The organism is Amedibacillus sp. YH-ame10 (assembly GCF_053848885.1).
Map to the genome: position 1 here is coordinate 1 of NZ_JBSPFA010000008.1, position 103,390 is coordinate 103,390.

Below are 103,390 nucleotides of genomic sequence, written 5' to 3' on the forward strand. Positions count from 1 at the left end.
GATTTTTTTATGACTTTCACAATATATTAAAAGGGTTATTGCCGTTTTCACTTAACTTAAACTGCAATAACTCCCTTTTTTTACTATTTTTACTTCTTACTGCATTTATTCTGATAATTTACGTCATTGAAAATAATAGAGTTTTAAATGGAAAAATTGAAAAAAAACAAAAAAAAGAAGTATTATGTATATCTTTTTCTATTAACATATAATAAAGGTAATGAAAATACTTATATACGAACAACGGGTGAAAAAGAATATTAGTCTGCGAGAATTGTCGGCGATGACAGGGATAAGTAAAACAACATTGAATAATCATGAGAATGAAAAACATCCCCAACATTGGAACAATTAGAAAAAATAGCTAAAGCACTTAATATTAAAATGGAAGATTTGTACGATTCTTTTTTAAATAGCTGTTCATATATGTGGACAAAATATGTGATATAACCACAAATGTAAAGTTATTATATATAATATATGCACAGGTAATTATTACCAAGGAGGATAAACGCCATGGATAGTGATGAAAATAGGACACTAACGGAAGAGGATTATAAAGGGAGAATTATAATCATGTTAAGCGAAATACATGAAGTTCCAGTTCTATGCAGAATCTACAACCTCGTACTAAAACACTTTATAAATGCATAAAAAAACCAACGACTGATTGAAGTGAACCCAATTACTTGGACTAAAAGTAAATAAGCTAAAATTAGGCAGTTAATAAGAATTCATTTCTGTATTGTACAGGAGTTAATCCTTTTAATTTTGTTGTTATCCTTTGCGTATTATAATACTCGATATATTCTTTCATGGCAATTTCTAATTGCTTTAATGATTGAAATTCATATTCATGCCCATAAAACATCTCATTTTTCATTCTACCAAAGAAGTTCTCCATAGGAGAGTTATCTAAACAATTTCCTTTACGTGACATCGATTGTATAATTTCTTTATCTTTTAAAAGTCTGTGATACTGCTTCATTTGATATTGCCAACCTTGGTCAGATTGAAATATCATCCCATTGAGATTTTGATGTTTCTCAAACACCTTATTAAGCATTATTCTTATCTGTTCAAAATCAGGGTTTTTTGAAATATGGTAGGAAACAATTTCGCGATTGTGTAAATCTAAGATTGGCGACAAATTAAGTTTACCAGCTGCTATACGAAACTCTGATACACCGGTTGACCATTTTTCATTACACTATGTGGTCTCGAAATTTCTTTCATAATAAGTTTTATGATTTTCTTCATCAATTACTTTTGTAAGTAATTGATTCTTAACAGTTCCATTCATATCCGCTTTATAAGATTTGTATTTGGCTTTCGGTGTAATCCCATATAAGCCCATCATAACCATTAACCGACTAACCTTCTTATGATTTACTTTATATCCTTTGTTCTCTAATTCTAACTTGATCCTACGGTATCCATAGCGCCCTTTGTTAGAATAGTAGATATTGATAATCTGATTCATGATTTCATCATTCTTCATATCTTTGTTAATCTTAGAAAGATTGTAATGGTATGTAGAATGTTTCAGTCCCGAAATAGTGAGAAGAATTCCAATTGGATATTTACGCTGTAATTCAAATACGACCGCTACTTTTTCTTCGGTTGTTGATTCTTCCTTGCCTGAACCACAGCACTCAATTTTTTTCTATATTCTATCTCTGCTTCCAAATATAAATTCTTATCTTCAAGATATTTCACTTTTTCTTCTAATGTCATATCTTCATAGCTTTTTTTAGATGTTGTTTTATTTATCATAGTAGGTGGTCGTCCTCTCGTTTTCTCTGCTATAACATAATTATTTACTGTATACGATTTTATCCAACTTGTTAACATCCCTTTAGAAAGCAAGCCATATTCAATAGATGTTGACATAATTGAATGACCGTTGATTAGAACTTCATTTATAATTTCTTCTTTGATCTCTAAAGAATATACTTTATTTTTTCCTTGCCTTAAAATGTCAATGCCATGATGATCAATGAGTCTTATTAGGTATCAAATTCCTACCTTCGTTACTCCATACTCACTTGATAAATTTATTACACTATGACCTGTTTTTTTCTTTTATAAATTTCAATTTTTTGTTCTCTTGTAAGTTTTGACATAATCTAAAAATGAACCTCCTTTAATTGGTTGTCCAATTTAGGGGTTCACTTCATAATTGAGGGTAGGATTTTTTTATTTATTACAGTTGTTATAGTATTGATATATTATTGTCTTGGAAAGCTTAAGACATTTGATTTTTGTGATAAAAAATTGGATGTTTATCAAAAAAAGCGATGAGTTTATAATATGAAATTGTTATCATTGCGGCTATCAATGAGGAACGTCTAAAAAAAAGATAAATTATATGCATTGAATATAATAGGAGATTTTGATATTTTTATATTTGGGTGTATCCTTTAGTTTTATTTGTGATATAATTCATTTATATTATAAATATCTTAGAGGATAAATATCGACATTGTTTTTTGCTTTCTGTAGGTACAATTTTTGTATTTACTGGAGGTAATTAGAATGCAAAAGGAGATTAGGATGAGAATTGAACTAAAAGATTTTGCAAAAATAAAAGAAGCAGATATCGAAATAAATGGAATTTCAGTAATTGCAGGTGAGAATAATACAGGAAAAAGCACAGTAGGTAAAGCTATATATAGTTTATTTGATTCTTTTTATAATATCAAGATGAAGGTCAATAATGAACGAGTAGGTAAAGTATCAAGTCTTATAAAGGAGTTGGGGTATTTTGATGATGAAAATGGAGAATTTCAATATATCGATTTAGACGGTAAAACTGAAGAGATATATAACAAATTTTTAGAAATAGACTTGCTTCAAATGTCAAAACAAGAAATTATAGATATATATGGTTCTATACTAAGTGATTATGTGACTGCTAGCGTTATTCATCAGTTATCTACAAAATATGAAGAGATTTTATTGAATATTTATTCTGTGATGAGTTTGAGTGAAGAAAGTATTAGAAAAACGATAGTTAATAGAGTATTTCTCAGTGAGTTTAGCAATCAAGTTTACCCATTACTTGATATGAAATCAAAACCAACGTTGAAACTACAAATAAAAAGTGATTTGATAGAGTTAGAATTCAATGATGAAATTGAAATAAAGAAGTATATTCCCATAACTTATCAAATTATATATCTCGATAATCCGTTTCTATTAGATTCAGTTAATGAGAATATGTTTTTTAGAAGACGATTTAATGGAGGGCATTCTGCTTCTACGATTACTAAATTAAGAAGAAAAAGAAATCCTAGTATTATTGATGAAACTATGGCTAAAGACAAAATTGCTATCATAAAAAATAAGATAAATGAAACTATTCATGGTGAGTTTATAATGGAGGACTCAGTAATTAAATTTAAAGAAGAAGGGTACGATAGTGCTCTTAATATTACTAACTTATCCACAGGGATTAAATCAATTGCTTCTTTATTGCGCCTGCTAGAAAATAATTATATAATTCATAATAGCACAATTATTCTAGATGAGCCAGAAGTTAATCTTCATCCGCAATGGCAAATAAGACTAGCTGAAATCCTTGTTATTATGCAGAAGGAACTCAATTTACATATCCTTTTGAATACACATAGCCCATATTTCATAAGTGCCATTGAATCGTATTCGGCAAAATATCATATCGCTAATTTATGTAAATACTATTTATCTGATTTAATTAATAGTAAAGCTGTTTTTAAAGATGTTACTACAAATATAGATAAAATTTACGATAAGCTTGCAGCTCCTTTTCAAATATTGGCAGATGTAGAAGGATCTATCCATGGCGAAGATTAAGTATGAAAATTGTAAAGCGACTTTGAAAGAAACATCATTTGATTCTATCCATGGAGAATACATGGTGGAATTGCAAAATGAAGTAATAAATTTTGATGAGTTTATGAAATGCTATATAAAGTCATTTGAAAATCATAGTGATCCTTTTTGTTCAGTTGATACTTTATGTAAAATGAACGGAGACTGGTGTTTTATTGAGTTTAAAAATGGTAATTTGAAAAAAACTAGTGTAATGCAAAATATTAGTAATAAAATTGGGCATAGTATACTTATACTCTTGCGAAATGAAGGTATATCTATAAAAGATTTTTATCATAATGCAATTTTTATCCTCGTTTACAATGAAGATAAAAATCGTCCTGTTAATTGTGTAGAGAACAAATTAGATTCTGATGAAATACAGTATTCAGAATCTAGAAATTTAACAGTAGGTGCTTTGACAAAAAAAGCAAAGAGGAACATTATCAAATTTAATATGGCTCGGTATGAAAGCATATATTTTAAGAATGTTTTATCACTTACAAAAAAGCAGTTCGAAAATTATATAAGTAAGCAGACCATTACGTTGCCAAATTGAGTAGCTACTCCTAGTGAGTAGCCTTTTTTAATAGAAAAGAACTCATTAAGAGTTCTTAATTTTAGCAATTTCTTCTTCATAATCATTAATACGTTTTGTGAGAGAAAATGCTTGGCTAACTAGCACAGATCCTATAATTGTTGTTGAAAAATATATTCCTTCATTAACATAGCTTATTATATCTTTATCTCTGCCACTTACATAATTCAATCCAATAAAAAGATCTTCAGTAGAAATGTTCTCAGAGTTCTCATTGAATTCATTAATATATACTTTTATGCGGTCTTCATAAATTTTTGCACTCGCAAACCCCCATAAAAGGACAAAGACAATAACTATTATAGGAGTGATTACACAAAAAAAACGCATTTTCTTCAATGAAATTATTTTAAGTATATAAAAATCAACCATATAGAATTACCTCCTTCCAAAAATCATAATAACATAAAGGTTACATTTTGTTAAATATACATATTGTAAACTTATGTTACTAGTATTATAAAAAAGTATACATATAGGAGAATTTTATGTCTTACATATGCAAAATAGAGTACATATAATAACTCAAATAACCCTATATATATAGCAAAAATGAGTACCAATGAAATCTCTCCTACTCCGCCATTAAACAATAAACACTCATATTGGGTGTTTTTTTATATTTATGAAAAATATCAAAGAAAATTTAGGAATTTTACATGCTTTTCTCGTATATAGAAAGTGAGAGGAGTGTGCAATTATGTACTTTACAAAGAAGATTAGAATTAGAATGAAGGAGGAAGAGAAAAGGATTTTACTAGAGTATGAGCAAACCTATATGGATCAGCTACAAGATTTAGTAAAACAAATGGAGGAGGGGCATTCACATAGGCTTTCTCAAATGGCTTATTTCCATGAGGTACCAATAGCCTGTAGGTGGCAACTTTATCAATTCGCTCGTAAACAATACTTCGCAATAAAGAATAAGAAAGATTTTCAGTATCATCGATCGAGTACTTGGTCTACAAAAGCGTTTCATTACGAAGGAGATATGTTGTCACTTTTTATGAGACATCAAGATTTACACCTCAAACTTTCTATATCCACATTTGAAATGGATCTGTTAAATACATGTAGAATCGTACGTTTAGACATCGTGCATGATGAAAAGTTTTGGTATGCGAACTTTACATTGTGTATAAAAGAGAAGGTTCGATAGATTTCTAACGTAAAATATGCTACGATAAATAACAATGAGGTGATGAAAAATGAAAACATCAATAATATTAGACGTAGATGGTACCCTATGGGATTCTACAAAGAGGATTGCAGAATCCTATAATCAAACAATACAAAGGCTAGGAATACCAGATACACATGTGAGTGTGGAAGAAATCCATGGTGTGATGGGTATGGTTACTGAGGATATCGCAGCTACTATCTTCCCTCAATATCCTTTTGAAAAACAAATGGAACTTATTACCACTTGCATGAATGAGGAGTGCGAATACTTAAAAGATCATCCTGGAGATTTATATCCAGAGGTAGAGAGCGTATTGGCAAAACTAAGTGAAGAGCACGATTTATATATCGTATCAAATTGTCAAGATGGCTACATAGAGACATTGTTTTCTGTATACGATATTCAAAAGTATATTATTGACTATGAATGTTCAGGAAGAACAGGTAAGAAAAAAGGTATTAATATACGTATGCTTATGGAACGCAATCAAGTAGAAAATGCTGTATATGTAGGAGACACACAAAAGGATAAAGAAGCTAGTATTGATGCACATATTCCTTTCATTTTTGCGAGCTATGGTTTTGGAAATGTGGATGAATACGAAAGAAAAATAGACTCTTTTCAAGAGTTGCTAAATTTGGTTTAATTTGACACGATAAGGCATACATGTTAAATTATTAGGTAGCACATTAATGGAGGCTATTTATGGATACAAACAAAACAAATGAAAAAGAGACAAAAGATCTTCAAACAGAAGATACCTCAAAAAATATAAAAAAGAAAACAACCACGACGAAAAAAGTACCTGCAAAGAAAGAAACTAAAGCGGATGCTGAAAATACAAAGAAGGTAACAAAGGCAAAAGCATCTAAGAAAGAATCAACAAAGGTAGCTAAGACTACTACCAAAACTACAAAGACAAAGAAAACAGAAGATACAGTTGCTTTAGAGGATGCGGGTAAAACAGTCGCTACGGCCAAAGCTAAACCTACAAAGACAACAAAAGCAAAGAAAACAGTAGATGCATCTAAGGAAGAAAAACCAGCAACAAAAGCGAAAGCAAGCAGAACTGTAACTAAGAAGAAGAACGATGAAAAAAGCTTGAAGACAAAAGAAGTGGAAACTACTAGTGAAGAGAGTGCTCCTTTACAAACAGCTGAAGTGGAAACGAAAGAAGAAACTACAGCGCCTATCTTAGAAGATATTAAACGTTTTAAACTATTCTTCGTATCTGATATGGATGATGAGGCAGTGTATTTACACGATATGTCTTTACAAGGGTATCACTTCGTGACAAAAAAGGGAATGCAGTACATTTTCCGTCAAGGTGAACCTAAGAATTATTACTATCACTTAGGATACTATGAAAAAGATAAAAAAGATGGAGATCGATACGTTGACAACTACTTAGAAGCTGGTTGGGAAAATATCTATCACGAGAAAGCAGAGTTTGATGGTGTATGGAATTATTTCCGTATTGAAATGCCAATCCATGAGGCAGAACCAAATATCTTCAGTGATCGTGTTTCAAGATTAGCACTATACAAACGTTTATTAAGCGGATGGCGTTCATTACTTGCGGTTGATGTAATTTGCTTTTTAGCATTACTTTACATATACTATTCTTTATCTACACATCCAAGTACGATGACAGGATTGTTCATGACAGGTTGTGTATTATTACTTATAGTTGTTGTGCTTGTATTTATTATCTATTTACGTGCATATCGTAAGATTAGTAAAAAGCAAGAAGAATTATCAAATATTTAAGGGCTTAGCCCTTTTTTTCTTTCATGGTTGATTATTCAATGAAACTATGGTAAAATCTATAACAGTCGTGGAGGTTTAGCTCAGTTGGGAGAGCGTCTGCCTTACAAGCAGAGGGTCAGGGGTTCAAGTCCCTTAACCTCCACCATTTTATTAGAAGATAACGAGGTTTGCCTGTAAGGCAGACTTCTTTTTTTGTACGCGTTAGATTTTGTATATGTTGGTCAAAGAAATCTGTCGATGAAGTACGAAAATATATATATAAGATTTAAATAAAAGCGTTTGACTTAGAGTCAAACGCTAACACATATGTTTCATTTTTCTCGTGAATACATAAATGGAAATAATACTTAAGATGAGTGCATACATCAGAATAACCACAAAATCATTACCAAGCATATTCCAATTGCCTGCATATATATTTCTACCAAGATTAACTGCATGAAGGAAAGGTAGAGCATTTGCTAAATTTTCAAACCAGCCTCCTACCAAACTAACATCAAACCAAGTACTAGATAGCCATGCGACTAAGTTTGTAAGCACGGCTCCACATAAACTGCCTACTTGCTTGTCTGTAAACAAAGTACCACATATCAATCCAATACTTATAAAGATCAAACTGATAGGAACACTGGCGATTATACAGGCAATGATGCGAATAGAGAATGGAAGTCCCAAACATAAAGCAGCTATATAACAGATGGTTGTTTGGATGAATGACATTGGAATCAATGGTAAAACATAACCACCTATAAAGTTATAAGACTTCATCGGAGAACTCATCAATCTCATCATAAAAGAACTTGTACGATCCTTAGCAATTAAGAAGCCTGAGAACATAGATATAAAAGATAATCCAAATACAGCAATACCTGGAGCTAGCGTACGTAAAGGAAATTGTTCTACAGGGAGATTTGATTGAATAAGCGTTAATAAACCTAACAATAGGACTGGAAAGACAATGCCGAAGAATAGATTTACTTTATCTCGTAAAATTTCTTTTGTATTTCTACTTGCGAACGTTAATGTTTTCATAAAGTATTTTCCTTTTGGTTGAAATAAAGAAAAGCATTTTCTAATGTTGTAGCGTTTGCCTTCTGTTTGATTTCTTCAACCGTTCCATCAACAATACACTTTCCATTTGACATAATAATGATACAATCACTTAATTCTTCAGCTTCTTCTAAGTAATGCGTGGTAAGAATTACGGACATCTTCTGTTTTAGTTTACGAATGATATCCCACAATTCATGTCTTGAAAGAACATCTAACCCTAACGTAGGTTCATCTAGGAATAACATTTTTGGTTCTGTAATCAATGCCATTGCTATGGATAGTCTACGTTGCCATCCACCAGATAGGGTAGATGCTTTTTGATGCGCTATAGCTTGCATTGTATAATCCTCTATCATTTGTTTTGTTTTTTGTATTGCTTCCTTTTTAGAGTAACCATATACACCACATATGAATCTTAGATTTTCTTCAACGTTTAGATTAGGGGCTATTGCTGTTTCTTGGGGTGAAACATTCATTATTTTTTTTATTTCAAAGCTATCATGGCAAATACTATGTCCATATACTTTCGCATCTCCACTTGTTGGTAATACTAGAGTCGATAACATTTTGATTGTAGTTGACTTACCAGCTCCATTCATTCCTAATAAAGATACGAGTTCTCCTTCTTTAACAGAGAAATTCAATTTATCCACAGCTTGGATATTGGAATAAGATTTAGAAAGATTTATGGTTTCAATTGCCTCCATGAGATTCGTTTCCACCTTTCATTATTTCTTGTGCAAACTTTAAGAACACATCAGCTTTCACTAAGGCAAGTCCTTGTTCTTCATCTCCAAGGATGAGTAAGTCATCTCCTGCTTTCATATCAAATAAATCACGAGCTTTTTTAGGAATTACAATTTGCCCACGTTCACCAACTTTGACTGTACCAAAACAGTGTTTTCCTTTTGGTGGAATATGCAAATTATTTTCTTTACTATCAAAACTCACAAGATCATCTATTGTGACTCCATATAAATCTGCTAGTGATTTACAATTGTGTAAGTCAGGAACTGTTTCACCTGTTTCCCACTTTGTAACTGCCTGTCTTGAAACTCCAATTCTTTCCGCAACTTCTTCAAGCGAAAAGCGGAATTTTTTTCGTAAAATCATTAAATTCTGAGAAATCATACTTTTCACACTCCTTACATTAAGTATAGGATAGCAGAAGCTTGATTTCAACCAACAAGAATTAACATAAACGGTTTGATTTGGTTGCATATTTCTTTCTATGTACTCTACATTTTTTGCTATATAATTGAAAAGATGAAAAAAAGCCCCTATTAGAAAGGGCCTTGATTGTCATGGTGCCGGAGAGGTGAATCGAACACCCAACCTATTCGTTACGAGTGAATTGCTCTACCATTGAGCCACTCCGGCATTTTGAAGAGGAACATTGTCCTCATAGTATACTCTGTAGAAATCCTATTAAGAACGAAAATATTATAGCACTTTTAAAAATGTCTGTACATATAAAAGACTATGTAAGACTCGTACATTTTAACAAATACGCTTCCATGTTTTGACATATTTCTGGATACAGTTTTGAAAGTTTACTATAAAGTAGAATCATAGGATCACATTCTTTTTGAACTTGCGCTATAATCTCATCATAATGCGCAATAGTGGTTTCAACAATGGTAGAATCTAATTCATGATGATCAACATTTGAACGAAGTATATTTACAATCTCATGTTTCTGTAAGGCTGCTTTATAACTACGTTGTTCATATAAAGCACTGATGATATCCGCGACTGCGACAATACGTTCATTCAAGGTCAAATCATTCTCATTTAAACCTAGTGGATACCCTGTACCGTTTAATTTTTCATGGTGACGTACTGCGATCTGAACGATATCTTCTTCAATTAAGTGATCTAGAATTTCTATTGTATAATCGACGTGTTTTCGCATAATTATCATTTGTTCATCATCTAGTTTTCCTGGGAAATCCAATATTTCACTTGGTATACCAATTTTACCTAAATCATGAAAAATAGAACCGAGGTCAATTTTCTCAAGATCAGTAGTACTTACTTGCATCAATCTTCCTATATGTAAAGCAATACGATTGGTCGTCATGGTATGTGTTATCATGTATTCACTTCTGAAATCTATTGAATAGGTAATCATATCTAGATAAGCACGCAATTCTTCATCTGTATGTAAGATTTTTGAAATCTCGCTGAAATCTAACTCGTTATCTTTGCGGTAAACATCTTCTATGAAGTGGTATTCCACATCTGCTTGGAAAAACAAGTCAAGCATATCGGAAGAAAACAAAGTCTCAGAATGTTCTAGTAATATATTCTTTGCTTTCTGAACATCGTTGTATATTGTCATTAGAATATCGAAACGATCACATATGAAAAGTATCTGAATATACTTCCATTCAGGAATATTATAATTTTTTAATTTGTTATAAGGCATATGATGACAAAGAATAGCCCTAGAGTAGTCTTTTAATGGCGCAAGATATTTTAAAAATAAATAACCATAGACAGAGTGCTTCATAATATCTTCTGTTTCAAACTCAACCATTTTTTCAATATCATCTGTTTTATATGCACCTATATCATGTAAGAAAGAAGTAATGGTGAAATCACGTAATTCTTCTGGTCGCAAATTCCCTTCAAAAAGTGCGCACTTCCATGCCATATAGGCAACTCGATAGCCATGATCAATGAGTCTATAATCAAGTTTATTGAGTGTATGACGTAGTATGGACATCAATTTATAGCCATCAATGAATTCCATGAAATCTCTCCTTTCTTTTGTTTCAGAAAAATACTTTCAAGAATAATATAACACATATCTACAAATACGTAATACTTTTTTCGAAAAAAGTCTACTTGTGAGTGCAAGTTGTTGAATTCACAAGTAATTTGATGTAAACTGATAGATAGTTAAGGGCTTACAATAAGCCGGAAAGCGAGGATTTTTTTAATGAGATTTACATTACCTAGGGATTTGTATCACGGAAAAGGATCTTTGGAGGCTCTAAAAGATTTTACTGGTAAAAGAGCAATCATTTGTACTGGTGGAGGCTCCATGAAAAGAGGCGGATTCTTAGATCGTATCGAAGCATATTTAAAAGAAGCTGGTATGGAAACTTTGATTTTTGATGGTATTGAACCAGATCCATCTGTTGATACTGTAATGCGTGGTGCACAAGTGATGTCAGAATTTGGACCAGATTGGATTGTTGCTGTTGGTGGTGGTTCACCAATCGATGCAGCAAAAGCAATGTGGATCAAATATGAGTATCCTGAATCAACGTTTGAAGACATGTGTAAAGTATTTGGTTTACCAAAATTACGTACAAAAGCAAAATTCTGTGCTATTCCATCAACTTCAGGAACTGCAACAGAAGTTACTGCATTCTCTATCATTACGGATTATACAAAAGGAATTAAATATCCAATTGCTGACTTTGAAATCACACCAGATGTAGCAATCGTTGACTCTGACTTAGCAGAAACAATGCCTAAGAAATTAGTTGCACATACTGGAATGGATGCTATGACACACGCAGTGGAAGCATATGTATCAACTGCAAACTGTAACTATACAGATCCTCTTGCTTTACATGCAATTACTATGATACAAAAAGATTTAGTAGATTCTTATAATGGAAATATGGAATGTCGTGCAAGTATGCATGATGCACAATGTTTAGCTGGTATGTCATTCTCTAATGCATTGCTTGGTATTGTGCACTCTATGGCACATAAAACTGGTGCAGCATTTACTGATATTGATGGAGGACATATTATCCATGGTGCAGCAAATGCAATGTACTTACCTAAAGTTATCGCATTCAACGCAAAAGATGAAACAGCGAAAAAACGTTATGGTGTGATTGCGGACTATATGAAATTAGGTGGAAACAATGATGATGAAAAAGTGGCATTATTGATTGCTCACTTACGTAAAATGAGTGATGATTTGAATATTCCACATTCTATGAATACTTATGGAATCGATGGACTTCCTGCAGAAAAAGGATTTGTTCCAGAAAATGTTTTCCTTGAAAGAGTTGAAGATATTGCGGCAAATGCAATATTAGATGCTTGTACAGGTAGCAATCCTCGTCAACCATCTCAAGAAGAAATGGTGAAATTATTGAAATGTTGCTACTATGATACAGAAGTAAATTTCTAATATAATTTATGTTTGAAAAGCGTGGAATTCCACGCTTTTTAGTTACCCTTTTGAGCATTCAGATAATAGAAGATGAATATGATTCTTAAAGCTAATTACTAATAAATATTATATTTCGTCCTCATTACACTTGTAATATGCACTGCCATCCCTATTGCGTTTGAGTATACCATAATCAATTAGATACCTTCTTATTTCAACAAAATCATCACAACGTGTTTTCAAAAAATTATTAATTTCTGTTTCTGTATAGATTTCTTGAAGAGGTAGTTCTTTACAAATGGATTGTAGTATAAGGATGCGTAGTTCTCTTTTTTTGGGCATTTGCTTAATGTACCCATCTTTATAAAATGGATCTAAACTGATTGTTTTCATAATATCACCTCATAACTATAATAACACCTCGAGTTTATAGATTCAATAAACAAAATCACGATAAGTTTATTTTATTTAGTTTAGTGATGAATTAAGAGAATCTTTAGTATTAGGAAAAGCATAGCATGATATAATACTATATAAGAAAGGCAGGTAAACATATGAGAAAGGAATTGCGAAGAAAAGAAATTGTTTTTATCATCCTATTTGTTGTGTATTCTATTTTTTCTATGTATGTTTACAATAAAACGAAAGTTTTTATCCATCGTGCAATGATTTGGAATATAATGCTTGCGACATTGCCTTTATTCTTTAGCTCTTTATTTTTGAGTATGGCCAAACAGAAGAAAACAGTGCCTATGATTGTATGTTTTATTTGTTGGTTGTTGCTATTTCCAAACGTTGCCTATTTGATTACGGACTTCATACATATTACACCATTAACATTTTATGAATTCTCATCACAAGGAAGTTTTTATGTACGTGATATTTGGGTATGGATTGAATTGCTTCATATAGGGTGTGGAGTTTTAATTGGTTTTTTTGCTGGGTATCGTTCACTTTATCATATACAGTTGTATGTAAAAGATAAGTACAATTCATGGATTTCCTGGGGAATGGTAGCTGTTGTTTCCTTGTTAAGTGGATTCGGTGTATTCCTTGGAAGATTTCTGCGTTTAAATTCTTGGGATGTATTAAAACCTATGAGTCTTATCAATGAAGTTTATGAGAATATAGAACTAAGTTTTTCCATTCCATTTTCTTTTATCATGGCTATATTTATCGTAATCACATATACTTTATTTTATTTGTGTTCAGACCATAAGGAGAATTATGATGAGAAAACTATATGTGAGTGATTTAGATGGAACACTTCTTACTTCACAGTCCAATCTTTCTTCAAAAACGATAAGCATTATCAATGGACTTATAGAACAAGGAATGCATTTTACATTTGCGACTGCACGATCCATTAGCTCAGCATCTAAGATTGTTCAAGGGTTGCATCTCAACATACCTATGGTTGTCTATAATGGAGCTTTTATTATCGATCCTATACATCATACTCCAATATATTCTCAATTTTTCTCTGATGTAGAAAGTAAACAGTTACTAGATACGTTGCTTTCCTTTGCACAATACCCATTTGTTTATGCTTATATAGATGGTGTAGAAAGAGTAAGTTATCTACCAAGTAAGTTACATGAAGGAGGACATCATTACCTTCTTCAACGTGAACATGATAAACGTTTTCGTCCAGTAGAGCACATTGAAGAGTTATGCGACGGAAATATTTTCTATATGACATGTATTCATGAGGGAGTCTTTCTTCAAGAGGTATATGATAAAATATGTACATATTCTTTTACGAATACCATTTTTCAACAAGAACTATATCGTGAAGAGTATTGGCTAGAAATGATGCCTATACAAGCAAGCAAAGCATATGCAATTCAAGCTTTAAAGGAAATGGGGAAGTATGATCAGGTGATTACATTTGGAGATGCTATAAACGATCTTCCAATGTTTGCGATAAGTGATGCTTGTTATGCAGTTGAAAATGCACTGCCCCAACTAAAAGAAAAGGCAACAGGAGTCATAAGCAATCATAATCAAGATGCGGTTGCATTGTGGCTTCAAGAACATTTTGAATAAAAACATGCTATAATAGAACATATTTGGAGGTACGAACATGTATAAATTAATTGCCTGTGATTTAGATGAAACACTATTAAATAGCGATAAAGAAATAAGTGAACGTAACGTTCTAGCAATCAAACGAGCACAACAGGAATTTGGTATACGATTTGTACCAGCGACAGGCAGGGGATATACATGTATTCAAAATGTCTTAGATACGTTGGATGTACATAACAAAGAAGATGAATATATTATTTCTGGTAATGGTAGTATCATTTGTGAAAATAAAGATTTTAAGAAACTAACATTTCATACTCTTCCATTTGAAAAAGCGAAACAATTATTTACTTATGGAATCGAACATGGGTTATGTATTCAACTATTTACTGATAAAGATGTATATGCCTATCAAATCAATGAAGATGAAAAAGAATGGTTGTTTATGTTTAAAAGTGATGCCGTGGTTATGGAAGAGAATACCATCGATTTCTTAGAGAATACACCCATTATGAAAATCTTATTTCAACGAGCAGATATGGAATACCTAAGAAACATTGCACAGGATATGATGCCAATTACGGACGGAGTTAGTATTTCTTTTTCTAGTGATCGCTATCTTGAAATGAATCGCGCTGGTGTTGATAAGGGGTTAGGTCTTAGAGAACTAGCACAGCATTTAGGAATACCAGTAGAGCAGACGATTGCTATTGGAGATAATTTTAATGATATTGCAATGTTAAAGACCGCAGGTTTATCGGTTGCGGTAGCCAATGCAGCACAAGAAATTAAAGACATCTGTGATTATGTTACTACAGCAGACCATAATGAAGGTGGAGTTGCGGAGGTTATAGAGAAATTTATTTTTGAAAGAGAGTGTTGCCTATGAATTCTTCCATGCGTAGAGACTCCATATTACAAACCATAAAACAAAGTGAAAAACCTTGTTCAGCGAGTTCTTTGGCAGCTCAATTTCATGTATCTAGACAAATTGTGGTAGGGGATATTGCATTGTTGAGAGCGAGTGGTGTGAATATTATTGCGACTCCAAGAGGATATGTTATGGAAGATATAAGCTTGGATTCTATGAGCTATGCAATCGCAGTAGTGCACAAAGAAGAAGATTTGAAAGAAGAGCTATATACGATTGTGGATCATGGAGGTACAATTGTAGATGTTATTGTAGAACACCCTTTATATGGACAATTATCTGGACAACTTCATATCACGTCACGCTATGATGCAGATCAGTTCTTAAGTAACGTGAAGAACAATCAAGCAATTCCACTATCAAAACTTACCAATGGACTTCATTTGCATACCATCAAATGCAAAGATGAAGATACCTATCAAAGAATTATACAAGCTTTAAAAGAAAAAGGATTCCTTTACGAGAAATCCTAAGAAGTATACGTTATCATCCTTTATGACATATATAAGTTAGGTTCTTCGTGAAGAGGAACCTTTTTATAAACGCTTTCACAAAAAACAGGATTGACAGGTGTGACTTGCAAGTTTATAATAGTCATAACATGTGTCAAGACACCTGTTAGAAATAGATGAAAGGGAGAAAATTGTATGAATAAGAATATATTTAAAATGGTATTATCTGCAATGTTGATAGCGGTTGGAATTTTGATTCCTATGGTATCGCCAATTAAGGTTTTAATCGAACCAATGTCCTTTACTTTAGCATCTCATGTGGCAATTATGATTGCGGTATTTGTATCTCCTAGTGTGGCGGTTTCTGTAGCACTTGGTACTACTTTAGGATTTTTACTAGCAGCATTCCCACTACCAGTTGTACTTCGCGCATTGAGCCATGTTATATGGGCTTTTGGGGGAGCGTATTATTTAAAGAAACATCCAGAAACATTAAATTCTTTAGTTAAGACAATTATATTTGTAGTATGTGTAGGTGTTGTTCACGCACTATGTGAAGTTATTGTGGTACTTCCTACATATATGGGAACGACAACAACAAGTGAGTTTGTATATATGGTATTTGGACTTGTTGGAGTGGGAACTATTGTGCATAGTTCCATTGACTTTGTTATTAGTATTGCAGTTTGGAAAGTCATTTGCAAATCTAGAGAGGTTTCATCTATTGCGAGTGTAAAAGAAGTACGTTTAAAATTACGTGCAACTGAAGCATAAGAGAAAGCTAGAATTTTAAAGGATTCGCTTGTATGCGAATCTTTTTTCTGTAAAAGTATACGAATCATAAATAAAGTTCTAAATATGTTTACAATGCTTGTTATATTTATTAGAATGATAGTAAAAGAGGATAGAATATGAAATGTATATATTTAGAAACACTTAAAAAAGAAGTAATACCTGCAGAAGGGTGTACAGAACCAATCGCGGTGGCATATGCAACCGCATTAGCTTTTGATTTGCTTGGAGAAGAAGTTCAACATATAGACCTCTTTTTGAGTGCAAACATCATTAAAAATGCATTGGGAGTAGGGATACCTGGAACTGGCAAGGTAGGGTTGGATATTGCGGCTGCTTTGGGTGTTGCGATTTGTAAACCAGATAAGAAACTAGAAATACTATCGAATTTCACAAAAGAAGAACTACAACAAGCAGAAAAAATAATCGATAAAAAGATCATAACTACAAAACAAAAGTTTGTGGATGAGAATTTATATATAGAAGTACATATGCGCGGTGTACATCATAACGTAGAAGTCGTGATTGCTCGTGAACATACAAATGTAATCCTTTTAAAAAAAGATCAAGAAATCATTAAAGAAGTGTCATTATGCAAGGATAGTGATGAACAAAAGGGAACCTTGTTAACAATCTCTGGAATCTATGAGTTTGCGACAACCATCCCTTTTGAAGAAATTGCATTCCTTTTAGATGGCGCCGAAATGAACCAAAAGGTATCACAAGAAGGCTTAAAAGGTGGTTATGGATTAGAAGTTGGTAATAAAATCAACACAGAGAATGGGAAGAATATTTTATGTGCTAATGTTGCGAACCAAATCATTGCGGCTACTGCCGCAGCATCCGATGCGAGAATGGATGGTTGTACTATGCCTATTATGACTACTGCAGGAAGTGGAAATCAAGGGATTGCTTGTTCTATGCCTGTAATAGCACTCGCACAACAACTTAAAGAAACTCCAGAAAAATTAGCTAGAGCATTGGCAATTAGTCATTTGATTGTTTGCCATATCAAAGAATACATGGGTAGGTTATCTCCTTTGTGTGGGGCTGGTATCGCTGGAGCAACTGGGGCAAGTTGTGGGATTACCTATTTGATGGGTGGAGATTTACATAACATAAAACATGCCATAAGTAATATGCTTGCGGATATGACTGGAATGATTTGTGATGGGGCGAAAACAACCTGTGCATTGAAAATAGCTACCGCTACAAATGCAGCGATTCAATGTTCTACACTAGCGATGAATGATATTTCACCTACTAGCAAAGAAGGTATCATTTTTGAAGATGTAGAAGAAACAGTAAAGCACATTGGGAAGCTCGTCAGTGGTGGTTTAAAGGAAATGGACGCTACCATTTTAGATATTATGTTGAATAAATAAGGAAATCCTTCAAGATAGAAGGATTTCTTCTTTTCATATATCTTACAATACGGTATAATTATGCCTAAAGAAGCGGGGAGTGAAGCTTTTGGAATTGATTGAAAATCGTTTTAAACAAGGGATAAAAGATGGAGTGCCAATTGGTTTAGGATACCTTTCGGTATCTTTTACATTTGGTATGGCAGCTGTTTCTGGAGGAATACCTGTTGGGGTTGCGGTAATGATATCTTTGGTGAATGTGACAAGCGCTGGACAATTCTCTGGATTAGCCTTAATTCTTCAACAAGGATCCTTATTTGAATTGGCATTGTCTCAATTTATTATTAATTTACGTTATGCCTTAATGTCTTTATCTCTTTCTCAAAAAGTCGATAAGAAAATGAAGACTCACGAACGTGCACTTGTCTCTTTTGGTATCACGGATGAAATATTTGCGCTTGCTAGTAGTACTTATGAACGCGTTGGAAAATGGTACATGGCTGGGCTTATTTCATTTCCTGTATTCTGTTGGACATTTGGTACATTTCTTGGAGGAGCCGCAAGCACCATATTACCACTAGCCATTCGTAATGCGCTAGGGATTGCGATTTATGGAATGTTTCTAGCAATCATTATTCCTCCTGCTAAGAAATTTTCAGCCGTAAGAAAAGTACTGATAATTTCCATATTCCTAAGTTGTTTGTTTGCCATAGTTCATACATGGGTACCAATAAGTTCAGGATTTGTAATTATCTTGTGCACAGTAATAGCTTCTGCGTTTGGGGCTTATTTCTTTCCAATTGAGGAGGTACATCATGAGTAACTATATTCCATATATTCTCGTTATGGCAGGTGTGACCTACCTTATAAGAATGATACCTTTGACCTTTTTTCAAAAAGAAATACATAACCAATTTATAAAATCTTTTTTGTTTTATGTACCCTATGCAGTTCTTGGCGCAATGACATTTCCAGCCATATTTACATCCGCTGGAACTTCGCCCTCCCAGATACTGGCGAGTTGTGTTGGATGTGCAGCGGCATTGCTGCTTGCATATAAAGGAAAGAGTTTGATTATGGTTGCTCTGGTTGCATGTATCGTTGTCTATATTACATTGTTTTTGTTTTAGGAATTCATTTGAGTTCCTTTTTTTTGATTCATGCTTTTATCAAAGTATCGCACCAATAGAAATAGAATGTACTGTTGTTCTTCGTCTAACTTTGGTATTACTGTAATAAAAAATGTATTCATATGCTCTTTATCGAGTGGTGGAGAACCATCAAATACATCCTTTAACCCAAGAAATTCTACCATGCTAAGAAAACAGTCCAGTTGTGGAAGCCTCTTATTATTAATATAATGGCTCATGGTTTGCGGAGAAATATTTAACTTCTCCGCAATGTCTTTTTGCTTGTAATTATTCTTTGTTAATGCTTCTTTTAGAATAGTCCCGAAATCCTTTCTCATATTTATTCCCCCTATTCTTCTTTATTATGATATAGAAAAGCTTGTTTTGTACAGTAAAATCAACAGTAAGGATAGAAATATAGAGGAAGTTAACAATATGTATAGAAATAGGCATATGTACTAGCTCATTTTCTAGTTTTTACATATAACAAGATGGAGGGTGATTATGGAACCTACACAAAAAGAAGTTAAGATAGCACTCTGTATTTTAGTGGGGGCATTATGCTTAGGAATCTTATGTATTTTTATCATCGCGTATATGATGGCGTAAAAAAAGAAGTGAGTCACTTCTTTTTGCTTAGTGTATAGAATAGCCACCATCAATAGGAATACAAGCTCCTGTAATGTAATCACCTTTTGAGGACGTTAATAAAAGAATCAAACCTTCCATATCCTGTACACACCCCCATCTGTGAGTTGGTATCCTTTGTAAGATAGAGGTATCCATTTCATTGCCATCTCCATTTTGTAACTTTGCGCCAGTATCCATAAATCCAAATGCAATGGCATTGATTTGAATATGATCACTAGCAAATTCATAAGCAAGATACTTCGTCATAGCCTCCAAAGCACCTTTACTAGTATAATAAGCACAATACTCACTTGTATCAAAAGGAAGTATTCCACTCGCATTGATTATCTTTCCACCAGTTTGTTGCTTTTTGAATTGTTTGATGACTTCTTGCGATAAAAAGAAGGCAGCTCCCACATTGATATCCATAGCAGAATTCCATTCTATTTTTGTAATCTTTAGTGTATCTTCTTTCTTTAGTGTACCTGCAAAATTCAATAAAATATCAATCTTTTGATAAGTTCCCAGCACTTCTTTCATCAAGGAATGTATAGCACCAGGAGTGGTTAGGCTAATCGTCATGGAATGATATCTTCTACCCATTGCTTCAACTTCTTGCTTTAACTTACTATCATCCCCAATACTAATACCAAAGATATCTGCCCCATGTTGTGCTAATATTTTTACACATTCATATCCAAGCCCTTGTGAACATCCACTTACCAACGCGATCTTTCCATGTAAATCAAAATCCATATACATACCTCCTTATATCGTTCTATAGGTAGTATGAGTATCCTTTCTTCTCTTATACATAGTTCATAAAGATTACACCGAAACAATAAAAAACATATAAGATCCTTAGACTTTATCTGTTTCCATATAAATACGAGTTATATATTCACTATCCTCTTTTACTGCGATATCCGCTACCATATACTCTTCATAAGCATATGTCCCTAATGAAATATCATGCTTATCTGCATACTCCAACATTGCTTTGTATGTGTCATCTAAATCATTATAACTTCCATTGTGCCATCCACATAAGTACCAACCTTTTTTACGAACCATGGATGGTTTTGCATAATCTTCATTTAAGACTTGATACATATACGAATAGTTAATATAATCCTGTTTACGTAGATTATCGATGGTTATCATATTTCCTACACTTTGTTGAACATTTATGGAACTTTCTTTCATAAAATTGATATAGTCCTTCATAAAGTTCGCAAAGCTTTTATCATTTGTATTCTCTAAATTCTCAGTACACAAGAGATTTTCTTTCTCTAATTCAACAAGTTCAAATTCTTGGTATTGATGAGTTAAGGCATAGGTTGTGGAATCTTTCATCCATTTCATCATCGACTTAATACTGAGAAGATATCGTATTTCATCATCAATTTCTTTGGCTTTTGTATCCAATAGGTTCAAGAATAAAGAAGGGTTTCTTTCTTCTAGATAATTGCGTATTTCTTGTAAAGACATTCCCATCTTTTGAAGATTCTTAATGATGAGAAAGGTATCGTATTGATGTATAGAATAATAACGATAGCCATTGTCCGCAACAAATGCTGGTTTGAATACACCAATTTCATCATAATGAAATAAAACATGCTTTTCAACATCAACAATTTTTGAAAATTCTCCAGCTGTAAAATATTTGTTTTTATTCATAAGATTCTCCTTGTATAAAGTATAGTATGAGGCGAAGCATATGTCTATAGTTTCTACTTATATAGAAAAAAGATTGCCATAGGACAATCTTGTGAAATTGAAACTTTTCTATTTAAACGCTTTGTTGTATTGTTCTTTGAAAAATGTGAGTAATTCTTTTTCTTCGATTTCTAAATCAGACAATGTTGTTTTATATGTTTCTTTCCAATCCTTAGCAATTTCAGTTGCATCATCACCACAGTCTCCACTTGGTTTACCCTTTGAGACGAAACAAATGCCTTCATCACTAAAGATAAGGGAAGAATCATCAAGAGGAGAATAATTAATAGATAAGTTTTCTGTTAAGTCTATTTTTACAAAAGAAAATTTGTCTTTATTATCAATTATAGTATATGAAAAAAAATAGCTATCATCACTTGGATTTATGGAATATCCTCCATCTTTACAACTTACCTCAAGTTTATTGTCTTTTAATGTATCCTCAACGCTTTTCTTACCACATCCTGCTAAACTCAATACTGTTAACGCACTTAAAGCTACCAAACATAATTTTTTCATCCCCATTTTCTCCTTTTTCTGTAGGTGTTTTTTTGTAGCATAGAACCTATCTATCTATATAGTAGCATGTTAGCGGAAAACGTCAATACTACAGATATAAAAGTAAAGATAAATGTGAAATAATGGAAAGAAATAAAATAAAGTGTTGACTATAAGGTAACCTTATAGTTTATGATAAACAAGCCAGAACCTGATAAGGCAAAATAAGGAGGGACAAATATGCGTCTAATTTTACATTATTTAAAGAATTACAAGAAAATTGGAATTGTAAATGTTTTGTCTGTCTTTGGATTTGCGTTGGTGGAACTGGGAATTCCTACAATCGTCGCTATGATGATTGATAACGGTGCGCTCAAGGGGGATACAGACTATATCCTTCAAATGGGACTTGTTATGTTAGTGATTTCGTTGATTGGTGTAGGTGGTACTATTTTATTAGGGTATTGCTGTGCAAAAATTTCAACGTCTATTACTAGAGATATTCGTAATGATATCTTTAACAAAGTCCAGCAATTTACCGCGTTTGAATTTAATAAATTTGGTACTTCTAGTATGATTACTAGAACCAATAATGATGCTTATCAAATTCAGACGTTTGTTAATGTGTTGTTACGTACTGCCCTCATGACTCCAGTCATGTTTGTGGCTAGTTTTATAATGACAGCTCGTGCATCAATTCCTTTATCCTTAGTAATTGCGACTACCATTCCAATGATTATCATTGGGGTTGTTATCGTCGCTAGGATATCTAAACCAATTTCAGAAAATCAGCAAAATTCGCTTGATGGACTGAATCGAATTTCCCGCGAGAATTTAAGTGGGATTCGTGTCATTCGCGCATTTCACAATGACGACTATGAACAGCAACGATTCGATGATATGAATCATCAATTCACAGGCTATTCCAAAAAATTATTTAAACTCATGTCATTAACAAGCCCAATCTTTTTTATGGTTATGAATTTAGCAGCTCTTGCTATTTTCTGGGTAGCTGCACTTTTGATTGAAAACAATGCACTTCAAGTAGGGCAACTCGTTGCATTTATGGATTATTTATTCCATGCAATGTTCTCTGTCATGCTTTTCTGTACGGTATTTATGCAATATCCAAGAGCAGAAGTAAGTGCAAAACGTATTCAAGAAGTGTTGGATACAGAACCTTTGATTATGAATCCAAAGAATGGAAAAATGGAGGGAGATCAAAGTGGAACGATTGAGTTTGATCATGTGACATTTGTATATCCGGATGGGGAAGAACCTATTCTACATGATATATCTTTCAAAGCAAAGAAAGGTGAAACCATTGCGTTTATTGGTAGTACTGGTTCTGGTAAGAGTACTCTAGTAAACTTAATCCCAAGATTTTATGATGTGACAAGTGGTCATATCTATATCGATGGTGTGGATTTAAGAGATTACGATTTATTCGCACTACGTTCAAAATTGGGAGTGATTCCACAAAAAGCAATGTTATTTAGTGGGACAATCGAAGAAAATATTCGCTTTGGTAAAGAACATGCAACACATGAAGAAGTTGAGCATGCTGCGAAAACTGCACAAGGTCTTGATTTCATCATGGAAAAAGAAAAGCACTTTGAAGAAGAGATTACAGAAGGAGCGACCAATGTATCTGGAGGTCAAAAACAACGACTTTCTATTGCTCGTGCCTTGGTTAGAAAACCTGATATCTATGTATTTGATGATTCCTTTTCAGCTCTTGATTTTAAGACCGATGCAAAATTACGTCATGATTTAAAGAAAGAGACAAAAGATAGCATTGTTATGGTCGTAGCTCAACGTATTTCTAGTATTATGGATGCCGATCGAATTGTAGTCTTAGATGAAGGAAACGTAATCGGTATAGGAACACATAAAGAGCTATTAAAGAACTGTCAGATTTATCACGAAATTGCTCTATCACAGTTGAGTGAGGAGGAATTGAACCATGAATAAAAAACAACAAATAATGAAGAGTATCAAAGGATTCTATCAATTCTTAGCACCTTATAAGTGGGGATTTATTGGGGCTGTTATTATGGCAATTATTGCAGTATTAACAATGTCCTTAGCACCTTACTTTGAAGGTTTGATTACGACACAATTAGCAGAGGATGTCGTGAACTCTCAAGCAGGAGTTATCCTGATTAGTTTTCAAAAGATTATAAGAGTTATGTTGATCTTGTTGGGCATTTATTTAGCTAAGACAATCTCACAAATGTTCGCGGTTGTTTGGTTAACCAATGCAATTCAACATGCTATGCAAGATATGCGTAATGCAGTACAAAGTAAAATTAGAAGATTACCTGTACGTTATTTTGATACCCATCACTTTGGAGATGTCTTAAGTAAGATCACCAACGATATTGATGCTGTATCCAATGCGATGCAACAGAGTTTTATCAGTGTCGCAACAGGTGCTTTATCCTTAGTATTCTCATTGGTTATGATGTTTATGATCAATCCAGTGATGGCTGCTATTTCTGCACTTATTATTCCATTTACATTATTGATTACACGTGCGATTGTAAAACGTTCTCAAAAACGTTTCAAGGCACAGCAAAATGCACTTGGTGCTTTAAATGGCGCAATTACAGAAATGTACACAGGATATAATGAAATATTGTTATACAACAAACAACAAGAAAGTATTCAAAAATTTCATGACTTAAACGAAGAATTAAGAGAGAATGCCTTTAAGGCGCAATTTGTATCTTCTACCATCGGACCATTGAATGCACTTGTTACGTATATTACAATCGGTGTAATTGCGGTTGTAGGAACAATCTATGTAATCCAGGGCACTATGCAAATAGGTAACCTACAAGCATTTATCCGTTACATTTGGCAAATCAATGATCCATTATCACAGATATCAGCACTGTCCTCTCAAATTCAAGCTGCAGCTGCAGCGCTAGGACGTATCTTAGAAATCCTAGAGGAAGAAGAGGAAGTAGCAGAAAAGAATCCGGCAGAGGTATTAGATCATGCAAAAGGCAATGTTACATTTGAACATGTAAAATTTGGTTACACCGATCATAACTTCATCCAGGATTTGAATATCAACGTAAAAAGTGGACAGATGGTCGCTATCGTTGGTCCAACGGGTGCTGGTAAGACAACACTTATCAATTTATTGTTACGATTCTATGATGTAAAAGGTGGTAGCATAAAAATTGATGGTGTGGATATACGAGATATGAAACGAGAAAATTTACGTGATCAGTTTGGTATGGTATTACAAGACACTTGGTTATTCTCAGGTACAATCTATGATAACATTCGTTATGGTCGCTTAGATGCGAGAAAAGATGAAGTTATTAAGGCTGCCAAAATGGCTAATGTACATCATTTCATTCGTACTCTACCAGATGGTTATGATTCCTTAATTAACGAGGAAGCTAACAATGTATCCCAAGGTGAAAAGCAATTGTTAACGATTGCTAGAGCAATTCTAAAAGATCCTCAGATATTGATCTTAGATGAGGCGACTTCTTCCGTTGATACACGATTGGAAAAAATATTACAAGAAGCGATGAAAAATGTTATGACTGGGCGTACAAGCTTTGTCATTGCACATCGTTTATCTACTATTCGTAATGCGGATTTAATCCTTGTAATTAACGATGGTGACATTGTTGAACAGGGAACACATGAAGAATTGATGAAGCAACAAGGAGCTTATGAAAAGCTTTATAATTCACAGTTCCAAGATGCCAAAGAAGATTAAGTGAAACACGTTGAGCAATCAGCGTGTTTTTTCTATAGGTAGATTATATAAAAATTGTATTCATAAAAGAAATGAGATACAACATCAAACCCTTGGGTGAAAGCTTGATATCTATATTTTATAACGATATAATGTAGATATATAAATCAGATTTATAAAGGAGAAAGTATATGGCCAAAACAGCATGGATTTTTTCATACAAAATTAAAAAGAATGTAACAGAAAGTGAGTTTATTGAGAAAACACAAAAGTTACATGATGAAGTGATTTCTAAAGCAAAGGGTTTTATATCTTGGGAACATTATGTACAGGATAATACATGGACAGATTTTGTTCTCTGGGAGAGCGTTGAGGATGCCAATCATGCGACAACCGTAGGACAGGGCCATGAAGTAACGAAAGACTTTTATGCTTGTATTCAAATGGCTACTTGTAGAGCTTTGATTTCAAAGTTTGTTAAAAAGTATTAGTACTTTACAAAGTAGCGTTAGATAAAGGAGATTACATGTTTGTTATAAGACAAGCTAAACTTAATGAATTGATTAAAGTTAGAACGTTTTATTATTCATTGATAGATGAAATGCAAAATGCAAGATATTCGCCTGGATGGAAAAAAGACATTTATCCAGATTTTTTGTTATTGGAAAATTCGATTGAAAATAGAGAACTTTATATTGGTGAATTCGATGATGATATTGTATCCGTTATGATCATAAATCAGGAAGCCAATGAAGGTTATCAAACAATTCAATGGACATCAAATATTGAATCAAAGGAAGTATATGTGATTCATGCACTGGGTGTTCATCCTAAGCAATCAGGGAAAGGTTTTCGCATATATTGCGATGTAATCATGAAGATATCAAGCATAACAAAGAAGTAGGTATAAGAATGAAGGACACCATTAGGTGTCCGTTTTTTTTGCATGATATTAATTTCGTAATCTAAAAAAAAGACTGCCTTCCAGCAGTCGTGTTATCAAAAGATAACTGATCCAAGATTATTTCTTGAATTGAGGAAGGTAGTCTTTGTGTGCTTCCAGTAGTTCGTCAATTACAATGTTAGCTAATGCATCACTTGGACAGAGAGGATTCAAGTTTAGGGCAGTTATCGCAAGATTGCGGTCACCACGTATTGCGGCATCTACAACCATACGTTCAAATGATTTCATCATCTGGACATACCCATTAATTTGAACTTTAAGTTCACCAGTAGCCAGCGGCTTAGGGCCGTCCGCTGTGATACGGCATGCAACTTCTACCGCGCTGTCATCTGGTAAGTTAGAAATAGCTCCATTGTTTCTTACATCTACATACTGGATGTCTCCGCTGTCATTATAGATGGACTGTATTAGATTGCAGGCAGCATCTGAATACTTGGCACCTCCACGTTGTTCTAACTGTTTTGGTTTCACATCCAAATCTTTATGACTGTAGAGTTCGAAGAGTTCTTCTTCAACTTTACTTACGACTTCACCACGAACCTTACCTTCTTTAAACTGTTCCAACTCTTCTTTGAGTTGTTCTTGTGTAAAGAAATAGTAATTGTGATATGGGCAAGGAATCGCGTGTAATCCACGGATGAAGGAAGGTGAATATGGTAAAGATACAAAGTTTTTCATAGCGATTGTGTCTTCTTCAGTTACATTGGCATAGCGTTCTACTGCTTCATCGATTACAGATACTCCATCAACAAAGACATCTGTTGCAAATATAAAGTGATTAACTCCTTGTAACTCCAACGTTACGCGAGATTCCTCTACTTGGAAAATATTTGCTAATCCGGCAACCATGTTGACTGGTACATTACATAATCCAATTGCTTTTTTGAAGTTTGTATAACGAAGGACAGCCTCCGTTACCATTCCAGCTGGATTTGTAAAGTTGATCAACCATGCATCAGGACACAACTCCTCCATATCTTTTACAATATCAAGAATGACTGGTATTGTGCGAAATGCTTTAAACATTCCTCCAGCACCATTTGTTTCCTGACCTATCATACCATGGCTCAATGGAATTCTTTCGTCTTCCACACGAGCAGGTAAGCGACCGATACGCATTTGCGTAGTAACAAAGTCAGCATCCTTCAATGCTTCTCTGCGATCATAGCTTAGAATGACTTTCATTGGGACACCAGCTTTGGCAACCATTCGTTGAGCTAAAGCTCCAACGGTTTCCAATTTTTGACGTCCTTCCTCAATATCAACTAACCACAATTCGCGAACAGGTAGTGTATCATAACGTTTTATGAACCCTTCTACCAATTCTGGTGTGTAACTGCTCCCACCACCAATCGTTACGATTTTAACTGCATCTTTCTTCATATAATACCTCCTTCTGCTTGGTCTAATGAAAATATAAAGTGGTCTAGACCTTTCTGGAACAACCATATATTTACATAAATGGTCTATACCAATTCTAGCACACGTTTGAAAGCGTGTCCATAATTTTGATAAAAATAAATATTTTTCGTATGTATAAATAAAAAAGTATCAAAAAAGCCTTTATTTATCTTACTATATTATATATAGGGAGTTGGATGCTTAGTTTTTAAAACGAAATTATGTGAAAGAAAAAAAATAAAAGAAAACGGTTGCATTTTTAGAAATACATGGTATCATATGTGTATAAAGTGGTATATACCAACTGGAAAGGAGGAATGAAGATGGTCAAAATTTTGCTAGTTTGTTCAGCCGGAATGTCTACCAGCCTGATGGTGAACAAAATGAAAGATTCTGCTGCGAAAAAAGGCTTAGACGCTGAAATTTGGGCAGTTGCTGATGCGGAAGCGGGTAATAATATTAGTAAAGCTGATATTCTTATGCTAGGACCACAGGTTCGTTTCTTAGAATCAAAAATGAAGACATTGGCCGGTTCTAAACCTGTTACAGTCATCGACATGCAGGCATATGGACAGATGAATGGGGAAAAAGTTTTAGAGCAGGCGCTTAAGCTTCTAGGAATCGAATAAAGTTCCGAATTTTAATTATTGAAAGAAAAACACGTGAAAGGAAAGAAAAAAATTATGAACGGATTTATGAATTGGATGGAAAAGCACTTTATGCCAATCGCTGCCAAAATTGGTAGTCAGAAACATTTAGTAGCTGTCCGTGATGGATTTATCTCTATCATGCCAGTAACAATGGTAGGTAGTTTCGCAGTATTATTAAACGTATTCTTCCGTGATTTACCAAATACATGGTGGGGTGAAGGAAACAGCTTTACAACAGCTATGACTCAGGTCATTAACGTGAATGGTAACGTATACTTTGGATCAATTGTTATCTTAGGTTTATGTTTCACATTTGCATTAGGTTATCACTTAGCAAAAGCTTATGATGTTAACCCAATCGCAGGTGGAGTTGTAGCATTTGCTTCAGTTGTTACTTGTATGCAACAAGGTGTTACCGCATCTACAGATATCTCTAAATTTGTTACACCTGAAATTACAACTGCATTAGAGGCTGTTGCAAAAGGAAGTAACAATGCATTAGCAATTAAAGACAATATTGTTTCTATGGGAACATGGGGCAACTTGGCTAGCAGCTATACTGGAGCTGGTGGATTATTCACTTGCTTAATTGTTGGACTTTTATCTTCAATGATCTACATCAAATTGATGGTAAAGAAAATTACTATTAAATTACCAGATACAGTACCTCCAGCAGTAAGCAACGCATTCGCTGCAATTATTCCAGGTATCATTGCAATCTACGCTTTCGGTATCATTACTCAGATTTGTGTAGTATCTACAGGATTATATCCAAATGATTTAATCATGAAATATATCCAACAACCAATGTTGGCAATGTCTCAAGGATTCTTCAGTGTAATCTTAATTGTATTCTTAGTTCAATTATTCTGGTTCTTTGGTCTTCACGGATCAAATGTTATGGCACCAATTATCGAAGGTATCTATACACCAGCATTACTTGACAACTTAGATGTATTCAACAAAACACATTCTACAGAGACTATGAAATATGTTTGGACTCGTGGATCATTTGATGCTTACGCTCAAATGGGTGGTTCAGGGGTTACCTTAGGTCTTATCATCGCAATCTTCTTATTCTCTAAACGTGATGATTCCAAAGCAGTTGCTAAATTAGCTGCACCAATGGGTGTATTCAACATCAACGAGCCTATCATCTTCGGTATGCCAATCGTGTTGAATCCAGTATACATTATTCCTTGGTTATTAGTTCCACCAATATGTGCTGCCATCGCTTATGGTTTCACAGTTGCCGGAATTATTCCTCCAGTATTCGTACAAGTTCCTTGGGTTATGCCAGTAGGATTCTACGCATTCATGGGAACAGGTGGAAACATCATGGCTGCATTAGTATCTATCTTATGTTTGGGAGTTTCATTCTTACTATGGACACCATTTGTAATGTTAGCAAACAGAATGCAAGCAAAAGAAGACGCTGCTGCTGATGCAGTTGCTGAATAAGAAAAAACAATAAGCAGGGAGAGGGTTGTCCTTCTCCCGCTTTTTAAAAAAAGGAGATCAAGATATGGAAGGTATTGAATTAATTTGTTTCCAAATCATTTCAAGTGTTGGAATGGCAAGAGGAAGCTATATTGAAGCTATGGATTTAGCTACAGAAGGCAAATTTGATGAAGCAGAAGCGAAAATCAAAGAAGGTGAAGATTACTTCACAGAAGGTCATGCTGCACATGCAAAATTGATCCAAAAAGAGGCATCTGGTGAGAAAACAGAAATCGTATTATTACTGTTACATGCGGAAGATCAATTGATGAGTGCAGAAACCTTTAAAATTTTAGCAGAAAAATTTATCGCATTAAATAAAAAAATTGAAGCAAAATAAAAGTAATAAAAGAAAGAGGTAAATATTATGGAAAAATGGGGCAATTGGCAAGTTTTTTTAATCGGAATCGGATTCTTATTCATCGTCTTATCTCCAGTGTCATCTAGTAATGTTACACAACAAATGATTATGATTATCGGTGGTTTGGTAATTGTTCTTATTGGAGTTATCATTATGAAAAAGGCTATGAAAAAGGAAAGGAGAAAGAATGGGAAATGGTAACATTCGCTAAGGATTTCTTTTTTGGAAGTGCAACAAGCTCTACGCAGAGTGAAGGTGCACATACACCAGAAGATAAAGGAAAAGACATTTGGGATCTTTGGTATGAAGAAGAACCTTTTAAGTTTCATGATGAGATAGGTCCACAAGACACATCTACATTTTATAAAAATTATAAAGAGGATATCCAATTACTAAAGGAAACAGGACATAATTCTTTTCGTACATCTATTTCTTGGTCACGTATGTTTCCAAAGGGATTTGGTGAGGTTAACAAAAAAGCCGTTACTTTCTATACATCTGTATTTAAAGAACTAAAAGAAAATGGGATTGAACCATTTGTAAATCTGTTTCACTTTGATATGCCTGTAGAAATGCAGACGATTGGAGGATGGGAAAGTCGCGAGGTAGTAGATCATTATCGTGCGTATGCAAAAACATGTTTTACTTTGTTTGGAGATGTCGTAAAACATTGGTTTACATTCAATGAACCAATCGTACACGTAGAGTGTGGATATTTACAGTGCTATCATTATCCTTGTGTTGTAAATCCAAAAGCTGCTGTTCAAGTAGCTTATCATACAGCTTTAGCTAGTGCATTAGCAATCCAAGAATATCATGCATTAAAACAAGGTGGAAAGATTGGAATCGTGTTGAATTTAACACCAGCATATCCTAGAAGTTCACATCCAGCAGATGTGAAAGCAGCCACAATCGCAGAGCTTTTTGCGAATAAGAGCTTTCTAGATCCATCTGTAAAAGGAAAATATGATCCAATGCTGATTGATATCATTAAAAAACATGATATAATGCCTACATACACGAAAGAAGATATGGATATTATCGCAAATAATACTGTAGATTTCTTAGGAGTAAACTATTACCAGCCAGTACGCGTCTGTGCAAAAGCAGATATGCCAAATCCAGATGCACCATTTATGCCAACCTATTACTTTGATCCTTATGTAATGCCAGGAAGAAAAATGAATCCATATCGTGGATGGGAAATCTATCCTAGAGGGATTTATGACATCGCAATCAACATCAAAGAAAACTATGGAAACATCGAATGGATGATTACTGAAAATGGTATGGGTGTAGAGAATGAAGACCGTTTTAAAGTAAATGGGCAAATTCAAGATGATTATCGTATAGAATTTTATAAAGACCATTTAAGATGGTTAGCAAAAGGAATTGAAGAAGGAAGTAGCTGCATCGGCTATCACGTGTGGACGTTTATCGACTGCTGGAGTTGGTTGAATGCATATAAGAATCGTTATGGTTTTGTGGAGTTAGATTTAAAGACACAAAAACGTACGATCAAAAAATCAGGTTACTGGTTTAAAGAAGTAGTAGAGAATCACGGTTTTGAATAAATAAACGCTTGAGAAAAAGGAGAGATTAACAATGGTAGTAGTTCAAGAAAAACTATATGTGAGTGCAGAGGACTTTTTTAACTGTGTTGCAGAATCTGTTGCATACGATATAGCAGACATCACTGGGAAAAGAACACGTGTAAGTCAAATTCATAAAGGATTTACTTATACAAAGGTTATGAAAAATAAAGTGAAACGTAAAGGTGATGTAAAAGTAACCATTACAGAATGGAATCCACCTCATGAATATAGTGCGATATTTGATTCTGTTACTGGACAAAACACGTTATCCTATAAAGTTGAAGATTTAGAAGATGGCTACATTGGAGTTACTTATAAAGAAGATTTTATGGGTACTACAAAGAGTAAAGACTTGAACTTCAAACTTGTCAATCTATTCTATAAGAAAAAAGCGACAAAAAGAGCAGTAAAACTTCTTCGTGCAATTGAAAAATATGTACAAGAAGAAAAAAGTAGAAAAGAAATTGAGAAAGAACAAGAACAAACAACTGCAATCGAAAATGACTAAGATTTATGCGTAAAGCATGAAACTCAAAGGAGGCTAATCATGGCTAGATTAGGAATTTCACTTTATCCAGAGCATTCGACTTTGGAAAAAGACAAGGCTTATGTAACACAAGCAGCGAACTATGGATTTAAACGTATCTTTACTTGCTTGTTAAGCGTTGAAAAAAAACGAGAAGAAATCTTAGCAGAATTTCGTGAATTGATTGATCATGCACATTCCTATGGAATGGAAGTGATATTGGATGTTGCCCCATTTGTCTTTGATAAATTGGGAATCTCTTATGATGATCTTTCATTTTTTGAAGAAATGCATGCGGATGGAATTCGTTTAGATGAAGGTTTTGACAGTCTAAAAGAAGCAATGATGACATACAATCCTCAAAACCTTAAAATAGAAATCAATGCAAGTTTAGGAACAAAATACTTAGATAACATTATGAGTCATTATCCAAAACTGGATAACATTATCACATGTCATAATTTCTATCCACAACGTTATAGTGGAATTAGTTATGAACATTTTGAGAAATGCAGTCAGGATATCAAGAATTTGAATATTAAAGTAGCAGCATTTATTTCTTCGCAAGAATCTGGGACATTTGGTCCTTGGGCGGTGAATGAAGGCTTGTGTACTTTGGAAATACACCGTGATTTACCAATTGATGTAGCCGCAAGACATTTATTTGCGACTCGTCTAGTAGATGATGTAATCATTGCGAACTGTTATGCAAGTGAAGAAGAATTAGCGACACTTTCTAAAATAGATCCAGGAAAGCTGACCTTCAAAATTGATTATGAAGCAGAATTACATCCTACAGAAGAAATGATATTATTTGAACACCCTCACTTTGTCAGGGGAGACATGAGTGAGTATATGGCAAGAAGCACGATGCCTCGTGTGACCTATGTCAATGAAAGTGTTCCACCAAAAAATACACGTGATCTTAAAAGAGGGGATGTGGTAATCGTTAACGACAATTACCTACGCTATAAGGGTGAAGTGCACATTGTATTGAAAGATATGCCGAATGATGGAAGAAAGAATGTTATTGGGCATATTCCAGAAAATGAAACCATGTTGTTGGATTATATCAAACCATGGAAAACATTTGGTTTCATGCGCTAAACATTCTATTTAAGAGGAGGTGAATGATTTTGGCTGTCCCTAGATACTTAGAAATCAAACAACAGATCAATGAAGAAATTCAAGGGAAACCAGTGAATTCACCAATCGCCTCTGAACGCGATCTTGCGGTAAAATACGATGCGAGTCGTATGACTGTAAGAAATGCAGTTAACGAATTAGTTGAGGAAGGCGTCCTTTATCGTGACAAAAATAAAGGAACGTTCGTCGCAGATCAAAAGCTTATCAAGAAAAATACCGCAACTGAAATACTTCAAAATAATGAATCTACGGACTACAACATTATTTATTTCAGCTTAAAGAATGCGGAAGATGCTGCGCCCTATTTGGATATCAGTTCTGATGAACAAATCTTGCGTATCGTTCGACTGAATAAAGTGGAAGGTCGTCCTCTGAGTGTTGAAGAAGTCTACTTCATTAGAAGTTTATATCGTGATGAGGATGTAAACGATCTTCGTAGCCTTCTAGATATTGATGCTTTAATTGAACAAGGTACGGTTACACAGCGATTTCACGCAGTGATTGTACCAGCACAGTACGCAAATCTATTGCATTTAAAGATTACTGTACCAGTCATTATGATTGAAAGCATCATACGTAGTAAGAATGGGAAACCATTGGTATTTATTAGAGCTTACAATAACCCTTTCGAAAAAACGATAGAAATAACTACTTAGTGCTTGAATACAAGCACTTTTTTAAAAAATATGAGGAGCAACGCGAATACATCTATCATCCACAGAGAAAATCTTGTATAATATGAATATTACGCAGGAGGTAAAAGTAATGGAAAAAACATTATTAGAAAAATATACAACCACATTTGGATGTCGTTTTACACGCTCTCAAAAGAAGAAATTTTTGAGTGCATTGCATGAAGATATGTCCGCATTAGGCTATTCATCAGAGATGATTCTTGGGAAGAAATTAGTTTCTAGATCAAATTCTTATTTATTTGGAAACTTGAAACAAGCGAAGACACTCATCGTGGTTCCTTATGATACACCAGAAAAAAAGTTTTGGAATAAGGTTCTTTATTTCCCGATGGATGGAACGAAAACGGCAAGTAAGACAATGATGGCTACGTATGTTCCTTTATTGATTGTATTTGCTTTTGTATTTGTTGGAGTATATCTAGTTCAACCAAGACTAACCTCCAACATTGCGAACTTTTCATTATCACTCGTTATGTTTATATTAACATTTACTTTGGTATATATGATGTTGCATGGTTTTCGAAACAAAAACAACTTTAATAGAAACTCCGCAAGTATTGCGGCAGTTGTAGAAATTGCTAGAAAATTGGATAAAGATGAACGAAGAAAGGTTGCCTTTTTGTTCACAGATAAGAATAAGTTGCATTTTCTAGGGGCGGATTCTAGTATGAAGTATTTTACTGAAAATGGAAAAAATCCAAATCTTATTTGTTTTGATTGTATTGCTAATGGTTCACAAACACGCATCGGATACAATCCACAAAATCGTAAACTAGCTGCTGATATCGTGAAGCATTTTCCACAAAAGAAACATACTGTAGAAACTGTTAAATTAAGCGAAGATATGCGTATGCAATCTGCGATGTCTTTCTTTAAAAAAGCTGTTTTAATCTCTTCAGGTGAAGTTGATAAAGATGGAAATCTTTATGTTTTAGGCACTGGAACGGGGAAAGATACAGTGATTGACGAGAAAAAGCTTGATGAAATTACAGAAATGATGGTACGTTATTTACATAATGAAAAATAATGGATAGGAGGAAAGAAACATGATTCGTAAGATATTTTCACTTTTACATAATAAAATTGTGATTATAGGCGCGTTGATTTTAATTCAGCTCGTTGTATTTCTTGAAATTGTGTTTCAGTTAAGTGAGTACTTCGTCTGGATATATTTCATATTAATAGCATTAAGTTTTTGTATGAGCGTATATATTATTAATAAAAATGATAATCCTACCTATAAGATAGCATGGGTATTGTTGATTATGGGATTACCTGTATTTGGTGGATTGATCTATCTACTGTTTGGTGGTCAAAAAGTGCCAAAAGAACTACGGAAAAGAGATACAGAAGCAATCAGTATTTATCAAGAGATTGCTTGGCAGAATGCAGAAATCATGGCAGAATTAGAAAAAGAAAACCCAATTGCGCATAAACAAGCTAACTACTTATGGAAGAATGCCATCTTTCCTATTTATAATCATACAGAGACGACGTTCTTTCCTTTAGGTGAAGATAAATTTGACGCGATGATTGAAGAATTGAAAAAAGCTGAGAAGTTTATATTTATGGAGTATTTTATTATAGCTCCAGGGTATATGTGGGATACAATTTTGGATGTTCTAGTAGAAAAGGTGAAACAAGGAGTAGAAGTACGTGTTATGTATGATGACTTTGGTTGTATTACCTATCTTCCTACGGACTATTACAAAATATTGTTAAATTTGGGCATCAAAGCAAAAGTATTTAATCCTATTAAGCCTCGTTTAGCAATTCAGATGAACAATCGAGACCATCGTAAAATCTTGGTGGTAGATGGTAAAGTGGCGATGACAGGAGGAGTTAATCTTGCGGATGAATACATCAATCGTAAGAAACGCTTTGGTCATTGGAAAGATTGTAGTGTAATGATCAAAGGTGAGGCAGTTTGGAACTTTACCTTGATGTTTCTACAATTTTGGAACTACGATGAAAAAGAAAAAGATGATGTCTATACCTATAAAGCGGATGTAAAAGAGTTCGTGGATATTCAAAATGATGGATATGTACAACCTTATAGTGATAGTCCAACAGATGAAGAAAATGTCGGAGAGTATACACACATCAATATGATCAATGGAGCTTCCAAGTATGTGTATGCAAGTACCCCTTACTTGGTCATTGATAATGAAATGAAGACAGCTTTATTATTAGCGGCAAAAAATGGAATCGATGTACGAATTCTCGTGCCTCATATTCCAGATAAGTGGTACGTGTTTGAATTAACACGTTCTAATTATAAAGATTTAATCGAAGGTGGAGTTCGTATTTATGAATATACACCAGGATTTGTGCATAGTAAAACCTTTGTGGTGGACGATGAAATGGCAATTGTGGGAACTGTCAATATGGATTATCGTTCGTATTACTTACACTATGAATGTGGTGTTTGGTTTTACAAGAGCAAAGTGGTTATGGATGTGAAAAAGGATTATATGGAAACGCTGGAAAAAAGTCATTTGGTGACAATGGAAGAGTGCTGCAATGTTTCACTACGAGTGAAAATTATGCGTGCTGTCCTAAATTTATTCTCGCCAATGATGTAAGAACCTCGAAGGGGGATTCCATATGGGACTTAAACATGAAATGTATATTACGCTGTTTCAAGATTTTTCAATTACCTACCAAGATGAAACTATTCATTTAAATGATTATCTATCGAAACATACTTCAAACTTGTTAGAGGTACTCATTCTACATCATGGGAAAAGCGTTTCAAAAGAAAAACTCATAGATATCCTATGGGACAATAACGATAACCCTGATAGTGCATTGAAGTTTCATATATGTAGGTTGAGAAAGATTTTAAAGAACATTCCGTTATTTAGCACATCAGATTTGATAAAAACGGATAAGAATGGATATTGTTTTCATCCAAATATGTTATGGGATAGTGATTGTCATCAATTTGAAGAATTACATCATACCCTCGCTATGAAACAACAATATCAAGCATGTGATTATCAAAACATGAGAGAATTGTTCTTATTATATAAAGGAAAGTTATATTATAGTGGTAGTATTGTGTGGTTTTTACAAAAAGAAGAACAATATCGTTGTAGTTTCTTACGCTATATTGCGCCTGTTTGTGAATATTGTTTAAAGGATTCTCGCTATGATGATGTGAAAGCTTTAACATCAAAGGCGATGTCGTTAGAACCTAGCAATGAAGATATATATTACTACCAAATTCTTGCGTATGTGAAAGAGGGAAATCTTGCACAAGCAAATGAATATTACCAAAAAGCTACAAATTTATTAGTATATGTATATGAATTAGAGCTTTCAAAACGAATGAGAGACCTTCATAAAGAGATTATCGATTGTAATGAACAAAAGATAGAACCAGAACAAATCATGATGTACTATCAAAAACGTACATTTGAGAATGGAGCTTTCTATTGTACAACAACAATTTTTGACTCAATCTTCGAACAACGGTTAAGAGATGCCAAACGAATGCATACACAGTACTATTTGTATGTGTTTGAAATCGATACAAAAGATTCCTCATGTACTGATGAATATATGCAAAAATTAAAAACAACGATGATAAAAACACTAAGAAGTGGGGATGTATTCACAAAAGTGAATCGATCTCAATATATCGCTTTACTCGTTTGTCCAACAAAAGAAATTGCGTTTGATATAGCCCAGAGGGTATGCAATGCATTTCGTACAAAGGTAAAGAAAAACGATGTTCGTATACATTATCATTTACAACAAATGAACACAAAAAATGTCTAGTCTTTAAGATAGATATTTTTATTTTATTTTGACAAAAACTAACCATTTTCTAATTTTCTAACCGTATAATGTAATATGGACGTGGTATAGACCATGTAAGAATTAATAGAAAGTGGAGGGAGATATATGAAAAAGAAATTTTTACAATTTCTAATTATCTTAGCGATGAGTGTACAACTATTACCAGATACCTTTGTACGTATAATCGCAGAAGATACAAGCATTGTTCATAACGAATATGTAACTGTGCAAACAGAAAATGCACCTGATGCAACTTTGAATGATACAACACAATTACCAGAAGGTGTTGCAATATTGCATATGAATATTCAGTTAGAGAATCAAATGAAGGAAGAGAAGTATCTTGTCTTTCAAGGGAATAAACAACCAGGGAAATTGAGTGTAAGTGCACTTGATGGTTATAAAATAGAATCTATAACAATAGATGATAAAGTTTATGAAAATGAATCTATTCTTTTTGACTATGAAGCAGGAATGTTAGATAAGAAGGTAACCATTAATGTTGTTAAAATAGAAAAAAAGGAATCAGAAACAAACTCAGTTGTAAAACAACCAGTATCTATGGACTCAAAAAGAGAAACAACAAATAAGGAAAATAATACAAAAAACAGTGTATATCCTTACACTCCAGATGGTGCAAATTTTCAAATTGTATCTGGAAGTGGTACATCCACTGATCCTTATTATATTGATATCACAGTAGCAGATATCTATTTACCTGGAGATCAAGCGATTACTGATACTTTTAAGAATAACTCTAGCGATGAACCTAAACGCTTTCGCTATACCTTTGATAGTAAATATGATTATATTTATGAAGCAATGTTAAATATGGGCGGAGATGGATACACTTTATTGCGCACATATGGAATCAATGGTTTCGAAAATGGCAAAGTATATAAAGTGTTAGATCCTATGGCAGGTAGCTCTCTAGTATATGTAGAAAGCGAAAGACTTGCATCAGCTATTGTAACGTATGATAGTGTGAACACACATAAAAAAGATGGATTAAATAATAAATGGCAACTACATTATGCTCACTATACGGATGCTATGAAAGTTAATATTCATTATGTATTAGATGGAAAAGAGCATGATGAAATGACACGTGCCATGAAAATTAAAAGTGGCAACAATACAGTTAATGATTTAAACTTGTTAAATGAAATTAAATTGAACGGGACCTCCTATAGTTATGATAAAACCAGCTTTTCAATAAATGGAGAGGGTATCAAAGAATTTAATGTTACTAACAATAAGCTAGATTTATATATTCATTACTCTCAAAGAATAAATGTAGTTTTTAATCCTAATGGAGGCTATTTTAAAGATAATCAATCCTCTCAAGAGAGGTCTTTTGAAATAGGTAAGGGTGGTAAGGTGTTGGATACAATACCGGATGCTACAAAGAAATATGGATTGCTCAACTATAAATTTTTAGGATGGTATACTGATAAAAATGTGAAATATGAAGAAAGTATGACGTTTCTTGCCAATACAGTGTTCTATGCAAAATATGTTGAGCCTTTTAAATTGACTCTTACTGTTAAAAATGGCGATGCCGTTTATGATGGGAAATCTCATGGATTAGGGGAAAAAGTATCCGAAAATGCGAGTGGATTTGAATATTCAAGTGATGGTGGTGTAACATGGACTAAAAAAGCTCCATCTTATAGTCAAGTTTTATATAATGATGAAAATAAAGTAACTTCATATCCTGTAAAAGTTAGAGCTTATTTTGATTACTTTTTAGGAAAGGATTATTCAAATATTGTAGATGCAAATATCACGATTTCTCCTCGTCCTCTTGAAATTAAAGCAGCTTCTGAGGAATTTACCTATAATGGAGAACCACAGAAAAATAGTAACTATTCTTATACTTTATTTGATGAAAAGGAGCAAACTGGTTTATTAGAAAACCAAATAATAGAATCTGTAAAAGTAAAGGGTGTTGTTACAAATGTTGGAGAAAAGGTAGACAATGTAGCAAGTGATGCTATTATAAAAACAAAAGAAGGCTCCCTAGATACAACCAAAAATTATGATATTACGTATGTAAATGGAATATTAAGTGTAAAACCTGCATCATACGATAAGAACACAGTAACAGTGAAACCATCGACAGAAGTATATGATGGAGAAAAGCATACCGTAGGAGAAGTAGCAACATCGGTTAAAGATGCGGAAGTATACTATTCTGTTGATGGTAAAGAGTGGTCAAAAGAAAAACCAACCTTTACTGAAAAAGGAGATTATACTGTATATGTTCAAGCTAGAGATAAGAACTATCATGACTCTAAGGTATTTGAAGCTAAGGTAACAATCACAGCCCGCCCAATTACTATTACAGCAAATAGTGTAGAACGTGATTATAATGGTATAGCATTGACATCAAACAAATACACCGTATCCAAAGATGGCTTAGTAAAAGGACAAGAAATTGGATCCGTAGAAGTGGTTGGATCTATTACAAATGTAGGAACAGCTGAAAACACTGCTAAAAATGCACGTATTGTATCTGGAAAAGATGATACAACAGATAACTATAAGATTAAATATGTAAATGGGATTCTAAAAATCACTCCAGCAGAAGCAAGCAAAAATGCAGTAACTGTAGTCGCAGGTACAGCAACTTATGATGGAGAGAAGCATGGATTAAAAAAAGTTTCTTCACTTATAGAAAAAGGAACTATATTCTATTACGCAACAAACGCAGATGCTAAGCCAGAAGAGTGGACTACGAAAGCGCCTGAATATGTAAATGCAGGAACTTATCCTGTATTCGTAAAGGCAGTAAATCCAAATTATAAGACAACAGATCCAGTAGAAAGTAGTATTGTCATCAATAAAAAAGAAATACAAATTAAACCTAAATCAGCAACTAAAGTATATGGAGAAGAAGATCCAAAATTAGAGGCAAGTGTAGAAGGATTAGTTAAAGAAGACAAAGCAACCTATACTATCGTAAGAGATACGGGAGAAGATGTAAAAGAGTATACAATTGAAATTCAAAATGCAAAAGCAAGTGCAAACTATACGATTAAAACGGATACAGCAATTTTCAAAATCACTCCAGCAGAAGCAAGTAAAAACGCAGTAACTGTAGTCGCAGGTACAGCAACTTATAATGGAGAGAAGCATGGCTTAAAAAAGGTTTCTTCACTTATAGAAAAAGGAACTACATTCTATTACGCAACAAACGCAGATGCTAAGCCAGAAGAGTGGACTACAAATGCACCACAATATGTAAATGCAGGAACTTATCCTGTATTCGTAAAGGCTGTAAATCCAAATTATAAGACAGCAGATCCAGTAGAAAGTAGTATTGTCATCAATCAAAAAGAAATACAAATTAAACCTAAATCAGCAACTAAAGTATATGGAGAAGAAGATCCAAAATTAGAGGCAAGTGTAGAAGGATTAGTTAAAGAAGACAAAGCAACCTATACTATCGTAAGAGATACAGGAGAAGATGTAAAAGAGTATACAATTGAAATTCAAAATGCAAAAGCGAGTGCAAACTATACGATTAAAACGGATACAGCAATTTTCAAAATCACTCCAGCAGAAGCAAGTAAAAACGCAGTAACTGTAGTCGCAGGTACAGCAACTTATGATGGAGAGAAGCATGGATTAAAAAAAGTTTCTTCACTTATAGAAAAAGGAACTATATTCTATTACGCAACAAAAGCAGATGCTAAGCCAGAAGAGTGGACTACGAAAGTGCCTGAATATGTAAATGCAGGAACTTATCCTGTATTCGTAAAGGCTGTAAATCCAAACTATAAGACAGCAGATCCAGTAGAAAGTAGCATTGTAATTGATAAAAAAGTTGTGACTATTCAGCCTATAGAAACATCTAAGATATTTGGTGAAAAAGACAAAGAATTGATAGCTCAAGTAACTGGTATGGTGCAAGGCGATGCTATTGCATATGAAGTGAAAAGAGATGCAGGTGAAAATGCTGGTAAGTATACAATTCATATCAAAAATGTAACAATCAGCGATAACTATACCGTGGATGCAAAAACAGCAATATTCACCATTCATACAGCGAGTGCAGATGGAAATCAAATCTATGTTAAAAATGTAGAAAAGGTATATGATGGAAAGAAGCATAAAGCACAAGAAGCAAAAGCATTAGAAGGAAGTAAAATTGAATACAGCATTGATGAAGGAACAACTTGGAAGGAAGCCATTCCAACACGCACAAATGCAGGAAAAACAATCGTTCAAGTTCGCGCAACACATCCAAACTTTAAGGAATCCATAGCAACTGAAGAAATTGTTATTACAAAACGCATCGCAACAATTCAAGCAAATCCAGCTCAAAAAGTATATAAAGAAAGTGAACCGATACTTAGCGCAAAACTAGAAAATGTAGTAAGTGGAGAAGAAGCACAATTTGAATATACAGTAGAAAGAAAAACTGGAGAAAATGTAGGAACTTATGATATCACAGTAACAAATGTGAAGGAATTAGGGAACTATGAAATTAAAACAGAAGGTGCTAAATTTACAATCAACAAAGCATCAAATGATTCAAACAAAGTATCAGTAGAAGATACAAAAGCTACGTATGATGGAGAAAATCATACTGTAGGCAAAGTAGAAACTACAGTTGATGGCGCAAAAGTATATTACTCATTAGATGGTAAAGAATGGTCACAAGAGAAGCCACAATTTATCGAAGCAGGAGAATATACAGTGTATGTACAAGCGAAAGATGATAATTATGAGGAATCTACAGTAATTGAATCAAAAGTAACTATCGCAAAACGTGATGTGACTATTACTGCATCAAGTTCTAAACGTGCATACAACAAAGAAGCGTTAACTAGTAAAGAATACAGTGTATCCAAAGATGGTTTAGTAAAAGGTCAAGAAATTGGATCTATAGAAGTAGTTGGTTCTATTACAAATGTAGGAACAGCGAAAAATGTCGTTAAGGATGCACGTATTGTATTTGGAAAAGAAGATACAACAAATAACTATAAAATCCATTATGTAGAAGGATTATTAGAAGTTGTAAAAGCATCAAATGATTCAAACAAAGTATCAGTTGAAGATACAAAAGCTACGTATGATGGAGAAAATCATACTGTAGGAAAAGTGGAAACTACAGTTGATGGCGCAAAAGTATATTACTCATTAGATGGTAAAGAATGGTCACAAGAAAAACCACAATTTATCGAAGCAGGAGAATATACAGTTTATGTACAAGCGAAAGATGATAATTATGTGGATTCTACAGTAATCAAATCAAGAGTAAATATCGCAAAACGTGATGTGACTATTACTGCATCAAGTTCTAAACGTGAATACAACAAAGAAGCGTTAACTAGTAAAGAATACAGTGTATCCGAAGATGGTTTAGTAAAAGGTCAAGAAATTGGATCTATAGAAGTAGTTGGTTCTATTACAAATGTAGGAGCAGCGAAAAATGTCGTTAAGGATGCACGTATTGTATTTGGAAAAGAAGATACAACAAATAACTATAAAATCCATTATGTAGAAGGATTATTAGAAGTTGTAAAAGCATCAAATGATTCAAACAAAGTATCAGTTGAAGATACAAAAGCTACGTATGATGGAGAAAATCATACTGTAGGAAAAGTGGAAACTACAGTTGATGGCGCAAAAGTATATTACTCATTAGATGGTAAAGAATGGTCACAAGAGAAACCACAATTTATCGAAGCAGGAGAATATACAGTGTATGTACAAGCGAAAGATGATAATTATGAGGATTCTGCAGTAATAAAATCAAAAGTAAATATCGCAAAACGTGATGTGACTATTACTGCATCAAGTTCTAAACGTGCATACAACAAAGAAGCGTTAACTAGTAAAGAATACAGTGTATCCGAAGATGGTTTAGTTAAAGGTCAAGAAATTGGATCTATAGAAGTAGTTGGTTCTATTACAAATGTAGGAACAGCGAAAAATGTTGTTAAGGATACACGCATTGTATTTGGAAAAGAAGATACAACAAATAACTATAAAATCCATTATGTAGAAGGATTATTAGAAGTTGTAAAAGCATCAAATAATTCTAACAAAGTATTAGTAGAAGATACAAAAGCAACGTATGACGGAGAAAATCATACTGTAGGCAAAGTAGAAACCACAGTTGATGGCGCAAAAGTATATTACTCATTAGATGGTAAAGAATGGTCACAAGAGAAACCACAATTTATCGAAGCAGGAGAATATACAGTTTATGTACAAGCGAAAGATGATAATTATGAGGATTCTGCAGTAATCAAACCAAAAGTAAATATCGCAAAACGTGATGTGACTATTACTGCATCAAGTTCTAAACGTGCATACAACAAAGAAGCGTTAACTAGTAAAGAATACAGTGTATCCAAAGATGGTTTAGTAAAAGGTCAAGAAATTGAATCTATAGAAGTAGTTGGTTCTATTACAAATGTAGGAACAGCGAAAAATGTCGTTAAGGATGCACGCATTGTATTTGGAAAAGAAGATACAACAAAGAACTATAAAATTCATTATGTAGAAGGATTATTAGAAGTTGTAAAAGCATCAAATGATTTAAACAAAGTATCAGTAGAAGATACAAAAGCTACGTATGATGGAGAAGATCATACTGTAGGAAAAGTAGAAACCACAGTTGATGGCGCAAAAGTATATTACTCCTTAGATGGTAAAGAATGGTCACAAGAAAAACCACAATTTATCGAAGCAGGAGAATATACAGTTTATGTACAAGCGAAAGATGATAATTATGAGGATTCTACAGTAATTGAATCAAAAGTAACTATCGCAAAACGTGATGTGACTATTACTGCATCAAGTTCTAAACGTGCATACAACAAAGAAGCGTTAACTAGTAAAGAATACAGTGTATCCAAAGATGGTTTAGTAAAAGGTCAAGAAATTGGATCTATAGAAGTAGTTGGTTCTATTACAAATGTAGGAACAGCGAAAAATATCGTTAAGGATGCACGTATTGTATTTGGAAAAGAAGATACAACAAATAACTATAAAATCCATTATGTAGAAGGATTATTAGAAGTTGTAAAAGCATCAAATGATTTAAATAAAGTATCAGTAGAAGATACAAAAGCTACGTATGATGGAGAAAATCATACTGTAGGCAAAGTAGAAACTACAGTGGAAAACAGTGAAGTTCTATATTCAAAAGATGGTAAAGAATGGTCTATAGAAATTCCATCCTTTACTGAGGCGGGGACTTATGAAGTATATTTAAAAGCAGTAAATGAAAATTATCAAGATTCAGAAGTATTTACAGGACATGTAGTAATTGCAAAACGAGCTATTACAATTACTGCCCAAAGTGCCTCTAAGGTATTTGATAATGTAGCACTTGTTCAACCTGGTTATACTCTTTCTGAAAATGCTTTAGTAAAAGAGCAAACGATGGAAGTTGAAATAACGGGTTCACAACAAACAGTTGGTACAAGTGAAAACAAAGTTAGCAAAGTTACAGTTTTTGCGGGTGCGAGTGATAAAACAAGCAACTATGAAATTCAAACCGTATCAGGAACGTTGCGCGTGACTGCAGCTATTACACCAGTTACTCCAATTCCTCAATTGCCAGTGGTTCCACCATTTATTCCAGGTGTTGTTGTGGTAAATCCTGAGGTACAAGTACCAGATAATACGACTCCAAAAACCGATGGTAAAGAAGTTGTGAAGAAAAAAGAAACTCCAAAAGCTGCGGATAAGGGAACATGGGCATTATTAAATCTAGTATTAGCAGGAGGAACATTAGTTCTAGCAATATTCCTTTTAGTATCAAAACGAAAGAAAGAAGACGAGGAAGAGGAAGAAGGAAAAGATCATATTATTTACACACGTAAAACATGGTTGAAACTTACTTCTAGCATCATCGCAATACTTTCTGTAATTGTATTCTGTATTACAGAAGATATCACACTAAAAATGGTGTTTGTGGATACATGGACATTATGGATGGCAGTATTCTTCGTTGTTCAAGTAGGTACTTTCTACTTTGGAAGAAAGTGGAAAGAAGAAACTACTAAACAGGAAGGATATATTAAAGAATAACGTAAAGAACAGCGAGAGCTGTTCTTTTTCGATACATAGGTGTAGTTAAAAATAAAGAACGAATTATAAGATAAAGAGAAGGAGGATTTTTGATGAAAAAAAGATGAAACGTAGAGATTTATGTTTCTTTTGATTATTCTTTACGATTGAAGTAAGAAATAGTATAATATTAACATTGAGGTGCTTAGATTATGAGTGATAAAATAGGATTAATATGTGAAGGTGGAGGGACTAAAGCTGCATATACTTGTGGTGTTCTTCAATGCTTTCTTGATGAAAATATAACATTTCCATATACGACTGGTATTAGTGCTGGTGCGGAGGTATTGTTACCATTTGTTTCTGGACAAAGAGAAAGACTTAGAATTACAGGGGTAGACTCTGCAAGTGATCCTAAGGCGATAGGATTATATCCATTGTTTACCGAACGTGGCGTGTTTGGAATTCATCATGTATGTAAATACATAGAAAAACATGCACCACTTGATTACAAGGCATTTATGGAGAATCCAACGCAACTAGATATTGGTGTTTATAACATGAAAACCAATGCTATTGAATATTTTCCAAAGGAAAGTTTTGACCCTGAAGAACAGCGTTTGATGCGTGCTTCATGTTCTTTGTTTTTATTAACAAGACCTGTGGAGTTTCAAGGGCAAAAATATATGGATGCCGGATTGATCGATATGATTCCAATCGAACAAAGCATACGCCAAGGTATGGAAAAGCATGTATTCATTTCTACAAAGGAAGAGAATTATGTGCGTAAACCTGCCGCAAGTTGGCAAATTAAATTAGCACGTTTGATGTATCCTGGAAATAAGGAAGTGCGAGATAATTTGCGTATTCGTCATTTGAATTATGAAAAACAATGGGGAATTATACAGAAACTTGAAAAAGAAGGTAAAGCTTTGGTGTTAAGACCAAGTGCAGATTATGGTGTAACACGCTATACACAAGATAAGGAATTATTACAACGATGGTTTGACTTGGGGTATGAAGATACAAAGAAACGTATTCCAATGATTAAAGAATTCATGAAGAGTGAATAGAAGAAAGAATACATGAAGGTTGTTCATGTAGGATATAGTAGAATAAAAATGGCTTTCTCCCGCTGGATGAAAGCCTTTCTGCCATAAGGAGGTCTTTATGGAACTTACATTAGAGAATTTGACAAATGAAGAGATACTTCATTTTATAGGAAATGCAAAAAGTAAGCCTGATGAACAAATGATGAAAGAAATCGAGGATATGAAACAAAAAGTGATTGCTTTATCGATGCCTCGTTTTATGTATCGTGAATTTGCATGGGAAAATCAACAACTGATAGGGGCAGAGGTTGTACTAAGTGGAGACGATATTAAGAGGCTTTTAAAAAAGAGTCATCATTGTCTTTTGTTGGCAGTCACATTAGGAATCAGCATTGAGAAAGAAATGCGAAGATTACAACTCGTAGACATGGGAAAAGCACTTATCTTTGATTGTTGTGCGAATGCTGCTATCGAACATGTTTGTGATCAGTTGCAACAGCAGTTAGAAATAGAATATAAGAAAAAAGGAAACTATCTAACAGATCGTTATTCTTGTGGATATGGAGATTTGCCTATCACTATTCAAAAGGATTTATTGAATGTTTTAGAGACATCAAAGAAAATAGGGTTATATGTGAACGAGAGTTCTGTTTTACATCCTATGAAAAGTGTGACAGCAATTATTGGGATTGCGGATGAACCACAACCTGCTATGTTAAGAGGATGTGGGTATTGTTCATTACGTGATCGATGTGAATTTCGTAAAGGAGGAACAACATGTGGAAGTGAAAACTAGAGAGATTATATTTTTAGATGGGGCAATGGGAACGATGTTGCAGGCACGAGGTTTGAAACCAGGAGAAATTCCTGAGATTTTTGGAATTCAACACCCTGAGATTATAAAAGAAATACACAAGACTTATATCGATGCAGGAAGTGAAATCATTTATACCAATACATTTGGGGCGAATATAAAAAAACTTTCGAAGACAGGATATAGTGTTCAAGAAGTTATTTCTGCGGCTGTTTTACAGGCAAAATCTGTAGCGCAAGAACATACGAAAGTAGCACTTGATATAGGACCAATAGGAGAGATGTTGGAACCTAATGGTTATCTAGCTTTTGAAGAAGCGTACGATATCTTTAAGGAACAAGTATTAGCTGGTCAAGAAGCGGGGGCAGATCTTGTTGTATTTGAAACAATGAGTGATTTATACGAAGTTAAGGCAGCCATTTTGGCGGCAAAAGAGAATACGAATTTGCCTATTTTTGTGACCATGAGTTTTGAAGCGGATCATCGTACATTTACTGGGTGTACGGTCGCGAGTTTTGCTTTACTTGCACAAAGATTAGGTGTAGATGCAATTGGAATCAATTGTTCATTAGGACCTGTTGAAATTTTACCAATAGCTCAAGAAATGGCGCAATATACAACGTTGCCTTTGATCATTAAGGCGAATGCAGGATTGCCTGATCCTAAGACGAATCTCTATGATATTGATGCGTCACAGTTTGCTTCTTTATTAGAAGGGTTTACAAACTTGCCGATACAATATGTTGGAGGATGTTGTGGAACAACACCTGAGTTTATCAAAGAGTTAAAGAAACACTTAAAGATATCAAAATTTGATATGGTTGAGAATACGAAATCGTATGCATGTACACCAACGAAATGTTTAGATATTCAACATGTTCAAGTCATTGGAGAAAGAATCAATCCAACTGGAAACAAGCGAATGAAACAGGCATTGCTGGAACATGATTTAGATACCGTGTTGTCCATTGCGATGGAACAAGTAAATGCAGGGGCAGATATTTTAGATGTTAACGTGGGATTGCCTGGTATTGATGAGCTGGCCATGATGGTTGCGGTAATTAAAGAACTTCAAACCATTGTAGATTTACCATTACAAATCGATTCTACAAATCCAGAAGTAATTGAAGCGGCACTTAGAGTTTATAATGGTGTACCAATTGTGAACTCCATCAATGGAGAAATGGAAGTTATGGAACGTATTCTTCCTTCTATCAAGAAGTATGGTGCGAATGTTGTTGGGTTAACAATGGATGAACAAGGAATACCTGAACAAGTCGATGGACGTTTTGAAGTTGGAAAACGTATTATCGAAGTTGCAAAATCATATGGCATTGAAAAGAACAGAGTATTTTTAGATTGTTTAACACTGACTGTATCTGCACAACAAGAAGGTGCACTACAAACACTTTCTACACTTGAGCGAATACGTGATGAACTTGGCGTACATACCGTGTTGGGGGTATCTAATATTTCTTTTGGATTGCCTAGACGTATGGTGTTAAACCAAAACTTTTTAACTATGGCAATGCAATCCGGATTGAATATGCCAATTATGAATCCTAATCAAGAAGCTATGATGGATGCGGTTCGTGCATATCGAGTATTATATGGAATCGATCAACATTCAGAAAAATATATTGCACATTATAGTGAAGCGAAAGAAACAACCCAAGTTGTACAAAGCGAGCATATGAGTATTCAAGAGGCAATCGGACGTGGATTAAAAGAAGAGACAAGGAAGATGACAATTGAACTCTTACAAAAGGAAACTGCATTACATATTGTTGATCATTACTTGATTCCTGCTTTGGATATTGTTGGAAAACGATATGAAAAGAAGGAGATTTATTTGCCTCAGTTAATCAATGCCGCAACCGCATCCCAGATGGCATTTGAAGAGATTAAGAAGTTCATGTCCGCAAAAGGGGAAAAGACGATATCCAAAGGAAAAATCATTTTGGCTACTGTAAAAGGGGATGTACATGATATTGGAAAGAATATCGTAAAAGTTGTTCTAGAGAATTATGGATATGATGTGATTGATTTAGGTAAAGATGTACCTATCGAAAAAGTGGTGGAAACGGCAATAAAAGAACAAGTCTATTTGATAGGTCTTAGCGCGTTGATGACAACTACCTTGCCTGCAATGAAGGATACTATAGAGGCACTTCATCAAGCGGGGCATGATTGTAAAATCATGGTAGGTGGTGCTGTTGTTAGTGAGGAATATGCACAGGAGATACATGCAGATTATTACGCAAAAGATGCGAAGGAAAGTGCAGACATTGCGAAGGAGGTGTTTGGATGATAAAAGATAAAGATGGATTCTTGTTTGATGGTGCATTTGGAACCTATTATGCGTCTTTATATGATGGAGATATCAACTGTGAACTCGCAAACATAAAGTATCCACAACGTGTTCTAGAGATTCATCAAGAATATATTCGTGCAGGTGCCCAAGCAATAAAAACAAATACGTTTAATGCGAATCCAGCCAAATTAGAATGCAGTATGGAAGAAATACAAAACATTATCATTGAAGGATATCGATTGGCAAAGGAAGCTGTAAAGGGACATGATTGTAAAGTGTTTGCGGATATAGGACCTTGTCTTGAACAGAAACAGTTTTCGATGTTTGAACAATTGAAAGTTATTGTAGATATCTTTTTGAAGGAAGGGGCAACCCATTTCCTATTTGAAACTTTTCCAAATGATAAAGGTTTAAAAGAAATTGCACAGTATATAAAGACACAATGTGAATACAGTAAGATTATTACATCCTTTGCGGTGAGTGCAGATGGATATACGCAACAAGGTTTATCAGGAAATAAATTGATAAAAAATATGGTGGAGTGCGAACATGTAGATGCTTATGGATACAACTGTGTATGTGGTCCTATGCATTTACGTAGACTGTTACAAACACTAGATCGTAGTAAGCCAATCTTAATTATGCCAAATGCAGGTTATCCTACCATTATGGCAAATCGTACTTATTTCAGAGATAGTAGTACATATTTTGCGAATGAAATGCAAGCGATTGTAGAAGATGGGGCGAGTATTATTGGGGGATGTTGTGGTACAACACCTGTGTATATTGAAAAGATTGCGCAACTGCTTAAGCATCATAGCGAAGCACGTAGTCAAGTTTCAAGTTCAAATGAACCAATGGTGAAAATGACACAAGAACTAAATCCCTTACATGAGAAGATGAAAAAAGGGAAACATATTATAGCGGTTGAATTTGATCCTCCTAATAATTGTGATATTGAAAAGTTTATGAATAACGCAGAATATTTGCGTGAACAAGGTATTGATGCGATTACCATTGCGGATTGTCCCATTGCACGTGCACGTGTTGATAGTTCCATGTTAGCCGCAAAATTACGAAGAGAAATGAATATGACAGTCATACCACATATGACATGCAGAGATCGTAATATTAATGCGACTAAGGCATTGTTGTATGGTTTAGGTATTGAGGGAATACATAATGTACTTGTAGTTACAGGAGATCCAGTTCCTAGTGCAGATCGTGCAGAGGTAAAGGGTGTATTTAGTTTTAATTCTCAAATATTAGCAAGTTATATTAAAGACTTAAATGATACCATCTTTCCTCATCCATTCTTGATTTATGGCGCACTAAATGTAAATGCCACAAATTTTGCACAAGAGCTTGCGAAGGCAAAGCGTAAAGAAGAACATGGAGTAGATGTATTTATGACCCAACCCGTGCTATCAAAAAGAGCGCTAGAAAATATAAAGGTAGCCAAACAAGAGTTGAAAGGGAAAATCTTAGGGGGGATCATTCCAGTTGTATCCCATCGAAATGCAGTCTATATGAACAATGAGATTTCTGGAATTGATGTAGATGAAAGCTATATTGCAATGTATGAGGGAAAGACAAGAGAAGAAGCAAGTGAACTTGCGGTATCCCTGTCTTGCGATATGGTGGATCAGCTTATGGGGATTGTGGATGGATATTATTTAATTACGCCATTCAATCGTGTGGAAATCATTTCACAAATCGTCGAGCATATTCAAAAAAGTGATGAACTTGTCAGATAAGGAGAAATATTATGACACAGAAAACATTTATGATGTTAAAACCAGATGCTTTTGCTTCTAATAATGCACAATCCGTACTCAATGATTTAGAAAAAGCAGGCTTACATATTGTAAGGGGACAAAAACTAGAAGTTAATATGGAAATTATGAAGACTTTGATGGAACACTATTCTGGTGTGATCGATTCTATGGGTAAGGGATTTAATTTCCCAGGAAAATTGTTTAATTCATTTTATTATGAGGGTCCACATCATATTATGCCAATGGAAATTGCATATGATGGAAGCGAGGATATCATCGAATATAGTAGAGCGCTTGTGGGAAAAACAAATCCACAAGATGCTGCAGAGGGAACGATTCGCCATTTATATAGTGATGATAACTATGATAAGGCAACTGCAGGAGTACGCTTGGTAAACAATGTTATACATGCCTCTGATTCCCATGAGAGTGCACAAAGAGAATTAGAAATTTGGGAAGCTTATTTGAAATAAGGATGTATATGAAAAGAACTAGCGATTTTGCTAGTTCTTTCTTATCTTATTTGTTGGATACCCATTTACCATAAATTCCACAAGGTAAAACCGTGTTTGATTTTGTAATAGGAAGTCCAATTTCACCTGCAACGATATCTCCATTTGGAAATTTCTTTTGGATTGTCGCATGTAACAAGTTTTGTAAAGCAGTTGGAGGGAAGCCTGTTGTATAAGAATTTACTAGGAAGAATAGGGGATCATCATCCAAAATATCGATACAAGCAGATATAAGTGGATATAGTTGTTCTTCAATCTTCCAAATTTCTCCATTAGGTCCTCTTCCATAACTTGGTGGATCCATAATGATTGCGTGATATGTACGTCCACGTCTTTTTTCTCTTGCGACAAACTTTAATACATCATCTACAATAAAACGTATTTTTTTATCTTCTAGATGGGAGAGTTCCATGTTTTCTTTTGCCCAAGAAACCATACCCTTACTAGCATCTACGTGTACAACTTCACTTGCCCCTGCATATGCACAAGCCATAGTTGCACCACCTGTATAGGCAAATAAATTCAATACACGAATTTCTCGATTGGCATGTTCAATCTTATCCATCATGAAATCCCAGTTCGCAGCTTGTTCAGGAAATAAACCAGTATGCTTAAATCCAGTAGGAGATACTTTGAAGCGAAGCTCTTTGTAAGAGATAGTCCAGCTTTCTTTAAATTTCTTTTTATATTCCCATTGACCACCACCACTTTTGGAACGATGGTAATGTGCATGTGGGTTTTTCCAATCATTGTCAACCTCATCAATTGGCCAAATAACCGCTGGATCAGGTCGTCTTAAAATGATATCCTTCCATCTTTCTAACTTTTCACCATTGCCTCCGTCAAGGCATTCATAATCTTTCCAATTGCTCGCTACTTGATTCATACTATTCACTCCTGTCATTGGATACTATTATAACATGATTTCACATAGTATATAAATGAGTTTGATGATAAAAAAGGAAGAAACTATGGTAAAATAGAAGAAAATATACTGTAGAGGAGGATACAGACATGACAAATAAATTGTATGATAATTGTTTCACTACGGAACTTAGTACAAAGGTTGTAAAAGTAGAAGAAGAAAACGGTTGTTATTGGCATGCGTGCAAGGACACTATCTTTTATAAAGAAGGCGGTGGAATGGCGAGTGACATTGGCATGATCAATGAACACATGGTACTTGATTTAAAGTATAAAGATGGGTATTTGTGGCACTTGTTGGATGTGGAATTAGAAGGCAATGTATTTATGAGTGTCAATCTTCATGAGCGTTTCCGTAAATGCCAAGTGCATACAGCACAGCATTTAATCAGTGCGGTTTTGGGGAATGTGTATAAGGTAAACACATTAGCTCATCATACTGGCGATGATGAAAATGATATTGAATTTGATTTTGAAGAATTTACAGATAAAATGGCATTTGAATTACAGGTATTATGTAATGGATTGATTCGTGATGATTTAGAAGTTACTGTACAGTATCCAACCCCAAGTGAAGCAAAAAGACTGGCGATAAAAGGGGATGTAAATCGTGATGATGTAAGAGTTGTGCGTATTGGGGCATTGGATTATAATCTTTGCGGATGTCTTCATGTACCTTCTCTTCGTTACTTACAGATGTTGTATATTTCTGGGTTTGAGAAAACTACGAATGGATATAAGGTAAAATACTTAGTTGGGGATCAATTTTTGGATTGTGTAAGTCGCCGTTATCAAGTATTAGATGAAGTGAGTCGTACATTAGCAGTTCCTCATTTATACGTTGGTACGGGAGTAAATCGCATCATCAATGAGAATAAACAGCTGAATAGAGATGTGGTTGTATGGAAACAAAAATATTATGAAATGTTTGGTCGTGAACTAGCAGAGAGTGATGAAGAAGTTATCGTACAAGGTTTTGATGATATCGATGTCAAATCTTTAGCAGCAATGGCACAATTTATTACTAATAATTATAAAAAAGCAGTTATTTTTGTTGCGAAGGTATATGATAATGTTCATGTCGTGGTTGCGAGCAATAAAGAATTGGCTTTTGACTCAGAAAAGACATTCAAAGAAATTTCAGAGAAGTATCGTCTAAGAGGTGGAGGAAACAAACAACTTTCACAAGGTGGCGGTATATATAATGAAGAAATTCTTACATTTGTCAAAACGTATTGATTTTATAAAGTTTAATATTTTTGTTTTATAAATAATCAAATATTTGGTAATGCAAATAAGCAGAATAAAGAAAAGCCCCTTCATTAGGGACTTTTCTTTATTCAAAATTCAGGTGGTTCATATATTTTGATAAAGTTATAATATTAGTGTACATCTAAATGAAATGTTCTTGTGACTTTTTCTGAATTAATATACATTTCAACGATAACTTTTGCTTTTGTGGTTGGCGTTTTGAATCCATATGCTTCATCACCAGTTGATTTAGCACCTTTAGGGCATCTTTGCGCATATTCACCAGATACAGGATATGTACTTGCGGTAGATCCATCATCTCCAATAACAGTCATTGAAACACTGCTTAGATATAAAGAATCTTCAGAATTGATATTTTCAATTGTATAGTTTAGCATCACGACTTGTTGAGCGCCACTATCATCAAAACGGTTTCTTTCATCTGTTGCAGTTGCAGAATTGAATGTAATTGCAGCGATTTCTTCCCCATTACTTTCAATAGAAGCTCGTTCTCCTGCTTTATATTCTTTATTCTCTGCTTCTTCCTTTTCTTTATCAGCTTTGGTTTTATAGCTCTTGAATTCTGATTTGATTGAAGATATTAATTCCTCTTCCTTAACATCTGCATCTTTTAAAATTTTTGTATATTCTTCTTTAAGTTTTGTTTCATCACCATCACCATCAATCATTTTTTTATTTTCTATTGAGTAAGCATTATCATCCGTGTGATAGACAACTCCAAAAAGCTCCATATACATAAAATCTTTATCTCCATCACTGAATAAGCACCCATAGTCCCCATCCGAAGTTACGCACGTGAATTTGAAACCAGCGTTGCTTAAATTTTTCTTAACACCTTCAGTGTCCAAAGGCTCCCTTGATGCTCCACAACCAGTTAATCCAAAAACCATAGTTGCACAAAAAAATGCTGTTAATAATTTTTTCATTTCATTACCCTCCTGTAAATGATATATGTAAACATCTATAGATGTGTTTACTAAATTCCCCAATACGAATATATACATATGGGCGGGATGTAGCACTAGTATTCAAAACCTATATTTAATGGTTTTCTATGTCTTATTTGCTTTAATCGAAAATTTTTTGCAAGATAATAGTAGACTCATAATTATTGCAACGCTTACTAAGAATATGTAAGATTTTTAAATAAGAGTGATGAACATACCATTATTGTATCTAATGGTATTTTATCATAATCTTTTTAAAAACGGTACGATTTAATTGAATTTTAATTTGAAATTGTCTTAAAAGTTATCTGATTAAAAACGATTTGATAACTTTGGTATTATTTTCCTATACAAAATACTGCTGAATTAAACTGTTTACTATATTTACTATAATAAAATAGAGGAAGAAAATTTTATTATAGTTTTAAATGGGGACTAATTAACTCCTAGAATGTATATACTTCACAAAATTTTATAGATTTTTATTAATATTCATATTTAAGGATAAATGGAATAATGTATAAATTATAGATTTACATATGAAGTAAATTTAATGATAGTTTTAGAATAATTCATACGAAGATTTAAACAATGTAAATAAGAATTTTTATATTTGAAATGATTTTATTGCGAAAAAATAATATCTTAATGTTTTCGTTGTCATAAAGAGTAAATAGGTTTTTATAGCTTAACAATGCCATTAAATAATAGCGTGTTAATGGTGTTTATGTTACAATAACGTAGAGGTGATTTTGTGTCGTTTTTAGATAAATTAAATAAGCATCAATTAGAGGCAGTTACATGTACAAATCAGCATTTGCGCATCATCGCAGGAGCAGGTAGTGGTAAGACAAGAGTAGTAACGACCAGAATCGCATACCTGATTGAAGAATGTCATATTTACCCGAATAAAGTTCTGGCAATCACCTTTACAAATAAGGCTGCCAAAGAAATGAAGGAACGTGTAGAAGCATTCCTTGGGGATATTGCACATGCGGTCAATATATCGACGATTCACTCTTTTTGTGTACGTCTTCTTCGTGAAGATATTTTAACATTAGGCTATCCCCGCAACTTTACAATTCTTGATTCAGATGATCAAAAAAGTATTTTAAAAGATGCGTATAAACAACTACATATAGAAGTTAAGTCATATAGTTATAATAGTATGTTAGGTTATATTAGTGCGAATAAAACTAATTTTATAGACGCAACGATGGCGAAAGCAAGCGCAGGACATTGGGAGGGAGAGAAGATTAAGGCCGATGTATATGCGTTCTATGAGAAGCGTCTCAAAGAAATGTATGCACTAGACTTTGATGATCTTTTGATTTTTGCGTATCGTATTTTAAATGGAAATGAAGAAGTACGCGCAAAATGGCAACGTCGTTTTTCCTATCTGCATGTAGATGAGTTTCAGGATGTGGATGCTTTACAATACAATATTATCAAGTTGTTGGTAAAAGAAGACAGCTATTTATGTGTTGTAGGAGATCCCGATCAAACCATCTATACATGGCGTGGTGCCCAAGTAGACATCATTATGAATTTTGAAAAAGACTTTCCAAATAGTAGGACAGTTGTTTTAAATGAAAACTATCGTTCTACACAACCAATCTTGAACGCTGCGAACGCATTGATTAAGAATAATAAAAATCGTATTGATAAAGATTTATTTACACAAATTGAAAGTGACGATAAAATTATACATTTTACTGCGATGGATGACTATAATGAACCAGTATGGGTAGCTAGTAAGATTCTTACGATGAACCATAATGGTGTGAACTATCATGATATGGCAATTTTATATCGTTCCAATTACCTTTCAAGAGCACTAGAAAAAGCACTCTTGGATTTCCATATTCCATATCGTATTTATGGAGGCATTCGTTTCTATGATCGAGCGGAAATAAAGGATGCTTTGAGTTACCTAAGGTTATTAGCACCTAAAACGGAAGACGATGAAAAAGAATTATATAAAAATTTAGCAGTAAAACGGGTTATCAATTCACCAAAGCGAGGCATTGGCGCAAAATCAATTGAAACCATTGAAGAAGAAGCATTGCGACAAGATACAAATATGTATGAAATCTTAAAGAGTGCAGATATTGGAAAAGGGAAAGCAAAACAAAGCATTCTAGAATTTGTACGAGTAATTGAAGAATGTCGTGCTATAAATGAAGCGATAAGCATTGATCAATTATTGACAAAGGTATTAGAAGACAGCGGATATTTAGAGATGCTTCGTGAAGATAAAGAAATCGAACGTTTAGAAAATATAAAGGAACTTATATCAGATATTTCCAACTATGTGGAAACAAATCCAGAAGGTACATTGAATGACTATCTTCAGGAGATATCCTTATATACAGACAAAGAAGATTTAAGTGATGGACAATTCGTACAATTGATGACCATTCATGCCGCAAAGGGATTAGAGTTTGATAATGTATTTGTATACAGCTTATGCGAAGGAATTTTTCCAAATGAAAAGTCCATTGCGGAAGGTGGACATGAAGCATTAGAAGAAGAGCGAAGACTTGCATATGTTGCTTTTACACGTGCGAAAAAACAATTATACTTGTCGGATTCTTATGGGTATAGTTATGTACTTGATAAGTTAAAAACAACATCACGCTTTATCAAGGAAATACCAGAAGATTGTATGTTGGATGTAGGCGCAAAACCAAAGAATACTTTTTCATCCGATGTGGATACCTTTAGTGGAAGTGATTTTATATCACAAAGTACAACTTTCCAAAGAGATACTACGCAAAAATTCCACACGCAAAAGCCACAAGTTTCAAAAGAAGATACACAAGAGGATATACCTGTTAAGAAAAAGGGTAAAATACGTAAAGGGGATTTAGTTACACACGAGATATTCGGTGATGGTGTAGTTATTAAACTGGAAGATGATTTAGCAGTCATTGCTTTTGATAAAAAATATGGAATACGAAAAATTGTTACCAGTCATCCTTCCCTAACAAAAAAATAGGAGGTCTCTATGAGTCAACAAAGAATTTTAGAATTACGCAGAATATTAGATCGTTTTGCCTATGAATATTACGTATTAGATAAACCAAGTGTAAATGATCAAGAATATGATCGTTATTATCAAGAATTGGTTCAACTAGAAGAAGAATTTCCACAATATCAAGACCCTAACAGTATTACACAACGAGTAGGTGGAGTAGTCCTTGATGGTTTTGTTAAGGTACCACATAAGAGTCAAATGTTATCGTTAGGAAATGCGTTTAACTTCGAAGATTTAAAGGCGTTTGATGAACGTGTACGTGCAGTTGTGCCACATGTGGAATATGTTGTGGAATTAAAGATGGATGGATTAGCAATTTCTTTACACTACCATGATGGGCGTTTCGTACAAGCATTAACGCGAGGGGATGGAGTGATTGGAGAAGATGTAAGTTCCAATGTACGTACAATTCCTTCTATTCCAATGCATATTGATATCATGGGAGATGTTGAAGTTCGTGGTGAAGTGTATATGCCTAAGAGTAGCTTTGAGGCATTAAATATAGAACGAGAAAAAAAGGGTGAAGAACTCTTTGCGAACCCAAGAAATGCCGCTGCAGGAAGTATTCGACAGTTGGATAGTTCCATTGCCGCAAGTCGAAAATTAGACGCCTATCTTTATTACTTTGAAGATGCGTTAAGCTTTGGTATTCAAAGTCATGAAGAAGCACTTAAAACCATGGAAAAGATGCACATCAAAGTAAATCCACTACGTAAAGTAACTTCTACCATTGAAGAAGTATGGGAGTTTATTCAAGAAATGAGTGAACAACGAAATACACTACCTTATGAAATTGATGGAATGGTTATTAAAGTAAATGATATTTCTTCATGGAGTACCTTAGGTACAACAGTGAAAGTTCCACGTTATGCCATCGCCTATAAATTTCCTGCAGAAGAAGTGATTACAAAATTATTAGATATTGTAGTTACCGTAGGAAGAACAGGTAGAATTACACCCAATGCAGTGTTGGAACCTGTTCGAGTGGCTGGTACAACCGTAAGTGCAGCGCAGTTACATAATGAAGATATGATTAAAGAAAAAGATATACGTATTCATGATGATGTAGTTGTACGTAAAGCCGGAGATATCATTCCCGAAGTTGTGCGTCCACTCATTGAAAGACGAGATGGCACACAAGGTGTCTATCATTTTCCAACCCATTGTCCAATTTGTGACAGTGCGTTGGTGCGTTTTCCAGAAGAATCTGCCCATTATTGTATTAATCAAGATTGTCCCGCAAGAGTTGTGGAGAGTATGATTCATTTCGCATCTAGAGACGCCATGAATATAGATACCTTGGGTGATAAGAAAATAGAATTTTTTCATAAACAAGGTTTGTTAAATACAATCGAAGATATATATCATTTAAAGGACCATAAAGAAGATATTTTACAAATGGAAGGATTCCAAGAAAAATCCTATCAGAAAATGGTAGATGCGATAGAACTAAGCAAAAATAATCCTCTTGAAGATATGATTTATGGTTTAGGAATTCGACAAGTTGGAAAGAAAGCTGCGAAGATTCTAGCAAAGCGCTTCTTACACATTGATGCATTGATGAGTGCCTCTATAGAAGAACTTAAAATTATCAAAGATATTGGTGAAATAACCGCACAAAGCATTGTTGCTTTCTTTGCTCAACCCCAAAACATAGAGCTCATTCAACACTTAAAAGAATATGGTTTACGTATGGATAGTGAAAAAGAAGAAGTGCGTGAAAGTATTTTTACAAATAAAACTGTGGTATTAACAGGAACTTTGACACAATTAACGAGAAATGATGCCAAAGATATGTTAGAATCATTAGGAGCGAATGTGAGTGGCTCTGTTTCAAAGAAGACAGATATTGTTATATATGGAGAATCTGCGGGCAGTAAGCTTACGAAGGCAAGAGAATTGAATATTTTAACGATGGATGAGGAAACCTTTATGAAAGAGGTGAAAGGTAATGAAGAATAAAGTAAAAACCTTAGGTTGTTTACTGATGTGCGCTTCCCTATTCGTAATAGGGGGCTGTAAAGATGACACAGAGAGTAAAAAAGGAGAAACATTAAAAGCGGTAAATGAGAATGATTATGCCTCTTATATGCCATATCAACCAAGTGATGCAGCACAAAAGCACGCAAGTGTATCCACCGATTTAACACAAACATTTAATATTGGAAATCAATTGATGGAACTTAGCAAGGAACACTTCTCACCAGATACGTATACATTTCGTGAAAGTGAATACTTAGATTATGATACTTTGGATGCATATTCTGGAGGATCGGGGTTATTAGGAAGATTCAACAAAGAAGATAATCCATATGGTATGAATCCAGTGGTGGGGACTTCTTTCCCTGTAGAAGATGGTGGAGAAATAGAAATTGATAGTACTGATGTATTGTTATTGGATATATATGAATTTGATTGGTATAAAGGAGATGAAATTAAAGGCATATCTTTAGCATTCGTATTGAATGATAAAATTGGAGATGCGATTAATCCCTCTACTGTGAAAAAAGAAAAACTTCAAATTTATGCAGAAGAAACTGCACGAAAAACTGTAGAATATTTGCGTAAGAAAGTTCCTGCAGTTGGACAAAATCTACCAATTTATGTAGTATTATACAATACCTCTTCTACTGATGAGACATTGCCTGGCTCTTTCTTTAGCGATGTATATTATAAATCAAAGGTAGATGGAACTTTCCAATCTATCAATGAACAATGGGTATTATTTCCAACAGAGGCTGCAACTACTTTAGATGGAACAACGGCAACAAGCTTTTCACGCTTTAAAGCTGCATTTAAAGATAAGATGCCATATGATGTAGCCATTGTAGGAAAAGGGCATTATTTGAATAATGCGATCGATAAATTAGAAATCACTGTTACCTTGCATGCACGAAGCAGTGGAGAAGTGAAATCCGCAATACAGATGATCAATGATAAGTTGTCCTTATTTGCGACAAACTTTGAAATCACAGTGGATATAAGTAGTGATACTACTCATGCGGCAGTTATCAAAAGAGAAAAAGGTTCAAGTAGCACAACTGTAATTACATTAGTATAAGGAGGCAACGAATGGAAAACTTTAGTACAGAGTATTTTAAAAAACTGGCAAATGGTATCATGTTTGATATCAATGATCAAGAAGCAGAAGAATTAAAAGAAGAGTTCAAAGAATTGTTAGATCAAATTGATGTGTTGAATGAAATTCCAACAGATGGGGTAGAGGAAATGGTATATCCTTTTGAATTAGAAACATCATTTTTACGCAGTGATGAAGTGGATCGCGTAATTTCACAAGAAGATGCATTGGCAAATGTGAAGAGCGTAAAAGCAGGACATGTACATGTACCTAAGGTGGTGAAGTAAGATGGATATTAAAACAGCAAATAAATTGAATGTGAATGAGCGTATCGCAAAAAGTATCGAACACATGAAGGCATCTCAACCAAACCTGAATGCAGTTGTGAACTTTATCGATACACAAGAACAAATAAAAGAATTAGACTCTATAGATAAGGATGCTTTATTGTATGGAGTACCTGTGGTATTAAAAGATAACATCAATACAGCAGGAATACCAACCACTGCATCATCACGTATATTAAACAATTACGTGCCTATTTATAATGCACATATCGTAGATAAATTAAAGGCTGCTGGAGCAATCTTTGTGGCGAAAGCAAGTATGGATGAATTAGGTATGGGTGGTACTAATAAGAATGCTTATACTGGAAAAGTAAACAATCCCTGGGATACGACTCGTATTTCAGGAGGTTCTAGTGGAGGTAGTGCAGTACTAGTCGCAAGTGGAGCTACACCGTTAGCTATTGGAACTGACACTGGAGATAGTATTCGTAAACCTGCTGCATATAATGGAATCATTGGGATGAAACCTACGTATGGTAGAATTTCTCGTTATGGTATCATTCCTTATGCATCTAGCCTTGATCATGTAGGGTATTTTACTACATCTATGAAAGATGCGGCAGTTGCTTTAGAAGTACTTGCAGGACGTGATGATCGTGATATGACAAGCTCTTATAAAGAAGTGGAAAACTATAGTGCAAATATCAACGCAGATATCAAGGGAAAAAAGATTGCGATTCTAGATAATGTACAAGCTGGAGTACGTAAAGAAATTCAAGAAAATTTTGATGATTTGATGGATAAACTAAAAGCACGTGGAGCTATCGTAGAACGTGTGAATATGGACGATAAACTGATGAGAGCACTATTGCCAACGTATTTCATTATTTCAAATGCAGAGGCAACAGCGAATCATTCTAATTTAGATGGTATTCGTTTTGGAATGCGTGAAGATGGTGAAAGCGTAGAAGATGTGATGATTCATTCTCGTACCAACGGGTTTTCATCTTATGTTCGTAAACGCTTTGTCATTGGAAGTTATTCCTTATTCGCAGAAAATCAGGATAAAATATTCCGTAAAGCACAAAAAGTTAGACGCTTAATTGTAGAAGAGGTAAACAAAGTATTAAACTCTTACGACGTTATCATTGCGAGTGCTAGTGGAGATATTGCGCCACTGAGTGAAGCGAGCAAAGATGCATCCTTAGATTCAAATGCTTTAGTTACAGAAAATCATATGGTTCTTGGTAACTTTAGTGGATACCCAAGTATCACTATACCAACTGGATTTGTAGAAGGTATGCCAATTGGTATTAATATGACTTCAAAAGCATTCGATGAACAAACATTGTTCAATATTGGTAGTGCAATTGAAGAAGAAACAGGACTAGTAGGAAACGATGTGGAGGTAGACGAATGAAATACGAAACAGTCATTGGGATTGAAATCCACTGTGAATTAAAGACAAAGACAAAAATGTTCTCTTCCGCTCCAACATCTTTCGGAGAAGTTGCGAACACTTGTGTAAATGAAATCGATTTAGGACACCCAGGTACATTACCTTGTGTAAATAAAGAAGCGTTACGTTTGGCTATTTTAGCCGCAACAGCCTTGCATTGTGAAATTGATCCACTTGTAAAATTTGATCGTAAAAACTATTACTATTCAGATTTACCAAAAGGATTCCAGATTACACAACAATTTCATCCTATTGGATCAGGTGGAAGCATCACCATAGAAACAGAACAAGGAAAAAAAGAAATTCGAATCAATCGTATGCACATGGAAGAAGATACTGCAAAACAGTTTCACTCTGATGCAGGAACTCTTATCGACTTTAATCGTGCAGGGACACCTCTTATAGAAATTGTAAGTGAACCAGATATTAGAAGTGGCGCAGAAGCTGCGGCTTACGTAGAAAAATTAAGAACAATGTTATATTATCTAGGCGTAAGTGATGTAAAAATGGAAGAAGGAAGTATGCGTTGTGATGTCAATGTATCCATACGACCAGTTGGTAGTGATGTATTTGGTACAAAAACAGAAGTGAAAAACTTGAACTCTATCTCCAATGTTCAAAAAGCAATTGATGCAGAAGTAGAGCGTCAAACTGCAGTATTAGAAAATGGAGAAAAAGTAATACAATCAACGCGTCGTTATGATGAAACACAAAAGACGACTATCCTAATGCGTAAAAAAGAAGGCGATGTTGACTACAAGTTCTTTCCAGAACCAAACATTCCTCCGATTCGTATAGCAGATGATTGGATCAAAGAAATACAATCCACGATGTTGGAATTACCGGATGAGCGTAAAGCACGTTATCAAGAATCTTTCGGTCTAAATGATTACGATGCAGATGTATTGGTTGCCAATCGTGAACTTTCTGATTTCTTTGATGAAGTTGTGAAATTCACAGACAACTATAAGAAAGCAGCAAACTGGGTTATCGTTGAAGTTGTTGCTGCCTTAAACAAAGATAATATCAAAATCGTGGATAATCCTTGTAAAGCCCAACATCTAGCAGATATGATTAATATGGTAGATAAAGGGGAAATATCAGGTAAACAAGCGAAAGAAGTATTTGAAGAAATCATGAAGGGGAAAGACCCAAAAACAGTAGTAGAAGAAAAAGGCATGAAGCAAATGAGTGATTCTTCTCAGTTATTGGACATTATTACGAGTGTGCTCGATAGTAATCCTCAATCCATTGAAGACTTTAAAAACGGAAAAGATCGTGCCGTTGGTTTCTTGGTAGGTCAGGTTATGAAAGCATCTAAGGGACAAGCAAATCCTGCGATGACGAATAAAATGATTCAAGAAGAGTTGAAAAAGCGTTAAGTTCACAAAATCGTAAGATGAAGAAACTTTATTTTTCCATGTTTTGTGTTATACTAAATAATGTGTTATACTAATTTCATACGTAATAAATAAGTGTTAGGAGTGCAATTATGAGTAAATTGAAAAACCTTAGTAAGAGCAGTAAAATATTATATACTGTAGCGGGAATTGTAATTCTAATCCCACTTGTTTTACTGATTTATATTTATTTTGGCGCAAAAGATAATGCTGGAAAACCAACCGTTGGAGATCGCTTTGAAGATTCATTGAATCCTGCGATTACCGAGAAACAATTAAGTGAGTTAAGGACAGCTTTAAAAATTGATGGTACTGAGAAAATAGAAATCAATTTAATCAGCGCAACATTACGCGTGAATATTGATACAGCAGATGATGCGAGTGCAGATACAATTACAAGCATTATGAATCAAGCATACGATAGTGTGAATAGTATTCTACCAATCGATACGTATTTCACAAACAATAAAAAATCAACAAAGATGTATGATGTGGAAATTAATGTATATAACTATATCCCTGATGAAACAAAATCCGCGGATGGTCAAATATTTATGATTAAGACAAAGACTGCAGCAGCATCAGAGCCAAATGTTTCCGTTCCAACAACTGCAAAGAATGAGGAAGTTGCGAAGAAACTGTTGGAAGAACAAGCAAACGCAGAAAAAGGGCAATAAGCCCTTTTTTATTCAGAGGTGAGAATATGAAAAAGAATGATAAAGTAATTGCGGAATGTAGTGGATATACACATGATGGAAATGGTGTTGTCAAAGTAGATGGATTTCCTTTGTTTGTAAAAGGTATGTGCAAAGGGGAAACAGGAGAAATCATTGTCACTATGGCGAAGAAGACATATGGTTTTGGTAAACTTTGGCGCATCCTTAAGAAAAGTGAAGAGCGTGTAACACCATTATGCCCTATTGCGAAACAATGTGGTGGATGCCAACTTCAACATATGTCCTATAAAGAACAATTGCAATATAAAAAACAAAAGGTACAAGATGTCATCACACGTATTGCGAAAGTAGATACAGCTGTAAACGACGTACTAGGAATGAAACATTACAGCAATTACCGTAACAAAGGCCAAGTTCCAGTTGGGTGTGTTGACAACAAGGTACTTACTGGGTTTTATCGTATTAATAGTAATACGATCGTAGATACAGACACTTGTATGATTCAAAGTGAACGCATCAATGAAGTATTAAAAGAAATGCGTACACTCTTAAGTAAATATCAAAATGCAAAATACTTCCGTCATCTTTTAATTAAGGATGGGTTTGCGACAGGTGAAGTTATGGTTGTATGGATTGTACGTGCAAAGGATTTCCCACATCAAAAAGAAATGTGCAAAGACCTATGTGATGCACTCCCTTACATTAAGAGTGTAGTACTCAATTTAAACACACGAGAAGATAATGTAATCCTAGGGGAGAGAGAAACCCTTCTATTTGGAGAACCAACGATTACTGATAAAATACATGATCTAAAATTTCATATCTCTTCCAAATCCTTTTACCAAGTGAATCCAAAACAAACAGAAGTTCTCTATGGTAAGGCTTTAGAATTTTGTGATTTAAAGGGAAATGAAACAATCATAGACTTATATTGTGGAGTTGGAACTATCTCTATGTTCCTTGCGCAAAAAGCTAAAAAAGTAATCGGTGTTGAGATTGTAGAAGCTGCGATTCGTGATGCGAAAAAGAATGCGGATTTAAACAATCTGAAAAACATTGATTTTGTATGTAATGATGCATCAACGTATGCGGACATATTACAGAAACAAGGCTTACAACCTGATGTAGTGGTAGTAGATCCGCCAAGAAAAGGTTGTGATGAAGCAACACTTAGTAGCATTGTGAAAATGAATCCAGCAAAGATTATCTATGTATCCTGTGATCCTGCAACTTTAGCAAGGGATTTAAAATATTTACATGCACAGAATTATTTTATCGATATCATTCAACCTGTCGATATGTTCCCATTCAGTTTTCATGTGGAGAGCATCGTGAAATTAGTAAGGCAAAAATAGGTAAACAAATTAGAATTTGGTGGAGAAAAAATGGATATAATTTTATACTCGAATAAAATGGACGAATATCTAAAGAATGATAGTATAATTGATTATGATAACAAAGTCATTATAGAATTGGCTGATACGTTATTCGAAAAGGCAGATAATGAGCTTGATTTTATTAGGAAAGCCTATGAATTTGTTAGAGATAATATTTCACATTCGGCAGATATAAATGCAGATATAATTACTTGTACAGCTTCGGAAGTGCTAAAAGCAGGTCATGGGATTTGTTTTGCTAAATCTCACTTGCTTACTGCGTTATTACGCTATAAATCTATTGCAACAGGTTTTTGTTATCAAAAGTTAATTTTAGATGATGAAGCAGCTCCTGTACTAATCTATCATGGACTAAATGGCGTATACATTAAAGATTATAAAAAATGGATAAGGCTTGACGCAAGAGGAAATAAGCCTGGTGTGAATGCACAATTTTCAATAGAAACCGAACAGCTTGCATTTCCCATACGTTCAGAAATGGGAGAAGTTGACTGCTTCGTAGTATATCCTAATCCTGACATAGAGGTATTGGAAAAATTGAGAAAAAGCAAGACGAGGGCAGAACTTTGGGAAAATCTTCCCACTGTACTTGAATATAACAAATAGTATTAAATTCCAGTTTGTTTAATAAAGAATAAGTTTAAAATGGAATAGGAGTTCTTCAATATTTTTTGATTGCAGCTAGAATGCATAATCAAAAAAGACGCATTTCTTCATTGGGATAAGTCCAATGATATAATGTCTAAAAGTAACATACAGTTTATGTGGAAAATGTTATACGCTTATCTAGAGCTTAAGCCCGTAATTATGCGGGTTTTTTAATACATATTAAGTTAGGATATCTATAATTACGCCCCTTAATCAATGTTGTAGTAACTAGTACAGTATGATATGATAAACAATAGAAATAGGATTGTTGAGTATTATGAAACCATTTACGTTCTAAGGTGTGAACTGTGCAAAAAGTATGTGTCATCATTTGGACCCATGTGATAATGGTTGAAAATTCAAACGAATTATCAAAGGTAATCAAGAACGTTTTACAAGATTAATTTTTCTTTTTATGGTTTAACTAAGTTCAATAATCGTAGTTTAGCAACGCATCAATACGAAAGAATAGGGGATGGATTTTATGAAAAAATTCGCACAACAAATTGAAGAAATAATGAAAGAACGTTTTGGTAAAGATACAATTCTTGCGCTCGCAACGATAGATAATGAAAAGCCTTATGTACGAAGTGTAAATGCATATTATGAAGATGGTGCATTCTATGTTATTACGTATGCACTTTCTAACAAAATGCAACAGATAGAGAAGAACTCGATCGTTGCGATATCTGGAGAATGGTTTACGGCTCATGGAAAAGGAAGTAACTTAGGTTATTATAAAAAGAGAGAGAATCAAGAGATTGCGGAAAAACTAAACGTTGTTTTCGCTGAATGGATAGGGAATGGACATAATGATTTTGATGATGAAAATACCATAATATTATGTATAGAATTAACGGATGGAGTGCTACTATCACATGGCACAAGATATGAATTATAGTACGTTAGATGAAAAATGAAAATTAAGAAATAGTTAAAAGTTCGATTTATACAAAGAGGGCGGTTGCAATGAATACAGAAGAAACTACAACATTTATAATTCTGCTTATTCTATCTCTATGTGCCTTTATTATTTGCTGTTATCAATTCAAAGGAAAAGGTTTTTTGTTTAACAATGAATATTTATATACATCTAAAGAAGAGCGAGCCAAGATGAATAAAGATTTGCATTATAGACAATCTGCGATTGTGTTCCTTTTCATAGGTATAGTATGTTAGTTTTTTATGGTGAAGATTTTATTTCATATCGAATGGCTATATGTACTTATCATGTTTATCATATTAGTAATTATTATATTTGTGGTTATATCTTTCATTCAAATTGAGAGGAGAAAGTAGGAGTGTTAAATGTGACTATTCTGAATGAAATTAGGAATAGAAGTGTTGATTGTTACTGCTTTAAAGGAGGAGTGTAGTATGCGAAAAATAGGTATTGTATGTGCTAGTGATGAAGAACTAGCTCCCTTTCTGCAACATATAGAAAATGTTATTGTTACGAATAAAGCTATGTTGAAGTTTTATGAGGGACACATAAAGGGCATGCAAGTAGTCGCACTGTATAGTGGTGTTTGTAAGGTGAATGCAGCGATTGCAACGCAACTATTAATAGATACATACTCTGTTGTGGCAGTTCTTAATGTGGGTGTAGCAGGAGGAATGGATAGTAAGGTAGAACTTTTTGATACTGTGATTTCAACCCAAACCACGTATCATGATGTAGAGGAAGAAATCTTAACAGAATTTCATCCATGGTTGTCTTCTATTTATTTTGAAACAGACAAGAACTTATTAAAGATAGCAAGGCGTATATTTGATAAATGTCCAACCATTCATTTTGGTCGCATGATTACTGGAGAAAATTTTATAGAAGGTGATATGCGTGATAGCTTAAATGAAAAGTATTCACCTATATCGGTTGATATGGAAACTGCAAGTATTGCCCATGTGTGTTATGTAAATGCGATACCTTTTATGGCTATACGTTCCATTTCGGATACAGCAGGACATAACGGAATTGAAAACTTTGAAAATAACTGCAAACAGGCATCTAATGTTGCGAAAGATGTCACCCTAACCTTTTTGAAGCATTTAGACAGTTTTATAATATGAAACTGTTCCCTTCAATAAATAAACGTGTGAAGTATAGACTTATCACAAATTCATAAAGCTAAAAGAAATAGAAAAGGAGAGCAGGTTATGCTTACACATATAGGAACACAAACTTTAGAAACAGAAAGATTGATATTAAGAAAATTTACGAACGAGGATAGCATCTCGATGTTAGAACATTGGATTGCGGATGAAAAAATACAATTTATGTATGCAGAACCTGTATACACAACACAATCTGAAGTGAACAAACTTCTAGATAAATATATAAAATCATACGAGATGAAGGATTATTATCGTTGGGCGATCATTTCAAAAGATACAATGGAATGCATTGGTCAAATTGCGTATTTTCTAGTGGACAGTAAAAATCATTTTGCGGAGATTGAATATTGTATCGGATCGAAGTTTCAAAAAATAGGCTTAGCAACAGAAGCAGCTCGTGCGATTATTGCATTTGGATTTCAACAAATAAACCTGCATAAAATACAGATTTGTCATAAATCTATAAATATGGCTTCAAAAAGAGTCATTGAAAAATGTGGCTTTACCTACGAGGGAACATTACGAGACTATTTTTATATCGATGGGAAATATGTAGATCGATTATTTTATTCGATTTTAAGAAATGAGTTTCTAGGATGACTTGTATAAATAAATAAAAGGAGTTCACATATGATATATGAAGTAGTCAATAAACATAGTATTGCATATTTATTTCATGGTTGGCAGGAAAGTCTTATCACTTCCTGTCTACAAAATTGTATGGGAAAAGCATACTGTGATGATGTACACCATCCTCAAAGCGCAATGATTGTTGTAGATGTGTTTTGCTTTTTCGCAGGAAAGGTAAATGATGAACTCATACAAACTGCTTATCAAGATAAGGAGTTTATGATTCTTACACCTCAAAATGAAGAATGGGAAAAACAAATCATCCATATATGTAAGGATAAGGCGCATAAGGCTGTACGTTATGCGATAAAGAAAGAGGGAAACATATTTGATAAGGAAACTCTTGTTCAATATGTAGAATGCTTACCTGAAGGCTATTGTTTAAAAGTAATCGATAAAGCGTTGTATCATCAAGTGATGAGTCAAGAATGGTCAAAAGATTTATGCTCCGTGTTTCGTGATGTAGAAGAATATTTATCATTTGGACTTGGAGTAGTCGCAATAAAAGAAGGTGAAGTTGTATCAGGAGCTTCTTCTTATGTGTATTATAAACAGGGTATTGAAATAGAAATAGACACAAGACGTGATGAAAGAAGAAAGGGATTGGCTTTAGCTTGTGCAGCAAATTTATTACTGCTTTGTATAGAAAGAGACTGGTACCCTAGTTGGGATGCACAAAATAAAAATTCAGTCGCTCTCGCTGAAAAATTAGGTTATCATTTTAATAAAGAATATGTTGTATATGAAGTATATAAATAAGGTATAGCTTGGAATTTGCTATACCTTGTTTTTGTTTGCTTTATCAGCTTTTTTGTTTTCATACATTAACGCATCAATTTGATTGATAAACTCAAAGATACTGATTTGTGGTAAATATTTACCAATTCCAAAAGAGAAGTCTAAATGTATTTTATTCATTTCAACACGAGCCTGTAGAATACCTTCATTTACTTTTTCAAGATTGTCTTTCTTAGAAAGGACTACGAATTCATCTCCACCAATACGATATAAGCTACAAGATGGAACATGCTTATGCATAATATTCGTGAAGGTTATTAAGTAACGATCTCCTGCATCATGTCCATAAGTATCATTGATTGTTTTGAAATCATTAATATCTAATAATGCAATAATACATGATTTATGAGTATGCATACGGTCTAAATCTTTCATATAAACTGAACGATTATAGGCACTTGTAAGTGGGTCTAAAATAGAATGATTGATATTCAATAATAAGTAATACATGGGGAGTGATAAAGATGCCGCAACCCAAGAAAGGAAAAAATACCCAAATATAATCTCCATTATCATACCAAAGACAAGCAGGGTAATGATACTCGTTAAAAATAATCTCTCAATTAATCTTCCCTTAAGTCTTTGATGCCCTGTATACCAAATAAGTATACACATATAGAGGATTGTAGTTAAGAAAGGTAAGAAGAAGAGACTTCCCCGATCGTAGGTGTTAGAAGTGCTTATATTAAAAACGCAACCGTTCCATATGGAAATAAAACAAATAATCACATTCACAATCAAAGGAATGTATAGGGTAGAGGAAGATTTTTTCGCAATCGCGATTTTATATAGAAATAATGGTACCAGAGGACATACAGCAAAATTTATAAAGCTTGTGATCTTTCTTATATACCATATATTCCACAAATTATGAGATAAAAAATCGACACTGATTACAATAAGCATGAACAAGAATGTCAATGCAGATGCGATAAAATAAGATTTTTGTTTTTTATTGAAAATTGGATTATAGACGACAAGTGCAAGAAACATAAGCAATATCAAAAAAGGAAATAAATTACTATAAATAATTGTAATCATCTTGCACCTCCTTCACGCTAATGTGATATTTTTATTATATCATATTTATTAGAAATCATTAGCTAAAGGTAAATATAATACGTGTTTTTACTTTCATAAGTGGGTAAGATAAGGTAAAATAGAACTAGATATGTAAATGTAAGAAAAGGTTAGGAGTATATATGAGTGAAAAAGATAAAATGTTACAGGGTCAATTGTATGATGCTGGAGCGGATAAAGAATTGGTGAATGATCGTAGAAAGTGTAAGGATGTATGTTTTGCGTACAATAATTTACTACCTAGTGATTCAAAAGGGCATGATGAAATTCTTGAAGGATTGTTAAAGGAAAAAGGAGAAAGAGTGGAAATTATACAACCTTTTTGGTGTGATTATGGTTATAATATCACCCTTGGACATGATGTGTTTATCAACAATAATTGTACAATTTTGGATGGTGCAGAAGTTGTGATAGGGAATCATGTATTTATTGCGCCTGATTGTGGAATTCATACGGCAGGTCACCCCCTTGATATTGAACAACGCAATGCTGGCTTGGAGTATGCTTATCCAATAACCATTCAAGATAACGTGTGGATTGGGGCAAATGTTACAATTTTACCAGGTGTTACAATTGGAAAAAACAGTGTAATTGGTGCTGGAGCTGTTGTTAATAAAGATATTCCTGAAGGTGTGATAGCTGCTGGAAATCCATGCCGTGTATTAAGGAAGATAGAGGAGGCATCATAAATGTTTTATGAACAAGTAAAAGAGTCCGTAGATTATCTAAAGAAACATATACAAGGGGATGTGGATACGGGAATCGTACTAGGAAGTGGATTAGGTTCTTTAGTTGATGAAATGAGTGAGAAAATAATCATTCCCTATAATGAAATTCCACATTTTCCAAAATCTAAATTGGAGGGTCACGCAGGAAATCTAGTGTTCGGTGTTTTACAAGGACGTCATGTAGTGGCAATGCAAGGACGTTTTCATTATTATGAAGGATTTACGATGAAAGAAGTTACGTATCCTATCTATGTTATGAAGCTACTTGGGGTAAAAGAATTGATTGTGACAAATGCTTGTGGAGGAATCAATCCAAGTTTTCAACCAGGAGATTTAATGATTATTGAAGATTTTATCAATTCTGTTTGTGTGAATCCTTTGATTGGAGATAACGATGAACGATTTGGTCCACGTTTTCCAGATATGTCTGAACCCTATGCCAATCGCTTACGTGCACTTGCGAAAGAAGTTGCACAAGAATTAGAGATACCCTTCCAAGAAGGCGTCTATACGTTCTTTCAAGGCCCTTATTACGAAACAGCTGCAGAAATACGTTTTTATGCAAAAGGCGGTAGTGATGCGATAGGAATGTCCACTGTGCCAGAAACCATTGTGGCAAACTACTTAGGGATTGAAGTACTTGGTATCGCATGTATTACCAATATGGCAACTGGTATTTGTAAAGAGAAACATAGTCATGCAGGAGTATTAGAAACAGCAAATCGTGCAAGTGATCGCTTGTGCAAATGGATCAAAGGTATACTTAAACAGCTTTCTTAAATAAAGAATGGAAGTGATACAATGGAACAAGAATCCTTATTTTATCATCAAGAATCCATGGAACCTTTAGCAAATCGACTTCGTCCAGAGACCTTAGAACATTATGTTGGACAAAAGCACCTTTTAGATAAAGGAAAAGTCTTATGGAATCTAATCGAAAAAGATCAAATATCTTCCATGATATTTTGGGGTCCGCCAGGTGTTGGTAAAACCACCTTAGCAAGAATTATCGCAAATAAAACACAAGCGAAATTCATTAACTTTTCTGCGGTTACTAGTGGAATCAAGGAAATTAAAGAGGTAATGAAAGAAGCCCAAAGTGCTCGTGTCTTTGGAAGAAAGACAATTGTATTTGTGGATGAAATCCATCGTTTTAATAAGGCACAACAAGATGCTTTCTTACCTTATGTAGAACAAGGCAGTATCATCTTGATTGGCGCAACTACAGAAAACCCTAGCTTTGAAGTTAACTCAGCCCTTTTATCACGATGTAAAGTATTCGTATTAAAGGGTCTTCAACAAGAAGACTTGGTAGAATTATTAACCCATGCGCTACAAGATGAACGTGGATTTAAGGATCAAAATGTTCATATTAGCGAAGAGATGTTATCGCTCGTCGCATCCTTTGCGAACGGAGATGCACGAAGTGCCCTAAACACTTTAGAAATGCTGATCCTAAATGGAGAAGAACAAGAGGATGGCATTCATATCTCACAAGAAACATTAAAACAATGTATTTCTAAAAAATCTTTGTTGTATGATAAAACCGGTGAGGAACATTATAATATCATTTCAGCCCTTCATAAATCGATGCGTAACAGCGATGTCGATGCGGCAATCTATTGGCTAGCACGTATGATAGAAGCTGGAGAAGATCCTTTATATGTCGCAAGAAGACTCATTCGTTTTGCGAGTGAAGATATTGGTATGGCAGATAGTAGAGCACTCGAAATTTGTGTCGCTGTATATCAAAGTTGTCACTTTTTAGGAATGCCTGAATGCAACGTGCACTTAACACATGCCGTTACGTATCTATCCCTAGCACCAAAATCCAACGCATTATATATGGCATATGGAGCCGCTAAAGAAGATGCACTAAAGATGTTATCAGAACCAGTTCCTCTACAAATACGCAACGCTCCAACAAAGCTGATGAAAGAGCTACATTATGGAGAAGATTATCAATACGCGCACGATAGTGAAGACAAATTAACCAATATGCAGTGTATGCCAGATTCTTTGTTAAATCGCACCTATTATCATCCAACGACACAAGGTTCAGAGGCAAAAGTAACACAACGTCTTCAACAAATAAAAGAATGGAAAAAAACTCATCAAAAGTAAGATGGAAGGAGTACTACAACGCTCCTTTTTTTATATATTAAAAACACATAAAGATTTTATAAGGGGGCTTGTAAAAAATAGTCAATGCGTTAAAATGATATTGACCGTAGAGTTAAACCGACTTGGTCAATATAGGAGTTCGACTATGAATGAGAAATTTTTTGAACTATCAAATGAAAAGCGTACAAATATTATCAACGCCGCAATGGAAGTCTTTGGTAAGCATGAATATAAGCGTGCTGTTACGGATGAAATTGCCTCAAAAGCAGGTATTTCTAAAGGACTTCTCTTTTATTACTTTCACAATAAGAAAGAATTGTATATCTATGTTTGCCAATATTGTTTTGAACTTATGAAAACGTTGGTAATCGATGAACACTTTGATGAAATCACAGACTTCTTCGACTTAATGACGTATGGAGCTAATAAGAAAGTAGAACTTTTGCATAAGCATCCAGCAATTATGGAGTTTGTAATGCGCGCATATTATTCAAAGAATGAATCGATCAGTGATGATGTGAATAAAGATGTACAGAGTGAATTGGGAAAAAGTTATGAAACCTATTTTAAAAACATTGATTTTTCTAAGTTTAAAGAAGATGTCGATCCACGATATATCTTTCAAATGTTGGTATGGATGAGTGATGGCTATCTTCATGAATTGCAGAAAAGTAATCAACCAATTGATTTAGAACAGATTATGATAGACTTTAATAAGTGGAAAGAAATCTTTCGTACCATCATATACAAGGAGGAGTTTGTATGAGTACAATCATTGAAATAAAAGATTTAACTAAGAGCTATGGGAAACATAGAGGAATTGAACATGTGAATTTAACGATTGAAAAGGGAGAAATATTTGGATTTATAGGACCGAATGGTGCAGGGAAGTCTACTACCATTCGTACCTTACTAGGACTGATTCATCCAACGAGTGGTACCGCAACAATTTTTGGAAAAGACTGTATTGCATGTCGTGATGAAAATGCGAAAAACATAGGATACTTACCAAGTGAAGTGTTCTATTATGATCATATGAAAGTAAAAGATTTATTGGCATATTCCGCATCTTTCTATAAAAAAGATTGTAGTGCACGTATCAAAGAACTATGCGAATTATTAGAACTTGATGTAAATCGTAAAATAGAAGACTTATCTTATGGGAACCGTAAAAAAGTAGGGATTGTACAAGGGTTGTTGCATAGTCCAGAGCTTATTGTATTAGATGAGCCAACAAGCGGATTAGATCCCCTTATGCAAAATAAATTCTTTGAACTTATTCGTAAAGAAAATGAAAAAGGAGTTACCATTTTCTTCTCTTCCCATATCCTTGGAGAAGTGCAAAAGATGTGTGATCGAGTGGGTATTATCAAAGATGGAAAAATACTAAAGATTGAAACGATGGAAAATTTACGTATGAACACATATAAACGAGTGGATGTTATGTGTAAAGAAGACTCCATTTCTCAGATACAGACATTAACTGGAGTTTCACAGTTTGTAAAGAATGAGGATCAATATTCCTTTATGTATAATGGAAACTTAAATGAATTATTGAAAGAACTTAGTAAACATACACTTGAAAACCTGGAAATACACGAACCTGATTTAGAAGATATCTTCATGCAGTACTATGAGGAGGAGCGTCTATGAATATCTTTCGCTTTGAATGCCGAAGATATTTCATATCCACTCTAATATGGGCATTGTCTTTAACGGTTTTTGGATATATATGCATACAATTATTTGTTTCATTTTCTTCCGATGTGAAGTTTTTTGAAACAATGTTGAATGCGTATTCACCAGAAATGCTAAAAGCATTTGGAGCACAGCTTTCTACCATTAAAACCTTGCCTGGATTTTATAGTTTTTGTTTTATGTATATCGTTGCGGCTGCGGCATTTCAATCTACGTACTTGGGATTACATGTGATCGGCAAGGAAATGAGTGGGAAATCAGCGGACTTTATATTTACAAAACCATGTACACGTCAAAAAATTCTTACATGTAAATTAGCTAGTATTCTTTTATGTTTGTTGTTAACGAATCTTATTTATAGTACTGGAAGCATGATAAGTGCGAGTCAAACAGGATTGCAGTTTGATAAAGATATGATGTGGATGTTGAACCTTTCTATGTTGTTAACACAGTTGTTGTTTATGGCTTTGGGATTTTTATTGGCTTGTGTGATGAAAAAGATTAAAACACCACTAGCTTTAACAACAGGTATTGTAAGTGCATTTTTCTTATTACAGATGGTAGTGAATTTAGAACCTGATGGAATTTTATCTTATGTATCCTTTCTAAGCTATGTTTCTGCCGATTCTGTTGTCGCAAATCAGGGATTTGAAATAGTGAAATTAAGTATCTTAGTAATCCTAACCATCGCGTTTTTATCTGCTGGATATCTCTTTTTCAAGCGTAGAGATATTCATGCATTGTAGGAGGTTTCTATGAATATAATTTTGAGAGAATGGAAATCGTATGTACGTCAAACTACGTATTGGATGATTGGTTTGTTTTTACTTCTCTTTATTTCGTTTTATAAGATGGATGGGTTATCAAGTACACCAGGGGGAATTCAAACGATTCTAGAATCGTTACCTCCAGCGTTACAAGTATTCTTTGGATCAGCAAGTGATATGGGAACAGGGATTGGTATTTATCAAATGATTCACTTGTATTTAGCAATTGCCCTATCTTTGCATGCAGTGATTTTAGGAGCGCATATTTTTGCGAAAGAAGAACATGATAAAACCTTTGAGTTCTTATATGTGAAGGGTGTGAAAAGAATACGGATCCTTTGTGATAAGATTATCGCGGGCGTTGTGATTTTACTTGTATTAGATGTCGTATGTGTACTAGGTGTCTATATGTCTATTGCGATGATGAATATGAATCTATCCTTTATGGATTTACTTCCTTATATGAGTGCACTTTGTATGATGCAACTCTTCTTCTTTTCAATGTCGTTACTCATCAGTTTACTTATGAAGCAAAATCAAAAGGCAGGAGCGATTGGATGTGGTATTGTTTTTGTTATGTTTATGATTACGATGTATGGAAAAATGGGAGGAAATGTAGAAGTACTTGATAAGTTATCCTTATTTCATTATACGGATGCTAGCTATATCCAAGGAAATGATATGTTTTCCATTCCAACCTTATGCATTGCAATACTAATATTGGTAGGATGTATAGGGTCACAGTGGATTCATGAACGTAGAGATTTATTGTAAAGAATGTAAGGTATGACTTGGCAAGTCATACCTTTTTCTGTATCATATCAATATACAAAATATGTATAATTCGACAAATAGATACACGGATTACTTTTAATTATTCTATACTGGCGAATATTCCATAAAATTCCATTATAATTATGTCGAAGTTGGTGAGGAATTATGAAGAAAGTTACAGAAATCAATCTGACTGTAGGAAAAGCCATTCGTGATGGTCTACAGCACAAAAAGTTAACACAAGGGGATTTAGCAAACATTGTTGGTTCAACGCAACGTTCCATCTCATCTTATGTAAATGGAACTGCACAACCACCACTAGATATTTTAGTAAATATTTGTCGTGCATTGGAAATCAATCTCAATCAGATTTTACGTATTCCAGATTATGAAACGCCTTATCGTCTATTAACAGACCCTAAAGAAATCGCCTATCTGAAAATATTAAGCGGTATTCCAGATGAGCGAAAGGAAGAATATCTAGAGATTTTGTTAAGAATTCGCGGTTTACTGAAATAGTAAATCGCTTTTTTTTTGAAAATATGACGTACTGGTCTTTTTATATTATAAATCGTATTTACAAATCTTTCTCATGGTTTATACTATATATAGCAAAGGTTGGGATTAAGATGGAAGAAAAAGTACAAATAGAAGTAAATCAAGAAGAATATAGTATCATAGAATTTTATCGTCAGCTTCCTGAAGCTAAGCAAGATAAGTTCATGAAACTGTTATATTCCTTGCGCAAAGTCTTATTAGAAGAAAAAGATATATAAACTCTTTTAAAATGCCACAAGAACTGTTACAATAACTATAAATGATAAACAGAGGTAATGTATATGAATGAAAAAGATATCATCGAAAGCATTGGCTATTGTGGACGCGTATGTGCCTTATGTAAGGACGCAAAGTATTGTGAAGGTTGTAAGTCAAGACATGCGACAAAGTCAAGACATGAGAATAGTGAAGGATGTTACCAGTACCAATGTTGCCATAAAAAGGGTATACAAGGTTGTTGGGAATGTGATGATGCTCCTTGTGATAACGATATGTTTTCTACACAACGAAATTTACGTTATCGTGCATTCATAAGATTTGCGAAATATGAAGGTGTTGAAGAACTTGGAAAGTGTGTATTTATCAACCAAGTAAGTGGTATTAAATATGGAGATGATAAGGATTATGATCATTTTCAAAAAGAGAGTGAAGTCGTTGGATTGTTAACGAAACATTATTTAGTAAATGATTGATATAAAGGCCATGGTTGTCATGGTCTTTTCTTTTGAATGAAAGAAAATGATATGATTACACAAATAATGAAAATATTTCATAAGAATGATTGACATTTTCATTAATAAGAGATAGTATATATACATATACAATGCAATGATAAGAAATAGTAGGAATATGGACATTCAAGAGAGTTTTCGGTTGGTGTAAGAAAACATGGTAAGTATTGTGAACACATCTTTGAGCAGTAAAGGCGAAATGAGTAGTCTTTATCGGAATCCCTGCACCCGTTATCGTGCTAGAGTATGATAGTACTCGAAGAGGTTGATATCGTGAGGTATCAATAAAATAAGGTGGAACCACGTAAGGTAACTTTCGTCCTTTGGATGGAAGTTTTTTTGTATATAAAGAGGAGGAAAACTTATGAAACAATTTCGTATACCAGAGGGCACAAGAGATTTAATTTTAACAGAAAGCAAGATGAAAAGAATACTAGAAAGACGCATTGAACAAGTCTTTGATAGTTATGGTTTCCAAGAAATCATTACACCATCCATTGAATACTATCAAACCTATCAAACGGGATTTGAAACAGTAAAAGATGAACAGATGTACAAATTCTTTGATCATAATGGAAGCATTCTTACATTGCGTATGGATATGACTGTACCTATTGCTCGTGTAGTTACTACAAAATTTAAAGATCAAAAGCCACCATTTCGTTTTCGCTATTGTGCAGATGTATTCAAAGTAAAAGAATACTTTGCTGGAAAACGTAATGAAGTTAGTGATTGTGGAGTAGAACTCATAGGACTAGAAGATTATGAAAGTGATTTAGAAATGCTTGTATGTGCATTGGAAGTCATGGATGCGATGAAACAGGATTCCTATACTCTAGAAATCGGTAATGTAAACTTCTTTATGCAAGCTTGTAAAGACCTTTCTTTAGCAAATGATACAATAGAAACATTAGCTGATTTCATCGATCGTAAAAGCATGATAGAGCTAGAAGAATATTTGACATCTCTAGATCTTAACGAGGGAGATAAAACGTTCTTCTTACAGCTTCCTTGGCTATGTGGAGATGGTGCTATCTTAAAAGATGCGCAAGCCTATTGTTTCAATGAACATTTAAAGGCAATCTTAGAAAACCTGCAATTGATTGATGCTCAACTATGTGAACTTGGCTTCGAAGGAAAATTCACCTTTGATTTAGGAAAGGTACCACATTTAAATTATTATAGTGGCATCATATTTGAAGGCTTTGTAGAAGGTATTGGGACATCTGTGTTAAGTGGAGGTCGTTACGATACTTTATTAGAAAAGTTTGGAGAAGCGATGCCTGCCATTGGGTTCTCCGTAAAGCTTGATTATGTATTGCCTGTACTTACATTAGAAGATGATGAAAAAGAGACCGTGATATTATGTTATCCAGTGTCAAAGAAAGTGGAAGCACTTCGTTTAGCAAGTGAAATGCGTAAACATAGTCGTGTACAATTATTGACACAAGATCGAGAAGACATTGTCATGATCAAGGAGGAAAACGTATGAGTATATCCATAGCTCTAACAAAAGGTAGATTAGAAAAAGATACTGTTAAAATATTAGAGAAGAACGAGTATGGTATTGCCTGCTTGAAAGATAAAGGAAGACAACTTGTATTTCAAGATTCTAAGAAGGACATTCGTTATTTCCTTGTGAAGGCAAACGATTGTATTACGTATGTTCAACATGGTGTCGCAGACATTGGTGTTGTAGGAAAAGATACTTTATTAGAAGGAGATAGTGATTACTATGAGATGTTAGATCTTGGAATTGGAAAATGCAAGTTTATCGTCGCAGGACTAAAAGATCAAAACCCATTTGATAAAGTAGGACATATTAAAATAGGAACGAAGTATCCACATATCGCAAAGAATTACTTTCTTGAAAAAGGATTGGATGTAGAATGTATTAAAATCGATGGTTCTGTAGAACTAGCTCCTATCTTGGGGTTATGCGATGGAATTGTCGATATTATGGAAACAGGTACAACCTTAAAAGAAAACGGGCTTGTTGTATTCGATACTGTGTGTGAAATTAGTGCACGAGTAATTGTGAATAAAGCGAGCTTTAAATTGAAGAGAAAAGAAATCATGGAGATATTAGAAGATTTAAAGAAAGGGGCGTAAGGCATGTTAAGCAAGATGGATGTAAAAGATGCGCTTGGATTAAGTGCGTATCTAGAAAGTCGCAGTGAAGATGTAGATAGTGAACTGATTATGAACGTTAGCAAGATTCTTGCGGATGTGAAGAAAAACAAAGATGAAGCGCTCTTTCGTTATACAAAAATGTTTGATAAAATCGACTTAACAACCTTGCGAGTAAGTGATGAGGAAGTTAGACAAGCCGCATCGAAGGCCGATGCTTATTTTGTGGAGTGTTTAAAGAAGGCTGCGCAAAATATTGAGTTTTTCCATAATGCGCAAAAACAAAACGGCTATCATTTAGAAAAAGAGATGGGAATCTATCTTGGTCAACGTGTACTACCATTAGACAGTGTTGGTATTTATGTGCCAGGAGGTAGAGCGCAGTATCCTTCTAGTGTTTTGATGAACGCGATTCCTGCACGTATTGCGGGTGTAAAGCGTATCGTTATGATTACACCACCTTCTGCAGATGGTAGTTTACATCCCAATATTGCGGCGGCGGCGTTGGTCGCTGGAGTGAGTGAAATCTATAAGGTAGGAGGAGCCCAATCGATTGGTGCACTTGCCTATGGAACACAGAGCATTGCGAAGGTAGATAAAATTGTTGGACCTGGAAATATCTTTGTCGCAACTGCGAAGAAGCTCGTCTTTGGAACGGTAGATATCGATATGATAGCGGGACCAAGTGAAATATTGGTGATCGCAGATGAAGGGGCAAATCCGAATTATATCGCAGCCGATTTATTATCACAGGCAGAACATGACCCTTTGGCAAGTTCAATTCTAGTTACTACAAGCGATACCCTTATCGATGAAGTAGATATAGCTTTGCGTAAGCAGTGTGATGTATTACCAAAGAAAGAGATTGCGCAAGCATCCTTAAAAGATTATGGCAAGTCTATTCTTTGTAGTAGCATTGAAGAATGTATCGAAATTAGCAACGCAATTGCTCCAGAACACTTAGAACTTATGATACAAAATCCAAAACAGTATTTGGATCTAGTGAAACATGCAGGGAGTGTATTCCTTGGTTATCAAACATGTGAAAGTATTGGAGATTATTATGGTGGTACTAACCATGTGTTACCAACAAGTGGAACTGCACGTTTTTCCAGTGCATTGAGTGTAGATAGTTTTATTAAGAAATCAAGTTATCTTTACTATACAAAAGAAGCGTTAGATTGTTATGGGAATGATATCATTGAAATCGCCCAACAAGAAGAATTAGAAGCACATGCGAATGCAGTGAGAGTGAGGATGAAATCATGAAGGAAGTAGAAACTTACACAGCCAAGCAAACTGGCAACATCATGTTAAACGCAAACGAACTCTATCAAGATGTAAGTGTATCTATCAAAAAAGAAATCATGGAAGAACTAATGCAGGTTCCCTTTCATCGCTATCCAGATGAGCGCAATCAAGCATTGATTGAAGCCTATAGTAAACATATTAATATTCCTTGTGAGAATATTATGGCAGGGAATGGTTCCGATGAAATGCTAGGCTTGATGATTGGATATTTCCTTGGAAAAGATAAAACGTTATATACGTTAACACCAGACTTTTCTATGTATGACTATTATACGAGCATGCAGGAAGCAAATATCTTAAAGTTTGAATGTGAAGAAGATGGAAGTTTCAATATCCTAGATTTTATTGAACATGGACGCCGTAATAACGTTCATATGATCCTATTTTCGAATCCAAACAATCCAACAGGACACTACTTGGACAATGCATCATTGAAAGAAATTGTAGAAGCATTTCCTACAATTCCTGTTATCATCGATGAGGCGTATAGTGAATTCGCAAAGGAATCGATGGTTTCTTATATTGAACAATACCCAAACCTCTACGTCACTAGAACGTTATCAAAAGCATATGGTTTAGCTGGTGTACGTTTAGGATTCCTCATGGGAAATAGTACAAATATGAAAAAGCTTCGTACCAAAGGAGTCCCTTATAACATTAGTAGTATTGACCAAAAAATTGGTGAAGTCGTACTACGTTATGTTCAAGACTATCAAGAAACGCTCAAAGAAACTATTGCACAACGAGATGCATTCTATGAGAAAGTGAAAACTTTAAAACATGTTACTTTTTATCCATCTCAAGCGAATTATGTATATGGAAGAAGTAAACATAAAGAAGCATTGTTAAAAACGCTAGAAGACGCTGGAATCATCATTCGAACATATGCAAATGATACATTCCGTGTTACCATAGGTTCAAAAGAAGAAAACGCACAAGTGTTACAGTTATTGATGGCGTTTGACAAGGAGGTTATCGCATGAGAACAAGTATAAAAAAACGTACGACAAAAGAAACAGATATTTCATGTACTATAAATTTAGACGGAGTAGGAACGGCAAACATAGATACAGGGATTGGTTTTTTCGATCATATGTTAACGCTGTTTGCCTTTCATTCAAAAATGGATATCGATGTAGTTGCACGCGGTGATTTAGATGTGTGTGATCATCATACAGTAGAAGACTGTGGAATTCTTTTGGGTGAATGCTTGAAGGAAGCGTTGGGTGATAAAAAAGGAATCGAACGATACGGTTCTATGAATTTAGTAATGGATGAAACTTTGGCAAATGTATCCTTAGATATAAGTGGTAGAAGTTTCCTTGTGTACAACTGTGAATTGAAGCGTGAACAAATTGGAACCCTCTCTTGTGAAATGGTAGAAGAATTTCTTCGTGCGGTTGCCTTTCAAGCAGGTATTACCTTACATGTAAATGTATCCTATGGAACTAACGATCATCATAAAGTTGAAGCTATTTTTAAAGCTTTTGGGCGTGCGTGGAAACAAGCGATTGCGATTACTTCCGATGAACTGCCTAGTACGAAAGGCGTACTATAATGATTGCGGTGATTGATTATGGGATGGGAAATTTACACAGTGTGATCAATGCATTAGAAAAGATTGGTGCACCTTGTGTATTAACAAACGATCCCAAAGTTTTAGAAGAAGCCGATAAGTTAATTCTTCCAGGGGTAGGCGCATTTCCAGATTGTATGAAGAACTTAGAAGCACATGGTTTGATAGAGGTACTTCATAAGGAAGTCATTGAAAAAAAGAAACCTTTATTAGGTATCTGTTTGGGGATGCAAGCTCTTTTTGAAGAGAGTGATGAAATACAACTTACAAAAGGGCTTGGATTTTTACCTGGGCGAATTGAAAAAATGGAAGATACAGATGTAAAGATTCCACATATTGGCTGGAATTTATTAGAAGCAAATATGTACCATCCTATCTTTGATAGAATGTCCACATCGCCATTTATGTATTATGTACATTCTTATTTTGTACAAGGGTATGTAGATGCACATGTATTGGGATATTCTCAATATGGTTCTTTAAAGATACCAGGGTTACTACGTAAAGATAATATATTAGGTGCACAGTTTCATCCTGAGAAAAGTGGAGAGGATGGACTTTCCATCTTAACCTATTTTAAGGAGGAGTTTGTATGATAATTTTACCTGCGATTGATATCTTGGATCAAAAGCCAGTACGTTTATACCAAGGAGACTACGCAAAACAAGAATGTGTAGGAGAGAGCATTTTAGAGATTGCGAAAACCTTTGAAGCAGAAGGCGCTGACTATCTACATATGGTAGATTTGGATGGAGCTAAAGAAGGGAAAAAAGTAAACCAAGCATGTATTGTGGAAGTCGCAAAGAAACTATCCATTCCGGTGGAAGTTGGTGGAGGTATCCGTTCTATGGAAGATGTAGATTTCTACATCGAACAAGGAATTGCACGTGTAATTCTTGGAACTGCGGCAATCGAAGATCAAAGTTTCTTAAAAGCAGCGATTGAAAAATATGGTGATAAGATTGCGGTTGGAATCGATTGTAAAGATGGCTACGCCTATGGACGTGGTTGGTTAGCAAGCAGTGAAAAGGAATATGTATCGTTCGCGAAAGAATTGGAAGCTATGGGTGTTTCTACCATTATAGTTACTGATATTTCAAAAGATGGTACGATGATGGGACCCAATGTAGAAATGCTACGTAATCTAAAACAAGAGATTTCTATGAACATTGTTGCCTCGGGTGGGATTAAAGACATTCATCATATTAAGTTATTAAAACAACTGGATATTTATGGTGCCATTACAGGAAAAGCAATGTATGCGAAAACACTTTCTCTTCCTGAAGCAATTCAAACTTGTAGGGAGGATTAGTATGCATACAAAACGAATTATTCCCTGTCTTGATGTAAAGGATGGAAAAGTTGTAAAAGGTATTAATTTTGTTGGATTAAAAGAAGTTGGTGACCCTGTAGATTTAGCAAAATCGTATTATGAACAAGGAGCCGATGAACTTGTATTTCTAGATATTACTGCTACGCATGAACAACGAGATACGATGGTAAAAGTTGTGAATGCCGTTGCGAAAGAAATCTTCATACCCTTTACGGTAGGTGGAGGAATTCGTAGCGTTGAGGATATTCGAAAGATGTTGTTGGCTGGTGCGGATAAAGTATCCTTAAACTCCGCTGCTGTACACAATAAGGAATTGATTAAAGAAGGTGCAGATATGTTTGGCTCCCAGTGTATCGTTCTAGCAGTCGATGGAAAAAAACGTGAAGATGGAACTGGTTGGAATGTCTATATCAATGGCGGACGTGTAGATACAGGCATGGATGTACTTGCGTGGATTAAAGAAGGAGTTGCGTTGGGTGCTGGAGAAATTCTACTAACAAGTATGAATGCCGATGGAACAAAACAAGGCTTTGATATTGAACTGTGTAAAGCTGTTCGAGACATGGTGGATGTTCCTGTAATTGCAAGTGGAGGATGTGGTACATTACAACACTTCGCAGATGTATTTGAACAAGAAGCAAGCGATGCGGCTTTGGCGGCTAGTATGTTTCATTATGGAGAGGTTACCATACAAGAAGTGAAGGAGTATCTCCAAGAGAAGGGAGTACCAGTACGTTTATGATAGAAATAAATTTTAAAAAAGGGAATGGACTAGTTCCAGTCATTGTACAAGATTACAAAAGCAATGAAGTGCTTATGTTAGCCTATATGTCTAAACTCAGTTTGGATATGACCATACAAACAAAAAAAGCGACCTATTATAGTCGCAGTCGAAATCGATTATGGATCAAGGGTGAAACAAGTGGACATTATCAATATGTAAAAGATATTCGTATAGATTGTGATAATGATACAATCTTATTAAAAGTAGAACAAGTAGGAGCTGCCTGTCATACAGGCCATATCACATGTTTCTACCGTAATATGGAGGGAGAAGAAGTATGCGAGAACTAGATGTATTATATGAAACGATTTTAGATCGTAAAACAAATGGTGAAGAGGGTTCCTATACATCTTATCTGTTTGAAAAAGGTTTGGACAAAATACTGAAAAAGGTTGGTGAGGAGTGTACAGAAGTCGTAATCGCCTCACTTACACAAACCAAAGAAGACCAAGTGAATGAAATTGGAGATTTGTTGTATCATTTAACAGTCCTTATGGTAGAAAAGGGAATTACGTTAGAAGATGTAAACGCAGAGCTAGAAAAACGTAGTAATAAAACTCATAATCTTAAAGCAGAGCGTAAACCAATTGAAAAACTATAGCCGATGATTCGGCTTTTTTCTTTTTAGAATAACACCTTTGATGAAAATTGATACATAATTTTCTGATACAATAGTAGTTGAAAAGAGGTACCTTATGAAAAATCAAGAATGTATACATTCATTATTATCTTATATAGAAGAACATCTATATGAACCTCTCACCATAGAAGAGCTATCGAAGCAAATGGGGTATTCCACCTATCACTTACATAAACTATTTACGGGAGCATTTGAAATGAGTATCCATACATATATCGTTAGAAGAAGATTGAGTGAAGCCGCGTATTTCTTGGTACAAAGTGATATGAGTATTATAGAAATCGCCTTACAAGCAGGATATGAATCCCAACAAGCATTCCATAAAGCATTCAAAGGATTGTATCATAAAACTCCTGCTAGTTATCGAAAAAAAGGGAGCGGTTTTAAAGTACAAATGCCACTTACCTTATCAAATCCAACAACATTACCAACCTCCTATGAAATAGATGTCGTGGAGCTGGGGGCCTTAAAATTTGCTGGATTTCAAGGGGATTGCGCAAAAGGTTTTCAAGTGATCAGAAAATGCCATCATAATTTACATAAGTATAAAGATAATATTAGAACTAGAGTAAATACAGATTTTTATGTTGGTATCAATGATTATACAAACGCGAACTTTGATACAACACAACCTTCATTCCTCTATTTTACAGGGATACAAATACAAGAAGAACTTCAGAATTCAATGTTTTATATAAAGGATATTCCCGCATCTCGTTATCTTCGTTTTCGCTTCTACGCAAATCCGAAAAATTCCATGGAGCCCATAGCATATGCCATATATCACGAGTATCTTCCTTATACAACCTATTGTTGTAGTGAGCATTGTCCAATGGATATCATCTTTTATAAAGAAGTACATGGAAAAGAAAAGGAAGTAGAAATATCTTATCTTGTAGGAATTGATTGAATAATTTCACATAACTTCTATAAAGTTTGTTATAATAAGCGTAGCTATGAAACTTTACAGGAGGATGTTTATGAGTTTGAAAATCGAAAATTGGAAGTTGCTTGTATTATCTATTTTCTATGTTATATTTTCTATTTTATCCTATATGATTACAAGAGATCAGTTCTTGAACTTCTTTATGATTGCGGGTATTTTATTAGCGCTTGTAGGATTATTTCAAATCTTGGTGTATTTCTTCAAGAAAGAGTATATGAAACCCAATGAGTATAGTTTTGCGTTTGGTATTCTATATGCGATTGCAGGATTGATTGTTGCCAGTAAGCCTGATGTTATTGTGGATAATTATCCTATTGTCATCAGTGGACTGATCGTACTAGATAGTACCCTTCGTCTACAATATTCTATGAATCTATTCCGTTTACAAAATAGTCAATGGAAAGTAAATGCATTGTTGGCAGTGGTACCATTACTTCTTGGTATGGTGTTAATATTAGTCGATATGGAAGAAGGCTTCTTACATAATTATTTTAGTTTCTTATTGATTCTAGATGCAATCTCAAATTTCTATACGGTTATATATTACAAGAAGATTGTGAAAGAATTTAGTAGTAAGGGATATGATATGGTTAAAAATGAGGAACAAGAAATCCTTGATGTAGAAGAAGTAAAATAAAGAACTAGGCAAATTCGCCTAGTTCTTTACTTATTACGTACGATTTTTAGAAAGCGTTCTTTATATTCTTTCGCAAGATCGTTATACTTGCTGTTATCTTCACTCGATACTTTTTTAATATTATGCTTCATCAAATATGCATCATATTCTTCTATTTCTAAATAGGTATGTTGTACGTACTTTTCTTCATCTCTTGGGGTTGGTTGTGAGATATCAATCGTTTGTCCATTTTTTAGATGTATTTCATAATAAAAATCTCCTGTATGTTGTCCAGTGAATGAGAATGTACGTTTTATAAAACCTGTTTCCACATGGTCTATATCCTCAAGTGTGTAGGTTTGATAGATGGGGGCATACCAACGCATTATTTTGATATGATCTTTTGAGATGACATTAATGTTACTTATACATACATATAGCAGTATTAGGTTTGCTAGTAGAAAGAGCTTTTTAAATCTGCGAATTTTATTCCATATCATATTCCAAATCGCAATATCTTCATTTTCTGTATACTTATAGATTTTTGTACCACCGATTATAAATCCTTCAAACATAAAGATAAAGGATAAAAACGTATAGATGCGAGGCATAGACCACAACAGATAGTCATCCGGTATCAGAAAGTTTCGTTGTATAGAAGAAATGCAATACATACCAAAGAAGGTAAGAATCAACAACAGAATTACCATTCCAAAGATTTTCCAATTTCCTTTTTTTATTGCACGATACTCTTTACGATGTTTTGCATATTCAACCCATAGTAGTGTAATCAAGACAATATCAACACAAGAGAAAATAGTTAGAAGCAATGGATTTGCAATTGGATAATCATCAACGATGTATAAGAATAACCATAGGATGGGACCAGATAATATAAGTGTAGAAGCAATATAAAATGCCAAAGAGTGTTGGCTTATCATCGCGTAAAATTTGCTTACTTCTTTGAAATCTTCATCTTTAACATCCTGTAATGATGCATTATATGTTTCGATAGCAAGGCTATCTTTTTGTTCAAGTTCATGTAACATATCATGACAAAGAGCGATTTTAATCTCTTTTGTAAAGCGTTCCTCTTCAAGGACTGTTAATTGTTTCTGTAAGAGAGTATCCAATCCACAATTGTTCATTTGGTATTCTTTAATATCCGCGATAGAAATATCTAAACCTCGTAACAAGCGTATCAATTGTAACTCTTCTATACAAGATTCATCATACTCACGATAATCACTCGTGGTACGTTTTACTTCTAATAAACCCTTACTTTCATAATAGCGGATAGCTTTTGCGCTTAAGCCTGTACGCTCTTCTACTTCTTTTATTTGCATAACTCCACCTCTTTCCTCTTTATTAGATACCTTGACCTTAGGGAAAGGTCAAGAGAAATCATGAATTTTATAAAAAAACGTATGAATGTCATCATACGTTAATGAAACATATCTTTTTTCTTGAAAATCCATGTTGCGATAAACATAGCAATCACAGCAACGATTGTTGGGAACCACCATTGTGGAATAGGAAGTCCTGCAACATTCATACCATAGAAACTAAAGATAATATTAGGAATCGCCATAACAATGGTAATGACTGTTAAGATTTTCATTACGATGTTAAGGTTATTGGAAATAACAGAAGCAAAAGCATCCATAGTTCCAGATAATATATTAGAATAAATATTACACATCTCAATCGCCTGATGGATTTCAATTAATACATCTTCTAATAAATCCTGATCTTCTTCATATAGTTTTATCAAACGTCCTCGACTAATTTTATTCAACGTAACTTCATCTGTTTTTAATGAAGTAGAGAAATAAACGAGTGATTTTTCTAATCCTAACATTTGAATCAATTCTTTATTTCTCATGGATTGATGTAACAAATGTTCTGTACGAGAAGATATACGGTCAATTTGACGTAGATAAATCAAGAAGCGTTGAGAAATGCGTAACAACAACAATAATAAAAATCTAGTTTTCATATCGGTGTTCATTCCACGAACTCTACCTCTTGCCATATCTTCTATGCTAAGGTTGTCGTATAAGGAAATTGTTATAATATACCCTTTCATAATCACAACACCAATTGGAAGTGTGGTATATAATAAGGTATTTTCTGTAATATTATCATCTTCTTCTGCACTAGGATAATCGACAATTACCAATGTTTGATTTACATCATCATCATAATCAATATGTGAGCTTTCTTCTTCATCCAGTGAAGATTTGATAAACTCTGGCACGATGCCAATATCATTGATAAGATAATCGATTTCTTCCGTGGTAGGGGAAACTGCGTTGATCCAACAACCATGTTGTGGCTCTTCTATTTTTTTTGTGACATTATCAAAGGTCTTGTAAAATTCAAGCATATTTTTACCTCCTTTTTACAGGAGATAACGTAGGTAGTCTCCTGTAAATTGATTTTGAATGATATGTTGACCCGCGGGCTCTGGAGACATGACCTACACCTTCTTTCTATTTGCTTGTTAATTATAACACAATCTGTTTTTTAGGGATATGGAAAGAAAGTAAAAAATGAAAAAAAGGAATCCATAATAGATTCCTAAGGGTTAAATTTTGCGTTCAAAGCGATTTTTACCATTGCGTTTGGCAAGGTATAAAGCTTCATCAGCCTTGTTTAGCAAATCTTTATAATGTGTGTTTAGTTCTAAACGAGGTATACTCGCATATCCAATAGATATTTCAATCTTTGTATCTTTAAGTGCTTGATAAATTTCATTGATATAGGATTGTATTTGAGTGTCTTCTTTATTGATGACAATACATAGAAATTCATCTCCTCCATAACGATATGGAATGATTTCATCATCTGCCTTTTCCATTAAGATTTCTCCAAGTGTATGTAATGCCTCATCTCCATATAAATGTCCCAATGTATCGTTACATTCCTTGAAATTGTCAATATCACACATGAGGATACTAAGGGTATGAACGTTATTATTATTGAGAAGTTTTTGCATATCATGTTCAAAAGAATTTCTATTTTTTAAACTAGTGACACTATCGTAGGTAGCACTTAGTTGAAGGCTACTGTTTATCTTCATCATCTTATCCAATAAGAGTTGATCACGATAAGAGTCCGCTTTATCTTTTTTCATACGTTTTTCGCATTCTTCATTAACGATATAATACTTGTGATATAATTCTGCTAAATCATGTTCGCTAGTAAATTTCTCAGTGTACTTTATATAATATCTCAATAAGAAAAGTTTTTCTTCTGTATTTTCAATTTTACATATCGATGCGAAAGTCTTCATTGCGTGTATTGCCTGTTCTTTTGTGCCTATGGTCATCATGAGAAGTAAGATATCTTCATAAATGGTATACATCAAATGTGCTTCAATGGATTCTTTCTCAAGAACTCCCATCGTTTTTTCAATGGATTGTAAAGCAGCTTTATCGTTTCCTTCCATATGAAAAACGATTGACTCTAAGCCCCAATACATGGCAGGATAGATACTTACTTCTTCCATTATCTTTAGATACTTTTTCGCATCCGTTAAATTTTGTGTCTCTACGTAACATGTAATAATATTACCAAGGATAATGGTTAAATTACGACGTAAGAAATGGGTCGCATATTGAGTCATTAGTTCATAGGATTCAATATAGTAGTGAAGTGCTTCATGATAATCTTCGCATTGTTGAAAGACAAGCGCGATATTATTTAGAAGCCCTGCTTTGCGTTCATAATGATTGATTTCCTCACATATATGTAAAGACTGGCAATAATAACTTATGGCAGTATGATAATCGGACATCATATTGTAATAGATTCCACATAGCATATATAACTGGGAAGTCTCTTCTTTATTATGTTCCACTTTATGAGCTAACGCTTCATACATATATTTATGGCAGTCTTTGTTGTCACGTTTGGCGACAGAGTAGTCCAAAAGATATACATAAGCAATGTAAATCCCTTCATAATCCTGATTTTTACGGGAGTCATCTAAAAGCTGAAGGCAGAGCGTTTTTTCTTTTTCAAGATCTTGAAAGCGTGCATCTTTTAAATCAGTTTTAAACTGTTGGTAATTTGATTCCTCCATGGTGGAACCTCCTTTATCTGTGCTTTAGTAGTAGATAGATTCTTTTATCTTCTTACATACTTTTTGGCCAGCTAGTTTTTCGATTATAAGGAATGCAAAGTCTATAACTGCCGCTGCAGATCTTCCTGTAATTAGGTTCCCATCACTTACAGCGTATGTATCAATATATGTTCCTTGGAAGTCTTCGTTCATAGATGTAAAGCATGTATAGTTCTTACCTTTTAGGTAACCAGCTCTACCAAGTATAGTTGGGGCAGCACAAATCGCAGCGACCATTTTATCTTTTTCTATGAATTCACGAAGGATATTCATCACTTGTTCACTTGACTCTAATCGTTGATAGTGTGGACCTCCTGGCAAAAACAACATGCCATATTGCGAAGTATCCACATTTGTTAAAGAATGCAAATTGCTTAAAGTGATATCAAAACGTCCAGTTGCCTGTACATTATCGATTACATATACATCAATTTCAATACCTGCTCTTCTTAATAGGGCAATGGTACCTACTGCCTCTAATTCCTCAAAGCCATCACTCATAATACATAAAACTCTCATTTGAAAACACCTCTTTCTATATTTATTATACACCCATTTTTTGTGACTTGGAATTATTCCATAGAAGAAAAGAATATAGTAGTGTAATGGAGGTATATAATGGATAAGTTAATATATATGAATGAGGTAGCAAATTCTTTCGTATGGGGAAAATATATGATTATGTTTTTATTGTTTATTGGGGCGTTGTTGATGATAAGAACACGGTTTCTTCCATTTTGTCATATGCGTTTGATCATAAAAAAGACATTGGGTTCGTTAGGGAAGAAATCTCATAAAGAAGGAGTGACTTCCTTTCAAGCGGTGTCTACCGCATTAGCAGGAACTCTTGGTGTGGGAAGTATTGTGGGAGTTGCGACTGCCATAACAATGGGCGGTGCTGGGGCTTTGTTTTGGATGTGTATCAGTGCGATTTTAGGTATGATGACCAAATATGGGGAAGTGGTGCTTGCGATCATCTATCGAGAAAAAACGCCAGAAGGATATTTAGGGGGACCGATGACAACATTAGAAAAAGGATGTCGATTACCTTTTTTGGGAATTCTCTTTGCGTTATTTTGTATCTTTGCCTCTTTTGGTATTGGCAATGTAACGCCTGCCAATACCATCATGGAATCCATACAAGCATATCTTGATGTACCTACCTTGCTTGTAGGTCTTATGATTGCGGTTGTTGTTGCGTTGGTGATATTTGGAAAAGGCAATGCGATTATGCGCTTTAATGAAATAATGATTCCCCTAATATCTATCATATATATAGCTGCGTGCATATATTTGATCGCAAGCAATGGGGATAAAATTATTTCTGTTTGTTGTTTGATATGGGAAGATGCTTGGAATCTTTCATCAGGAGTAGGAGGCGTAGGAGGGTTTGCGATTAGTCGTGCGATTCATTATGGGATTGCACGAGGTGTTTTTTCCAATGAGGCTGGTATGGGAAGTTCTCCTATATCACATGCAGCTGTCGCTGATGTGCATCCTGTAGAACAAGGGTTTTGGGGAATCTTTGAAGTATTCTTCGATACGATTGTGGTATGTGTACTTACAGGATTTATGATTTTAACGAGTGGTCTGTATGAGAGTGGGTATGATGGAGTAGCCCTCACCATTCAATGTTTTGAACAAGGATTTGGTTCCATCGGTGGAATCCTTTTTGTGATTTCTATCTTATCATTTGCGATTCCATCCATTGTTGGTTGGTACTATTATGCGAGTGAATGTATCCGTTATTTATTTACCGGGAAATGGATGTTACATGTCTATCAATTCATATTTTTAGCGTTGTTAATCATCGGTCCACAACTAGATTTAAACTTTGTTTGGAACGTTGCGGATACGTTAAATGGCTTTATGGCAATCCCTAATTTACTTTCTATTTTAATTTTGAACAAAGATGTGGTAAAATGTACGCAAGAATATATTGCCCAGTATAGGAGTGATTAAATGAAGGTTATCATTGCTTGTGACTCTTACAAGGGCTGTATGACATCCAAGGATGTCGCTATGCAGATAGAAGATGGAATCCATGAAGTAGATCCTACGATTGAAACCCTTTCCTATGTCATCGCAGATGGCGGAGAAGGAACCGTAGAAGCATTTTATGAAACAATGCATGGAGTAAAACAGCCGGTAAATACCACAGATGCATACGGAAAGAAAATTAAAAGCGAATACACAATCATTGAGGATGGGCAAACTGCTGTCATAGAAGTTGCCAATATTATTGGTTTAAACATGTATGAGCGAGAAAAGCGCACACCTTTTTTTGCGAGCAGTTATGGAGTAGGTACTGTTTTGTTAGACGCAGTGGAAAAAGGTTGTAAGAAGATTATTATAGGATTAGGAGGTAGTGCTACCAATGATGGTGGTATGGGACTTTTACAAAGTCTAGGTGCTAGATTTTATGATATGAACCATAAATACTTATCTCCACAGGCAATCAATCTTGAAAAGATACGATACATCGATTTTCATCGATTGAATGACTTAAAAGATATCGAGTTGATTGCGGCTTGTGATGTAAAAAATCACCTATTAGGTGAAGAAGGCGCAACCTATATATTTGGAAAACAAAAAGGATTTTTTCCAAATCAGCTAAAGAAAATTGATCAAGGAATGGAAAATTATCGTTTTCAAATTCAACGTTATACAAATATAGACATTAATTCTTTTGAAGGTGGAGGTGCCGCTGGTGGTATTGGCGCAGTGCTTATAGGTTTGTTGCATGCGACTATGCATCCTGGGATTGAATTGTTATTGAGCTATAGTGATATGGAAGAACAAATCAAAGACTGTGATTTGTTAATCACAGGAGAGGGACAAAGTGATCAACAGACTATGTTTGGAAAAGTTCCTGTTGGTATTTTGAATATGGCAAAAAAACATGAGAAACCATGTGTTTGTATTAGTGGGGCATTGGGTATCGGGTATCAGAATTTATATGATTTAGGGTTCATTGGAATCTATAGTATTGCGGATCGTGCAATGACTTTTCAACAAGCACTGGCAAATGCACCAGAAAAATTAAAGAATGCAACCTATGCAATCATGAAAACAATTTTGTATTATGCAAAATAATCATGATTGTTTTTAATAATCTATGATGCGTAGAACATATCTATGAGTTGTAGGTAGGTACTTTGTGTATCTTCCTATATAATAGAAATAGAAAGAGGGTGTGTATATGGATAAACTTATATTTGCGAATAAAGTAATGGAATTACGAAAGAAACAAGGATTGACTCAACAACAACTTGCGGATAGATTACATGTTACAAATAAGGCAATCAGTCGTTGGGAAACGGGAGAAGGATTTCCTGACATCATGTTATTAAAACCCTTGAGTGAAGCACTTGGTATTAGCTGTGATGAATTATTAAGTGAACACGTTAGCTATACAGATATTAAGAAAAGTGATATACAGAAATATAACATATGGAGTAGCTGCATTATCTTTGTTGTTCTATTATATTTTAGGTAAGCTTAGTGTGCCTTTTATCTTATCATTCTTTATATTGTTGGCAGGACTATGGTCATCTTGTTATTTAATGACTCATCATACAAATAAAGAGAAGTTACCTAGTCTTATTCGCTTTGATGCAGTGATGTTATATTTTCCAGTGGTATCCCTGTTTCAAACAATCACAATGATATGGTATCTCTTGAAGCAAAGTGGATTTTCTCTACAAGGGTTGCTTTTTAACTTCAATATGAAAAATTATGGTTCAGATATTTTAGGTGATTCTATGGGAATGATTGACAATACTGTTCTCATTTATATATTTGGTTATATTAGTGCGCTTGTAAGTATCCTAGTTCTTTACTATTTGATGAAAAACTATAGCATTCAACATTATGAAATTGCATGGTATGGAATAAGGATAAACAAAAAAGATGGTAGTGGCTGTTTTAACCAGTTACAGGATTCCACAGAACGTAATGTAAAAAGGGTTTGTTATGTGCTGTGTGCAGTTGTATTTCTAATGATCATCGCAACGATTATATATCAGTACTTTTCTCTATTGAATCTACAATTTATCCCTAACGAACTAGAAGTGGGATATGGAAATCGTGAAGTTGCTATAGAAACTATGGCAGTTTGTAAACGATATTTATATGTACTTGTTGGAATAAGTGGAATTGTGCCATTGGTTGGACTTGTAAAATGTAAAAGGAAACTTGTATATAAATTTGTGCTTATATGGCTATGGGTATACTGTACTGGCATCATCTTCTTTACAACATTAGAGAAAGATATTTATGTAAAAGCTCCTATGTTGTGGATACTTGTGGGTATTGTGATCGTAGGAATGATTTGTGTGTATCGATTTCGAAAGAAGGATAATTAGAACGTAACAAAGACGCATTGTTTTGTGTAAAAGCTTAGAAGAATAAGCAGTAATAAGTTAAGGAAGTGATACTACGGTATGACTTCCTCTTTTTAATTATGAACATATTTTCATTTCTGTTTTTTTATGATTTAAATAGTTTACATTTATAGGGGGTTGTCATATAATACATATGAACAAATGTTCATATGTCGAAATGAGGCGAAGATGATGACAAAAGAAATGCCAGTATGTGGCGAACATAACGTACATGAGGATGTAGTAGAACGTATACAAAAGATGATGAGAAGTGAAGATGAATACAATCGTCTAGGAACATTATTTAAAATGTTTTCAGACCCTACTCGTCTAAAGATATTAAGTTTATTGTTTCAAGAGGAGTTGTGTGTTTGTGATATTTCATGTCTACTAGACATGAGTCAATCCGCAGTATCGCATCAATTGAGTGTATTGCGAGCGAGTCGATTGATCAAATACCGAAGAGAAGGAAAGAATATTTTTTATTCATTGGATGATGAACATATCCAAAAAATCTATGATGCTGGATTATCTCATATTTTAGAGTAAAGTATTCATTTTTTGGAAAAAGAAGAAAGGATGCGATATATATGGAAAAGGTATATCTATTAGAAAATTTAGATTGTGCAAATTGCGCAATGAAAATAGAATCAAAGGTTGGTAAATTAAAGGGTGTACATGAGGCAAGTGTAGACTTTGTGCAAAAGAAAATGTATGTTACATTCGATGGTGATGTAGAAGAAGCAATTAAGGATATCGTGGTAGCTTTAGAACCGGATGTAAACGTAGTGGATATTACCAAGAATAAAAAAGAACATGAAGAACATCACGAACATGAGCATAGCCATTGTGGGTGTGGTCATAATCACGAAGAACATCATCATGATCACTGTGCATGTGACCATGATGAACAACATGAACATGGAAAATGTTGTGGGCATAGTCATGAAGAACACGAGGAACGTGTGATGACAGGAGCTCATAAGCTCTATATAAAAGGTTTGGATTGTGCAAATTGTGCGCATAAAATAGAACAACATGTTGCACATATGGAAAACGTAAAAGATGCTAGCTTGAACTTTTCCAATGGCGTACTATTTGTTGAATTAAAAGATCATACACTTGAAAAAGATAGTCTAGATAAGATTGCAAAGGCAGTCCTTACCTTGGAAGATGGCATAAGTGTAGAACGTGAGAAGACAACAGTAGAAGAAAAGAAGCATTCCTTATTTTCATTCTATGAGAACTGGCGTTTATATATGGGGATTTTATTATTTGCTATCGCCATTATGTTGGAGAAAGAAAGTTATTCTCTTTGGATTTTTATTGTCGCTTATATCTTTGCGGGTGGAAGAGTTGTATATATTGCGATCAAAAACATTTTACGAGGAGAAGTGTTTGATGAAAACTTCTTGATGAGTGTTGCGACTTTAGGTGCGTTCTTTGTACAGTCTTATAAAGAAGCAGTAGCCGTTATGATTTTTTATGAAGTGGGAGAAATGTTTCAATCCTATGCAGTTCAAAAATCTCGTACTTCCATTTCTTCCTTGATGAATATTCGAGCAGATCATGCCAATAAGTTAGTCGATGGAAAAGAGATGGTTGTAGATCCACAAGAATTAAAAGTAAGTGATATCATCGTATTGAAACCAGGAGAACGTGTGCCAATGGATGGTGTTGTAATAGAAGGTATTGGTGCTATGGATACTTCTGCTTTAACAGGAGAGTCAATGCCAAGGGATGTTCAAGAAGGGGATGAAATCTTAGCAGGTGTAGTAAACTTGAACAGTGTTTTAAAAGTACGTGTTACAAAAGAGTATGGAGAATCCACCGTATCTCGTATTTTAGAACTAGTAGAGAATGCAAGTAGTAAAAAAGCACCAATGGAAAAATTCATTACAAAGTTTGCGAGAATCTATACTCCAGTCGTGGTTGGGTTGGCAGTCTTATTAGTCATACTTCCAATGGTATTTATAAAGGATGCTGTGTTTTATGATTGGTTGTATCGTGCGTTAACCTTCCTTGTAGTTTCTTGTCCTTGTGCACTTGTTGTATCTATTCCATTAGGATTGTTTGCAGGAATTGGTGCGGCGAGTAAAAGAGGAATTTTGATTAAGGGTGGAAATTATTTAGAAGCCTTGCATAAGATTGATACCGTTGTTTTTGATAAAACAGGAACATTGACCAAAGGTGTATTTGCACTACGTGACATCTATGTACAAGACGCAACAAAAGAAGAAGTATTACAGTTAGCTGCATATGGTGAAAGTCATTCATCCCATCCAATTGCGTTATCTATTGCAAAAGCATATGGAAAAGAAATTGATACGACACGTTTATCACAATATGAAGAAATTGCTGGCCAAGGGATTCAAGTGAAGCTAGATGGAAACATTGTCCTAGTAGGAAATCATAAGTTGATGAAAGCCAATCATATTGAATTTCAAGATACCAAAGAAACAGGAACGATTGTACATGTTGCGAAAGATCATGTATATATGGGTTACCTTTTAATCGATGATGTAGTAAAAGAAACAAGCAAACAAGCAATTCAAGATTTAAAGAAACTTGGTGTTTCTAAGACTGTGATGTTAAGTGGAGACCGTAAAGAGGTAGGAGAACATGTAGCTTCTATATTGGGGCTTGATGAAGTTTATATGCAATTATTGCCTGTAGATAAAGTAGAAAAAGTCGAAATGTTATTAGAACAAATGGGTGAAGAACATAAATTAGCATTTGTTGGAGATGGTATCAATGATGCCCCTGTACTTGCTAGGGCGGATATTGGAGTTGCCATGGGTGGTATCGGAAGTGATGCTGCGATTGAAGCTGCAGATGTGGTCTTGATGAAAGATGATCCTTCTTCTTTAGCAACTGCTATGAGCATCTCTAAAAAGACGATGCGTATCTTATGGCAAAACATTATTATATCACTCGGTGTAAAAGCAATTATCTTAATCTTTACTGCATTTGGATTTGCAAATATGTGGATGGGAGTCTTTGCGGATGTAGGAGTTACCTTATTGGCGGTTTTAAATTCTATGCGTGCATTAAAAGTTGAATAACGGAGATAATAAGGTTATAATAAAGCAGATTCAAACATAAAATAGAGGTGAACCCATGAAAAAAATAGCATTAACACTCTTCTGTTGCCTTATTGTGCTAACAGGATGTTCTTCCCCAAAAGAAAAAGGTGGAAAAGTTTATGATGTTACAGCGAGTGAGGCTGTTAAGAAAATTGAAAATAAAGAAAGCTTTGTTCTCATCGTTTCTTTAGATACATGTCCACACTGTGAAGATTTGAAAGAAGAATTAAAGAAAAACGTTGCAGATCAAGGGGTATCGTTTTATCGTATAGAATTAAAGTCAGAAGATACGACTACACTGTATAGTGATATCGATATGCTAGAGAAGCATCTCACAAACCCATCTAAGATTCCTCATATTTACATTATTGAAAATGGAAAAGAGAAAAAGGAGTCTGAAGGATATGATGGTGAAAATCCTGATGAATTCTGGAATTTTATAGAAGAAAATGTCTAAGAGTATACCAAATTAAAGAACGAAGTAAGAGAATAGATGAACCTCATTTATTCTCTTATTTTATACAAATGAAACATACATGTATCAAAATGATGATTAAAAATGAAAGATATTATGAAAATAAATTAAGGTGTTGATAAATTGTTTCATAAACAGTATAATATATGGGTAAGTATGTTTTTAACATAGCTATTTTAGAAAGTGATGTGTAAGAATGAAGAATTGGCAAGAGGTGTATGCGAGCGCAAAACAGCGCTGTGAAAAGTGCAGATGCTGTCCTGTTTGTAATGGCGCCGCATGTCGAGGGGAAACTCCTGGACCTGGTGGTAAAGGGAGTGGGAGCGCATTTGTTCGAAATGTGGATATGTTAAAGAATATCTTTATTACAATGGATACAATCAGTGATAATACAGAGATTACCACAACTGCAGATTTTTTTGGTCATTCTGTTTCACTTCCTGTGTATGGGGCACCAATCAGTGGCATCAAGCAGAATTATGGAGCTGACCTTGATGATTTAACGTATACGAAACAACTTGTAGAAGGTTGTTTACAAGCTGGTACGTTGGCATTTACAGGAGATGGTAAGGACGATGAATTATTTTGTGGTCCAATGAAAATTGTGAAAGAGAATCAAGGATATGGCATTCCTACGATCAAACCTTGGAGTGGTGATGGTATGAAATGGCGAATCGATCTTGCGGCTGAAGGAAATGCACTTGCCATCGCTTCTGATATAGATGCGAGTGGTTTGATTAACCTTAGAGACAGTGCTACTCCAGTTGGATTTAAAAATGTAGAAGAGTTAAAAGAATTAAAACGTATGTCTAGTGTACCAGTTATTTTAAAAGGTATCCTGAGTGTAAAAGGTGCAATGAAAGCACTAGAAGCAGGCGTTGATGGTATTATTGTCTCTAATCATGGAGGACGTGTACTAGATGATTGCTTATCGGGTATTGAAGTCTTGGAAGAAATCGTACAAGCTGTGAATGGACGCATGAAAGTGTTTGTTGATGGAGGATTTCGTACAGGGAATGATGTATTTAAAGCTTTGGCCTTAGGTGCCGATGGTGTATTGATTGGACGTCCTGTATCACAAGCTGTGATTGGGGATGGAAGTGATGGCATCAAGACATATATGGAAAAAATACAGTTAGAACTAAAGGAAGCAATGGCAATGGCTGGATGCAAATGCATACAAGACATTGGCAGAGAACATGTAATAGTAAAATTCTAAAGGAGGAACAAATATGAATTCATTCGAAAATAATGCTTTTTTCTGGCAGAAGCTAGATACCCTGTTTTTATCATCAAAATTGGTGGTAGATCGTCCTAGAAATTCAAGTCACTACAAATACAGTAACCTTGTATACCCAGTGGACTATGGATATCTAAACGATACAACAGGATCTGATCAATCTCCAATTGATGTGTTCAGAGGTAGTGAAAAATCTACATTAGTACAATCAATTGTAGTAAGTGCAGATATTTTAAAGAAAGATTGTGAAGTAAAATTAGTGATTGGGTGCAGTGAAGAAGAAGAAAACGATATTCTTGAATTCTTGAACCAGACCGAATTCCAAAAAGCAGTATTACTAAGAAGAGGGAATGAAGTTCCTGAATGGGCACAAAACGATTAAGCTGAACTATCAGCTTTTTTTTCTGGAATTTTTAAGGCATGACTCTCCTTATACTTTCATATAGTGATGAAAGGAGACCAACTATGAACTTGTCAAGTAAAACATGAAAAAAAATAAGACACGATAAAAAGAACTAACAAGGTAGCTAATTTAAAAAGATAGATGAAAAGAAAGTCTAATCTAAAATAAATT

General features: G+C 34.4%; 104 protein-coding genes, 2 tRNA genes, 1 pseudogene and 1 other annotated feature. Of the genes and pseudogenes, 85 read left to right on the forward strand and 22 right to left on the reverse strand.

What is annotated here, in order from left to right; translation table 11 throughout:
- The 3 genes from ACWG42_RS04560 to ACWG42_RS04570 form a co-directional block, all read left to right on the forward strand.
- Positions 1 to 212 (forward strand): hypothetical protein (locus ACWG42_RS04560; protein WP_455790400.1); only part of this gene is annotated, 212 nt, incomplete at its 5' end.
- An 8-nt stretch (positions 213 to 220) separates the two neighbouring features.
- Positions 221 to 355: a helix-turn-helix domain-containing protein gene (locus ACWG42_RS04565; RefSeq protein ID WP_455790402.1), complete on the forward strand. Its 135-nt coding sequence runs from the start codon at positions 221 to 223 to the stop codon at positions 353 to 355.
- 161 nt (positions 356 to 516) lie between these two features.
- Positions 517 to 654, forward strand: coding sequence for a hypothetical protein (locus tag ACWG42_RS04570; protein WP_455790403.1), 138 nt, complete (start codon positions 517 to 519; stop codon positions 652 to 654).
- A 61-nt stretch (positions 655 to 715) separates the two neighbouring features.
- On the opposite strand, the pseudogene ACWG42_RS04575 reads toward ACWG42_RS04570, so the two are convergent.
- The 3 genes and pseudogenes from ACWG42_RS04575 to ACWG42_RS04585 form a co-directional block, all read right to left on the reverse strand.
- Positions 716 to 1,195, reverse strand: a pseudogene (locus ACWG42_RS04575) (IS3 family transposase); the annotation flags it as partial.
- A 15-nt stretch (positions 1,196 to 1,210) separates the two neighbouring features.
- Complete coding sequence (locus ACWG42_RS04580; RefSeq protein WP_455790404.1) at positions 1,211 to 1,501, reverse strand: IS3 family transposase; 291 nt, start codon at positions 1,499 to 1,501, stop codon at positions 1,211 to 1,213.
- Between the two features lie 107 nt (positions 1,502 to 1,608).
- The gene (locus ACWG42_RS04585) at positions 1,609 to 1,893 is read right to left on the reverse strand and encodes a hypothetical protein (RefSeq protein WP_455790406.1); all 285 of its coding nucleotides are present in this window, start codon (positions 1,891 to 1,893) and stop codon (positions 1,609 to 1,611) included.
- Between the two features lie 663 nt (positions 1,894 to 2,556).
- Between ACWG42_RS04585 and ACWG42_RS04590 the strand changes: the two genes are divergently transcribed.
- Together ACWG42_RS04590 and ACWG42_RS04595 are read left to right on the forward strand one after the other, a co-directional pair.
- Positions 2,557 to 3,837 carry an ATP-binding protein gene (locus ACWG42_RS04590; RefSeq protein ID WP_455790408.1) on the forward strand — a complete coding sequence of 427 codons (1,281 nt, stop codon included), beginning with the start codon at positions 2,557 to 2,559 and terminating at the stop codon, positions 3,835 to 3,837.
- Positions 3,824 to 4,414, forward strand: a complete 591-nt coding sequence (locus ACWG42_RS04595; protein WP_455790410.1) for a hypothetical protein — start codon at positions 3,824 to 3,826, stop codon at positions 4,412 to 4,414. The genes ACWG42_RS04590 and ACWG42_RS04595 overlap by 14 nt, the downstream gene beginning before the upstream one ends.
- Before the next feature lie 45 nt (positions 4,415 to 4,459).
- Here ACWG42_RS04595 and ACWG42_RS04600 read toward each other — a convergent pair whose 3' ends face one another.
- The gene (locus tag ACWG42_RS04600) at positions 4,460 to 4,825 is read right to left on the reverse strand and encodes a hypothetical protein (RefSeq protein WP_455790412.1); all 366 of its coding nucleotides are present in this window, start codon (positions 4,823 to 4,825) and stop codon (positions 4,460 to 4,462) included.
- Between the two features lie 328 nt (positions 4,826 to 5,153).
- Here ACWG42_RS04600 and ACWG42_RS04605 point away from each other — a divergent pair, with 328 nt between their 5' ends.
- From ACWG42_RS04605 to ACWG42_RS04620, 4 genes are all read left to right on the forward strand, one after another.
- Positions 5,154 to 5,612: a hypothetical protein gene (locus ACWG42_RS04605; protein ID WP_455790413.1), complete on the forward strand. Its 459-nt coding sequence runs from the start codon at positions 5,154 to 5,156 to the stop codon at positions 5,610 to 5,612.
- A gap of 49 nt (positions 5,613 to 5,661) precedes the next feature.
- Positions 5,662 to 6,282, forward strand: coding sequence for an HAD family hydrolase (locus ACWG42_RS04610; protein WP_455790415.1), 621 nt, complete (start codon positions 5,662 to 5,664; stop codon positions 6,280 to 6,282).
- 59 nt (positions 6,283 to 6,341) lie between these two features.
- Positions 6,342 to 7,406 carry a DUF2812 domain-containing protein gene (locus tag ACWG42_RS04615; RefSeq protein WP_455790417.1) on the forward strand — a complete coding sequence of 355 codons (1,065 nt, stop codon included), beginning with the start codon at positions 6,342 to 6,344 and terminating at the stop codon, positions 7,404 to 7,406.
- A 69-nt stretch (positions 7,407 to 7,475) separates the two neighbouring features.
- Positions 7,476 to 7,551, forward strand: a tRNA-Val gene (locus tag ACWG42_RS04620).
- Between the two features lie 152 nt (positions 7,552 to 7,703).
- Here the strand turns inward: ACWG42_RS04620 and ACWG42_RS04625 are convergent.
- The 5 genes from ACWG42_RS04625 to ACWG42_RS04645 all read right to left on the reverse strand — a co-directional run bounded on the left by ACWG42_RS04625 (position 7,704) and on the right by ACWG42_RS04645 (position 11,217).
- A complete protein-coding gene (locus tag ACWG42_RS04625) occupies positions 7,704 to 8,438 on the reverse strand; it encodes an ABC transporter permease (RefSeq protein ID WP_455790418.1) in 735 nt (244 codons plus the stop codon).
- Positions 8,435 to 9,166, reverse strand: coding sequence for an ABC transporter ATP-binding protein (locus tag ACWG42_RS04630; protein WP_455790419.1), 732 nt, complete (start codon positions 9,164 to 9,166; stop codon positions 8,435 to 8,437). Before ACWG42_RS04630 ends, ACWG42_RS04625 begins: the two co-directional genes overlap by 4 nt.
- Positions 9,153 to 9,590 (reverse strand): helix-turn-helix domain-containing protein, encoded by a 438-nt coding sequence (locus ACWG42_RS04635; RefSeq protein WP_455790421.1) that lies wholly within the window; start codon positions 9,588 to 9,590, stop codon positions 9,153 to 9,155. The genes ACWG42_RS04630 and ACWG42_RS04635 overlap by 14 nt, the downstream gene beginning before the upstream one ends.
- 174 nt (positions 9,591 to 9,764) lie before the next feature.
- A tRNA-Thr gene (locus ACWG42_RS04640) sits at positions 9,765 to 9,839 on the reverse strand.
- 100 nt (positions 9,840 to 9,939) lie between these two features.
- Positions 9,940 to 11,217 carry an HD-GYP domain-containing protein gene (locus ACWG42_RS04645; protein WP_455790422.1) on the reverse strand — a complete coding sequence of 426 codons (1,278 nt, stop codon included), beginning with the start codon at positions 11,215 to 11,217 and terminating at the stop codon, positions 9,940 to 9,942.
- A gap of 189 nt (positions 11,218 to 11,406) precedes the next feature.
- Here ACWG42_RS04645 and ACWG42_RS04650 point away from each other — a divergent pair, with 189 nt between their 5' ends.
- The gene (locus ACWG42_RS04650; protein ID WP_455790424.1) at positions 11,407 to 12,624 is read left to right on the forward strand and encodes an iron-containing alcohol dehydrogenase; all 1,218 of its coding nucleotides are present in this window, start codon (positions 11,407 to 11,409) and stop codon (positions 12,622 to 12,624) included.
- Between the two features lie 108 nt (positions 12,625 to 12,732).
- Here the strand turns inward: ACWG42_RS04650 and ACWG42_RS04655 are convergent, their stop codons facing one another.
- Positions 12,733 to 12,999 carry a DUF2087 domain-containing protein gene (locus ACWG42_RS04655; RefSeq protein ID WP_455790426.1) on the reverse strand — a complete coding sequence of 89 codons (267 nt, stop codon included), beginning with the start codon at positions 12,997 to 12,999 and terminating at the stop codon, positions 12,733 to 12,735.
- 161 nt (positions 13,000 to 13,160) lie between these two features.
- Here ACWG42_RS04655 and ACWG42_RS04660 point away from each other — a divergent pair, with 161 nt between their 5' ends.
- The 8 genes from ACWG42_RS04660 to ACWG42_RS04695 all read left to right on the forward strand — a co-directional run bounded on the left by ACWG42_RS04660 (position 13,161) and on the right by ACWG42_RS04695 (position 19,306).
- On the forward strand, positions 13,161 to 13,859 hold the full coding sequence (locus tag ACWG42_RS04660) for a DUF1361 domain-containing protein (RefSeq protein WP_455790428.1): 699 nt from the start codon (positions 13,161 to 13,163) through the stop codon (positions 13,857 to 13,859).
- Positions 13,837 to 14,655, forward strand: a complete 819-nt coding sequence (locus ACWG42_RS04665) for an HAD family hydrolase (protein WP_455790429.1) — start codon at positions 13,837 to 13,839, stop codon at positions 14,653 to 14,655. The genes ACWG42_RS04660 and ACWG42_RS04665 overlap by 23 nt, the downstream gene beginning before the upstream one ends.
- 37 nt (positions 14,656 to 14,692) lie before the next feature.
- A complete protein-coding gene (locus ACWG42_RS04670) occupies positions 14,693 to 15,526 on the forward strand; it encodes a Cof-type HAD-IIB family hydrolase (RefSeq protein ID WP_455790431.1) in 834 nt (277 codons plus the stop codon).
- Complete coding sequence (locus ACWG42_RS04675; RefSeq protein WP_455790433.1) at positions 15,523 to 16,041, forward strand: 3H domain-containing protein; 519 nt, start codon at positions 15,523 to 15,525, stop codon at positions 16,039 to 16,041. The genes ACWG42_RS04670 and ACWG42_RS04675 overlap by 4 nt, the downstream gene beginning before the upstream one ends.
- 174 nt (positions 16,042 to 16,215) lie before the next feature.
- Entirely contained in the window at positions 16,216 to 16,794 is a 579-nt protein-coding gene (locus ACWG42_RS04680; protein WP_455790435.1) for a hypothetical protein, read from the forward strand.
- Positions 16,795 to 16,931: 137 nt separating this feature from the next.
- Positions 16,932 to 18,197 (forward strand): L-cysteine desulfidase family protein, encoded by a 1,266-nt coding sequence (locus ACWG42_RS04685; protein WP_455790436.1) that lies wholly within the window; start codon positions 16,932 to 16,934, stop codon positions 18,195 to 18,197.
- A 79-nt stretch (positions 18,198 to 18,276) separates the two neighbouring features.
- Entirely contained in the window at positions 18,277 to 18,999 is a 723-nt protein-coding gene (locus tag ACWG42_RS04690) for an AzlC family ABC transporter permease (protein ID WP_455790437.1), read from the forward strand.
- Entirely contained in the window at positions 18,992 to 19,306 is a 315-nt protein-coding gene (locus ACWG42_RS04695) for an AzlD domain-containing protein (protein ID WP_455790438.1), read from the forward strand. Before ACWG42_RS04690 ends, ACWG42_RS04695 begins: the two co-directional genes overlap by 8 nt.
- Here the strand turns inward: ACWG42_RS04695 and ACWG42_RS04700 are convergent.
- The 4 genes from ACWG42_RS04700 to ACWG42_RS04715 form a co-directional block, all read right to left on the reverse strand.
- Positions 19,303 to 19,644: a helix-turn-helix transcriptional regulator gene (locus ACWG42_RS04700; RefSeq protein WP_455790440.1), complete on the reverse strand. Its 342-nt coding sequence runs from the start codon at positions 19,642 to 19,644 to the stop codon at positions 19,303 to 19,305. The genes ACWG42_RS04695 and ACWG42_RS04700 overlap by 4 nt on opposite strands.
- Positions 19,645 to 19,942: 298 nt before the next feature.
- A complete protein-coding gene (locus ACWG42_RS04705) occupies positions 19,943 to 20,692 on the reverse strand; it encodes an SDR family oxidoreductase (RefSeq protein ID WP_455790442.1) in 750 nt (249 codons plus the stop codon).
- A 105-nt stretch (positions 20,693 to 20,797) separates the two neighbouring features.
- Positions 20,798 to 21,616: a MerR family transcriptional regulator gene (locus ACWG42_RS04710; protein WP_455790443.1), complete on the reverse strand. Its 819-nt coding sequence runs from the start codon at positions 21,614 to 21,616 to the stop codon at positions 20,798 to 20,800.
- A 108-nt stretch (positions 21,617 to 21,724) separates the two neighbouring features.
- A complete protein-coding gene (locus ACWG42_RS04715) occupies positions 21,725 to 22,174 on the reverse strand; it encodes a hypothetical protein (RefSeq protein WP_455790444.1) in 450 nt (149 codons plus the stop codon).
- A 219-nt stretch (positions 22,175 to 22,393) separates the two neighbouring features.
- Here ACWG42_RS04715 and ACWG42_RS04720 point away from each other — a divergent pair, with 219 nt between their 5' ends.
- The 4 genes from ACWG42_RS04720 (at position 22,394) to ACWG42_RS04735 (ending at position 26,784) form a co-directional block, all read left to right on the forward strand.
- Positions 22,394 to 24,127 (forward strand): ABC transporter ATP-binding protein, encoded by a 1,734-nt coding sequence (locus ACWG42_RS04720; RefSeq protein ID WP_455790445.1) that lies wholly within the window; start codon positions 22,394 to 22,396, stop codon positions 24,125 to 24,127.
- Complete coding sequence (locus tag ACWG42_RS04725) at positions 24,120 to 25,901, forward strand: ABC transporter ATP-binding protein (RefSeq protein ID WP_455790446.1); 1,782 nt, start codon at positions 24,120 to 24,122, stop codon at positions 25,899 to 25,901. Before ACWG42_RS04720 ends, ACWG42_RS04725 begins: the two co-directional genes overlap by 8 nt.
- 170 nt (positions 25,902 to 26,071) lie before the next feature.
- Positions 26,072 to 26,371: a hypothetical protein gene (locus ACWG42_RS04730; protein ID WP_455790447.1), complete on the forward strand. Its 300-nt coding sequence runs from the start codon at positions 26,072 to 26,074 to the stop codon at positions 26,369 to 26,371.
- A 35-nt stretch (positions 26,372 to 26,406) separates the two neighbouring features.
- A complete protein-coding gene (locus tag ACWG42_RS04735) occupies positions 26,407 to 26,784 on the forward strand; it encodes a hypothetical protein (protein ID WP_455790448.1) in 378 nt (125 codons plus the stop codon).
- A gap of 117 nt (positions 26,785 to 26,901) precedes the next feature.
- Here the strand turns inward: ACWG42_RS04735 and ACWG42_RS04740 are convergent, their stop codons facing one another.
- The gene (locus tag ACWG42_RS04740) at positions 26,902 to 28,227 is read right to left on the reverse strand and encodes a 6-phospho-beta-glucosidase (RefSeq protein WP_455790449.1); all 1,326 of its coding nucleotides are present in this window, start codon (positions 28,225 to 28,227) and stop codon (positions 26,902 to 26,904) included.
- 341 nt (positions 28,228 to 28,568) lie between these two features.
- Between ACWG42_RS04740 and ACWG42_RS04745 the strand changes: the two genes are divergently transcribed.
- The 17 genes from ACWG42_RS04745 (at position 28,569) to ACWG42_RS04825 (ending at position 52,993) form a co-directional block, all read left to right on the forward strand.
- Entirely contained in the window at positions 28,569 to 28,874 is a 306-nt protein-coding gene (locus ACWG42_RS04745) for a PTS sugar transporter subunit IIB (protein ID WP_455790451.1), read from the forward strand.
- A gap of 54 nt (positions 28,875 to 28,928) precedes the next feature.
- The gene (locus tag ACWG42_RS04750; protein WP_455790452.1) at positions 28,929 to 30,356 is read left to right on the forward strand and encodes a PTS sugar transporter subunit IIC; all 1,428 of its coding nucleotides are present in this window, start codon (positions 28,929 to 28,931) and stop codon (positions 30,354 to 30,356) included.
- Positions 30,357 to 30,420: 64 nt separating this feature from the next.
- Positions 30,421 to 30,735, forward strand: a complete 315-nt coding sequence (locus ACWG42_RS04755; protein WP_455790453.1) for a PTS lactose/cellobiose transporter subunit IIA — start codon at positions 30,421 to 30,423, stop codon at positions 30,733 to 30,735.
- A gap of 27 nt (positions 30,736 to 30,762) precedes the next feature.
- Positions 30,763 to 30,957 carry a DUF1420 family protein gene (locus tag ACWG42_RS04760; protein WP_455790455.1) on the forward strand — a complete coding sequence of 65 codons (195 nt, stop codon included), beginning with the start codon at positions 30,763 to 30,765 and terminating at the stop codon, positions 30,955 to 30,957.
- Positions 30,951 to 32,330 (forward strand): glycoside hydrolase family 1 protein, encoded by a 1,380-nt coding sequence (locus ACWG42_RS04765; RefSeq protein WP_455790456.1) that lies wholly within the window; start codon positions 30,951 to 30,953, stop codon positions 32,328 to 32,330. The genes ACWG42_RS04760 and ACWG42_RS04765 overlap by 7 nt, the downstream gene beginning before the upstream one ends.
- A gap of 31 nt (positions 32,331 to 32,361) precedes the next feature.
- Positions 32,362 to 32,859 (forward strand): DUF3284 domain-containing protein, encoded by a 498-nt coding sequence (locus ACWG42_RS04770; RefSeq protein ID WP_455790457.1) that lies wholly within the window; start codon positions 32,362 to 32,364, stop codon positions 32,857 to 32,859.
- 39 nt (positions 32,860 to 32,898) lie between these two features.
- Positions 32,899 to 33,984: a DUF871 domain-containing protein gene (locus ACWG42_RS04775; RefSeq protein ID WP_455790459.1), complete on the forward strand. Its 1,086-nt coding sequence runs from the start codon at positions 32,899 to 32,901 to the stop codon at positions 33,982 to 33,984.
- 23 nt (positions 33,985 to 34,007) lie between these two features.
- On the forward strand, positions 34,008 to 34,679 hold the full coding sequence (locus ACWG42_RS04780) for a GntR family transcriptional regulator (protein ID WP_455790461.1): 672 nt from the start codon (positions 34,008 to 34,010) through the stop codon (positions 34,677 to 34,679).
- 109 nt (positions 34,680 to 34,788) lie between these two features.
- Complete coding sequence (locus ACWG42_RS04785) at positions 34,789 to 35,745, forward strand: hypothetical protein (protein ID WP_455790462.1); 957 nt, start codon at positions 34,789 to 34,791, stop codon at positions 35,743 to 35,745.
- Between the two features lie 19 nt (positions 35,746 to 35,764).
- Positions 35,765 to 37,303 carry a cardiolipin synthase gene (gene cls, locus ACWG42_RS04790; protein WP_455790463.1) on the forward strand — a complete coding sequence of 513 codons (1,539 nt, stop codon included), beginning with the start codon at positions 35,765 to 35,767 and terminating at the stop codon, positions 37,301 to 37,303.
- A gap of 22 nt (positions 37,304 to 37,325) precedes the next feature.
- Complete coding sequence (locus tag ACWG42_RS04795; RefSeq protein WP_455790465.1) at positions 37,326 to 38,504, forward strand: AfsR/SARP family transcriptional regulator; 1,179 nt, start codon at positions 37,326 to 37,328, stop codon at positions 38,502 to 38,504.
- 126 nt (positions 38,505 to 38,630) lie between these two features.
- Positions 38,631 to 46,583, forward strand: a complete 7,953-nt coding sequence (locus ACWG42_RS04800) for an MBG domain-containing protein (protein WP_455790467.1) — start codon at positions 38,631 to 38,633, stop codon at positions 46,581 to 46,583.
- Between the two features lie 191 nt (positions 46,584 to 46,774).
- Positions 46,775 to 47,635, forward strand: a complete 861-nt coding sequence (locus ACWG42_RS04805) for a patatin-like phospholipase family protein (protein WP_455790469.1) — start codon at positions 46,775 to 46,777, stop codon at positions 47,633 to 47,635.
- 97 nt (positions 47,636 to 47,732) lie between these two features.
- Positions 47,733 to 48,410 carry a vitamin B12 dependent-methionine synthase activation domain-containing protein gene (locus tag ACWG42_RS04810; protein ID WP_455790470.1) on the forward strand — a complete coding sequence of 226 codons (678 nt, stop codon included), beginning with the start codon at positions 47,733 to 47,735 and terminating at the stop codon, positions 48,408 to 48,410.
- Complete coding sequence (locus ACWG42_RS04815) at positions 48,394 to 50,739, forward strand: homocysteine S-methyltransferase family protein (RefSeq protein ID WP_455790471.1); 2,346 nt, start codon at positions 48,394 to 48,396, stop codon at positions 50,737 to 50,739. The genes ACWG42_RS04810 and ACWG42_RS04815 overlap by 17 nt, the downstream gene beginning before the upstream one ends.
- Positions 50,736 to 52,499, forward strand: coding sequence for a bifunctional homocysteine S-methyltransferase/methylenetetrahydrofolate reductase (locus tag ACWG42_RS04820; protein ID WP_455790473.1), 1,764 nt, complete (start codon positions 50,736 to 50,738; stop codon positions 52,497 to 52,499). Before ACWG42_RS04815 ends, ACWG42_RS04820 begins: the two co-directional genes overlap by 4 nt.
- Positions 52,500 to 52,510: 11 nt before the next feature.
- A complete protein-coding gene (locus tag ACWG42_RS04825) occupies positions 52,511 to 52,993 on the forward strand; it encodes a nucleoside-diphosphate kinase (RefSeq protein ID WP_455790475.1) in 483 nt (160 codons plus the stop codon).
- A 46-nt stretch (positions 52,994 to 53,039) separates the two neighbouring features.
- Here ACWG42_RS04825 and ACWG42_RS04830 read toward each other — a convergent pair whose 3' ends face one another.
- Positions 53,040 to 53,918, reverse strand: coding sequence for a class I SAM-dependent methyltransferase (locus tag ACWG42_RS04830; protein ID WP_455790477.1), 879 nt, complete (start codon positions 53,916 to 53,918; stop codon positions 53,040 to 53,042).
- 128 nt (positions 53,919 to 54,046) lie between these two features.
- On the opposite strand from ACWG42_RS04830, the gene ACWG42_RS04835 reads away from it, so the two are divergent.
- Positions 54,047 to 55,195, forward strand: coding sequence for a DHHA1 domain-containing protein (locus tag ACWG42_RS04835; RefSeq protein ID WP_455790478.1), 1,149 nt, complete (start codon positions 54,047 to 54,049; stop codon positions 55,193 to 55,195).
- A gap of 143 nt (positions 55,196 to 55,338) precedes the next feature.
- Here the strand turns inward: ACWG42_RS04835 and ACWG42_RS04840 are convergent, their stop codons facing one another.
- Entirely contained in the window at positions 55,339 to 56,154 is an 816-nt protein-coding gene (locus ACWG42_RS04840) for a hypothetical protein (protein ID WP_455790480.1), read from the reverse strand.
- A gap of 775 nt (positions 56,155 to 56,929) precedes the next feature.
- Here ACWG42_RS04840 and ACWG42_RS04845 point away from each other — a divergent pair.
- From ACWG42_RS04845 to ACWG42_RS04910, 14 genes are all read left to right on the forward strand, one after another.
- Positions 56,930 to 59,176, forward strand: coding sequence for an ATP-dependent helicase (locus ACWG42_RS04845; RefSeq protein ID WP_455790482.1), 2,247 nt, complete (start codon positions 56,930 to 56,932; stop codon positions 59,174 to 59,176).
- A gap of 9 nt (positions 59,177 to 59,185) precedes the next feature.
- Positions 59,186 to 61,177, forward strand: a complete 1,992-nt coding sequence (ligA, locus tag ACWG42_RS04850) for an NAD-dependent DNA ligase LigA (protein WP_455790484.1) — start codon at positions 59,186 to 59,188, stop codon at positions 61,175 to 61,177.
- Positions 61,167 to 62,276, forward strand: coding sequence for a CamS family sex pheromone protein (locus tag ACWG42_RS04855; protein WP_455790486.1), 1,110 nt, complete (start codon positions 61,167 to 61,169; stop codon positions 62,274 to 62,276). The genes ligA and ACWG42_RS04855 overlap by 11 nt, the downstream gene beginning before the upstream one ends.
- 11 nt (positions 62,277 to 62,287) lie before the next feature.
- A complete protein-coding gene (gatC, locus tag ACWG42_RS04860) occupies positions 62,288 to 62,581 on the forward strand; it encodes an Asp-tRNA(Asn)/Glu-tRNA(Gln) amidotransferase subunit GatC (RefSeq protein ID WP_455790488.1) in 294 nt (97 codons plus the stop codon).
- Position 62,582: 1 nt separating this feature from the next.
- Entirely contained in the window at positions 62,583 to 64,001 is a 1,419-nt protein-coding gene (locus ACWG42_RS04865) for an amidase (RefSeq protein WP_455790490.1), read from the forward strand.
- Positions 63,998 to 65,422, forward strand: coding sequence for an Asp-tRNA(Asn)/Glu-tRNA(Gln) amidotransferase subunit GatB (gatB, locus tag ACWG42_RS04870; protein ID WP_455790491.1), 1,425 nt, complete (start codon positions 63,998 to 64,000; stop codon positions 65,420 to 65,422). The genes ACWG42_RS04865 and gatB overlap by 4 nt, the downstream gene beginning before the upstream one ends.
- A 110-nt stretch (positions 65,423 to 65,532) precedes the next feature.
- Entirely contained in the window at positions 65,533 to 66,117 is a 585-nt protein-coding gene (locus ACWG42_RS04875) for a hypothetical protein (RefSeq protein WP_455790493.1), read from the forward strand.
- A 26-nt stretch (positions 66,118 to 66,143) separates the two neighbouring features.
- On the forward strand, positions 66,144 to 67,472 hold the full coding sequence (gene rlmD / locus ACWG42_RS04880; protein WP_455790494.1) for a 23S rRNA (uracil(1939)-C(5))-methyltransferase RlmD: 1,329 nt from the start codon (positions 66,144 to 66,146) through the stop codon (positions 67,470 to 67,472).
- Between the two features lie 30 nt (positions 67,473 to 67,502).
- Entirely contained in the window at positions 67,503 to 68,120 is a 618-nt protein-coding gene (locus ACWG42_RS04885) for a transglutaminase-like domain-containing protein (protein ID WP_455790496.1), read from the forward strand.
- Between the two features lie 526 nt (positions 68,121 to 68,646).
- On the forward strand, positions 68,647 to 69,063 hold the full coding sequence (locus tag ACWG42_RS04890) for a pyridoxamine 5'-phosphate oxidase family protein (protein WP_455790497.1): 417 nt from the start codon (positions 68,647 to 68,649) through the stop codon (positions 69,061 to 69,063).
- Between the two features lie 68 nt (positions 69,064 to 69,131).
- Positions 69,132 to 69,341, forward strand: a complete 210-nt coding sequence (locus ACWG42_RS04895) for a DUF3784 domain-containing protein (RefSeq protein ID WP_455790498.1) — start codon at positions 69,132 to 69,134, stop codon at positions 69,339 to 69,341.
- A gap of 198 nt (positions 69,342 to 69,539) precedes the next feature.
- Complete coding sequence (locus tag ACWG42_RS04900; protein ID WP_455790500.1) at positions 69,540 to 70,232, forward strand: 5'-methylthioadenosine/adenosylhomocysteine nucleosidase; 693 nt, start codon at positions 69,540 to 69,542, stop codon at positions 70,230 to 70,232.
- An 87-nt stretch (positions 70,233 to 70,319) separates the two neighbouring features.
- Entirely contained in the window at positions 70,320 to 70,877 is a 558-nt protein-coding gene (locus ACWG42_RS04905; RefSeq protein ID WP_455790501.1) for a GNAT family N-acetyltransferase, read from the forward strand.
- Between the two features lie 30 nt (positions 70,878 to 70,907).
- The gene (locus ACWG42_RS04910) at positions 70,908 to 71,666 is read left to right on the forward strand and encodes a GNAT family N-acetyltransferase (protein WP_455790503.1); all 759 of its coding nucleotides are present in this window, start codon (positions 70,908 to 70,910) and stop codon (positions 71,664 to 71,666) included.
- An 18-nt stretch (positions 71,667 to 71,684) separates the two neighbouring features.
- On the opposite strand, the gene ACWG42_RS04915 is transcribed toward ACWG42_RS04910, so the two are convergent.
- Positions 71,685 to 72,746, reverse strand: a complete 1,062-nt coding sequence (locus ACWG42_RS04915; RefSeq protein ID WP_455790505.1) for a GGDEF domain-containing protein — start codon at positions 72,744 to 72,746, stop codon at positions 71,685 to 71,687.
- Positions 72,747 to 72,907: 161 nt separating this feature from the next.
- On the opposite strand from ACWG42_RS04915, the gene ACWG42_RS04920 reads away from it, so the two are divergent.
- The 22 genes from ACWG42_RS04920 (at position 72,908) to ACWG42_RS05025 (ending at position 89,522) form a co-directional block, all read left to right on the forward strand.
- Positions 72,908 to 73,474 carry a sugar O-acetyltransferase gene (locus ACWG42_RS04920; protein WP_455790506.1) on the forward strand — a complete coding sequence of 189 codons (567 nt, stop codon included), beginning with the start codon at positions 72,908 to 72,910 and terminating at the stop codon, positions 73,472 to 73,474.
- Positions 73,475 to 74,293 (forward strand): purine-nucleoside phosphorylase, encoded by an 819-nt coding sequence (locus ACWG42_RS04925; RefSeq protein ID WP_455790508.1) that lies wholly within the window; start codon positions 73,475 to 73,477, stop codon positions 74,291 to 74,293.
- A gap of 21 nt (positions 74,294 to 74,314) precedes the next feature.
- On the forward strand, positions 74,315 to 75,637 hold the full coding sequence (locus ACWG42_RS04930) for a replication-associated recombination protein A (protein WP_455790509.1): 1,323 nt from the start codon (positions 74,315 to 74,317) through the stop codon (positions 75,635 to 75,637).
- 145 nt (positions 75,638 to 75,782) lie between these two features.
- Positions 75,783 to 76,403 (forward strand): TetR/AcrR family transcriptional regulator, encoded by a 621-nt coding sequence (locus tag ACWG42_RS04935; protein ID WP_455790510.1) that lies wholly within the window; start codon positions 75,783 to 75,785, stop codon positions 76,401 to 76,403.
- Positions 76,400 to 77,290: an ATP-binding cassette domain-containing protein gene (locus ACWG42_RS04940; protein WP_455790511.1), complete on the forward strand. Its 891-nt coding sequence runs from the start codon at positions 76,400 to 76,402 to the stop codon at positions 77,288 to 77,290. Before ACWG42_RS04935 ends, ACWG42_RS04940 begins: the two co-directional genes overlap by 4 nt.
- On the forward strand, positions 77,287 to 78,081 hold the full coding sequence (locus tag ACWG42_RS04945; RefSeq protein WP_455790512.1) for an ABC transporter permease subunit: 795 nt from the start codon (positions 77,287 to 77,289) through the stop codon (positions 78,079 to 78,081). Before ACWG42_RS04940 ends, ACWG42_RS04945 begins: the two co-directional genes overlap by 4 nt.
- 9 nt (positions 78,082 to 78,090) lie before the next feature.
- Entirely contained in the window at positions 78,091 to 78,876 is a 786-nt protein-coding gene (locus ACWG42_RS04950; protein WP_455790514.1) for an ABC transporter permease subunit, read from the forward strand.
- A gap of 165 nt (positions 78,877 to 79,041) precedes the next feature.
- The gene (locus tag ACWG42_RS04955; protein WP_455790516.1) at positions 79,042 to 79,395 is read left to right on the forward strand and encodes a helix-turn-helix domain-containing protein; all 354 of its coding nucleotides are present in this window, start codon (positions 79,042 to 79,044) and stop codon (positions 79,393 to 79,395) included.
- 110 nt (positions 79,396 to 79,505) lie between these two features.
- Entirely contained in the window at positions 79,506 to 79,652 is a 147-nt protein-coding gene (locus ACWG42_RS04960) for a hypothetical protein (RefSeq protein WP_455790517.1), read from the forward strand.
- Between the two features lie 63 nt (positions 79,653 to 79,715).
- On the forward strand, positions 79,716 to 80,126 hold the full coding sequence (locus ACWG42_RS04965; protein ID WP_455790518.1) for a DUF3795 domain-containing protein: 411 nt from the start codon (positions 79,716 to 79,718) through the stop codon (positions 80,124 to 80,126).
- A 127-nt stretch (positions 80,127 to 80,253) separates the two neighbouring features.
- Positions 80,254 to 80,492: a binding site (T-box leader), on the forward strand.
- 37 nt (positions 80,493 to 80,529) lie between these two features.
- Positions 80,530 to 81,657 carry an ATP phosphoribosyltransferase regulatory subunit gene (gene hisZ / locus ACWG42_RS04970; protein WP_455790520.1) on the forward strand — a complete coding sequence of 376 codons (1,128 nt, stop codon included), beginning with the start codon at positions 80,530 to 80,532 and terminating at the stop codon, positions 81,655 to 81,657.
- Entirely contained in the window at positions 81,654 to 82,277 is a 624-nt protein-coding gene (gene hisG, locus ACWG42_RS04975; protein WP_455790522.1) for an ATP phosphoribosyltransferase, read from the forward strand. Before hisZ ends, hisG begins: the two co-directional genes overlap by 4 nt.
- Positions 82,278 to 82,280: 3 nt before the next feature.
- Positions 82,281 to 83,564 (forward strand): histidinol dehydrogenase, encoded by a 1,284-nt coding sequence (hisD, locus tag ACWG42_RS04980; protein ID WP_455790523.1) that lies wholly within the window; start codon positions 82,281 to 82,283, stop codon positions 83,562 to 83,564.
- Positions 83,561 to 84,589, forward strand: coding sequence for a pyridoxal phosphate-dependent aminotransferase (locus ACWG42_RS04985; RefSeq protein ID WP_455790525.1), 1,029 nt, complete (start codon positions 83,561 to 83,563; stop codon positions 84,587 to 84,589). Before hisD ends, ACWG42_RS04985 begins: the two co-directional genes overlap by 4 nt.
- On the forward strand, positions 84,586 to 85,164 hold the full coding sequence (gene hisB / locus ACWG42_RS04990) for an imidazoleglycerol-phosphate dehydratase HisB (protein WP_455790526.1): 579 nt from the start codon (positions 84,586 to 84,588) through the stop codon (positions 85,162 to 85,164). The genes ACWG42_RS04985 and hisB overlap by 4 nt, the downstream gene beginning before the upstream one ends.
- On the forward strand, positions 85,164 to 85,778 hold the full coding sequence (hisH, locus tag ACWG42_RS04995) for an imidazole glycerol phosphate synthase subunit HisH (RefSeq protein ID WP_455790528.1): 615 nt from the start codon (positions 85,164 to 85,166) through the stop codon (positions 85,776 to 85,778). The genes hisB and hisH overlap by 1 nt, the downstream gene beginning before the upstream one ends.
- Complete coding sequence (gene hisA, locus ACWG42_RS05000) at positions 85,775 to 86,494, forward strand: 1-(5-phosphoribosyl)-5-[(5-phosphoribosylamino)methylideneamino]imidazole-4-carboxamide isomerase (protein ID WP_455790529.1); 720 nt, start codon at positions 85,775 to 85,777, stop codon at positions 86,492 to 86,494. The genes hisH and hisA overlap by 4 nt, the downstream gene beginning before the upstream one ends.
- Before the next feature lies 1 nt (position 86,495).
- Entirely contained in the window at positions 86,496 to 87,257 is a 762-nt protein-coding gene (gene hisF, locus ACWG42_RS05005; RefSeq protein WP_455790531.1) for an imidazole glycerol phosphate synthase subunit HisF, read from the forward strand.
- Complete coding sequence (gene hisI / locus ACWG42_RS05010; protein ID WP_455790532.1) at positions 87,254 to 87,589, forward strand: phosphoribosyl-AMP cyclohydrolase; 336 nt, start codon at positions 87,254 to 87,256, stop codon at positions 87,587 to 87,589. The genes hisF and hisI overlap by 4 nt, the downstream gene beginning before the upstream one ends.
- Entirely contained in the window at positions 87,577 to 87,900 is a 324-nt protein-coding gene (hisE, locus tag ACWG42_RS05015; RefSeq protein WP_455790533.1) for a phosphoribosyl-ATP diphosphatase, read from the forward strand. Before hisI ends, hisE begins: the two co-directional genes overlap by 13 nt.
- Positions 87,901 to 87,994: 94 nt before the next feature.
- A complete protein-coding gene (locus ACWG42_RS05020) occupies positions 87,995 to 88,849 on the forward strand; it encodes an AraC family transcriptional regulator (protein ID WP_455790535.1) in 855 nt (284 codons plus the stop codon).
- Between the two features lie 70 nt (positions 88,850 to 88,919).
- Positions 88,920 to 89,522, forward strand: coding sequence for a DUF308 domain-containing protein (locus ACWG42_RS05025; RefSeq protein ID WP_455790536.1), 603 nt, complete (start codon positions 88,920 to 88,922; stop codon positions 89,520 to 89,522).
- A 26-nt stretch (positions 89,523 to 89,548) separates the two neighbouring features.
- Here the strand turns inward: ACWG42_RS05025 and ACWG42_RS05030 are convergent, their stop codons facing one another.
- The 4 genes from ACWG42_RS05030 to ACWG42_RS05045 all read right to left on the reverse strand — a co-directional run bounded on the left by ACWG42_RS05030 (position 89,549) and on the right by ACWG42_RS05045 (position 94,149).
- Positions 89,549 to 90,847, reverse strand: coding sequence for a MerR family transcriptional regulator (locus tag ACWG42_RS05030; protein ID WP_455790538.1), 1,299 nt, complete (start codon positions 90,845 to 90,847; stop codon positions 89,549 to 89,551).
- A gap of 98 nt (positions 90,848 to 90,945) precedes the next feature.
- Entirely contained in the window at positions 90,946 to 91,890 is a 945-nt protein-coding gene (locus ACWG42_RS05035) for a magnesium transporter CorA family protein (RefSeq protein WP_455790540.1), read from the reverse strand.
- 201 nt (positions 91,891 to 92,091) lie between these two features.
- A complete protein-coding gene (locus tag ACWG42_RS05040) occupies positions 92,092 to 93,591 on the reverse strand; it encodes a tetratricopeptide repeat-containing diguanylate cyclase (RefSeq protein WP_455790541.1) in 1,500 nt (499 codons plus the stop codon).
- Between the two features lie 24 nt (positions 93,592 to 93,615).
- Complete coding sequence (locus ACWG42_RS05045) at positions 93,616 to 94,149, reverse strand: DJ-1 family glyoxalase III (RefSeq protein ID WP_455790543.1); 534 nt, start codon at positions 94,147 to 94,149, stop codon at positions 93,616 to 93,618.
- 99 nt (positions 94,150 to 94,248) lie between these two features.
- Here ACWG42_RS05045 and ACWG42_RS05050 point away from each other — a divergent pair, with 99 nt between their 5' ends.
- The 9 genes from ACWG42_RS05050 to ACWG42_RS05090 all read left to right on the forward strand — a co-directional run bounded on the left by ACWG42_RS05050 (position 94,249) and on the right by ACWG42_RS05090 (position 103,198).
- Positions 94,249 to 95,592 carry an alanine/glycine:cation symporter family protein gene (locus ACWG42_RS05050; RefSeq protein WP_455790545.1) on the forward strand — a complete coding sequence of 448 codons (1,344 nt, stop codon included), beginning with the start codon at positions 94,249 to 94,251 and terminating at the stop codon, positions 95,590 to 95,592.
- Positions 95,593 to 96,726 (forward strand): glycerate kinase family protein, encoded by a 1,134-nt coding sequence (locus ACWG42_RS05055; protein ID WP_455790546.1) that lies wholly within the window; start codon positions 95,593 to 95,595, stop codon positions 96,724 to 96,726. It abuts the gene before it with no gap.
- 106 nt (positions 96,727 to 96,832) lie between these two features.
- Entirely contained in the window at positions 96,833 to 97,129 is a 297-nt protein-coding gene (locus ACWG42_RS05060; protein ID WP_455790548.1) for a helix-turn-helix domain-containing protein, read from the forward strand.
- Complete coding sequence (locus ACWG42_RS05065) at positions 97,104 to 97,997, forward strand: hypothetical protein (protein ID WP_455790549.1); 894 nt, start codon at positions 97,104 to 97,106, stop codon at positions 97,995 to 97,997. The genes ACWG42_RS05060 and ACWG42_RS05065 overlap by 26 nt, the downstream gene beginning before the upstream one ends.
- A gap of 207 nt (positions 97,998 to 98,204) precedes the next feature.
- Complete coding sequence (locus ACWG42_RS05070; RefSeq protein ID WP_455790551.1) at positions 98,205 to 98,564, forward strand: ArsR/SmtB family transcription factor; 360 nt, start codon at positions 98,205 to 98,207, stop codon at positions 98,562 to 98,564.
- 41 nt (positions 98,565 to 98,605) lie between these two features.
- The gene (locus ACWG42_RS05075; RefSeq protein ID WP_455790552.1) at positions 98,606 to 101,080 is read left to right on the forward strand and encodes a heavy metal translocating P-type ATPase; all 2,475 of its coding nucleotides are present in this window, start codon (positions 98,606 to 98,608) and stop codon (positions 101,078 to 101,080) included.
- A 55-nt stretch (positions 101,081 to 101,135) separates the two neighbouring features.
- Positions 101,136 to 101,558, forward strand: coding sequence for a hypothetical protein (locus ACWG42_RS05080; protein WP_455790554.1), 423 nt, complete (start codon positions 101,136 to 101,138; stop codon positions 101,556 to 101,558).
- A 214-nt stretch (positions 101,559 to 101,772) separates the two neighbouring features.
- The gene (locus tag ACWG42_RS05085; protein WP_455790555.1) at positions 101,773 to 102,795 is read left to right on the forward strand and encodes an alpha-hydroxy-acid oxidizing protein; all 1,023 of its coding nucleotides are present in this window, start codon (positions 101,773 to 101,775) and stop codon (positions 102,793 to 102,795) included.
- Positions 102,796 to 102,808: 13 nt separating this feature from the next.
- Complete coding sequence (locus ACWG42_RS05090) at positions 102,809 to 103,198, forward strand: inorganic diphosphatase (protein ID WP_455790557.1); 390 nt, start codon at positions 102,809 to 102,811, stop codon at positions 103,196 to 103,198.
- Positions 103,199 to 103,390 lie beyond the last annotated feature (192 nt).

What these genes read in the sequence shown, in the direction of transcription:
- ACWG42_RS04565 (WP_455790402.1), top strand. Translation starts at nt 221, where the DNA reads ATGAAAATACTTATATACGAACAACGGGTGAAAAAGAATATTAGTCTG.
- ACWG42_RS04570 (WP_455790403.1), top strand. Translation starts at nt 517, where the DNA reads ATGGATAGTGATGAAAATAGGACACTAACGGAAGAGGATTATAAAGGG.
- ACWG42_RS04580 (WP_455790404.1), bottom strand. Translation starts at nt 1,501, where the DNA reads ATGAAGAATGATGAAATCATGAATCAGATTATCAATATCTACTATTCT.
- ACWG42_RS04585 (WP_455790406.1), bottom strand. Translation starts at nt 1,893, where the DNA reads ATGTCAACATCTATTGAATATGGCTTGCTTTCTAAAGGGATGTTAACA.
- ACWG42_RS04590 (WP_455790408.1), top strand. Translation starts at nt 2,557, where the DNA reads ATGAGAATTGAACTAAAAGATTTTGCAAAAATAAAAGAAGCAGATATC.
- ACWG42_RS04595 (WP_455790410.1), top strand. Translation starts at nt 3,824, where the DNA reads ATGGCGAAGATTAAGTATGAAAATTGTAAAGCGACTTTGAAAGAAACA.
- ACWG42_RS04600 (WP_455790412.1), bottom strand. Translation starts at nt 4,825, where the DNA reads ATGGTTGATTTTTATATACTTAAAATAATTTCATTGAAGAAAATGCGT.
- ACWG42_RS04605 (WP_455790413.1), top strand. Translation starts at nt 5,154, where the DNA reads ATGTACTTTACAAAGAAGATTAGAATTAGAATGAAGGAGGAAGAGAAA.
- ACWG42_RS04610 (WP_455790415.1), top strand. Translation starts at nt 5,662, where the DNA reads ATGAAAACATCAATAATATTAGACGTAGATGGTACCCTATGGGATTCT.
- ACWG42_RS04615 (WP_455790417.1), top strand. Translation starts at nt 6,342, where the DNA reads ATGGATACAAACAAAACAAATGAAAAAGAGACAAAAGATCTTCAAACA.
- ACWG42_RS04625 (WP_455790418.1), bottom strand. Translation starts at nt 8,438, where the DNA reads ATGAAAACATTAACGTTCGCAAGTAGAAATACAAAAGAAATTTTACGA.
- ACWG42_RS04630 (WP_455790419.1), bottom strand. Translation starts at nt 9,166, where the DNA reads ATGGAGGCAATTGAAACCATAAATCTTTCTAAATCTTATTCCAATATC.
- ACWG42_RS04635 (WP_455790421.1), bottom strand. Translation starts at nt 9,590, where the DNA reads ATGATTTCTCAGAATTTAATGATTTTACGAAAAAAATTCCGCTTTTCG.
- ACWG42_RS04645 (WP_455790422.1), bottom strand. Translation starts at nt 11,217, where the DNA reads ATGGAATTCATTGATGGCTATAAATTGATGTCCATACTACGTCATACA.
- ACWG42_RS04650 (WP_455790424.1), top strand. Translation starts at nt 11,407, where the DNA reads ATGAGATTTACATTACCTAGGGATTTGTATCACGGAAAAGGATCTTTG.
- ACWG42_RS04655 (WP_455790426.1), bottom strand. Translation starts at nt 12,999, where the DNA reads ATGAAAACAATCAGTTTAGATCCATTTTATAAAGATGGGTACATTAAG.
- ACWG42_RS04660 (WP_455790428.1), top strand. Translation starts at nt 13,161, where the DNA reads ATGAGAAAGGAATTGCGAAGAAAAGAAATTGTTTTTATCATCCTATTT.
- ACWG42_RS04665 (WP_455790429.1), top strand. Translation starts at nt 13,837, where the DNA reads ATGAGAAAACTATATGTGAGTGATTTAGATGGAACACTTCTTACTTCA.
- ACWG42_RS04670 (WP_455790431.1), top strand. Translation starts at nt 14,693, where the DNA reads ATGTATAAATTAATTGCCTGTGATTTAGATGAAACACTATTAAATAGC.
- ACWG42_RS04675 (WP_455790433.1), top strand. Translation starts at nt 15,523, where the DNA reads ATGAATTCTTCCATGCGTAGAGACTCCATATTACAAACCATAAAACAA.
- ACWG42_RS04680 (WP_455790435.1), top strand. Translation starts at nt 16,216, where the DNA reads ATGAATAAGAATATATTTAAAATGGTATTATCTGCAATGTTGATAGCG.
- ACWG42_RS04685 (WP_455790436.1), top strand. Translation starts at nt 16,932, where the DNA reads ATGAAATGTATATATTTAGAAACACTTAAAAAAGAAGTAATACCTGCA.
- ACWG42_RS04695 (WP_455790438.1), top strand. Translation starts at nt 18,992, where the DNA reads ATGAGTAACTATATTCCATATATTCTCGTTATGGCAGGTGTGACCTAC.
- ACWG42_RS04700 (WP_455790440.1), bottom strand. Translation starts at nt 19,644, where the DNA reads ATGAGAAAGGATTTCGGGACTATTCTAAAAGAAGCATTAACAAAGAAT.
- ACWG42_RS04705 (WP_455790442.1), bottom strand. Translation starts at nt 20,692, where the DNA reads ATGGATTTTGATTTACATGGAAAGATCGCGTTGGTAAGTGGATGTTCA.
- ACWG42_RS04710 (WP_455790443.1), bottom strand. Translation starts at nt 21,616, where the DNA reads ATGAATAAAAACAAATATTTTACAGCTGGAGAATTTTCAAAAATTGTT.
- ACWG42_RS04715 (WP_455790444.1), bottom strand. Translation starts at nt 22,174, where the DNA reads ATGAAAAAATTATGTTTGGTAGCTTTAAGTGCGTTAACAGTATTGAGT.
- ACWG42_RS04720 (WP_455790445.1), top strand. Translation starts at nt 22,394, where the DNA reads ATGCGTCTAATTTTACATTATTTAAAGAATTACAAGAAAATTGGAATT.
- ACWG42_RS04725 (WP_455790446.1), top strand. Translation starts at nt 24,120, where the DNA reads ATGAATAAAAAACAACAAATAATGAAGAGTATCAAAGGATTCTATCAA.
- ACWG42_RS04730 (WP_455790447.1), top strand. Translation starts at nt 26,072, where the DNA reads ATGGCCAAAACAGCATGGATTTTTTCATACAAAATTAAAAAGAATGTA.
- ACWG42_RS04735 (WP_455790448.1), top strand. Translation starts at nt 26,407, where the DNA reads ATGTTTGTTATAAGACAAGCTAAACTTAATGAATTGATTAAAGTTAGA.
- ACWG42_RS04740 (WP_455790449.1), bottom strand. Translation starts at nt 28,227, where the DNA reads ATGAAGAAAGATGCAGTTAAAATCGTAACGATTGGTGGTGGGAGCAGT.
- ACWG42_RS04745 (WP_455790451.1), top strand. Translation starts at nt 28,569, where the DNA reads ATGGTCAAAATTTTGCTAGTTTGTTCAGCCGGAATGTCTACCAGCCTG.
- ACWG42_RS04750 (WP_455790452.1), top strand. Translation starts at nt 28,929, where the DNA reads ATGAACGGATTTATGAATTGGATGGAAAAGCACTTTATGCCAATCGCT.
- ACWG42_RS04755 (WP_455790453.1), top strand. Translation starts at nt 30,421, where the DNA reads ATGGAAGGTATTGAATTAATTTGTTTCCAAATCATTTCAAGTGTTGGA.
- ACWG42_RS04760 (WP_455790455.1), top strand. Translation starts at nt 30,763, where the DNA reads ATGGAAAAATGGGGCAATTGGCAAGTTTTTTTAATCGGAATCGGATTC.
- ACWG42_RS04765 (WP_455790456.1), top strand. Translation starts at nt 30,951, where the DNA reads ATGGTAACATTCGCTAAGGATTTCTTTTTTGGAAGTGCAACAAGCTCT.
- ACWG42_RS04770 (WP_455790457.1), top strand. Translation starts at nt 32,362, where the DNA reads ATGGTAGTAGTTCAAGAAAAACTATATGTGAGTGCAGAGGACTTTTTT.
- ACWG42_RS04775 (WP_455790459.1), top strand. Translation starts at nt 32,899, where the DNA reads ATGGCTAGATTAGGAATTTCACTTTATCCAGAGCATTCGACTTTGGAA.
- ACWG42_RS04780 (WP_455790461.1), top strand. Translation starts at nt 34,008, where the DNA reads ATGATTTTGGCTGTCCCTAGATACTTAGAAATCAAACAACAGATCAAT.
- ACWG42_RS04785 (WP_455790462.1), top strand. Translation starts at nt 34,789, where the DNA reads ATGGAAAAAACATTATTAGAAAAATATACAACCACATTTGGATGTCGT.
- cls (WP_455790463.1), top strand. Translation starts at nt 35,765, where the DNA reads ATGATTCGTAAGATATTTTCACTTTTACATAATAAAATTGTGATTATA.
- ACWG42_RS04795 (WP_455790465.1), top strand. Translation starts at nt 37,326, where the DNA reads ATGGGACTTAAACATGAAATGTATATTACGCTGTTTCAAGATTTTTCA.
- ACWG42_RS04800 (WP_455790467.1), top strand. Translation starts at nt 38,631, where the DNA reads ATGAAAAAGAAATTTTTACAATTTCTAATTATCTTAGCGATGAGTGTA.
- ACWG42_RS04805 (WP_455790469.1), top strand. Translation starts at nt 46,775, where the DNA reads ATGAGTGATAAAATAGGATTAATATGTGAAGGTGGAGGGACTAAAGCT.
- ACWG42_RS04810 (WP_455790470.1), top strand. Translation starts at nt 47,733, where the DNA reads ATGGAACTTACATTAGAGAATTTGACAAATGAAGAGATACTTCATTTT.
- ACWG42_RS04820 (WP_455790473.1), top strand. Translation starts at nt 50,736, where the DNA reads ATGATAAAAGATAAAGATGGATTCTTGTTTGATGGTGCATTTGGAACC.
- ACWG42_RS04825 (WP_455790475.1), top strand. Translation starts at nt 52,511, where the DNA reads ATGACACAGAAAACATTTATGATGTTAAAACCAGATGCTTTTGCTTCT.
- ACWG42_RS04830 (WP_455790477.1), bottom strand. Translation starts at nt 53,918, where the DNA reads ATGAATCAAGTAGCGAGCAATTGGAAAGATTATGAATGCCTTGACGGA.
- ACWG42_RS04835 (WP_455790478.1), top strand. Translation starts at nt 54,047, where the DNA reads ATGACAAATAAATTGTATGATAATTGTTTCACTACGGAACTTAGTACA.
- ACWG42_RS04840 (WP_455790480.1), bottom strand. Translation starts at nt 56,154, where the DNA reads ATGAAAAAATTATTAACAGCATTTTTTTGTGCAACTATGGTTTTTGGA.
- ligA (WP_455790484.1), top strand. Translation starts at nt 59,186, where the DNA reads ATGAGTCAACAAAGAATTTTAGAATTACGCAGAATATTAGATCGTTTT.
- ACWG42_RS04855 (WP_455790486.1), top strand. Translation starts at nt 61,167, where the DNA reads ATGAAGAATAAAGTAAAAACCTTAGGTTGTTTACTGATGTGCGCTTCC.
- gatC (WP_455790488.1), top strand. Translation starts at nt 62,288, where the DNA reads ATGGAAAACTTTAGTACAGAGTATTTTAAAAAACTGGCAAATGGTATC.
- ACWG42_RS04865 (WP_455790490.1), top strand. Translation starts at nt 62,583, where the DNA reads ATGGATATTAAAACAGCAAATAAATTGAATGTGAATGAGCGTATCGCA.
- gatB (WP_455790491.1), top strand. Translation starts at nt 63,998, where the DNA reads ATGAAATACGAAACAGTCATTGGGATTGAAATCCACTGTGAATTAAAG.
- ACWG42_RS04875 (WP_455790493.1), top strand. Translation starts at nt 65,533, where the DNA reads ATGAGTAAATTGAAAAACCTTAGTAAGAGCAGTAAAATATTATATACT.
- rlmD (WP_455790494.1), top strand. Translation starts at nt 66,144, where the DNA reads ATGAAAAAGAATGATAAAGTAATTGCGGAATGTAGTGGATATACACAT.
- ACWG42_RS04885 (WP_455790496.1), top strand. Translation starts at nt 67,503, where the DNA reads ATGGATATAATTTTATACTCGAATAAAATGGACGAATATCTAAAGAAT.
- ACWG42_RS04890 (WP_455790497.1), top strand. Translation starts at nt 68,647, where the DNA reads ATGAAAAAATTCGCACAACAAATTGAAGAAATAATGAAAGAACGTTTT.
- ACWG42_RS04895 (WP_455790498.1), top strand. Translation starts at nt 69,132, where the DNA reads ATGAATACAGAAGAAACTACAACATTTATAATTCTGCTTATTCTATCT.
- ACWG42_RS04900 (WP_455790500.1), top strand. Translation starts at nt 69,540, where the DNA reads ATGCGAAAAATAGGTATTGTATGTGCTAGTGATGAAGAACTAGCTCCC.
- ACWG42_RS04905 (WP_455790501.1), top strand. Translation starts at nt 70,320, where the DNA reads ATGCTTACACATATAGGAACACAAACTTTAGAAACAGAAAGATTGATA.
- ACWG42_RS04910 (WP_455790503.1), top strand. Translation starts at nt 70,908, where the DNA reads ATGATATATGAAGTAGTCAATAAACATAGTATTGCATATTTATTTCAT.
- ACWG42_RS04915 (WP_455790505.1), bottom strand. Translation starts at nt 72,746, where the DNA reads ATGATTACAATTATTTATAGTAATTTATTTCCTTTTTTGATATTGCTT.
- ACWG42_RS04920 (WP_455790506.1), top strand. Translation starts at nt 72,908, where the DNA reads ATGAGTGAAAAAGATAAAATGTTACAGGGTCAATTGTATGATGCTGGA.
- ACWG42_RS04925 (WP_455790508.1), top strand. Translation starts at nt 73,475, where the DNA reads ATGTTTTATGAACAAGTAAAAGAGTCCGTAGATTATCTAAAGAAACAT.
- ACWG42_RS04930 (WP_455790509.1), top strand. Translation starts at nt 74,315, where the DNA reads ATGGAACAAGAATCCTTATTTTATCATCAAGAATCCATGGAACCTTTA.
- ACWG42_RS04935 (WP_455790510.1), top strand. Translation starts at nt 75,783, where the DNA reads ATGAATGAGAAATTTTTTGAACTATCAAATGAAAAGCGTACAAATATT.
- ACWG42_RS04940 (WP_455790511.1), top strand. Translation starts at nt 76,400, where the DNA reads ATGAGTACAATCATTGAAATAAAAGATTTAACTAAGAGCTATGGGAAA.
- ACWG42_RS04945 (WP_455790512.1), top strand. Translation starts at nt 77,287, where the DNA reads ATGAATATCTTTCGCTTTGAATGCCGAAGATATTTCATATCCACTCTA.
- ACWG42_RS04950 (WP_455790514.1), top strand. Translation starts at nt 78,091, where the DNA reads ATGAATATAATTTTGAGAGAATGGAAATCGTATGTACGTCAAACTACG.
- ACWG42_RS04955 (WP_455790516.1), top strand. Translation starts at nt 79,042, where the DNA reads ATGAAGAAAGTTACAGAAATCAATCTGACTGTAGGAAAAGCCATTCGT.
- ACWG42_RS04960 (WP_455790517.1), top strand. Translation starts at nt 79,506, where the DNA reads ATGGAAGAAAAAGTACAAATAGAAGTAAATCAAGAAGAATATAGTATC.
- ACWG42_RS04965 (WP_455790518.1), top strand. Translation starts at nt 79,716, where the DNA reads ATGAATGAAAAAGATATCATCGAAAGCATTGGCTATTGTGGACGCGTA.
- hisZ (WP_455790520.1), top strand. Translation starts at nt 80,530, where the DNA reads ATGAAACAATTTCGTATACCAGAGGGCACAAGAGATTTAATTTTAACA.
- hisG (WP_455790522.1), top strand. Translation starts at nt 81,654, where the DNA reads ATGAGTATATCCATAGCTCTAACAAAAGGTAGATTAGAAAAAGATACT.
- hisD (WP_455790523.1), top strand. Translation starts at nt 82,281, where the DNA reads ATGTTAAGCAAGATGGATGTAAAAGATGCGCTTGGATTAAGTGCGTAT.
- ACWG42_RS04985 (WP_455790525.1), top strand. Translation starts at nt 83,561, where the DNA reads ATGAAGGAAGTAGAAACTTACACAGCCAAGCAAACTGGCAACATCATG.
- hisB (WP_455790526.1), top strand. Translation starts at nt 84,586, where the DNA reads ATGAGAACAAGTATAAAAAAACGTACGACAAAAGAAACAGATATTTCA.
- hisH (WP_455790528.1), top strand. Translation starts at nt 85,164, where the DNA reads ATGATTGCGGTGATTGATTATGGGATGGGAAATTTACACAGTGTGATC.
- hisA (WP_455790529.1), top strand. Translation starts at nt 85,775, where the DNA reads ATGATAATTTTACCTGCGATTGATATCTTGGATCAAAAGCCAGTACGT.
- hisF (WP_455790531.1), top strand. Translation starts at nt 86,496, where the DNA reads ATGCATACAAAACGAATTATTCCCTGTCTTGATGTAAAGGATGGAAAA.
- hisI (WP_455790532.1), top strand. Translation starts at nt 87,254, where the DNA reads ATGATAGAAATAAATTTTAAAAAAGGGAATGGACTAGTTCCAGTCATT.
- hisE (WP_455790533.1), top strand. Translation starts at nt 87,577, where the DNA reads ATGCGAGAACTAGATGTATTATATGAAACGATTTTAGATCGTAAAACA.
- ACWG42_RS05020 (WP_455790535.1), top strand. Translation starts at nt 87,995, where the DNA reads ATGAAAAATCAAGAATGTATACATTCATTATTATCTTATATAGAAGAA.
- ACWG42_RS05025 (WP_455790536.1), top strand. Translation starts at nt 88,920, where the DNA reads ATGAGTTTGAAAATCGAAAATTGGAAGTTGCTTGTATTATCTATTTTC.
- ACWG42_RS05030 (WP_455790538.1), bottom strand. Translation starts at nt 90,847, where the DNA reads ATGCAAATAAAAGAAGTAGAAGAGCGTACAGGCTTAAGCGCAAAAGCT.
- ACWG42_RS05035 (WP_455790540.1), bottom strand. Translation starts at nt 91,890, where the DNA reads ATGCTTGAATTTTACAAGACCTTTGATAATGTCACAAAAAAAATAGAA.
- ACWG42_RS05040 (WP_455790541.1), bottom strand. Translation starts at nt 93,591, where the DNA reads ATGGAGGAATCAAATTACCAACAGTTTAAAACTGATTTAAAAGATGCA.
- ACWG42_RS05045 (WP_455790543.1), bottom strand. Translation starts at nt 94,149, where the DNA reads ATGAGAGTTTTATGTATTATGAGTGATGGCTTTGAGGAATTAGAGGCA.
- ACWG42_RS05050 (WP_455790545.1), top strand. Translation starts at nt 94,249, where the DNA reads ATGGATAAGTTAATATATATGAATGAGGTAGCAAATTCTTTCGTATGG.
- ACWG42_RS05055 (WP_455790546.1), top strand. Translation starts at nt 95,593, where the DNA reads ATGAAGGTTATCATTGCTTGTGACTCTTACAAGGGCTGTATGACATCC.
- ACWG42_RS05060 (WP_455790548.1), top strand. Translation starts at nt 96,833, where the DNA reads ATGGATAAACTTATATTTGCGAATAAAGTAATGGAATTACGAAAGAAA.
- ACWG42_RS05070 (WP_455790551.1), top strand. Translation starts at nt 98,205, where the DNA reads ATGATGACAAAAGAAATGCCAGTATGTGGCGAACATAACGTACATGAG.
- ACWG42_RS05075 (WP_455790552.1), top strand. Translation starts at nt 98,606, where the DNA reads ATGGAAAAGGTATATCTATTAGAAAATTTAGATTGTGCAAATTGCGCA.
- ACWG42_RS05080 (WP_455790554.1), top strand. Translation starts at nt 101,136, where the DNA reads ATGAAAAAAATAGCATTAACACTCTTCTGTTGCCTTATTGTGCTAACA.
- ACWG42_RS05085 (WP_455790555.1), top strand. Translation starts at nt 101,773, where the DNA reads ATGAAGAATTGGCAAGAGGTGTATGCGAGCGCAAAACAGCGCTGTGAA.
- ACWG42_RS05090 (WP_455790557.1), top strand. Translation starts at nt 102,809, where the DNA reads ATGAATTCATTCGAAAATAATGCTTTTTTCTGGCAGAAGCTAGATACC.